Consider the following 115,343-nt stretch of genomic DNA (forward strand, 5'->3'; position numbering starts at 1 on the left):
CGTTGATTACTGACTAATGTGGGCACAACGAGCTGACCTGCCCAACGTGACAAAGCGTCGAGACGCGCGGCGCGGTATGCCCGCCACTTGCGCTCATCCGCGATTTCCGGACTGGCCATGTATGTGTATTGCGCAAGCCGCGCGGCAACGACGTCGGACAGACTGTCCGGCTGCATGCCCTCGACGCCCGACACACCGAACCAGGGACAGTCATCCGGGCTTTGTCCGGCCTCTCGCGCGTATAACGCGACGCACAAGGGCAACGGATAGCCGACGGCACGACTCGCTTCCCCGATTGCGGAACACCAGCGCCTCGACGCCGCCTGCAACGTCACGGCGCCCGTGGCCTGATCTGCGGCCAGCAGATACGCCACCGCGTCGGGCCCCTGGCCGTCACGCCAGCGCTTGAGTGCATCGGCGAGATACATCAGCTTTGCCGGGTCGTCGTTGCGCACCCAGATGGCGGCGTCGGTAATGCGGACGAAATCCGAGCCGAATGGCCCGGCCAATTCGCCGCCGTCGGCAACGGCGATCACGAGCGGCGTATTGCGTTTGACGTCGGCAGGCAGCGAGCTGAGCGCCGCGTCGACGGCGTGCAGCACATGGTGCGTCGCCTCGCCCCGCAGTCGCGCGCGCTTGGTGCCGAGCACGACCGCGACCAGCGCGGCAAAAACCACGAGCGCCGCGACAAACGCGTTCCATCCCGCCGGCCAGGGCGAACATAGCCCGAGCCAGGTCAGCGCCAGCAGCGCGACCCACACGAACAGCGTGCGGTACGGATAACCGCTCGGGTAACCAGTCAAACGCGGCTCCATCAATGTGCGATCCGGGCGACGGCCGCATTGAGCCATTGATCGAGCGCCACATAGGCGACATCCGCGACGACGCACGCGATGACAACCCAGGCGAGCGGCGAGAGCCGCCCCGCCCAGTGGTTCGACGCAAGCGGTTGGATTGCGACGGGGCCCGATGTATCGTGCGCGCGGCCGAGCCGTTCGCCGATTGCCTTGACGAGGGCGACGCGAGCGTCGCTCGCGGCGAGGGCGAATTTGCCCGTGAAGCCGAGGTCCAGCACGGCGCCGAAGATGGCCAGGAGCGGCAGCACAGGTTGCGGCTGCGCCAGACGGCGTTCGATACGCGCGATCAGTTCATGCCCCGCCTCGTTGCTGTGGAACTCGTCGACTTGCAGCGGCACGCGCTCCCATGCGTCGCGGTCGTCGCCCTTCAGGTTGCTGAGCGCCTTTTCGTCGAGAAGCGCGCACTGAGCGTAGACGGCATCTTCAATCACGTCCTGCGGATGGCCCGCGGACTGCAGTTCCTCGCGCAGGCTTCGCACCTGCTCCTTGCACTTGTCCTTGAAGGCATTGAACGACTGCGGCGCGGGATCGGTGTCGAGAAGCGCGACCGTCAACGCCGTGTTGCGCAATGCGACGGGCAGCAGCGAAGGCGGCGCGAGGTTGCGGCCGATCGGGATGGACGTCATGTCGGCAGCACCGCGTAGAGTTCGAGCGAAACGTCCGGCATCGAGGCCGGAATATAGAACTGGCACGCGCGTGCATCCACCATGCGTTTGAACGCCGGGTGCGCGCTATCGAGCGCGAAATACTGATTCTCGATGCGAACAGGAATGGCCGCGGGAAGCCGCGACATGGTGCGCAGCGGGATGCCCGACAGCGCGGAGTTGACGATCTGCTCGACCTCGTCGGGCGCGCCTGCCTTGCACAAGCGCGGCAACTGTTCGAGCAGCGCGTGAGCGGGCAAGCCGGACCGAACGGACAGGTAATAGTCCGCGCCTTCGACCAGCCGCTCGTCGTTGATCTTGCCGAGCCATGCCGTGCCGCGAATCCGTTCCAGAGCGATCGGCACGACGCGCGACGGGATCACCGTATCGAGCAGCGTACGAATCAGCGATTCGAGTTCCGCAAATACCGGCTCCGGCGCATCGTGCGCATACGGCGGAATGGCCTGCAGCGTTTCGGTCGTGGAAAACGTGAGCAGCGAGCCGGCCAGGCGTGCCAGTACACCGTAGAGCCGCTCGGGATGTTGATCGGGCGCCTGGCATAGGCGGGCGAGTTCGGGCCACGTGCTATTCACGCTGTGCAGCAGCCAGAAGAGCGACACGTCCGCGACCGCGTAATCAGCGATCTGGTCCGAACGCTCCCGCCGGCGCACCGCAAGGCTGGCGCTTTTGGCGCTCAGAATTTCCGACAGCCGGTTCATGCGGCTCGTCAATTGACCGCTCGCCGACAGCACGAGGCACGGCGGCACGAACGCAGCATCCATTTCGAAGCGGCCTTGCGCGTTGCGCACGAAGCGGCCGACCGGACACGTCACGTAGTCGCCCGGCTCCTCGAAGTCGAACAGCAGCGCGAGCGCATGCCGCTCGACGCTGATTTCTTCCTTGCCCTCACCGTTGAGATCCGCGACTTGCAGATATTCCCGCGTGAAGCGGCGCGGACGCGCCGGCTTCTCACCGGATTCGATGCAGTTGCCGCCCTGCGGATCAATCAGCGGCAGCGCAGCCAATACGACGACCGATTCGGCGTGCGCCGGCACTTCACTCAGGTCCCGCGCGGGCGGCAGGTGATCGGCGGATTCGGTATCGAAAAAAGTGCCGTCGGGCAAGCGCACGTCGAGCAACGACAGTTGCAAACGATTGATCGACAACGCTTGCGTGTCGAAAGCAACGCGGCTGACTCCCCAAGGATCGGGACTGCCGATGCGCGCAATGCGCTCGTCAGCATACCGGTCCCACAGCGCCTGTTGCTGGAAATGCTGGGGCGTCATGAAAATGCCGTGTGCCCACAGCGGTCTTGTTATCTTCATCGTTATTGATTAATGCCTGAAACGTCCCGAACAAATCCCCTGGACGCACGGTTTCGCATCGACTGCAAACCGCGAACTGCATACCCGCGCGGCGCCCCGTGGGCCGCGGCGCGGGAAGTACTCAATCCGGTCTGACAGCGATACCTAGTTCTTTGCCTTCGGCATTTGCGAGACGAGCGACAGGTTGATGTCCATCCCTTCGATCTGGAAGTGCGGCACGATGAAAAGCTTGACGCGGAAGAAGCCCGGGTTGTCCTCGATGTCTTCAACGATCACCTTCGCCTCACGCAGCGGGTGCGATGCCTGCAGGTCGTCGCCCGGGTCCGTCATTTCGGTGACGAGCGACTTGACCCACGTGTTCAGTTCGAGCTCGAGCAGACGGCGATCTTTTGTCGTACCGATGTTCTCGCGCTGAATCAGCTTCAGATAGTGCGCAATACGGGAGAGCAGGAAGATGTACGGCAGACGGGCGTTGACGCGGCTATTCGCCGTGGCTTCCTTCGTGTCGTACAGCGCCGGCTTCTGCGCCGAATGTGCCGAGAAGAAGCACGCGAAGTCGTGGTTCTTGTAGTACGACAGCGGAATGAAGCCGAGGTTGGAGAACTCGAACTCGCGCGTTTCCGGAATCAGCACTTCGCTCGGAATCTTGGCCTGGTTACCGGTGCCGAGGTCATACAGGTGGATCGGCAGGTCTTCGACGAGACCGCCTGCCTGGGGACCGCGAATCTGCACACACCAGCCGTTCTTGATGAAGCTCTTCACCATGTTGGCGGCAAACGCGAACGACGCATTTGCCCACAGATAACGCGTGTGATCCGGGCCTTTGACCGCTTCTTCATAGTTGAACGCACGCACCGGCGCGGTGTCCGGGCCATACGGCAAGCGGGCGAGGAAGCGCGGCAGCGTGAGACCGATATAACGGGCGTCGTCCGATTCGCGGAAGCTCTTCCACTTCAGGTATTCGGCACGGTCGAAATAGTTGCCGATGTCGCGGATGCTCGCGACTTCTTCCATTGAATCCTTGCCGAAAAACTTGGGCGACACCGAGCCGATGAACGGCATGTGGGCAGCCGCCGACACCTTCGAAATATTGCGCAGCAGTGCGATGTCCTGCGCGCTGCGGTCGAACTCATAGTTCGAGATGATCGAGCCGATCGGCTCGCCGCCCGGCGTATCGTATTCCTGAATGTAGGTGTGCAGGTACAGGCCGCTCTGAATGACTTCGGGCGTGTCCTCGAAGTCCTGGCGCAACTGTTCCTTCGATACGTCGAGCACTTCGATCCGCACGTTCTTGCGGAAATCTGTGCGATCGACCAGGAACTTCAGCCCGCGCCATGCCGATTCAATCTGCTGGAACGTTTCGTTGTGCATGATCGCGTCGAGCTGACGGCTGATCTGCCGATCGAGATGGGCAATATGAAAGTCGAGCAGGCTCTTGTCGAGACGATCCACCTGCTGCGACGAGTCCTTGATCATTTTCAGGAACACGCCCATTGCCTGGGCGACGCGCTCGTCGAGCGAGGATTCCGACAGCGAGTCCGCGTTCTGGAACGAGTCGAACGGGCGCGTCTGCTTGACAGGCGTCAGGTTGATTTTTTCGCAGAGGGATTCGTAGACGCTTTTACCCGGGGCGTCCAGCACAACTGTGTCTGCCGCCGCCGAATCGTGAACTGCCGTTTGGTTGTTTGCCATGGTTGAGATTCCTCGATGATCGGCGATTATTGTTGTGCTGCCGGTGCGGATTCACCGATTTGCTGCAGATCGGTACGCAGGCGATCGGACAAGGCCGGGTTCTTGAGGATCTTTTCAAGTTCACGACGGAACGTTGCGTTGTCGAGCAGGTTCGACTTGAGATCGCGCAGCAGATTGCGCGCGGCCATCAGCGCGCGAAGTTCGGGCACCTTGCTCGCCACGACGTCCGGCCTGAAGTCGTCCATTGACTTGAATTCGAGCGCGACCGGCAATTCCGAGCCGTCACCTGCAAGCGTGTTCTCGACAGCGATCTTTGCTTTCGGGCTGTAATCCGCGAGCACCGAATTGAAGTTGTTCTTGTTGATGTCGACCTTGGTTCGTTCCGCGAGCGCTCGCGTGTCCTGACCGTTGCTGTAGTCGCCCATGACTAGCAGCTTGAGCGGGAGTTCCACCTTCTTCTGCGCGCCTCCAGTGTGCAAGTCCAGCTTGATATTGATTCTTGCTTTTGGTACTTCGTTCTGGAAGCTGTTTGCCATTTTTTATGTCCTTAAGGATCTTGAGTGTTGAGACATCAATCAGTACAACCAACGTCAATGGCGAATATTTAACACATGGATTTCGTCTTGAAATTTGCATTTTGAAAAAATTCGTCAAGACTGAAAAAATAGCTTGAACGCTATTCACGGCGCATGCGGAAACGGTTACCGTTACTCCCCAAAAACATGTGGCAGTACTAGTAAGCAGCACGAAAGGAGCGCGTGCGCGGCGATATCAAAAAGGGGAGCGTGAGCGATGGCCGATCTGCAGGAAAACTTCGACAAGTACGTAACAAACCCGAGATTGGTGAGCGGGCGTGACGTGCACGCTATTTACGCTCGACGGGCAAAGCCTGCACTACTGCAACCCGCAGGAAACGTGGCAGTCGCTGCGTTGGCCGTCGAACGATCCGCAGGGCCCTCATGCTGACCAATCTTCTAAGCGCGCTGTTCGGCGCACGCACGCCGTCCGACCTTGCCCGTTCGACCCAGGGACGGTGGGACGACTGGCTGCGCCCGATCAGCGAGGGTGCACCTGTCGGCGCCGACCCCGGTTACGACGACGACTTCCTCGCGATCAAGGAAGAGGTCGCGCGGCTGTCGGACATCGACGACACGCTGATCGTCGACACCACCGAGCGCCTGCTTAAGCAGAACGCGAAAGACGCGCGCCTCGCCGTGTACTACGTCTATGGACGCATGCGCCGCGACGGCGCCGAAGGCGTTGCGTCGGGCTTCGAGCTGCTGTCGGCGCTCATCGACCGTTTTGGCGAGGCGTTGCTGCCCGCTCGCGCCGGGACGCGCAAGGCCGCGCTCGAATGGCTCGCGGGCAGCACCTTCGCGGACCGGCTCGACCGCGTGCAAGGTCTGTCGGACACGCTGCTCGAACGCACGCTATCCGCGCTCGCGCTGATCACCGAGCGCACGGCGCAATGGCCGGAAGACGCGCGCCCTCAGCTCGACCCGCTATTTCGCCGCTTCGAAAGCCGCGTGGAAACGCCGCTGCCTGCGCACAGCGCGAGCAGCGACACGCCGTCCAGCTCGATTCCGTCCGCGCTGCCGGCAATGGCCACCGAAGTTTCTTCGACCCGCGAACTGCTGGACCGCGCGCGTCAGATGGCGCAGTTTCTGCGCGAGCAGCCGCATGGGTATCTGGCGGCCTACCGTCTGATGCGCTGCGTGCGCTGGGACACGCTCACCGAAGTGCCGCCGCACGAAGCGGGCGGCAAGACGAGGCTCGTCGCGCCGCGCGCCGAACTGCGCTCGCACCTGAAACGCCTGCTGTTGCAAAAGCAATGGCCCGAACTGCTGGATCGCGTGGAGGCGGCGTTTGCCGAAGGCGCAAATCATTTCTGGCTCGACCTGCAGTACTACGCATTCAGCGCCCAGGACCAGGCGGGCGGTGAATATGCGCAGGTCCGCGATCTGGCGGCAACCGACTGCGCGCTGATGCTCGAGCGCTTACCGGGCCTCGACCAGCTTGCTTTCTCCGACGGCTCGCCGTTCGCCGACGACGCGACGCTCGAATGGATCGCGCGCTATGCGACCGTGCGCGACGTCGAGCGCGGCGAGGCGGTAGCGCCGGTGAGCGCTTCGTCGGCGGATAGCGACTGGGCGGAAACCGAGGCGCAGGCGTCCGATCTTGCCGCCCAGCAGGGGCTGGACGCGGCCTTCGCATGGCTGCAACGCCTGCCCGCGCAGCACGGCGGACTTGGCGAGCGCGAGCGCTTCGTGCGGCAACTGGTGATGGCGCGCGTGGCCGAACGCGCCGACCGCGCGGACACCGCGCTCCATCTGCTGTCCACAGTCGAGCGCACTGCGCAACGGTTCGAGCTGGCCGCGTGGGAGCCGTCTCTTGCGTTCGAAGCCAAGCATCACCTGCTGCGTCTATTGAAGATTCGAACGAATCGTAAGGATGCCGACAAAGTTGCGCTCGGCGCGCGGATCGACGCGTTAACGGGCGAGCTGACCGCGCTCGACCCGGCGCGAGCCGTGACGCTGGCATAGCGCTTGTGCAGTCTCGGCTACACGACGCAACTGCGGCGCTTGCACGCGTCCAGCTCGGCGAGTGTACCGGCAGCAGCGAACAGCACGCCACTCACGGCAACAGCCACGGGCGCGATTCATCGCGACCCGCGCACTAACAGGCGTTCAAACGGACGTGGGACGTAAAAGGAACAAAGGATGATGCGGCAGCTTCGAACCAGTGGAATCGTTGTCCTGGCCATGCTTGCCGTCACCGGCTGCGGGGTCGGGCAGGCGGTGACGGACAGCACAGTGGACGCAGCGAAATGGGCGTTCACGACGCAAGTGAAAACGATGAACGTGGACCTCGTGAGCCGGTCATCGTTGAATGCAAACGGCGACGGGCAATCGTTGTCGACGGTGGTGCGGATCTATCAACTGAAGACGCCGCAGACGTTCCAGCAGCTCGACTACCAGCAATTGCAAACGAACGATCTGGATGCGCTAAAAGCCGACCTGCTGGCGACGAAAGACGTCGTGCTACGGCCCGACGCCAGTGCGAGCATTAGCGAGCCGATGAACGGCGACGCGCAATTCGTAGGAGTGGTCGCCTTCTTCCGCAACGCCGGCAAGGACGCGACGTGGAAGCTGGTGATCCCGAAGAAGCAGTGGAAGAAAACGGACCCCGTGAAAATCGAGGCGCGCGACAACACGTTGAATCTGATGGGTGCCAGCGATGACACGATCCGGCGCAACGCACCGCAGCAGAGCGTGCCGAATCCGCCGAAACCGAAACCGAAGCCGCCTGTGGTGACCGAGTACGGACCACAGGCGGGATAGGTGCAACACCACAGGACGAATCTTCTGCGTCGGAACCCCACCGACGCAGCCGCACCTCAAAGCGCCGCAGGCATCTTCCTAACCCTCGCATCGCGAAGATAAAGGAAGGACGAAAGCCCAACAGCCGCCGCCGCCGCAATAGCCGCAAACAGAAACACCGACCCGTATCCAAACTCGCCGGCAATGTATCCGGCCAACGGACCGGTAATGCCGAGCGACAAGTCGAGAAACACCGAATAAGCCGACAAAGCCGCGCCCCGGCTTGCGGGCGGCACGAGCCCGACGGCTTCGACGCCAAGCGCCGGAAAAACCAGCGCGAATCCGAACCCCGTCAGCGCCGCGCCCGCCAGCGCCACATGCGGCTCGGGTGCGAGCCACAGCATCAGCAAGCCGGCACACTCGAACGAAAACGAAGCAATCGCGACGCGGAATCCGCCATAGGTTTTAATCGTGTTGGCAAACAGCAGCCGCGCGCCGATGAAGAGCGTGCCGAACACCGTTAGCGACAACGCCGCGTTCGGCCACTGCTTCGCCGCATAGAACAACGTGATAAACGTCGCGATCGATCCAAAACCGGCCGAGCCGAGCGCGAGGCCGATGCCGTGCGGCAGCACGCGCGTGAATACGCTTCGGTACGACATGCGCTCGCCATGCACGAGGGGCACCGGCGCGATCGAGCGCGCAAGATAGAAGCCGAGCGCCGCCAGCAGCATCACCAGAATGCCGAGCGCCGCGAAGCCGACCGTCCGCTCGATCGCCACGCCGAGCGGCGCGCCGACGGCGAGCGCGCCATACGTGGCAATGCCGTTCCATGAGATGACCCGCGCATTGTTGCTCGTGCCCACGCGGCCGATCCCCCAGAGAATGGCGCCGGTGCCGCACAGGCTCTCGCCGAATCCGAGCACGAGCCGGCTGCAGACGAGCAGCGCGAGACTCGCCACCGGCCAGCGTCCGCACAACACGGCCAGCAGCAACAGAACGCCGCTCGCGCCGCATCCGAGCAAGCCGATCGACACGGTGCGCTTCGGCCCGAGCGTGTCGGCGGAACGGCCGGCGAGCGGCCGCGACGCCAGCGTCGCGAGGTATTGCACGCTGATCGCCGCGCCCGCGAGCACGGCGCTGTAGCCAAGGTCGTCGTGCACGTAGCCCGGCAGCACGGCGAGCGGAATGCCGATCGTGAGGTAGCAAAGAAACGTGAAAAAGACGACCGGAATGATCTGCAGGGTCGTCGCCAGTTCGCTGCGAGGTGTCGCTGAATCGGTGGACATGGGGAAAACGAGACTTGAAAACGGCGGGAAGGCGTGATTTTCCCATGGAACCGATTCCCTTGCAGCGTTTGCTTAATAATCATCGGACGAAAGCGGGCGTGAAACGCTAGGAAAATGCCGCTTACGTCGCGAGAAACGCTCCGTTCGCCGAGCAATACGACTGCGGGGAAACACAAATACTGTCCCAAACGCAACGTCAGTACAGAAAACACCTCAATCCGGCCACCCAACATAAGCCAACCGCCCGCCAAACTCATCTCAATATCGCTTTGCGAATATGTCCCGCATGCGATTGCCGCTATGGGTTCTATTTATTGACGGTGATAGTTTTCGAACCATCCCCGCGGCGCTGGCAGCCGCACACGAGATTCGAGAACATCGAGAGCACGAGACATGACTGAGCCGATTCGCTTCTATCACCGCAACGCGATCCGCGAGATCACGGACGCGCCCGTCACCCGCACGGTCCTCCAGTATCTGCGCGAAGACGCGCATTGCACAGGCACCAAGGAAGGCTGCGCCGAAGGCGATTGCGGCGCCTGCACGGTCGTGATCGGCGAGCGCAACGAAGCGGGCGGCGTCGACTTCAAGACGGTCAACGCCTGCATCCAGTTCATGCCGACGCTCGACGGCAAGGCGCTCTTCACCGTCGAAGACCTGCGCCAGCATGACGGCTCGCTGCATCCGGTGCAGGAGGCGATGGTCGAATGCCACGGCTCGCAGTGCGGTTTCTGCACGCCGGGCTTTGTCATGTCGATGTGGTCGCTGTATGAAAAGCACGGTCACGAACATAGCTGCGCGAACCGGACTGTGCCGTCGCGCGAAACGATCAGCAATGCGCTGACGGGCAATCTGTGCCGCTGCACCGGCTATCGTCCGATCGTCGATGCAGCCGTGCGCATGTTCGAAGCGCCCGCGCCCAAGGCGCCGGTCAACGTCGACGCCTTGGCGCGCTCGCTCGCCACACTGCAACGCGACGACACCTTCCATTACGAACACGCCGGTCAGCGCTTTCACGCGCCGCGCACCGTCGAAGCGCTCGCGCAGATCAAAGAGGCCGAGCCGGCCGCGCGCATTCTCGCGGGCAGCACGGACATCGGCTTGTGGGTCACCAAGCAGATGCGCGAGCTCGGCAATGTGGTCTACGTGGGGCAGATCGCCGAATTGCAGAAGCTCGAAACGCGCGGCGAGTGGATCGAAATAGGCGCGGGCGTCACCGTCGAAAAAGCCTATGCGGAGATCGCCAGGCAGTACCCCGAACTGACGGAGATGTGGCAACGCTTCGCGTCGCTGCCGGTCCGCAACGCAGGCACGCTCGGCGGCAATATCGCCAACGGCTCGCCGATCGGCGACTCCATGCCCGGCCTCATCGCGTTGGGCGCGCGCGTGATTGTGCGCGGCGGTGCGATCGAACGCGAAATGCCGCTCGAAGATTTGTACCTCGCTTATCAGAAGAAGGATATGGCCGAGCATGAGTTCGTCGTGAGCGTGAAGGTGCCGACTCGCACCGGCGTGCGCGAGAAGCTGCAATTTCGCACGTACAAGCTGTCGAAGCGCTTCGACTCGGACATTTCGGCCGTGTGCGCGGCGTTCTCGTTCATCGCGGATGGCAAGCTGATTCGCGAGCCGCGCATCGCATTCGGCGGCATGGCGGCGACGCCGAAGCGCGCGACGCATGCCGAAGCCGTACTGCGCGATGCCGAATGGCACGAAGCCACCGCACAGGCCGCGATGCTCGCGCTCGGCAACGACTACGCGCCGCTCTCCGACATGCGCGCGACCAGCAACTATCGTCTGGAAGCCGCGAAAAACACCTTGTATCGCTTCTGGCTCGAAACGCGTCCGCATAATCCGCTGCCGAAAAGCGCGCTCGATGTGCGCGCGGTCGAAGCAGCCTGCGCGCCTACCGGCGTCGACGTTGACATCGGCGGTCAGCTCAACGCCGCCGCAAGCGCCTGACGCGCGCGATCCACGAGCAACACGGAGAACACAACAATGAATCAGCATGCCGAACCATTCCTGAAAGACGCTCAGGCACTCGACGACTTCACGCAGGTCCACGTATCGCGTCCGCATGAATCGGCGCATCTGCACGTGAGCGGCCGCGCCACTTACACCGACGACATTCCCGCAGTCGCGGGCACGCTGCACGCGGCGCTCGGTCTGTCGGCCAAAGCGCACGCGAAGATCGTGTCGATGTCGCTCGACAAAGTGCGCGCGACGCCCGGCGTGGTCGCGGTCTTCACGGCCGACGACATTCCCGGCGCGAACGATGTCGCGCCGATCGTCCACGGCGACGATCCGATTCTCGCCGATGGCATCGTGCAATACGTCGGTCAGCCGGTCTTCATTGTGGTCGCGACGTCGCACGAAATCGCGCGGCTTGCCGCACGCCGCGCCGAGATCGTCTATGAGGAACTGCCCGCAATCCTCACCGCGCAGCAGGCGCGCGCCGCCAATCAATACGTGTTGCCGCCGATGAAGCTCGCGCGCGGCGAAGCGGGAACGAAGATCGCGCGAGCCGCGCATCGAGATGCCGGCGAAATGCTGCTCGGCGGCCAGGAACAGTTTTATCTCGAAGGGCAAATCTCCTACGCGGTGCCCAAGGACGATGACGGCATGCACGTCTACTGTTCGACGCAGCACCCGACCGAAATGCAGCATCTCGTCGCGCACGCGCTGGGCGTTGCATCGCATAACGTGCTGATCGAATGCCGGCGCATGGGCGGCGGTTTCGGCGGCAAGGAATCGCAGTCGGGCTTGTTCGCGTGCTGCGCGGCGCTCGCCGCCTGGAAGCTGTTGTGCCCGGTCAAGCTGCGCCCCGATCGCGACGACGACATGATGGTCACCGGCAAGCGCCATGACTTCCACTACACGTATGAAGTCGGCTACGACGACAAGGGCGTGATCGAAGGCGTCGCGGTCGACATGACTTCGCGCTGCGGTTTTTCAGCGGATTTGTCGGGCCCCGTGATGACGCGCGCGCTGTGTCACTTCGACAACGCGTACTGGCTTTCGGACGTCGCCATCGACGGCTTTTGCGGCAAGACCAACACGCAATCGAACACCGCGTTTCGCGGCTTCGGCGGTCCGCAAGGCGCGTTCGCGATCGAATACATTCTGGATAACGTCGCGCGCTCCATCGGCGAAGATTCGCTCGACGTGCGCCGCCGCAATCTGTATGGCAAGACCGAGCGCAATCAGACGCCGTATGGCCAGGTCGTCGAAGACAACGTGATTCACGAACTGATCGACGAACTCGAAGCGACGAGCCAATACCGCGCGCGCCGCGCGGCCATCGACGAATTCAACGCAAACAATGAGGTGCTCAAAAAAGGCCTCGCGCTCACGCCGGTCAAGTTCGGCATTGCGTTCAACGTCACGCATTTCAACCAGGCCGGCGCGCTCGTGCATATTTATACCGATGGTTCGGTGCTCGTGAACCACGGCGGCACCGAAATGGGCCAGGGCTTGAACACGAAGGTCGCGCAGGTCGTCGCGCATGAACTCGGCGTCGGCTTCAATCGCATTCGCGTGACCGCGACCGATACGAGCAAGGTCGCGAATACATCGGCGACGGCGGCATCGACCGGTTCCGATCTGAACGGCAAAGCCGCGCAGGACGCGGCGCGTCAACTGCGCGAGCGCCTCGCCGCGTTCGCCGCCGAGCGTTTTGGCGCGGGCGAGGTGAAGGCTTCGGACGTGCGCTTCGCGCATGATCGCGTGATCGTCGGCGAGGCGGTCTTGCCGTTCGAAGAAGTGATCGCGAAGGCGTACCTCGCGCGAATCCAGTTGTGGTCCGACGGTTTTTACGCGACGCCGAAACTGTACTGGGATCAGGCCAAGCTGCAAGGCCGGCCGTTCTATTACTACTCGTATGGCGCAGCCGTGTCGGAAGTCGTGATCGACACCCTGACCGGCGAAATGCGCGTGCTGCGCGCGGACGCGCTGCATGACGTGGGCGCGTCGTTGAACCCGGCGCTCGACATCGGCCAGGTCGAAGGCGCGTTCATTCAGGGCATGGGCTGGCTCACCACCGAGGAGCTGTGGTGGAACGCAGGCGGCAAGCTGATGACGCACGCGCCGTCCACGTACAAGATTCCGACCGTCAACGATACGCCGCCGGTCTTCAACGTGCGGCTCTTCAAGAACCGCAACGCGGAGGACAGCATCCATCGTTCGAAGGCAACCGGCGAGCCGCCGTTGCTGCTGCCGTTTTCCGTGTTCTTTGCGATTCGCGACGCCGTCTCGGCGGTCGGCGATCACAAGGTGAATCCGCCGCTGAACGCGCCCGCGACGAGCGAGGAGATCCTCAAGGCAATCGGCGCGGTACGCGCGGCCACGTCCGCGGCGCGCCGCTAACAGAGAAGAGGGATGAGCGCGATGAAAGACTGCTCTTCCATCCAGATCGGGCGGCGCAGCGCGGTGGAAGCACCGCGCGCGGCGCCGATGCACATCGTGCTGTTCGGCGCGGGACACGTGGGTCATGCGCTGATCGAGTTGCTCGGCAATCTGCCGTGCGTGGTTCAGTGGGTCGACGAGCGCGACGAACTCTTTCCCGACGAAACGCCCGCGAACGTGCAGATCGAAGCTACCGACACGCCCGATGCGATCGTCGACGCCGCGCCGCCCGGCGCATGGTTTCTCGTGATGACGCATAACCATGCGCTCGATTTTTCGCTCGCCGAACGCATCATGCGGCGGACCGACTTTTCTTACTTCGGCATGATCGGTTCGAAGACGAAGCGCGTGAAGTTCGAGCGGCGTTTGCTGGAGCGTGGCGTGGAGCTTGAACGGCTTGAGCAGATGACGTGTCCGATCGGCGTGCCCGGCATCGTCGATAAGGCGCCTGCGATGATCGCCGTCGCGGTGTGCGCGGAGTTGTTGCAGGTTCGCGGGCGGCGGGCTGCTGCGTGTGCTTCAATGCAAACGGAGGCGGAATACAAGCGGCCTCTCAGCGTGTAGCGATAAACGTCCAACGCGCCCGGACAGCCTTAAACGCATCGAGCGCGTGAGTCCATCACGCCACAACTCACCGCGCCCGCCTCGCCCCCCGCGCTTTCTGCGCGACCAGCCCATCCGACACCCCGGACATCAACGCACGCAGCCAGCCGAGATCACTCGGGCGATCCGGCTGCGGATGCCACATCTGATAACACTTGATACGCGGAAACGGAATCGGCGCCTCGACCACCGCGAGCGGCAGAATGCTCGCATAGTGGGTCGCGAAACGACGCGTCGTCGTGAAGATGAGATCCGATTGCAGCAGCGTCTGCGGCACGAGGCCGAAGTAGGGCAGCGTGGCGACGATGCGCCGCTCGGCTTTGGCGCGCGCGAAACCCGTGTCGATCGCGCCGCCGCGCGCGCCGCTATACGGCGTCGGCGCGAGATGCGGCGCGGCGAGATAGGCTTCGCGCGTAAGCGGCGCACGCGTCAGCGGATGATCCGCGCGCATCATGCACACGACAGTGTCCGAGAACAGATCGCTGCGCTCGAAACGCGGATCGGGCTTCGGCCAGTTGCCGATCACGAGATCGAGCTCGCCGGCATCGAGCGCGGCGGAATGATCGAGCGTCGGATTCAGCGAATCGATTTCGAGCCGCGCATGCGGCGCCGCCTCGCGAAACTGCGCGATCACGGTCGGCATGAAGAAGTCGTTCAGATAATCGGGCGCGGCCACGCGAAACGTGCGGCGCGAGCGGCCCGGATCGAAATCGCCGTGCGGCGTGGCCACGAAATCGACTTCGCGCAGCACGCGTTGCGCCGACGCCAGCAGCGATTCGCCGTATTCGGTCGGCACCATGCCGGACTTCCCGCGCACGAGGATCGGGTCGTTCAGCGTCTCGCGCAGCTTGCGCAGCGCCGTGCTGATCGCGGGCTGCGTTTGATTGAGCCGCAGCGCGGCTTGTGTGACGCTGCGCTCGACAAGCAGCGTGCGCAGCACGCGCACGAGCCAGATGTCGAGGGAGGCGGCGGTGTCGTCCATGGTAGAAGCCAAGCGAAGGCGAGCGGGCGTTGTGCCCCGGTGCCCGAAAGTCAGCCGCGCGCAGGCCCGGCAACACGCGGGTCATGCATCGCGCAAAGGTTATAACCTTAGGCCCGATTGCACCGCGGCGGCCATAGCGGGCACGGTATGACCGGCATCAGCCGCGCAAGCGCGGCCACCGCGCGTCATGCCGCGCTTGCGGCCACCACGCGTCACGCCGCGTGCTCCGCGTTCAAAGGTCCGCGAGACCCGAGGGCAACGCGCTGATCCGCTTCACTTCGCTCGATTCCAGCCAGTTCGGCGTGCGCGCGCAGTACAGCACCATCGGCAACGCGTCCTCGCCCCAGAACAACTGGTCGTTCAGACGAAAGGTCGGCACGCCGTAGACGCCGAGCCCGATTGCATCCGCCGTATTGCGCCGCAACTGGGCTTGCACTTCCTCGCTCTTGATGAGTTCCGGACCATCGGGCATGCCGACGCGCTCGCACAGTTCGGCGAACGCCTCGTCGGTCGAAGGATCGCGGCCTTCGCGCCAGATGAAGCGGAAGATTTCGCGCACGCACACCACGTCGGCCTGCGCGGCGGTGGCGAGCAACAGCGGCTTCATCGAGTCGAACGGATGGGCCGGCGGCATCTTGTAGGGAATGCCGAGCTGTTCCGCGCGAAAGAGCGCGTGCCGGTACATGAAGGTGCGCTTGGCCGGCACGCTGTACGCCGGCCGCTGCCCCCAATGGCGATACAGGTCGTTCAGCACCACGGGCGTGAAGGCGAAGTCGAAGCCCGGCCATTTGTCGTGTTGCTCGAGCAGCAGGTACGTGAACGGCGAGACGAAATCGTAGAACCACAGCGGCTGCGCGGCGTCGATGCCAACGGTCATATATGTCTCCCGGATTGCCTGTCCGACAGATCGGCGGATGCGTCTGCTAGATCGTCGGAATTGTAATGATCTTACGCGGTGCGGCAGCGGCTTGCACCGTCAATCTGGTTTGCGGCGCTCGTCGGCGCGGGTTTCGCCGATCTCGGCGGCTTCATTCGGCGCGGCGGGCGCGGCGTCGGGTTCGTCGGGTTTGCCGGGCTGGTCCGCGCTGTCCGCCTGGTCGGTGCCGTCTGCTTCGATGGCCGCAGCTTCCGCTTCCTCGGCTTCGTCGTCCGCGGTATCGAACGCCTCCGACATCTCGCGCCGGCCGTCGCGGCTTTGCGTGAGCCTTGCCCGCACGAAGCCGATATGCTCGCGCAGCACATAGAACTGGTCGGCATAGGCGAGCGGCATCTTCAGACCGTTCACCGAATCCTCGATGGCGTCGAGCCGTTGCAGCAGCGACGCCCGCTCGGCCGCCGAATGATCGCTGAGCGCGCTGCGCTCGATCGCGATCAGCGCGCCGTACCAGCGATAGATGCGCGACTTCACGCGCCACGCATACAGCGACGGCACGAGCCGCAGCGCCGGAATCAGCAGCACGATAAGCGGCACGACCACCACCAGCAGACGGTCGGCGAGGCTCGCGAGCCAGAACGGCAACACCCGGTACAGGAAGCCCTTGCCCGACTTGTAGTAGCGCGCGGCGTCGTCGCTGATCGGGAAGTCGTGGGCGAGCGGCGCGGGGAATTCGCCGGCGCGCTGCATGATATTCGCCTTGCCGTGTACCTCGCGCGCGGCGTCGATCAGAAGGTCCGACAGCGCCGGATGCAGCGAGTCGCGCGCCACCAGTTCGGCGGTCGGCGCGACCATGTGAATCGGCGCGGACGGCAGATTCTTGCCGAGGTCGAACGCGCCCATCGGCAATTCGAGCTGCGTCAGATACGGGAAGCGCCGTGTGTACGCGTCGGCCTGGACAAAATCGTAGAACTGCACGTTCGGCGTGCGGTAAAGCTTGCCCATGACTGCGGGCTGCGCGGAATCGCCGGCCAGAAATGCCGCATCCACCTTGCCGGAGACGAGCGCCTGCGCGGCGTCGTCGCCCGAAAGCGGCAGCAGCTTCGTCGTGCCGCCGGGCTCGATGCCGTTCGCCTTGAGGAGCGCGAGCGCCAGTTGTCGCGTGCCGCTGCCTTCGGCGCCGACCGCGAGGCGCTGGCCCTTGAATTCGGCGAGCCGCGCAACCGTGGGGCCGTGATAGAAGATCGCGAGCGGCACATACGACACGCTGCCAAGCGATATGAGCCCGTTGCTCGCCGCGCCGGGCGCCATGCCGTCCTGCACGAAGCCGACGTCGACGTCCGAGTTCGGGTCGGACAGCCGCTTGAGGTTTTGCAGCGATCCTTCGGAGGGCAGCACCTTCAACGTGATGCGGTTGCGCGCCAGAATCTCCTTGTACTTCTGCGCGGCGTTCCAGAAGGTGCTGCCTTCGGGACCGGCGCTGATGGTCAGCGTGCTGGGCGGCGCGGGCTGGATCAGGCGCACGGCGACCCAGATCGCGGCCACGGCGATCAGGAAGATGGGTCCGAACGAGACCGCGAGGTCGCGCCATGAGATCGCGACAAAACGCGCGACGAGGCGGGGAGGGCGTAGGCGGCCGGGGACTGGCTTCATCGGATGACGGGGACGGCGACTGTCGAAGGTGAACTGGAATGCGGCGCTGCGCGTGGCGCCGATGGTACCTGAGATTGCCGCGGCGGCGGAATGCGCGGCATCGGCGCGCGCTGAGAAAGCCGTAACAAAAGGTGACTGCGGGTGACTGCGGGTGACTGCGGGGTGACTGCGCCCGCCGGTGAATCGCCACTGACCCGCATCGCGTATGACTAAACCCTTTGCGCTTCTGGCCCGGCTAGATTAAATTGTGCATCGCTGCCGCGAACACACGTCTCGCGCGGCGCGACCCGGCACGACAGACAAGAACCGGGCGCGTCGGCGGATCTCGCGGCTTGCCGGTTTCCGTACCGCATCGCATGCAGGTCAGTATCGTCAGCGCGTGCGGTATAGGCAGCCGGTCTCTCTTTGTGCCTCTCGCATCTCGTGTCGCCGCCCACAGCCGGCCATTGCCTCGCCGCGCGCATTGTCGCGCCCCGGCCAGGGCCGCAGGTAGTCGTAACGAAGCCGCTTATTCAAGCGGTCCAATATGAAGCTAAGGAGAGAAGAAATATGAAATCGGTCGGTTTTCTGAAGACGCTGGGCTCGGTGGTGGCAATGGTGGTGGCATGCAACGTCTATGCTCAGGCAAGCGATGCAACGGCAACCGGCACGACAGCCGCCCCCGCCGCCAGCGCGAAGGCGAGCAAGAAGGCCAATAGCCAGCTCGGCCGCAAGGTGCGCGCCGCGATCTCGAAGACGCAAGGCGTCGACGTGTCGAACATCTCCGTGCGTGCCCGCGGCGGCGCGGTGACGCTGACGGGTTCGGTGCCCGACCAAGGCCAGATCGACGCGGCCGGCGAGGCAGCGAAGGGCGTCGCGGGCGTGACGTCGGTGTCGAACAAGCTGTCGGTGATGCAGCAGTAAGCGTGACGAGCGGGCGCATCGGTCAGCCCGCCATGACGGCGCGCTGACCGGCTGCGTGAGTGGGCGAGATAGCGCCGGAAGCCGCTCTTTACACGGCTCTTTATACGGCTCTTTATTCGGCTCTCAGCGCGGCTCCCGACGCGATGCGCCGTTCGATGCATGCGAAAAAGCTCCGGCAATCCTGCCGGAGCTTTTTTTCGTCACGCGATTACGCGCGATCATTCACAAGCAGCGACGATGGCGTCGCCATAGCTCGATGCGGTGCGGTGCTGCGCCGTCGTCCGACTGTGCGCAATGACACATTTGGGACGCTGCCCCAAGCGTACTGTGTGCATGGAGAACCGGAGTCATCGCCATGCAAACCACGCTCCTGCGCTATACCGATCTGCCCATCACCGACCGCGCCGCTTTCGAACTGGTCTGCGCGCGGCACGGCTTCGCGCCCGCGCATTTCGACGTCAGCGTTCACGCCGATCCGGCCGATCCCGCCCAGGGACGCCTCGTCACCGTGCGGCGCGGCGGCTGGGCGCAATCCTATTACGACCGTCAGGGTCAATGGGTCAGACAGTTCGAGGCCGATCTCACCTGCCGCTTCTTCAGATGATTCGCGTCACGGCGGCGGGCACCCTCAGCACCACCCCCAGCGCCGCTCTCAGGCCAGCACGAGACGCACGCCGACCAGCGTGAGCGTGGCGGCGAGCAGATTGCGCAGCAGCGCATCGGGTGCGCGCGCGGACAGCATGCTGCCGATCGCGATGCCCGGCAGCGAGCCGACCAGCAGCGACAGCAGCATCGACCAGTCGACGGAACCGAGCAGCCAATGGCCCGCACCCGCGAGCAGCGTGAGCGGCACCGCATGCGCGATGTCCGAGCCGACGATGCGCATGGTCGGCAGCAGCGGATAAAGCAGCAGCAACACGGTCACGCCGATCGCCCCCGCGCCCACCGAAGTCAGCGACACCAGCACGCCAAGCACCGCGCCCGTCAGCATGGTGAGCACAAGCGTGCGCCCCTGGCTCGGCGTGCGGCGGCGGTGCGCGCCCAGCGCGGCGAGTTGCGGGCGGAACACGAGCGCGACCGCGGTCACGAGCAGCGCGGCGCCGAGGACAAGCTGGATCAGCCGGCTCGCGCCCGGCGTGTCCATCCCGTAGCGGTGCAACAGCAGCAGCGTGATGGTCGCGGCGGGCACGCTGCCGGCCGCGAGCCGCAGCGTCACCTGCCAGTCGACGGAACCCTTCAGGCCGTGGACCAGCGTGCCCGTCGCCTTGGTGGCGGCCGCGTACAGGAGGTCGGTGCCGACGGCCGTCGCCGGATGCACGTTGAAGAGCAGCACCAGAATCGGCGTCATCAGCGAGCCGCCGCCCACGCCCGTCAGTCCGACCAGAAAGCCGACGAACAGGCCGGACGCGGAGTACAGCAGATCGATATGCGGAAGAGCCATTGAAGAGACCGCGGGCGGTCGGTGGATTGACGGTTAGGGCACGGGCGGCGCGCGTGCCTCGACCGCCGACGCGGGTCGGCAAGCTGGAAAGAAGGCGGCGCCCGGCGCGGCGAAAGCCGCTATTGTCGCAAAACTGACGCCGCAGCGTACGGAATGCGCGGAAGCGGGCGTGCCGCGAGGTCTGAGAGCGGGGTTGAGAGCGGCGCGCCGCTCAGAGCGCGCGGCGAATTTCGACGACGCCGAACGCCGCCAGCATGACGCCGACGAACCGGTCGATCGCGAGCCGCAGCTTGCTGCCGATCGCATGCCGCGCCAGCGACACCACGGTCACGAGGAAACACCACCACGCGATCGAGCCGCAGAACACGCCGCCGACGGTCGTCAGCGCGATCGTCGATGAAAATGCGCCGCGCGGCGCGAGCGTCGTGAACAGCGCGGCAAACATGATGACCGTTTGCGGGTTCGTCAGCGTGAGCAACAGGGAGCTCGCGTAGGCACGCAACGCGCCGGCGCGGCCCACTTGCGCGAGCTTGCTGTTGCCGTTGCCATTGCCGTCTGGTTCGCCGTTGGCCGTGTCTGCCGGCGCTTTTTGCAGCAGCGTGCGCACACCGAGATACAGCAGGAACAAGCCGGCGAGCAGATGCAGCGGCCGGTCATAAGCCAGCATGAACTGCGAGATGCTGACGAGGCCGAGCGCGGCGATCAGGCCATACAACGCGTCGCCCGTTGCTATGCCGAGGCCGATCGCAAGCCCCGCGCGGGGACCGCCGGTCAACGTGCGGCGAATGCAGAGCATGCCCATCGGGCCGACCGGCGCGGCAATCGCGAGTCCGACGCCGGCGGCGGTGAAGAAGAGGCTGGTCATCGACATGGCGGGTTCCGGTGGTTGTTGTTCGGATAGCGTGGGGCGAGCGATGTGTGTCTAAAATCTGCAACCCGCCGCCTCCCAAGACCATCGCCCAGCATAGCCACAGCGCATCCCGCGAGCAAGCGCCGACTCCCCACAATGTCACTAACCGTGAATACCCTGGCCTCGCGCGGCTGCCGCTTCTCATCGGGCATAATTTTCCGCACTCAAATCCTCGGAGCCGATGCCCATGTGGCAGATCGATCAGGTGACGTTGCGCTTGTTCATCGCCGTGTGCGAGGAAGGCACCATCGCGCGCGCCGCGGAGCGCGAGTTCATCGCGCCTTCGGCGGTCAGCAAGCGGCTCGCCGATCTCGAAGCGCTCGTCGACGTCGCGCTGCTTTCGCGCAGTCAGCGCGGCGTGCGCGCGACGGCCGCCGGCGAGGCGCTGTTGCGGCATGCGCGGCTCATCATGCGCGGCCACGAACGCATGCAGGCCGAACTCAGCCAGTACGCAGCCGGCGCGCGCGGGCACGTGCGCGTGCTGGCGAACGTATCGTCGATGGTCGAGTTTTTGCCCGAGGCCTTGTCCGAATTCCTGAAGGCCAATCCGCAGATTCGCGTGGATGTCGAAGAGCGCGTGAGCGCGGAGATCGTGCGCGGTCTCGAGGAAGGCGTTGCCGATCTCGGCATTTGCCGCGACGTCGTGCCGATGGGCAGTCTCGACGCGCTGCCGTACCGCGCCGACCATCTCGCGCTGATCGTGCCGCGCGGCCATCCTCTTGCCGCCGAGGCCAACGTCGACTTCGAGCAGACGCTCGCCTTCGATCATCTCGGGCTCTCGTCGAACGCATCGGTCAATGCGCTGATGCAGCGGATCGCGGCCGAGAAAGGGCGCGAGTTGAACTACCGCACGTACGTGTCGACCTTCGACGCCGCGTATCGCTTCATCCAGGCCGGCCTCGCGGTGGCGATTCTGCCAGGCGAAGCGCTGCCCCGCCATGCCGCTGACGAATACGGCATCGTCGCCGTGCCGTTGCGCGACGCATGGGCCGAGCGGCGCTTCGTGATCTGCGTGCGCGACCGCGGCGCGCTGACGCTTGCCGCGTCGCATCTGCTGGATCATTTGCTGCGCGCGGTTTAGGGCGTTGCGCCGCGGTTGCGCTAACTACTCACGCTCCACGCACGCCCCGCCCCTTCTGAAAAGCCCTTAGGGGTTTTCCCTCTGCGACGCCGCACGGCCGTCCCGCTTGCCTCGCCGGCCATCGTCAACGGCGATGGAGTGCTTCGTCAACGCAGACTTTGCTACGCGCACGCGCGCAGGCACGCTGTGATCCGTGCTTCATTTCCCCGCATTTCTCCGCAGGAATTCAACCCATGAGCGACATGAGCGACATGAGCGATACGAAGGAACGCGTCGTCATAACCGAAGTCGGCATGCGCGACGGTCTGCAAAGCATCGCGCGAACCATGCCCACCGAATTCAAGCGCCGCTGGATCGATGCCGCGTATGCCGCCGGCGTGCGGCACATGGAAGTGGCGTCGTTCGTGCCGGCGAAACTGTTGCCGCAGATGGCCGACGCCGACGAAGTCATCGCTCACGCACTCGGCTACGACGATCTCATCGTGACCGCGCTCGTGCCCAATCTGAAGGGCGCGCAACGCGCACTTGAAGCGGGCGTGCATCGGATCGTCGCGCCGATTTCGGTGAGCGCCGCGCACAGCCTCGCAAACGTGCGCAAGACGCCCGCCGAAATGGTCGATGCGTTCGCAACCATGCGCGACGCGATCGACAGCGCGCAAGGCGCAGGCACGCGGCGTGTGCAACTGATCGCCGGTTTGTCGACGGTATTCGGCTGCACGCTGCAAGGCGCGGTGCCTTACGCGGACATCGCCGCGATCGCACGCGACGCCGTCAACGCAGGCGCCGATGTCATCGCGCTCGGCGACACGACCGGCGAAGCCACGCCGCGTCAGGTCGGCGAGATCATCGACCTCGTGCGCGGCGTCGCGGGCGACAAGCTGCGCTCGCTGCATTTCCACGACACGCGCGGCCTCGGCCTCGCGAATACGCTGATCGCGCTGCAACACGGCATCCGCGAATTCGACGCGTCGCTCGCCGGACTCGGCGGCTGCCCGCATGCGCCTGGCGCGATGGGCAACGTCAACACCGAAGACCTCGTGTTCATGCTCGACAGCATGGGCTATCAAACCGGCATCGACCTTGCCCGCCTGATCGCGTCGCGCGACGTGCTCGCCGATGCCTTGCCGGGCGAGCCGCTCTACGGCTACCTCGCGCGCGCCGGTGTGCCGAAGCAGTTCGCGATCTCCCAACCCAGCCAATCTTCAACTCCTTCGTGCTCGCAGGTGCCGCAATGAACGCCTCTTCTTTTACCGACAATTCCGCCGCCGACGCGCCGCAACGCGCGTTGCCGCTCGCCGGCATTCGCGTGATCGAGCTTTCGCATATGGTGATGGGTCCGACGTGCGGGATGATCCTCGGCGATCTCGGCGCCGAAGTCATCAAGGTCGAGCCGCCGCGCGGCGACGGCACGCGGCGCCTGCTCGGCACCGGCGCGGGTTTTTTCCGCACCTTCAATCGCAACAAGAAGAGCGTCGCGCTCGACCTCGATAGCGAGGCGGGACTTGCCGCGCTGCATGAGCTCGTCGATACCGCCGATGTGTTCGTCGAAAACTTCAAGCCGGGCCGCATGGCGAGCCTCGGTCTCGACTACGCGTCGCTGCGCGAGCGCAACCCGAAGCTCATCTACGTTTCGCACAAGGGCTTTCTCAACGGGCCTTATGAGCACCGGCTCGCGCTCGACGAAGTCGTGCAGATGATGGCCGGCCTCGCGTATATGACGGGCCCCGTGGGCCGTCCGCTGCGCGCGGGCAGTTCGGTCAACGACATCATGGGCGGCATGTTCGGCGCGATCGGCGTGCTGGCCGCGCTGCACGAACGGCATGCGAGCGGACGCGGCAAGGAAGTGCAGAGCGCGCTCTTCGAGAACTGCGTGCTGCTGTCCGCGCAGCACATGCAGCAGTATGCGGCCACCGGCGTGGCGCCTGCGCCGATGCCCGAGCGCATCAGCGCATGGGCCGTGTATGACGTGTTCACGCTTGCCGGCGACGAGCAGATGTTCATTGCCGCAACGGGCGACGGTCAATGGCGCGCGTTGTGCGCGATTCTCGGCCGCGCCGATCTGCTCGCCGACCCCCGTCTCGCAACCAACAACGATCGGGTGCTCGCGCGCTCATGGCTGTTGCAGACGCTCGGCGAAACGCTGCGGGAATTCGACGGCGCGGCGCTCGTGCCGCTGTTCGAACGCGACCATATTCCGTTCGCGTCGATCGTGAAGCCCGAAGAACTGTTCGACGATCCGCATCTGAACGAAAGCGGCGGCCTCGCGCGTCTCACGCTCGACGACGGCAGCGAAACCGCGATGCCGCTGCTGCCCATTTCAATCGACGGTGAGCGTTTGCAGCCGCGTCAGCCGATCGCGAAGATCGGCGAGCACACGGCTGAGGTGCTGCGCGAACTCGGCTATGACGACGCGCGAATCGCCTCGTTGACGAGCGGTTCAAATCAGACGCCGCGCGAAGCCGCATAGGGGTTTCTTGTCGCGCACGCGGTCAACCAGGCTTAACCGGCAACAGACCGGCATTCAAGGAGACAGACGATGAAGTCGTCGAATCAAACAGTGTATGCAACAGCGCTCGGCGATGCCGGCGCGCTCGGCTTGCCTTCGGGCGCCGGCGCAGCGGCGGGCGGCCGTGCCGAAGAAATCGCCCTTGGCGGCGCGCGCATTTCGGCGCGGCTCGACCGCCTGCCGGCCACGCGTTCCATCTGGAAGCTCGTGATGTTGCTGAGCCTCGGGCTCTTCTTCGAACTGTACGACCTCATGTTCTCCGGCTACATCGCGCCGGGCCTCGTGAAGAGCGGCATTCTCACCGCGACGACGCATGGTCTGTTTGGCACGAGCGGTGTCGCGAGCTTTATCGCCGCATTGTTCGCGGGGCTTTTCATCGGCACGGCGGCTTGCGGTTTTCTTGCCGATCGCTTCGGGCGGCGCGCGATCTTCACATGGTCGCTGCTGTGGTACACGGCGGCGAACATCGTCATGGCGTTTCAGGACACGGCGCTCGGACTGAACGTGTGGCGCTTCATCGCGGGCATCGGCATCGGCGTGGAGATCGTGACGATCGGCACGTACATCTCCGAACTGGTGCCGAAGCATGTGCGCGGCCGCGCGTCGGCGTGCTCGCAGGCCGTGGGTTTTTGCGCGGTGCCGATCGTCGCGTTTCTCTCGTATCTGCTGGTGCCGCATCAATATTTCGGTCTCGACGGCTGGCGTCTCGTCGTATTGACCGGCGTTATGGGCGCGATCGTCGTCTGGTGGATTCGCCTCGGTTTGCCGGAGAGTCCGCGCTGGCTCGCGCAAAAAGGCCGCCTCGACGAAGCGGACGCGATCATGACGCGGCTCGAGGCGCGAGTCGAACGCGAGTATGGACGCGCGCTGCCGGAGCCTGCATTGCCCGAGCCGGTGCGGGCGCGCGCTGCGTTCCGCGATCTGCTCGTGCCGCCGTATCGCAAGCGCACGCTGATGCTGATCATCTTTCACGTCTTCCAGACGATGGGCTACTACGGCTTCGCGAACTGGATTCCGACCTTGCTGATCAAGCAGGGCATCACGGTGACGACGAGCCTGATGTACGCGAGCATCATCGCCGTGGCCGCGCCGCTCGGACCGCTGCTGGGCTTGCTGATTGCGGACCGCTTCGAGCGCAAGACGGTGATCATCTGTATGGCCGCGGTCAACGTCGTGTGCGGGCTGCTGTTCAGCCAGGCGCGCGAAACGGTGCTGCTCGTGAGTCTCGGCGTGTGTCTCGTGCTGGCCGGCAACATCATTTCCTACAGTTATCACGCGTATCAGGCCGAACTCTTTCCCACCAGCATTCGCGCACGCGCGGTCGGTTTCGTCTATTCGTGGAGCCGGCTTTCGGCGATGTTCTCCGCATTCGTGATCGCCGGATGCCTGAGAGAGTTTGGAGTGAATGGCGTGTTCGCATTCATTTCGAGTGCGATGGTGATCGTGATGCTCGCTATCGGCACACTCGGGCCGAAGACGCGCGACGTCGCACTGGAGGACATCTCGAAGTAGCGCACTGGGCGCGAGAACAAACGTGCTCGCGCTTCAATAATCTTTCCGGCAATGTGCGGTAGCGCACGTTGATTGCCGCCACGAGTTCGCGGCGCCGCGCGGTCGTTCGGATCGCAACGGCAGCGGCGGCGGATTTGCGTCCGGAATGGGCGATACCGCGCATTTCACAGCGGAAGAAGTCTTGGCCTTGGCGCAAATTTGCAGGATGTTGGGTGTAACGTTTTCTGGCGACGGTTGCCGGTGCATCGGCAAGTCGCGGGTTTCGGAGACGACGCGCGTCACGAATGCGCGCCACATACTAACTATCGGATGAGAGCGTCGAGTGGGCCGTTTTTGCTCACGTGCGCGGATCATCTCGCCGCTGTGAAGCGGGCGGTCATCAGAGAGATAAATCGTGAGGATTCTTCAACTGGTTCACGCACCACGATTGTCGGGGGCAGAAGTACTCGTCAAAGGGCTTGCAATTCATCATCAGCGTGCCGGGCATGAAGTCTGTATGACTTCGCTGCTGCCGCAGCAGGACGATTTCGCCGACATTCGCGCGGAGCTCAACGCGGCCGGCGTCATGTGCCGCTTTCCGCAAGTGCGTCATGGCCGCGCGGGCAAGCTGGTGCACCTGTATCGCGTAGTGCGCGAGTTTCGGCCGGATTTCATCATTGCGCATGCGACGCTTGCGGCGCTCTATGTGCGTTTGTTGCCGGTGCATACGCCTATCGCATGGGTGATGCACTCGGGCGTCAACGACTTCGAGAACGGCGCGCTCAAACGCGCCGAACGACTGCTGTCGCGGCGAGCTAGTGCGATCATCGGCGTGTCGCAGCAGAATCTCGACGACTATATGCGCGAGATCGGCAGACATCCGTCGATGGTTGTGATTCCTAATGGTGTGGACGCGTCGCAATTCGCCGCGCCGGACGCCACGCCTGCGCATGACAGCGCGGTGCCGCCGAAGCAGATCGTGCAGCTCGGCCGGTACATAGAAGCAAAGAGTCAGTTGCACACCGTTCGCGCGTTCGAGCGCGTCTTGCAGGTGGAACCCGAAGCACGTCTGCTGCTTTGCGGCGTGGTCGAAGAACTCGACTATCACCGCGCGGTGGTGTCGCTAGTCAGAGAGCTTGGACTCGAGAGCAAAGTGACCGTATGCGGACCGCGCTCGGACGTCGCCGCGGTGTTGCGTTCGTCGCGCGTGTTCGCGATGCCCTCGCGTTTCGAAGCGCAGAGCATTGGCTTTCTCGAGGCGCTGGCGTCCGGCATTCCGGTCGTCGCGAACCGGATTCCTTCGTTCGGCTTTGCGAGCAGCCTGCCCGGCGTGAGCCTCGTCGATACGACGGACGTCGAAGCGTACGGCCATGCGCTCGCTAACGCGCTGAATACGCCGCGCGCGCACCGGCAGCTCGCCGGTTATACGTTGCATGACACGGCGGATCGCTATATGTCGATCGTGCGCAAGTTCGCAGAGCCTTTGCGCATGTCTGCCTGACACGATCGACCGGCCGCTTCTTTACGCGTCACACGACGTTATTGAGCGAGCCGGTCGATTCGCACCGTCTCCGAAAAAAGCCCCGGCAATTCGCCGAGATCCTGCGGCGTGCCCAGCGTCAGGCCGTTTTTCAGCGGATAGCGCGACAGCGCCGGAGCGCCGCCCGTGAAGTAGAAGTCGCCGAGCGTCGCGTCCACTCGACGATAAAGCGCGAGCGCCGCGCCTTGCTTGCCGTGAACGTAGGCCGGAAACACATCCGACCACGACATGCCGCGCAACGAAGCGACATGCGCGGGCACGGCAGTCGCGTCGGCGATATCAAGCGCCGCAATGTCGATCAGCGCGTCTGCGTCGGTGCCGTCGAGGCGCGGCGTGACCAGCAGCAGCGTGTCGCGATCTTCGCCGTGCAGCGAGGCGACCGCGGGCTTCACGAAGCCTGGCATGAAGCCGGCCGGCAGCATTTTGCGTTCGCCGATCGTCATGCCCGCGTTGTCGTTGCGTATGACCGTGAGCGACACGCGTTCTTGCACTGTCTCCAGCGCGACGAGCGATGAGCGCGAGCCCGCCTTGCCGAACGGCAAGAGCGTCGCATTCTGCGTGAGACCTTTGGCTTCTGCGACGAGCGTGGGCTGTGCAGCAGTGCTTGCCGCGCCGTTCGAGGACGCGAGCCACAAATCGAGTCCGCTGTCCGCGCGCTTCTGTGCAATCAGCACACTCGCGCGATGCGTGCCGGTGAAATCCGCGGCCACATATTGCTGCGTCAGCTCGGGCTTGAATGCGGTACTTGTTTGCAGCCAGAGGCGCGGCGCGTCGAAGTGGTCGCCCGCGCTGCGCAGCAGCCAGAAGGCGGTGCCGTTCTCGCGCGCGGTGACGATCATCAGATCCGCCTTGCCGTCGCCGTCGAAGTCGCCGAGCAGAAAGCGCGCGCTGTCGAAGCACAACTTGTCGCCCGCGCAGCTTGGCGCGGTGGCGCGTGCATCGAATGGAACCGCGGCCTTGTACCACAGCGCCGGCGGCGCGGCGCGTTCCAGCGACGCGACATAGACATCGAATCCAGGGCCGTCGTGCTGCCGTTGCACGTAGACGGCGGACGCGTCGCCCGTTCCCGTCACGTCGGCATACATGGCGGTCGCGAGCCGCAGATCGTTGGCCTGAATGTGCTGCGTCGTGGCCCAGCGGTAACGCGTGGTGAGCGCCGCACAGCCGCGCATCGTCAGCTTGCCGCCGGTTTCGCCGAGGCAGTGACGCATCGGCGTGTAGACGAAGCCGAAGTCCCAAGGCGTCCAGCGTTGCGCGAGGTCCCATTGATCGCAGCTTTCCGCGCGCAGATAACCGTCGCGCTCGGCAATGCATTGCGACGTGGCCACACTCACGAGCGCGGCGTTGCGTGCATTGCCGGGATACACCGTGAGCGGTTCCCATCGCCATTGCTGCGCGGCCGATCCGTTGCACGCGGCGAGTGTGGGCGCCTGGTTCATGCCGGGCGCGGTCACACAGCGGTTCGTCGCCACGTTGAATAGCGTGATCGGGCGCGCGACGAAGTCCGGCACACGGCGATCGCTGCGGTCCGCGAACGCATAGCGTCGCGCGATCCAGTTGCCGTCCCACTGGAATTCGCCGAACACATGCGACGACTCGCTTCCGTCGACGGAAAAGTAGCTCGCGACGATGTCGCGCTTGCGTTGCACCTCGGCAGCAGGAAGATTGCCGGGCCAGCCGCCGGTGGGATAAGTCACGTGGTAGACGATCGGCACGCTGTTGCCGAGCGTCTGCGCGACATGACGCGTTATGCGCGCGGCGAGAATGTGATCCGGGTGCTCGACAAATGGTACGGTATCCGGATTAAGTGTGTAGATCAGCGTGGCCTGAGCGAGAATCGCCTTCAGTGTCGCGGAGAGCGACTCGCGATCGTACTTCATGCGCCCCGAGCCGTCCGCGTTGATCGGATACGTGGATAGCGTTGCGCGCTGTTCCCATAACAAGCCGAGCGGCTCGCGGCCGCCGCGCACGCCGCCGCCCGGCAGCCGCAGTTCGAGCAGCCGAACCTGCGGCTTGGCTTTCAGCACCATTTCATGCACGAGCTTGCCGGCGATCTCGACGCTCGACTCGTTCCATGCGTCGGGCACACCGGCCATGCGCGCATACGCGAGCCGCGACGCTTGCTCGCGCGTCAGCACATAGGGGAGCCTGGCGCCGTTTGCGCCGCCGATCAGATGAACTGTGGTGATGCACCATCCGGCATCGAGACGCTCGCTAATCGCGGGATCGACGAACAGCAGATCGTCGTCCAGATGCGCAACGACGGTGACGAGCGTTCCCGCCTTGCAGTCCGCCGCGCGCGCTGCCGTTGGTAACACGGCCAACGCGAGCAGCGCGAAGAGCGCGCCGAGCGCAATGCATATTCTCCGAACAACACGGGCCGCCGATGATCGCATGTGCATTCGAGCCTTTTATAGTGCGCTCGATCATACTGCAATCATCTGACGTTCCACGTTGGCGGGCTAACACTGTGCATACGGTAGCTGCGTTAACGGAAACACTAGCGGAAGTACTAACGGAAATACGCCTTGGTGTTTTCATGGACGTCGTCGCGTGCGAGCAGTTCGTGAGGCGTGAGCCACAGATATTCGCTGTGCTGATCGGGCCGGCCGACCGGCTGCGCACTCGCTACCGACAACGCATAAGCAAGCACAATGTAATGCGTCGACACGCCAGGCTCGCCCGCGAAATTATCGCTGTAGTGATGTTCGAATACGCCTTCGAAGCGCGCCGAGGAACGTGCGAGTTTCGCGATGCCGAGTTCGGCGTCGGCGATGCGCGAGAAAGCGGCGTCGAGCGTTTCGTCCTTGAGGATGCGGCCGCCGGGAACGAACCATGTGCCGCGTGCGGGCCGATTGCGGCGATGACCGAGCAGAACGCGTCCGTCTGCATCGCGAACGAGCAGATCGATCGCAACGAGCGGCGTCAAACGAACAACATCGAGGAAGTCGATTTCCGTCAGCATGCTGGTTCCCGAGCAAGCTCGCTATTGCCACGGCGATTTCCGTGGCGCAAGCAGTGTTAGTAGTCGCCACGGCTGTCGTCGTCGCGAGTCAGTCTTTGCGCGACGTCCGCGATCAGCAGCAAAAGCATGAGTGTGCCTGCCGCCGCAAACGCGAATGCGCCGGCTATCGCGGCCAGCACGAGCATGATCCACGCAACCCCGTTCATTATTAGCGCCCCCCGCGCGTCGATACAGATGCTAATTGCGGCGGCCGCGGTGTTCTGTGCGCTAGCTATCGCGGTTCGCGTAGTTCTCGTAGTTCGCGTAGTTCTCGCCGCATGACTTCGAGCCGGATTGGCTAGCGGGCGACGTAACCTTCCGGCGTAGTGACAGCGTCCTTGAATACGTCGGCGTTGTTCGACACCACGTATAAAGGCGTGGGGGACAGTTTCAATGTTGCGACGCCGTCGCGATACGGCACCGCCGTCGCGTTGCCCATCATGTCGAGCGTGGTGACTTCGCCGCTCGTGCCGGGCGCGTCGACACGCAAGCGATATTCGACGCTTTGCCCCGCGTTGAAGCCGGTTTTCGCGCTCCATTTGTCGTTGTCGTGAGTCCAGAGCGCGGTCACGATCTTGCCGCCGCCGAGCCTTCGAAATGCGTACGCATGGACGCCGTTCGGCAACGCTTTGAGAGGCCCGAGCGTGCTCGTTCCGTCGACGATGCGCGTCATCGCCGCCACCGCGAGCGCCGCCGGTTTGGGGCTGATGCGCGATGGACCATACGCGCCTTTGGCGTGTTCGAGTTCGAAGAAGATGCCGTAGCCGGGCGCCGCGTCCGGCATGTCCGCGAGATAGAACACGTAGGTCATGTCGGCGCCTTCGCCGAGCAGAATCAGATGCGTGCGCGCGACGACCGCCGCCTGCGCATACAGCACGTCAGCGCCCGGATAGCGCTTGCCATACGATTCGCCGATGTCGTAACTGATGCCCGTCTCGGTCACGAATAGCGGCGCGCCGGGCTTCAGGTATTGCCGCATTTCGTGGCGCAATGCGCGCATCGACGCAGCGAGCGCGCCCGATACTGTGCCCTGATTGCGCGTGTCGGCCACGCGCTCCGGCGGATGCGACGGCGTCGTGCCAATGTCGTAATAGCCGTGCACGGTCATGCCGTCCATATAGCGGCCGATGCCGAGCGGACCCAAGCGGCGCATCCACGTCACGTTGCCTTGCACCGATGAATACGTGAGGCCCATCACCACGGCATGCGGATCTGTCTGATGGATGCCTTCCCACACGGCCTTGTACATCGCGACGAAATTCGCGTCGCTGTCGCGCCACGGCAAACCGCCGTCGGCGTCGGGCTCCCAGGTGACCTGATAGTAGTTGTCGCGCTGCTTCGGAAAATAAGTCGTGCGAACGCGATTCGATTCCGCGCCGACCTTCGCCATGTACTCCTTCATCTGCGCAAGTGAAGTGGGTGCATAGCTATGAGTTTGCTTGCCCGTCCGGCTCGCCCATTGCGGAATGCCGTCGAGCTGGATCAGACGCAAGAGATCGCCGCGTTGCAGGTAGGGCGTGAGCTGCTTCTTCGCGGGATCGAAGGTGCCGGGTTTGTCCGGCTCTTCCATGTACCAGTTGCGGTTGTCGTTTATCCACGTGAGGCCGAGCGCGGTATAGACCGGACGATAACCGTCGCCGTCGCAGCAATGCTGACCGGGCGCGAGATACGCGGTGCCCTGGCCGCCGAACCGATGCAGGTCTTCATACGGAAAGCGTACGGCCGGTAGCGTGGCCGCGGTATCGGGCAGCACGCCGAAAGTGGCGATGCCGGCCGGCCGCGTGCCGCGCGATGACAGTTCACCCTGCGCGCGTTCGAGCGACGCGGACACGGCAAAATAGCCCGCTATCGTCGATGCGCAATTGAGCATCCATGACATTGCGCCAGCGGCGACGCTGAAGCGACCGCTTGCACGCACAACATTCCACGTGTCGCGTATCTGCCAGATGAGCGTATCGTTTTGCGGCGCGCGCGTGGTGAACACAAGCGCAAACGGTTTCGATGCGGCGAAGAGACGCGTGCCGTCGCTCGGTGTATCCGCTTCGATCAGATCGCCTGCGGACGCTGCGCTTGCTTGCGACGAAGGCGCCGAGCAACGCAGGCCCTTGCCGTCAGACGCCTTCGTATCGACCTGCGCCGTCGCTGCCTGGCATTCAACTGCCGATACGCAGAGCGCCGCGAAAAGAACCGCACATGCAGTCGTGCGCCCCGGCACGGACCTTATAATGCTTCGCACTGCGCGATGCCTGTTTGAATTCGACATACCATCCCCCGTGTATCCCGTGCTGCTCGCGCTGTGTCTCGTCGCGCGAGCGTCGTCAAACTGCTACTTCACCAGGCCAGAGCCGCCGCGACGTAGTGTCCGTTGCTGCATGTTGCGGAAACCGCATAGTGCATTTCCGCAAGCTTCTGGCCGTTTCCGACTGGCGCGCGTCTCGCGCGATCCGCCGCGGGTCCGTCAATTGCGCTGTCATCTTAACGGCCGTTATTCCCCATGTTTCAGGTCTGAAACATTAATCGCCGTATTTATATTGAATGCACCCAATAAGAACAAATTAAATAACCGAAAGGCTGCGCAAGGTGCCTATATTAGACACTGCTTCGCGTTATTGAAGTGCGCGGTTCCTATCGTCAGCCGAAACCTGCGCGGCGGTTGCGCGGGGAAATCTGCACAAGCGGGAGAGTTTGTGCGCAACCGCTCCATTCGTTGGCGAAAATGCCTTTATTTTGGCCCTGGTTCCGTGCGGATCGAATTGTAACCGCCCTTTTTTGAGTAGCGAACCAGTGTGCGGTGGCGAACGAAATCGACTTCTGCTTTGAACTAAGATTCGCACAACGCCAATTCAATGATATGTCGAATCGGCAATTAATTCGGTGCAATTCGGTGTTGGCGGAATATTGCCGAAAATCACCGCGAGCTACTCCTGTCAATGCGCCAACATGTCAGCACTATCGGTCATGGCGGCTAAATACTTGACTAGTGGTGGCTATGATGCACTGCTCAGAGTCGGCCCCGGCGTGGCCGTTGATGGTGAAAGTAAATCCGTTTTCTGGTGAGGATAGCTATGACCTGCGCGAGTCTCGAGTCTGCCATGCTGCGTTGGGTGCACGCACCGAACAAAGGCATGCGCCGCATCGCGATACTGATGTTCAACGACTGCTCGCTGCAAGGCGCCGGCGTTGTAGCCGAAGTGTTCCAGGCAGCGAATGAACTGGCTTCCTCGGGCCCGAGCGGCTGTTCATACGACGTGTGCTTCCTCTCCGCCGATGGCGGCATGGTGACGTCGTCGTCGGCTCTGCGCGTGTGGACCGATGGACTCGACGCGCGACATTACAGCGGCTTCGACGCGCTGTACGTAGCAGGCGGCAAGGGCGCCATCGCGGCGGCGCGGGACGAGCGCCTGATCGCGTGGCTGCGCCGCGTGCGGCACAACACCGGCATGATCCGGCCGATCGCGGAAGGACGCGCGCTGCTCGACGCGGCTTACTTACCCGACGCAAGCGGCACCTATGCATTGCGCGACGAGTCGGCGAAAACATCGCGTCAGAGCGAGCAGGGCGCCGACGCCGGCGATCGCCTCGAGTCGATGCGCAGCGCGCTCGGCATGATCAAGCGCGACCTGGGCGCGGCGGCTGCGCGCACCGTTGCTGAGCGCCTGCTTGCCGATTCGTGCTCGAACCTCGCGCCGCTTCTTAGCGAAGACGGCGCGCTGACGCCAGGCGACAAGGTACGCGCGGCGGCTCGCTGGCTGCAGGAAAACTGCCAGCAATCGATTTCGATTGCGGACGCCGCGCAGTTCGCGGCGATGAGCGAACGCAACTTCCTGCGCCGCTTCAAGATGGAAATGGGCATCACGCCATCGAGTTTTCTGTTGCACGAACGCCTTGCCGTGACGTGCAGCCTCTTGACCGAATCCGAATTGCCGGTCGACAAAATCGCGCGCCGCACGGGCATGGGCAACGGCGACCGTCTCGCCAAGGTGTTTCGCAAGCGAATGAGGATTTCGCCGACCGAGTTCCGGATACAGAGCCGCCGCATGGTCGGCCAGTAGCATCGGTGGGTTGCTTTGCAAGAATCATAAGGATTGCAGATATGTTGAATCAGGGAGCTGGAAATAATACGTCGTCCCACGCTGGTGAGGACGCACGCGGCGCGCGTTGCACGCGCATCGTCCCGGTCATTCTCGCGGGTGGTTCCGGCACGCGTCTTTGGCCCGTGTCGCGCGAAAATTTTCCGAAGCAGCTCATCGACGTGGTGGGCTCCGATTCGCTGCTGCAAGCCACCGCACGACGCATGAACGATTTTCCCGCGGGCTGGCAGGTCGATGCTTCGCCGATCATCGTATGCGGCGAAGAACACCGCTTCGTGATTGCGGAGCAGCTTCACGAGAACGGCGTCGAAGCGCGTCTGATTGTCGAGCCTGCGCGCCGCGATACGGCGCCCGCGCTGACGCTCGCGGCCTCGCTCGCTTGCGCCGAAGGCCAGGACGGAATTCTCGTCGTGATGCCGGCGGATCATTCGATCGCCGACGTCAACGCGTTGCAGGCCGCGCTCGAAAACGCGGCACGTTACGCCGAACGCGGCGCGATCGCGGCGCTTGGCGTGCCGCCGACGCGTCCGGATACGGGCTTCGGTTATATCCGCATCGGCGCCACGGTCGGCGACGGCGCGCATGCCATCGACGGCTTCGTGGAAAAGCCCGCGGAAGAGATCGCGGCGCAGTACGTCGCAGCGGGAACCTATTGGTGGAATAGCGGCATCTTCGTTGTACGCGCAAGCGTCTGGCTGGACACGCTCGCGCGTTTGCAGCCGGACATGCACTCGGCTTGCGAGCGCGCGTTCAGCGGCGGTCGTAGCGAAGGCGGGTATTTCCGCCCGCTCGTCGATGCGTTTTTGAGTTCGCCTGCCGATTCGATTGATTACGCGGTGATGGAGCGTTTGAGTGAAGCAGCGGACGCGGCTGACACGGCAAACGCCAACGCCAACGCAAAAGATGCGTCGCCCGCAGGCGTGGTGGTCCGACTCGAAGCCGGCTGGTCCGATCTCGGTTCATGGGACGCCGTGTGGGCCGCGATGGAAAAAGACGCCAACGGCAATGCGGGCCGTGGTCGCGTGGCGTTCGAGGGCGCGGTGTCGAGCTACGCGCATTCGGAAGGACGCCTCGTCGCCTGCGTCGGCACGACGAATGTGGTGGTGGTCGAAACCGCCGACGCAGTGCTCGTGGTGGACCGCTCGCATGTGCAGGACGTCAAGGGCCTCGTGTCGCGCATCAAGGCGCAGAACGCACCGGAGGCCGACGCGCATCGCAAGGTGCATCGTCCGTGGGGCTTTTACGATTCGATCGACCACGGCGAGCGTTTTCAGGTGAAGCGCATCGTCGTGACGCCGGGCGCGCAGCTTTCGCTGCAACTGCATCACCACCGCGCCGAGCATTGGGTCGTGGTGCGCGGCACCGCGCTCGTCACGCGCGGCGAAGAGCAATTTTTGCTGAGCGAAAACGAATCGACTTACATTCCGCTCGGCATCCGGCATCGGCTGGAAAACCCGGGGAAAGTGCCGCTCGAGATCATTGAGATCCAGTCGGGCACGTATCTGGGCGAAGACGACATCGTGAGATTCAACGACAACTACGGCCGCTGCTCATAAGCACCGGTCGCGGCGGATTGCGGACAGGAACGGTCAGTACGAGGTAAGCAAAATGCGCAGGTTTCAGGATTTGCTCGCGCGAATGTTCGATGTCGCGCTGGTGCTCGTAGGAGCGGCGGTGGCGTCGCAGATCCGCTTCGACTACCTCGCTCAATCGGGTTTCTATTGGGCGCTGGTGATGTTCGCCGCTGCCTTCGCGCTCGCGATCTTTCCGGCGTTCGGCGTCTATGAATCATGGCGCGGCCGCTCGAAGCTCGCGCTCGCGGGACAGGTGTCGCTCGCGTGGCTGATCGTGCAGGGCAGTGCGCTCGTATTGATGTACTCGTTGCATCGCAGCGACTTCGTATCGCGTTTGTGGTTCTCGTATTGGACTGCCGTGACGGGCGGCCTGCTGATCTCGTATCGCCTCATCACGCATGCGGTGCTTGCGCGTGCACGCGGCGCGGGGATGAATCTGCATCGCGTCGCGATAGTGGGGAGCGGCTCGCAATGCGACGCGCTGATTCGCCGCATCGATTCCGCGCCGACCACGGGTTTTCGCGCGACGGCGGTCTACAACACGAAGCCGGATCAATCGCCGGTGAACAGTAAAGGTGTGCCGGTTTTCGATAGCGTGGATGCGCTCGCCGAATACATCCGCACGAATGACGTTCATGAATTGTGGCTGATGCTGTCGCTCGCGGAGGAGCCGCTGATCTGTTCGCTCGTCAGCGAGTTTCGCGACGATCTGGTGAACATCCGCTTCATGCCCGACGTGCGCAGTCTCGCGCTTTTCGAGGGCAGCGGTGTGATCGAGTTGCTCGGTGTGCCTGCAATCAACCTCGTGGCGTCGCCTCTTTCGGCGAGCTCGATGCTGAAGAAAGAGATCTTCGATCGCCTGTTCGCAGCTACCGCGCTCTTCTGTCTTGCGCCGCTGCTGGTTGCTATTGCGCTCGCGGTAAAGCTCTCGTCGCGTGGGCCCGTGTTTTTCAGGCAGAAGCGCAAGGGCGCTGATGGACGCGTATTCACGATCTACAAATTCCGTTCGATGCGCATGCATACGGAAGAGAAGGGCACCGTCAGCCAGGCGACGCGCAATGATCCGCGCGTGACGAAAGTCGGCGCGTTCCTGCGCCGTACGAGCCTCGACGAATTACCGCAGTTTTTTAACGTATTGCGTGGCGACATGTCGGTCGTGGGACCGCGTCCTCATGCGCTCGAGCACGACGACCTCTATCAGAAAGTGGTCGCGGGCTACATCAATCGCTATCGGATCAAGCCGGGTATTACAGGTTGGGCGCAAATCAACGGCTTTCGTGGCGAGACCGACCGCATCGAAAAGATGGAACGTCGCGTCGAACATGACCTGTACTACCTGGGGCATTGGTCGTTTGCACTCGACATGCGGATCATCGGCGCGACGATTGTCGCCGGACTGGTGCATCGAAACGCTTACTAGTTGTTAACAAAGCACGCAAGGCGGTGCCTCTTTCCTGAGACATTCGCTCTTGCGCAAGGAGGAAAAAGTTATGAGCTCGCTTGGTACACGCACGGGAAGTCTCTCGGTTTTCGCAATCGCTGCACTGCTCGCGGGCTGCGCTGCCGCGCCCGGTCAGCGGATGGATACGCCGGCCACTCTTCAGGAGACGGGCGGCGATTTCAGCACCGAACCGTCACAGCAGCAGACGATACCCATCACGGACATCAATCTGTCGCTCGTGCGCAAGATGCACGCGGACCAGACCAGTGCCCCGTTGCCGCCGGCAACGCTCGCGCTCTTCGGCAAGCCGGGCCCATACCGCGTCGGCCCTGGCGACGTGCTGCAGATCGTCGTGTGGGATCACCCCGAACTCGCAGCGGCGCTCGGCCAACCGGCGCAGAACGCCAAGTCTTCGGATGCGGCCTCGGGCTTTCTCATCGACGAGAAGGGCGATATTCAGTTTCCGTATGCGGGCACGGTTCACGTGGCGGGCAGAGACGTCAGCGCGATCCAGAAGGAACTGTATAACCGCCTGAGCAAGGTGTACCAGAAGCCGGAAGTGACGGTGCGCGTGGCCTCTTTCCGTAACGCGCAGATTTTCATCGACGGTGAAGTGCGCACGCCGGGCGCGCAGTCGCTGAACGACATCACGATGTCGCTGACGAGTGCGATCAGCCAGAGCGGCGGCTTCAGCCCGAACGCGGACCGCAGCCGTGTCGAGTTGATCCGCAATGGCGTCACGTATCAGTTGAACATGGACGACCTGCTCAAGCGCGGACAGAACCCGTCGAACATCTATCTGCAGGCGGGCGACGCAGTGCGTGTCGCCTCGCGTGAAGACAGCGGTGTCTACGTGATGGGTGAAGTGAACAAGCCGGCGACGGTCACGCCGATGCGCAACGGTTCGCTGACGCTCTCGCAGGCCATTTCGGACAGCGGCAGCTTCGACCAGGCTACGGCTTCCACGCGGCAATTGTTCGTGATCCGAAATTCCGCGAGCGAATCGCCGCAGATCTATCACCTCGACGCGAGCTCGCCGGTATCGATGATCCTTGCGAACCAGTTCGAGTTGCAGCCGAAGGACGTCGTGTATGTGGGCCAGGGCGGGCTGGTTCGTTTCAACCGTATCCTGAACCTGTTGCTGCCGGCGATCAATGCGGCTGTGACCGGCGTGGTAGTAGCGAAGTAAGCAGCAAAACAAGCAGCAAAGTAAAAAACGTATAAAGCAGTTCAGAAAAACCGCGGGTTATGCTGGGTGAGACCAAACATGGCAATCAACTTCGAGAACCGCTATACGGACGTGTCCGCAGCGGATGAGTTGCATCTTTCGGACTATCTCCGCACTATCGTGCGGGGCTGGCGCACTATTGCAACCGTGACGCTGATCGCGCTCGCGCTGGGGTGCGCGTACGCTTTCCTTGCGCCACCGACGTACCGGGCGGACGTGCTGTTTCACGTCGAGGACAAGACGGCGAATGCCAACGCGAACGGTAAGGATTCCTTGCCGCCGCTCACCGGCATGTTCGACACGAAACCGTCGACGGCAGCGGAAATCGAGCTGCTGAAGTCGCGTCTCGTGACGGAGGAGACCGTCAAGAAGCTGCACCTCGACATCACGGCCACGCCGCGCTACATGCCGGTGATCGGAGGTCTGATTGCCGGGCTGGTGAACGGGCAATGGGGCTTCAAACTGCCCCAGTTCATCAACCTGTCCGGCTATGCGTGGGGCAACGAGAGCATCTCGGTGTCGCGCTTCGACACGTCGAAGGAGATGTACGACACCACCTTCACGCTGGTCGCGGGCAACGACCGCTCGTACGTGCTGCGCGACAGGAACGGCATTGCGATCCTGTCGGGCCACGTCGGCGAAACGGTCCAGACGGATACCGCCGACGGTCCTATCGCGTTGCGTGTCGATGCGCTGACCGGCGCGGCCGGCTCGCAATTCGAGCTGTCGCGTGCGTCGACGCTCAGCACCGTCGACCGCTTGCAGAAGGCGCTCGTCGTGCAGGAAACCACGCTGCAATCCGGCGTGATCCGCGCGAGCCTCGAAGGCGGTGACAGCGCGCTGACCGCGGCGATCGTCAACAGCATGGCGCGTGAGTTCGTGCGCCAGGACGTTGCAAGCCGTTCGACGGAAGCCGAGCACATGCTCGCATTCCTCGACCAGCAATTGCCGGGCTTGCGCAAGGAACTGGACGAAGCGGAGCAGCGCTACAACAAGTTCCGCAATACGCACGGCACGGTCGATCTCGGCGAAGAGAGCCGCCTGCTGCTTCAGCAGATCGTCGACAACAAGACGAAGCTGCTCGATCTGCAAACGCAGCGCGCCGAGATGTCGCAACGCTTCACGGCGAATCACCCGGCAGTCGCTTCGCTCGATGCGCAGATCGCAGCGCTGCAAGGCGCGCAGGTCAACATGAACCGCAGCGTGTCGGTGATGCCGGATACGGAGCAAACCGCGTTGCGTCTGTTGCGCGACGTGCATGTCGACACGGAGTTGTACACGAATCTGCTCAATAGCGCGCAGCAGTTGCGCGTCGCGAAGGCGGGCCAGGTCGGCAACGTGCGCGTGGTCGATTTCGCCGAAGCACCCGATGAGCCGGTGCGTCCGAAGCGCGTGATCGCGATTCTCATTGCGCTGGGCGGCGGTCTGGTGCTCGGCATCATGCTGACCTTCTTCAAGCGCGCGATGTATGGCGGCGTGGAGCGTCCCGACGAACTGGAAGCCGTGCTTGGCGTGCCGGTGTTCGCGGTGGTGCCGCGCAGCCAGACGCAGTTGCGGTTGCAAGAGGACGTCATGCTGCGCCGGCGTGGTCTGCATGTTCTCGCGCAGCAGGCGCCGGAAGACATTGCGGTCGAAGGCGTGCGCAATCTCCGTACTTCACTGCAACTTTCGCTCGACCATGCCGCAAATAACGTCGTGATGATTACGGGCTCGCGGCCCGACGCAGGCAAGTCGTTTCTGTCGGTGAATCTCGCGGCGCTCGTCGCATCGGCGAATAAGCGCGTGCTGATTATCGACGGCGACATGCGGCGCGGCGACGTGCACTCGCACTTCGGCATCGGACATCAACCGGGCTTGTCGGATGTGCTGAGCGGCGGCGACCTGACTTCGATGATCCAGCGCGACGTGCTGCCCGGACTCGATGTGCTGGCCAAGGGCACGCTGCCCTCGCATCCTTCGGAACTGCTGATGAGTTCGCGCTTCCAGACGATGCTCGACGAACTCAAATCACGCTACGACCTCGTGATCATCGATACGCCGCCGGTACTCGCCGTCACCGATTCGACGCTGATCGGCAAGCACGCGGGCACGACGCTGCTGGTGGTTCGCCACGGCCGTCATCCGTTGAATGAAATTGCCGAGACCGCCAAGCGTCTTCGTAATGGCGGCGTTGGACTCAGAGGCGTATTGCTCACCGACGTGCCGCAGGAAGGGGCTTTCCTCGGCTCGGGTTATCAAGGCGGATATTACGGATATGACAGCATAGCGGGCTGAAATCGCGGCCGAGTTTCTCGCTACAAGTGTTGAAAAGTTAACAAGGAGAAGCCTTCATGAAACGCAAGGTCGCGCTGATCACGGGGATCACGGGGCAGGACGGGTCGTACCTCGCCGAGCTGCTGCTCGCCAAAAACTACGACGTGCACGGCATCAAACGCAGGTCGTCGCTGTTTAACACAGACCGGATCGATCACCTCTATCGAGACCCACACGATCCGGAACAACACCTCTTTCTGCATCACGCCGATCTCACGGACTCCACCAGCATTCTGCGCGTGATTCAGCGCGTGGAGCCGGACGAGATTTATAACCTCGCGGCACAAAGCCACGTTGCGGTGTCGTTCGAGGAACCGGAGTACACGGCCAACGCCGATGGTCTTGGCGCACTGCGGATTTTGGAGGCTGTGCGTATCTTAGGTATGCAGAATAAGACGCGATTTTACCAGGCGTCGACGTCCGAACTTTACGGCCTCGTGCAACAAGTGCCGCAATCGGAGACGACGCCGTTCTATCCGCGCAGTCCGTATGCCGTCGCGAAGATGTTCGCGTACTGGACAACGGTCAATTATCGCGAAGCGTACGGTCTTTATGCCTGCAACGGGATTCTGTTCAATCACGAATCGCCGGTGCGTGGCGAGACTTTCGTGACGCGCAAGATCACGCGTGCGATTGCGCGTATTGCGGTCGGCATGCAGAAGACGCTCTATCTCGGCAATTTGTCGGCGTTGCGCGACTGGGGCCATGCGCGCGATTACGTCGAGATGCAGTGGCGCATGCTCCAACAGGAGCAGCCGGAGGACTTCGTGATTGCGACCGGCGTGCAGTACAGCGTGCGTCAGTTCGTCCAGCATGCCGCGGGTGAACTGGGCGTCACGGTGCGCTTTGAAGGCAGCGGTGTCGACGAAATCGGCATTGTCGACAAAGTGGAAGGGCGCGAGACCAGAATGTCGCCGGGCGACGTGATCGTGCGTGTCGATCCGCGCTACTTCCGGCCGGCCGAAGTCGAGACGTTGCTCGGCGATCCGTCGAAGGCGCATGCGAAGCTGGGCTGGCAACCCACCACGCCGTTTGCCGCGCTCGTCAAGGAGATGGTGCGCTCCGACTTCCAGATTGCACGTCGTGACGCGCTCGTCACGCTCGCCGGCTTCACGGCGCTCGAACATCACGAGTGATGCGATGAACAAACAGTCACGCATTTTCGTCGCGGGGCACCGCGGCATGGTCGGCTCGGCTCTCGTGAGGCGGCTCGTCGCAGCGGGCTACACGAACGTCGTCACGCGCACGCGGCTCGAGCTCGATCTCATGGATCAGGCCGCTGTGAACCGTTTTTTCGAGGCCGAGAAGATCGACGTCGTGCTGCTGGCGGCGGCGCGCGTGGGCGGCATTTTTGCGAACGCGTCGCGGCCGGGCGAGTTCATCTATGAAAACCTGGTGATCGAAACGAACGTGATTCACGCCGCGTATCGGGCGCAGGTCGAGCGGCTGGTGTTCTTCGGTTCGTCGTGCATTTATCCGAAGCAATGCCCGCAGCCGATTCGCGAGGAGTATCTGCTGACGTCGTCGCTCGAGCCGACGAACGACGCATACGCCATCGCGAAGATCGCCGGTTTGAAACTCTGCGAGGCGTACAACTGCGAATACAACACGCAGTACGTATCGCTGATGCCGACCAACCTGTACGGCCCGAACGACAACTACGATCTCAAGAGCAGCCATGTGTTGCCGGCGCTCCTGCGCAAGGCGCACGAAGCCAAGCTGAACGGCGCCGATACGCTGACGGTATGGGGCTCGGGCACACCGCGCCGCGAGTTCCTGCATGTCGACGATCTCGCCGCGGCCACGCTGTTCGTGCTCGAAAACAACGTGATGGAAGGGCTTTTCAACGTGGGCGTCGGCGAAGATCTGTCGATACGCGAACTGGCGGAGTGCATTTGCAAGGTGGTCGGCTTCGACGGCGAGCTCGTGTTCGACGCGTCGAAACCCGATGGCACGCCGCGCAAGTTGCTCGACGTCTCGCGCCTCGCGCAGATGGGCTGGCGGGCAACGATCGGACTGGAGCAGGGAATCGCGTCGACGTATCGGGAATTCGTCGAATCCTATGCCGGGTCGCCGACCGCGGCCGCCGTGCAATGACGTCTTTTCGAGGAGCTGCATAAAAATGAGTGCATCCGTCACCATCTTCCATAACGTCGTATGGTCGCGTCACAAAGGTGTCGTCTTTTCTGCGCTGCATAATATTTCGGCATCCGGAGCAATTCGCTACCGGATGGTGCAGATCGCCGATACCGAGCACGACCGCATCGGCTTTTCCGAGGTCGACTATTCATACCATCGGTATCCGATGCAAAAACTCTTCGACGGCTGTTACGAAGACGTGCCGACGATCAAGATGATCGCGCGGCTGACGTGGGAAGTGCTGAAGGCGAAGTCCGATCTGATCGTGCTGCCGGGTTATCACCGTCCGGAATACTGGGCGATGCTTGCGGCTTGCATTGTGACCGGCAAGCGGCGCGCGGTGTTCTGCGATTCGACCGGACGCGATCGTCCGAAGAAGCTTCTCACGTCTATTCCGAAGCGCGTGTTTTTCTCGCTGTGCGACGGCTATTTCGGTTTCGGCGAGCGCAGCCGCGAGTATCTGCTGTCCCTCGGCGCAAAGCGCGAGAAGATTTTCATACCGTGTCAGGCCGCCGCATTGCCCGGTTCTTTTTCGCCGGAGCGGGCATTGGTCGAACGCGTCGCCGCGCGTGCCGGCAATCCGCCGGTGTTTCTATACGTCGGGCGTCTGTCGGAAGAAAAAGGCGTCGGCACGTTGATCGAAGCGTTTGCCGGTTTGCAAAAACGCGTACCCGCTGCGCAATTGCGCATTGTCGGCACGGGGCCGATGGCCGACGCATTGCGTGCAAAAGCCGTCGAATTGCACCTTGAGAACGCCGTAACGTTCGCGGGCAGCTTGCAGGATGAGCCGCTCACGCGCGAGTACTACGGCGCGACCTGCATGGTGCTGCCGAGCTTCAGCGAGCCGTGGGGTCTCGTCGTCAACGAAGCGCTCGCGCACGGCTGTCCGGCTGTCGTCAGCGAGAGTTGCGGCTGCGTGCCGGAACTCGTGATCGACGGCGTGAGCGGTTATTCGTTTACCGCGGGCGACGTCGCCGGATTGCAGCGCACGCTGCTAAAAGCAATGGAAGCCTTCGCCGATGCGAGCGGCACCGCTCACCGTTGCATGGAAGTGATTCGCCGGTTTGATCCGCCTTCCGCAGCCGCCAATATTGCCCGGGGCTGTGCGCTGATGCTGAGCGATTGACGGGTGTCGCGGCGCCGCCGCGAGGTCGGGCATGGAAGCTTTAACACGTTAGATACGCACAATGAAGATCCTGATCTACGGCCTCAATTACGCGCCCGAGCTCACGGGGACCGGCAAGTACACGGCTGAAATGGCCGCGCTGCTCGCAAGTCGAGGGCACGAGGTGCGGGTGGTATGCGCTCCGCCTTACTACCCTGAATGGCAGGTTTCGCCGGGCTATGCGTCGTGGCGTTATCGGCGGGAAGAGCGCGACGGCGTCGCGATCTGGCGCGCGCCGCTATGGGTGCCGTCGCGACCGAGCGGCCTGAAGCGGATGATTCATCTGGCTAGCTTTGCGGCGACCTCGCTGCCTGTGCTCGCCTTGCAGGCGTTATGGCGCCCCGACGCAGTCGTGTTGATCGCGCCGACCTTGATATGCGCGCCGGCATGCCTTGCACTGGCTCGTGTGGCGCGCGCCAGTGCGTGGCTGCACATTCAGGATTACGAAGTCGATGCGGCATTCGAGCTCGGCCTTCTCAAAGGCTCGCGCGCGGCGCGAATCGCGCGCTGGGTCGAAAGCCAGTTGTTGCGGCGCTTCGACGCGGTGTCGTCGATCACGCGGCAGATGAGCGCGCGTGCGTCGGCGAAAGGCGTAGCGCCTTCGAAAGTGGTGTGTCTGCCCAATTGGGTCGACGTGTCGGCCATTTATCCGCTGTCGCGCGCGAGCGAATACCGTAGCGAGTTGAATCTGTCCGACGCGCAGAAAGTCGTGCTGTACTCCGGCAACATGGGCGCGAAGCAGGGCATTGAAACGCTTGCCGAAGCCGCTGCTTCGCTCGCGTCCCGTCCTGATGTCACGTTCGTATTTTGTGGCGGCGGCGCGGCGAGAGAGAACCTCGAGAAGCGCTGCGCAACGTTGCCGAACTGCGTCTTCTTGCCGCTTCAGCCGGCGGAGCGCCTGAACGAACTGCTCAATCTCGCGGACATTCACGTGCTGCCGCAACGCGCCGATGCAGCGGATCTCGTCATGCCGTCGAAGCTGACCGGCATGTTCGCGAGCGGCCGCGCGACGATCGCGATGGCGCGGCGCGGCACCGCGCTGCACGAGGCGGTGCATGCGCGCGGCGTCGTCGTGCCGCCCGATAACGTGAAGGCGCTGGTCGGCGCGATCACCGCTCTCGCCAACGACCCCGAGCGGCGCGCGGCGCTCGGACGAGCCGCGCGCGACTACGCGGAGAGCGCGCTTTCGCCGGACTCGACGATTAGTACTTTTGAAGAACGCATCGGCATGCTGTGCCGCGCGGCAGGAAGAAGGCGCTTGAAGGCGAGCGCTACGTACTTCGACGCCAGGCCTTCAGCGGTGGTCGTGCCGCATGCGAAGCCGGCGACCACGGAGGACGCCGCGCCGGAATGATCCGGCCACGGCCATCATGAGTGCGCGATCACCACGGCGAACGGTAGACGGAACGCTTACCCATCGTGTACGGATCGGCGTAGGTGGCCTTGGCGGCGCCTTGCGGCACGAGCTTGTCGTCGGCGCGCGGACGCGCTGCCGCATCGGCGACACGCAACTGGCCGTTCGCGACGGGCGGCGCCTTGCGCTTGCCTGCAGCGCCAGGCTTGCCGGCTTGCTCGCCATCGGTGACGGTCATGCGTTGTTCGTCGAGCAGGGCTGCACGGCGCCCGTTGTCGATATTGGCGTCCCGCGGATTGCCGGCGACGTAGCCGTCAGGCGCGCCCAGCAGCTTCTGTTCGCGCTTGCGCTGAACGGCGCGGCGATCGACTGGAGCGGGCGCCGGCGCGCCATAGCCGGTCGGCGCCGTGGCGGTCATGGCCGGCGCTGCCTTCTGCGCGAATGCGGGTGCTGCGCAAACGGCGGTGAGAAGAAGCATGCAGTGGGCGGTGTGTCGAATCAGTGTTGTCATTGTGGTCCCCGGGTTGATGCAGTCCAATGAAAACATCGTGCGCCAAAATCCATGCACGCAGCCGCCAAAACGCTTGCCTGCGCGGCCACGTAGTGAAGAAGAGCGAGTCTGCCAAAGACAGGCATCGAGATTAATTAGCATCCCTGTGCATAAACGCACGGCGCACGGTATGGAGAAGAATCATGGGCAATATCGCAGACGATCCGCGGCTCGCTTGTGCGCCGCCAACTGAAAGTGCCGGCGCCGAGCATCGCGTGATCGACCTGAGCCTCGCCGGCAAGGGCAATTATCGCGCGGGGCGCGGCGCGCTCGTCGAGCTCATATGGTTTGTAGTCGAGGCTTGCGTCATCAATAACAAGCTGCTGCCGCTCTCATCCGTGCGCGTCGCGTTGCTGCGTCTGTTCGGCGCGCGGATCGGTACTGGCTGCCGCTTCGTGCATCCATTGCGGGTGAAGGCGCCGTGGAATCTCGAAGTGGGCGACAAGTGCTGGTTCGGTGTCGACGTATGGATCTATAACCAGGCGCCGATTCGCATCGGCTCCAATGTGTGCATTTCTCAGGGAACGTTCCTGACAGCCGGCTCGCACGATATGAGCACCACGATGGACTTGCGCGTGGCGCCGATCGTGATCGAGGACGGCGTGTGGATCACGTCGAAATGCGTCGTGCAAATGGGCGTGACGATAGGCCGCTCGGCGGTCGTCACACCGCTCTCCGTCGTGCATCGCTCGCTCGAAGCCGGCGGCGTGTACGGCGGAAACCCGTGTTGTTTTTTGCGGAAGCGTTTTCTTCCGTGACCTGAAGCACAGAAATAGATCCGTAGCTTTTATACGCTGAGGAGACCGATGTCGTGGCAACCGGACAATTGATGCATCCGGTCACGGCATAGGGGCGCGTTGCTTGCCGGCCATAGGCCCGCAAGCCGGCGACGCCTTAAAAAATCATGATGAAGAACACGGGAGCTGCGGATGTTCATCGATACTCGCAATGTCGAACAAAATACGGTCATCGAAACGACGGTCTGCATTATTGGGGGAGGCGTCGCGGGCATCACGCTCGCACGCGAAATGTCGGCCGCCGGGGTGGATACCTGCCTGCTGGAAAGCGGCGGGTTTGCGCCTGACGAAGAAACGCGCGACCTGTACCGCGGCGAAAACGCCGGACTGCCGTATCGATTCGCGGACGGCTCGCGCAGCCGCTATTTCGGCGGCAGCAGCAACTGCTGGGGCGGCTGGTGCCGTCCGCTCGATCCATGGGACTTCGAGAAGCGCGACTGGATCCCGCATAGTGGCTGGCCATTCGGACTCGATGAACTCGCGCCGTACTACGCGCGCACGCATGAATTGCTGAAGCTCGGTCCGCAGAACTTCGACCCCGCATACTGGGAGCGCGAGATTGGCCGCTCCGACGTGCGCCGTCTACCGCTGGGCACCGGCGACATGCGCGACACCGTTGCGCAGTTCAGCCCGCCGGTGCGCTTCGGCAAGGTGTATCGCGAGGAACTGGGGCGCTCCACGCGGGTGCGCGTCTTTCTGCACGCGAACGTGCTCAATATCGACGCCGATGCGCAAGGCACGACGATTACGCGCGTGCAGGTCGGCACGCTCAGCGGACGCCGGATGACCGTGAAGGCGCGCATCTTCGTACTCGCTGCGGGCGGGATCGAGAATGCGCGGCTGCTGCTCGCTTCGAACAATGTGCATGCAGCAGGACTTGGCAATGCTAACGATCTCGTCGGACGCTATTTCATGGACCATCCGCGAATGATGTGCGGAAAGGTTCGCTTCCGCCAGGGCGTCCCGCGTAACAAGCTCTACGACATCAAGTATCACTACCAGAATGCCGCGGTCTCGGCGCATGGCACGAAGATCTCGTCGCAGTTCGCGCCGAAGCGCGAAATGATGGAGCGCGAACAACTGCTCAATTCTCGCGTGTGGCTCTATTCGCGCTGGTACGGCGAGGCGAGTGCGGGCTCGGAGGCGCTGATTCGCTGCAAGGAAGCGCTGATGCTCAAGGACCAGCCCGGACGCAGGCTCACAGCCGACATCGCGACGATGGTCGCGCATCCGCTGCATACGGTCGGGTACGGCCTCGCGCGCTTACTGCAATGGCCCGCGCTCATCACCGACGTCACGCTGCAGGCCATCGTCGAGGCAGTGCCGAATCCGGACAGCCGTGTGACGTTGTGCGCGGATAAGCGCGATCGTTTCGGCATGCCGCGCGTGAAGGTGGAGTGGCGTCTCGGCGACCAGGTGAAGCGCACGTTCGATAAAACATTCGCCGGATTCGCAAGAGAGTTGCAGATGGCCCGCGTGGCCGACGTCGAACTCGACGCGCCGCTCGAAGGCCGGGCGTGGCCGGAGAAGCTGGAAGGCACATGGCATCACATGGGCACGACACGCATGCACGATTCGCCGCGCGAAGGCGTGGTCGATCGCGATTGCAAGGTGCATGGCATCAGCAATCTGTATATCGGCGGCAGTTCGGTGTTTCCGACTGTCGGCGCAAACTTCCCGACCATTACGATTGCCGCGTTGTCGCTCAGGCTCGCCGGACATCTGGCGCGTCAGCTCGATGTGCCGCACGTCGTCGGCGCAACACATGCGGAAGCGGCGAATAACGTAATTGCGCCAGCGCAGTCTCCGGTCGAGACGTTGCCTATCGCTGCGTCGACGTTGACGTCGTTGATGAAGGAACAATGAAGTAAGAGACGAGGGCGGCGCGGCCAACGCGCTGCCGCCGCAAACGCAAACGGCGCTCGAACGAGCGCCGTTTTTTTCGTGCGATTCAGCGGCTTGGCTGGCTCGCCTCGCGCAATCCGGCGAGCTTGTTGCGGTTCGCTTCGCTGTCGCGGCCGCCTCTCGTTTCCAGCAAACTCGTCAACGCGCTCACCATGGTGTCGATGCGAAACCGTGCATGGAAAGTGCGCGCGGCTTGCACACGCATCGCTTCGCGTGCGGCGTCGTCGAGCTCGAGCCAGCGAATCAGGCTCTTCTCGGTTCCGTCGACTGTGTCGGTTGCTATCAGTCCCGCGCCGTCTTCTTCGATTTCGCGCCACACGTTGACCTTGTCGGAGATCAGCGCGGGCAGTCCGCAACCGAGTGCCTCGGCCACTGCAACACCGAAGTTCTCCTGATGCGACGGCAAGGCGAACACGTCGCTCGCGTAAAAAGCGCCCCACTTGAGATCGCCTTGCAGCATGCCGGGCAGACTCAGGCGATGCGCGATTCCGGCGGCTTGCGCCTGAGCCCGCAGGCTCGCGGCCCAGCCGGTTTCGTCGGGCCCGGCAACCACGAGATGCAGCGCGTCGTCGCGTTGCGCCACGCGCGCGAATGCATCGATCAGAAGATCACAGCCTTTCTTCGCGTGTACTCTGCCGAGAAAGAGCACGATGCGTTTGCCGCGTGCGCCCGGCACGGCCTGTAAAAACGCTTCGCGCGCCGACGCTACGTCCACCTCGGGCACCGTGGTGCCGAACGGCACGATGCGCTCGCGCGCACGATAGAGCCAGAAGGATTGCCGTGCGCGCGTGCGCTCTTCTTCGGTCGTGAAGATCACCGCGCGCGCGTCGCGCAGCACGCGGTACTCCGCCCACGGCCAGTAAAGCCATTTCTTTAGATGCTTGAGCGGATACGCTTCCTTGAACCACGGATCGAGCATCCCGTGCGCGTACACGTAATACGGCACGTCGCTGTCGTGCAGCGCCTTCCATGTCGCGAAACCGTGGTATTGCCACAAGCCGTGCACGATGACGGCGTCAAAGCGCTTCGCGTGATTCGCGAGCCACGGCGCGAGATACGCGCTATAGCTATAGCGATTCGAAGTCGGGCCGAACGCATGAACGGGAAATGGAAAAGCAGCGAGGTACGGGTCGTCCGGCGCATCGCAAGTGGCCACTTCTATTTCATGGCCGGCTTCCTGCATCGCGATGCCGCTGCGGCGAACGCCTTCAACGGGACCGCCCGCGCGCGGATCGACGCTTGCAAGCACGTGGAGGATTTTCATCGCGCAATGTCCGGTCGGTTGGAACCCGGCAGTTGTGCCGTGTGCGACATGCCGAGCGTGCCGGCGAGATCCGGGCGGCCCATGCCAGGTTGAATGCGTCCCGGCAAGTCCGGCATCGCGGCGGGCCGCATACGCCGGGCGCTACGCACGCGATTCGCGCGTGCGGGCAGCGCGAGCTGCAAACGCGTATAAGTGGCGATCATCAGACCGAGTCCAATGCCGAATACCAGACCCGAAAAGCGCGGGCCGAGAGGATTGCCGCCGATCGACGTCGCCGGCAATGCGGCAAACAGCATGATCGCGCGTCCGAATACCGGCAGCATCGGCGCATTGGGTACGACCTTGCGCCAGTAGCGATAGGCGAAGAAACACACCGCGAGCGCGCCGAGCGTGGCAAGCGGCATCGCGATGCCGAATACGAGTCCGCCCGCAAACAACTGATAGACCCAGAAGTTGTGACCCGCGGCCCATTCGTTGATCGCGTAAAAGTCCTGCTTGCTGAACTGGCCTGCAAGGTCCGGCAAATAGACCGGCGAATAACGGTAGTAGTGCCCGTAGCCCGCGCCGAATAGAAGCGTTTCCGGCGACGCACTCACCTGGTCGTACTGATCGCGCATTTCGGCGAGACGCGTGATGGTGGTCGGGTCCTTGCCGGAGACAGTTGCTTCCGAGAAGAATATGCGCTGCGTCCAGTGTTCCGCGACATTCGGAACGGCCAGTGCCGCAATGCCCGCCACGCCCGCCAGCACCGAGGCGACCACGACACCGCGACCGACGGCGCGCCAGATTTGCCGCACCGACGGTGCGCTGAGCGCCATCGCGATCAGGAACAACAGCACGGTGCCGACCAGCAGGCTGCGCGTGACGCTCAGCAATTCGACGATCACCGTGCCCGCGAATACGGCCACCGTGTATAGCGAATAGCGTTTGGCGACGACGAACTCATGCAGCAGCACGCCTTGCAGTCCGAGCAGCGTCACGGAGATGATGCGAAAGCGCACCTCCTCGAGACCGCCGCCCGTTGCAATGCCGTAGACAAACGTGAATACAAGGCTAATCACATTGCCGAGGAACAGTGCTTTTTCGAATTGAGCGATTCGATGCTCGCTCCACGGCCGGCACGCGACCAGGTAGCCGAGCAGAAACAGGATGAACGGCAATAGCACGCGCAAATAATTGCCGCTGTCGTTGTCCTGAATCAGTTGCGCGACGACGCTGCCGAACACGCACAACAGCATGCTTGCGGTGACGACCGAGCGTAGCGGAGAGCGCTCGTGAAAGCGCGGTGCGATCAGCAGAAGGGCGAGCCCTGCCGCCATTGCTGGAATGACAAAGATGAACTGGGCGAAGTGCCCGGTGCTTGCGTTGGTGGCCTTATAGTCCAGTGCAAGCGGTAAAAGAAAAATCCATATCCATGGCGTTGCATACTGATGGCGCATTCTTGTTTCCTCCCCGTCGCCGTCATTTGCCGTCGTCTAAGCGGACGGTCTCGCGTCGGGTCATTGTGCGCGCAACCTTATGCTTGTGCGCGTCGCCAATGCGGTTCGTCTCCGGCTGCCTGGATTCTGGCGACAGTGGAAAGGGCTATGCCTGCAAGACGCACGCAAGCTGGCCGATGTTGTCGCTGAATGCCTTGATCTTGGCGCTCATACCTGCTTCCCGCCACCCATGATGCAAACAGGACAATGCGGCCGATAAAACGGAAAAAGGGGAAAACAGCATGAAGCTATTTGGCGGGACGGGACCCGCGAAAGCCAGACGGGCGATCGAACTCGACTTCGTTCGCGGCATCGCCATTATTGCGGTAATGGGCTTTCACTTTCGTACTGTTCACACCAGTAATGTTCTACTCCAGATTATCGAGTACCCGCTAAAGAGCTTCGGGCGAGAGGGCGTCAATCTCTTCTTTACCTTGAGCGGCTTTCTGGTGGGCGGACTGCTGCTGCGGCAATACGCCGAAACAGGCCACGTCGACGCACGCCGCTTCATTGTGCGACGCATGTTCCGCATCTGGCCCGCGTATTACGTGCTGATCATATTTCACATGCTCGCCGGGCGGCATCCGTGGAATACATTTCTTTTCCAGAACCTCACGCACTTGCAGAACTATTTCGGCACCTCGATCACGCAGACGTGGAGTCTCGCGGTGGAAGAACATTTCTATCTCGTGCTGCCGGCGCTTTTATTGCTTTTCTCACGCTTGCGGCTCGGCGCGTGGACGATTATCGGCGTACTGTCGGGCATCTGTGCGGTAACGCTCATAGCGCGTTGTTTTGCAGTTGCGGATGGGGATTTGCAAGGCGCGTTCGCATACACGCAGTACCGTATCGACAGTTTACTGATCGGCGTGATTCTCTCGGCCATCTACTGGATGAAGCCCGGCATCTATCACCAGATCGCGAAGCGCAAGTGGCTGTTGGTCGGCTGCCTCGGGCTGCTGTGCGCATGGCTCGCGTTGGCCACGAAACATATCGCGCTCGACGAAAGCATCGGCTACACGATTCAGGCACTCGGCTTTGCCGCGCTCATCGTTTTCGTTCTGGAGTACTCCGGGTCGCTGCGGACAACGTGGATTTATCGCGGCGTCGCGTGGGTCGGTCTTTATTCGTACGGTATTTACTTGTGGCACTCGCTCGCGCTTGCGCCGGGCGAGATGCTGATTCGCAAGGCGACTGCGCTTGGCTTCGCGCCGAGCATCATCTGGATCGTGGCGCTTTCCGCGCAGTTCGTCATTGCGATCGGGATCGGCTATGTGACCACGCGCGCAATCGAGTATCCGTTCATGCTGATGCGCAATGCGCTGTTCCCGGAAAAGCGCAGCAGCTCGGTGCGCGAGGAAGTGCCGGTGGCCGGCGGGCAGTTGTCCTGAAAGCGCGGGCTTATTCATGACGTGCGCCGGCTTTTAAGCCGGCGCATCACGTCACGTCAGGTCACGCTGAGAGCTTTTGAATCACGCCATCTGCTGCAGCAAAGTCTGCTTGAATTCGCCGAGCGTGTTTTGCGACAGAAGATTGTCGCGTGGGGCCGAAGCTGAATGTTCGTGCGGCCACGAGGTCAACGTTTCGGTAATGGCTTTCCCGATCGACGCCGAACTCAAGTCGCTCAGAATCGGGCCCAATTCGCAGCGTCTGCTGAACCAGCCGATCAAACCGTCTTCCGTTGCGATCACCGGCTTGCCAAAGCGGTATGCCTGCACGAGCACGCCGCTCATGCCGTAGTGACCTTTGTAGCCGAGCCATACCGCATCGCATGCGGAAAACAGATCGCGCTCCATGTCGTTGGAAATAAACGAGTCGAGCACGACCGGCGCGGGCGTGAGACTGCGCACATGATTGCGCATGAAGTGGCGTGTGCCTGCATCCTGCTCGCCCGCGACAATCAACGTCGGCGCGTGTTCGAGGCGCGTCATTGCGTGGACCAGTTCGTAAATGCCCTTGCGTTCGGTAATTGCGCCATAGACGAGCAGATAGCGCCGCTCGGGATCGAGGCCGAGTCGCTCGCGCGCAAGCGCGGGATCTTCCGCGCGCTCGTCGGGGAACGGGTCGGCCACATAAGCGACCTTCGCACTGCCTTTCGATACGTGGTGCGCCGCCCATTCGGGCAAGGTCGGATCGATGCTCAACAACGTGCGTAGACCCGGCGTGCGAACCGCGCGCCTGAACAGTTGCGCCTTGATCGCGTTGACGAGCGGACGATCGGGCGCCTTGATGCCGACCTTGTGATGATGAAACGTCGAGCGCATCGTGATGCCGATCCACGGGGTCTTGCCGAATGGCGAGCCGAGAAAGGGCAGGCCATTGAAGAAGTAATCGGCATACGGCACGACAACAAGCCGGATCGATTGCGCGCGGCTGAGAATCCGATACGCGCGTTCGAAGTAGTGATGAAAGCGCCAGTACTGATTGCGTTCCCGCAAACGGTGCGTGCGGCTTTCTTCCGGATCGACGAATGCAATCTGCTGGTCGGCGCGATTTGCAGCGGTAATCTGCCGCGCGAGCCGATGATCTTCATTCGCGCATTCCGTGACGAGAATGCATGGATAGCCGGCCTCCGCGCACGCCTGCATGATCCACTCCGCGTAGCGCCAGCGATGACCGGTGAGATTCGGCTCAACGATCAGGACAAAGTCAGGTTCGATCACGTCGGTAGGCATAGGCGGGAGTCAACATGCATGGGTTGGGGAATTGCATCAGTGCAAGCGGCATGGACGAAACGACGCGCGCCGCGGGCTCTGCGATGCAATCAGATGAATAACGTTAGCACTGCCAGCAACCGCAAAACTGCCTGATTCGCGCGTTGTGTGGTTAAACGTACTACCACGCAAGGGCCGCGGCTGAAGCGGCCTGGTTGATGGCGGTTGACGGCGAATCTCTCGCGGTAAGGTCATGCTTACGGTTCCAGATGAACCATTGCCAGCTTGCTGGCGCGACCAATTCAATCCAATCCGGCGCGGCGGTGTTCACAGCGAGTCATGACGCGCTGCTAACCGCTCTACAGCGCTGCAATTCGACGGAGAACCAGCTTGCGGGCGATCAGGCTTCCCGCGCTCTCGATAGCGAGCAGCTTCGGCGCGAGCGCGGCGACATGGGTGTTGTTACAACAGTTCGCGGTGCGGGGACTGGTGGCGATCAAATTTCTGGCGATTGGTCGCATGCTCGGACCGGCGGCAATCGGCAGCGTCAGCGTGGCCCTGCTTGCGGTTGCGATTGCCGAGGCGTTGTCCGACACGGGACTCGCGCAAGCGGTGATTCAGGGCGAGCACGCGCCGACGCGCCCGCAGCTCAGCGCCGTATGGACGACGCTGACGGCGCGCGGTGTGTTGATTTCGTTGCTGCTGGTTGCGTCGGCGCCGTTGTTATCGAGTCAGTTTCATCTCGACGGATCGCTCGTGCTGATTCAACTCGCTGCGTTGCTGCCGCTGTTGCGCGGGCTTGCATCGCCGGCTTATTACGTGGTGCAGCGCGAGCGGCGCTTTCAGCATATAGCGGGAGTCGAGGTGGCGGCCGCGTTTGTCGATTGTTCCGTCGGGCTCACGCTTGCTTATCTCGGCGCGGGCGCGGCGTCGGTGCTGATCGGCCTCGTTGCCGGAGAAACGTTGAAGAGCGTGCTGACGTGGGCCACCATGACGCCGCGCCCGCCGGTGCGCGCGGTGTGGTCGGGCATCGGCCAGTATGTCGGTTTCAGCCGATGGATCTGGGCAAGCAGCGTCATCAACCTGCTGCTGAATCAGTTCGACAAGGTGGTGGTCGGCAAACTGCTCGGGCCGACGCAACTCGGCGGCTATCAAATGTCGTCGCGCCTCGCGCAGATGCTGCTCGCCGATGCGGCGATCGCGATGTCGCAGTACCTGTTTCCGACTTTTGCCGCGCATCATCGGCGCAATGCGCAGGCGGCTTCCAGGCTCATCAGGATTTATCTGCTTGTGGCCGCCGTTGGGCTTGCTGCATTTGTCGAACTGCTGCGGCTCATTGCCGAGCCGATGTTCTCGTTGATTCTCGGCGCAGCCTGGCTGCCGGCAGTGCCGCTCTTCAGGATACTGGTCATCAATATGGCAATCGGTGCGTTGATCGCGGTACTCGTGTCGTATCTGCGCGCAGTCGGCGATGCGAAGGCCACCGTGCATGCGTCCGCGATTCAGGTGGTGGTGCTGCTCGTCAGCGCGCCGCTCGCGGTGCGCTGGTGGGGCGTGACCGGCATTGCATGGTCGATGACGCTGGGCCTCGGCTGCGCCGCGGCGTGGATGCTCTACAGAACCTTGAAGCCAAGGACGGCATGATGCGTGTCTTCCACCTCGTACTGGCGCCGCGTTTGTCGGGCGCCGAAGTGCTCGCGAAAGATCTCGCGCTCGATCAGTGCTCCGAAGGAATGGCGGTGTGCATGGCGTCGTTGTTGCCCGCGCATGCCGATTTCACGTCACTGGCCGATGAATTGCATGCTCACGGCGTACAGTGCTGGTTTCCGCCGAAGCGGCACCACGCCCTCGGCAAGCTGTGGAATCTGTTCGTCGCGGTGCGGCGGTTTCGGCCCGACGTCATCTTCGCGCATGCGACGATTCCGTCGTTCTACGCGCGCGCGTTGCCGCTCGGCGCGCCGGTCGTCTACGTGATGCATTCCGCGACCAATGACTTCGAGCGGCCGCTCTTCAGGCGCGTCGAGCATGTGCTGTCCGGGCGCGCGCGCGTCGTGATCGGCGTATCGCAGCAAGGCGTGATGGACTATGTCCAGGCAATCGGCGTGCATCCGTCGATGACGGTCGTGCCGAACGGCGTCGACCTTGCGCGCTTCGCATTCACCGACGGTGGCGAGCGCGTGAGCAGCGTGCCGCAAATCGTGCAGATCGGCCGATATGCGTCGGTGAAAAATCAACTGCTTACCGTGCGGGCTTTTAGCGAAGTACTGACGCGGATCGAGGACGCACGACTCGTGCTCTATGGCGTGGTCGAGGACCCTGACTATCAGCGCGCGGTCGTTGCGCTTGCAACGGAGCTGGGCATCGGGGAGCGCGTCGTCGTGGCCGGTCCGCGCAGCGACGTCGCGACGGTGCTCTCGGAATCGAGCGTGTTCGTGATGCCGTCGCGCTCGGAAGGACATAGCGTGGCGTTTCTCGAGGCGCTGGCTTCAGGCGTGCCGATCGTCGCGAGCAGGATACCGGCGTTCGCATTCGCGAATAGTTTTCCTGGCGTGCAACTCGTCGATACCGACGACATTCGTTGTTACGCCGACGCCATCGTCATGGCGTTAAGCCAGGAGCGCGTGCAAAGATCGCTCGTGGGACTCACGCTGCGAGACACGGCCGAGCGATACCGCGCGATTGCACGGCAGGTGTGCCCGGCGGTATCGGCGCGTTAGACGCTGTGCGTCGCGCGTTCAGTGATGAGCGTTGATGTCGCGTGTATCGGGCGCAGGGCCCGGCTCGGATTCCACCGCTTGCACGCTTGCGAGCGCCGACTCCTGCATCGCCAGTGTCACGAGATGCCGCGCTTCCCTGCTGCTTGAATCAATCTCCAACGCGCTGCCCGCATTGCGCGACACGCAGTCCCAACGCGCGATATAGCCGCAGCCGCGCGCGAGACTCAGCAGTGCGTCACGCTGCTGCTCGCGCGTGTTGATGGCGGCGCGCAGGTTCTGCGCTTCACGGCTTTGAGGCTGCACCACCATGGCTGCGGCGACGCGCACCTTCGTCGCCGAGAGATTGTTGTTCTGCAGACTCGCGCGCGCGGCGCGCAGATGCCGCGACAGATCGGCGCGCGCTTTTTCTTCCGCGGTGAGCGGAGGCGGGGCGCTGGGGATGGGTTTCGGTTGTGCGGAGGCGATTGCTATGGTCGTAGCTGCGGGCGTTGCGGCAGTTGACACGACTGGAGCCGCGGGCGCGGCGCGACGCGCGGCGAGTGAGGGCGACGCGGACGGCGACGCTGGTGCTCGCGATGCCGTGGACGACGAAACGGGCAACGACCTTGGCGATGCAGCCGCCACTGCCACCGACGGCGTGGGCGCCGGCTCTCCACGCGGCGCAGCGACTTCGGCAGCCGAAGGCACTGAAGATACCGCAGTAGGGCGCTCGACGGCTCCGATAGCCGGCACGACACTCGGTCTCTTAACAGCACCCGACACAGCGACAGGTTCCCCTTCGACACCCTCATCGCTACTGTGTATGAAGCCCGCATACACCGCCGACGCGACGACCAGCGCGGACGCGGCAAGCACGAGCGGCTCGCGCAGTCGCCGATAAGCGCTCTGGACCACGACCGCTTCTTCGATCGTCGCATACGGATTCGCCAGCGCACGCGACGGGCTCCACACTCTCCGAGCCGGAAGCCGCCTTGGCGGCAGCGGGCGAGTTTCGTTGAGCCGCACGGTCAGAGTCGGCACCATCGCGCCGTACGAAGGAGTGCTGCGCGCGCGGCATGACGCGCAAGGCATCATGCGGTTGGCGAGCGGTGCTCCACATTGTTCGCATCCCGAAGTATTGATCTGGTCTGTATTCATGTCGTTATTGATGGCGAGGTTGCGGGCGTCGGATTCGCTTGCGGCAGCCGGCGCGCGGCCGCCGCAAGTCATGCTTACGCGGGCACTTACTGTGCGACGACGTAACCGCGCGCCTGCATGCACGCGCCGTAGGCGGCCCAGTAGCGCGTCATGGGCGGCTCGGGCGCGGGCAGAGGCGGCAAGGCGGCCATGCCGGGTTGCGAGGCGCCCGGCGCGCTTGCCGTGGTAGCGGGCTCGGAGGCGCCTTTGTCCGCGATTGCCGCCGATGCCGACGCCGGCGCAGTCGCGGATGCTGCGTGCCCGGCATTCGCGGTCGCCGTCGCGGTCGCGCTGGGCGCTTCGCTCGCCGGAGCCGCCGGTGTCGCGGAAGCCGCATTGCTTGCGGCGGCGGCCGTTGCCGTACCGGGCTTCGCAGCGGAAGCCGCAGTCGGTGCTGCTGGCTCCATGCCGTCGGGAATCGCGGTGCCGGGTGGCGTCGCGGAAAAAGTACTGGGAGGCAACGGCGGACGCGATGGCGCGCCCGTCGACGATGTTTTGGTCCCAGCCGGCTTCGGCGGCGGCGTCTGGGCTTCGTGCGCCATGTTGACTTTGGTTTGCTTGTTTGCAGTCGCGTAACACATCGCGCTGTCGACGCTGCGTTGATACGCGCTTTGACTTCGAATCGGATAGATGACCGGCTGCCACGCGAAGGCCACGTTGCTAACCGCCATCAAGGTCATCAGGGTATAGGTTTTGTATCCCATCGCAGTCGCTCCCGCAGCGATGTTGAGCCGTTCGCCGGCAATTGCGCTTCGCGGTGCGTTCTGGTTGCGTGGATCTCGCCGCACAAACGGCGGTTCACTGCCGCGAAGGCTGCTTTCCTCAGCGTACCACTGTGGTGCGCGAGGTCAGTGCGTTGCATAACGCGCGAAAACGCCATGGTGCAGTCCAATCAGGACATGCGCCGTGGGGTTCGCATGTGTTTGACGCCCTTCACAAAAGCATAGTGCAAGTAGAACGATGCGTGGCACGCGGCGTTCGCGCGGGCACTCAGTGGCGAAGTATTGCCGAAGTATTGCCGATGTACCGGCGAAGTAGTGGCGGAAAGCGGCGTGCGCGGCGCGCTATCGCCGTCCCCAATTCGCCTATCCGCCGACGATTACAGGTTTTACCTTTTCGCCGCGATCGCGAGGCAGGCTTTTCGCAGAGCCGCGCATTTGCGAAAGTCCGGCCTCAGCATCGGGAGCAGGGGCAGGATCGCTACTTATCGGCCCGTGAGCGCACTTCGTTGCAGTTTTGAAACGTTTATAATTCTTCCGCCAGCGCACCCGTAAGTACTACCTGTGGCGCGCGGATCGCGGTGAATCTCAGCAAGATTTCCATCCGGCGCCTCCGTGGTGCCGCGCAGTACTGGTAACAACGACGCCGGCCAGCATCCCTGCGTTTTTCTTACCGCTCGCTTGACGTCTGTCGCCGGGTGTGTCGCGCGTGACAGACGGTGTGTCCAACCAACAGCATTGATCGATGACGGGAAAACGACTGGCTTTCATTGTCAGTTAGCCATCCTAATGGTTGGAAGCACAACGAAAGACAAACGGTTCTGGTGGTCCTGTTTTCTAAATGAGCGCGTAAGACATAGCCGCGCTGGTCTTCGCTCGTCCCGCGTTTGACACGTTCAGACGGACCGCATTGCGTCCGGGGGGACGCTTTTTCTTTTTATCCGACAAGACAAAGACGGCACGGCCAGTTCGATGCCGTTCCATTTTCGGGGATAACTCTTCTTCGCAAGACAGGGACAATGGTTAGATATTCGAGGTTGATTGGGATCGCGGCGACAACGGCGCTGGCATCCTTTGGTGTGCAAAACGCACAAGCGCAAGCCAGCACGGTTACCGTCGCGGGTCAGCAATACAAGCTGTGCGCGCAGGAGAACGGCAAGTGCTCGTTCCTCGGCACGGCTTCGGTCGTATTCGGTGCGGTGCCGCCCAATGCGCCGTCGACGATGCTGACGAGTCCCCGCACGTTCAGCAATGGCGTGGGTTGCTATATGGGCGCCGTTTCGCCAACTGATCCGGCGTATGGCTATGACAAGGCTTGCTGGATGCGGGCGGCCGCTGCGCCTGCACCCGCGCCAGCACCTACGCCCGCACCCGCACCTACGCCTGCGCCCGCTCCGGCACCTGCACCTGCACCTGCACCTGCACCTGCACCCGCGCCGACCCCGACCCCGACCGCCACACCAACGCCAAGCCCCACACCGACGCAATCCGTCGCAACCAGCGCAGCGATCTCCTGCGGCACGCCGGCCCAAACCGCGGGCGGCACGGCCAACGGCATCATCAGCGCCGATACGCCGACCAGCGATGGTCTGCGCGTCTTCCCGAACAACGCCGCGTTCAAGATCGCCATCACGACGAACGCGCCGGGCGCCGACACGGTCGTCTGGTCCGTCGCGGATTCGAATGGCGCGATCAAGACGCAGGGCAGCTTCCCGGTTAGCTCAGGCGTGCAGACCAACACGTTGTCGTGCAAGTCGACGTGGGCCGGCTACGGCGCGCTGACTGCAACGTTGCGCTCCGCGGGCGGCACGCTGCCGAAAAGCGGCACCCGGCCAACTGGCATTGCAACCTTCGGCGTGCTGCCTGACCTGAGTTCGGCGATCGGCACGGTGGCCTACGCGCATCAGGACCAGCATCGCTTCGGCATGCAGGGTTTCAACGGCAACATCGCGGCGCTGCGTGCGCTCGGCATTTCGTGGACGATCGACGACCGCCAGGTATCGACGATGGAACCGAATGGGCCGTACACGTACACGCCGAGCGTGAACGATCTCGATCCTTTCTATAAGGCCAATCCCGATCAGATGCGTATCGTGCGTCTCGACGGCCTGCCCGCATGGGATTCGAAGACCGGGCAGTTCAACGACAGCTATTACGCGCCGTCGAACATGACCGAGTTCAAGGACTTCATGGCGCGCGTCGGGACCAACACGAGTTCGATTCGGGCTGCCAACTATCCGAATCAGCAGAAGAACTACTATCAGGTGACGTGGGAGCCGAGCCTTGGCTGGGCGGATAGCGACGCGAACTTCGTCGCGATGTACAAGGCCGCTTACGAAGGCATTCACTCGACCGATCCGAATGCGGTCGTGATGGGCACGGGCAACCCGTTCGCCGCCAATTGCGATACCTGCACGACCGGCTATCTGAAGAAGTTCGGCGCGCTTGGCCTGTGGAATTACATCGACGCTGTGTCGACGCACGGCTACTGGAATGCGGGCACGTATCCGGCACATCCGCCCGAGTTGCAGGACGCGGACCCGGATGCCGCGAACCAGGCCAATGCGCTTGACAACCAGATGACGCAACTGCGTTCGGTGATGCAGGCGGGCAAGCCCAACATGAAGCTCTTCTTCACGGAAGCGGGCACGAGCTACGATCCGGGCCTCAGTTATGGCCCGAATGTGCCGTCGCAAAACCAGTTGTTCGCTCATGCGGCAGTCGGCGTGCGCTCGCACATCATCGTGCTCGGCGGCGGCGCACAGGTGACCACGCTCTTTTACGGTCCCGACTATCCGGGCGAAGTCGGATACGGCTCGTTCTTCGATCTGAACAATGCGCAGGGTGCATTCGGCGCGACGAACCTCTCGCCGAAACCCGAAGCAATGGCGTTCGCGACGATGACGCGCGTTCTCGACGGCACCGACACGCTGGGCCGTGTGAAGGGCGCGCCGTCAGGCACGTTCGCCTACGCGTTCCAGCAACTGGGCAACGGCAAGGTGGTGACGGCCGCGTGGGCGCACAGCAATGCGCAATGGCCGACGAGCGGCGGCGTGTACAGCCAGACGTATTCGACGAGCTATACGCTGCAGGTCGACAACGCCGGCACGTCGGGCAACGTGACGAAGATCGATGGATACGGCAACGTCAGCACGGTTCCGTATAGCAACGGTTCAGTGACGCTGACCCTTACCGAAGTGCCGCAGTACATTGTGTCCAGCAACGCGACCGTGGCGAAGAACAACTCGACGGCTCCGCTCGGCTACACCGGGCAATAAATGTTCGGGTAAATAACCTGCCGACACTTCTCCGGGATCAAGCAAGCGCCCGGAGGAGTGCCCGCCACGCAGGCAGCGTTATGGCTTCTCTGCAAGGCACGCAAGCATCTGATCGCCGATCCGGTTCTCGCGTGCCTTCAATGCTTCTCCGGCGCCCTGAATATCGCGCGCGTCCTTGTTCTGGCTGAGCTTGCTCTTGCCGATGAGCCGCGTGATCTCGATCTCCACGCCGACAATCGCTTTGAGCATTGCGTCGATGTATTCGGCCGGCGCGTCACCCATCTTCCACGGCTGCGTTTCGCCTGCTTCATGCGTACGCGTGAGGCGCGCGACGACGCCCCGCACGTACTTTTCATCGTCGCGAATCGTGATGCGCCCATGCGCGTGCACGACGACGTAGTTCCATGTCGGCACCTGTCTGTGCGCTTCGTGCTTGCTCGGATACCAGGTCGGCGAAACATACGCGTCGCCGGCGCGGAACACGACCAGCGTTTCGTCGCCATTGGCCACGTCCTGCCAAAGCGGGTTATTGCGCGCCACGTGAGCGTGCAGCACGCCGAACTCGCCTTCGTTAGATGCCAACTCGAACGGAATGTGATTCGCGTCGAGGCCGTTCGCGCCGTGGGTAATCAGCGTGCCGAACGGATTCTGCGCGATGAGCGTATGCAGCACGTCTTTGCGTGCTTCGTTGAAATGGGCTGGGACGTACATGATTGCTCCGTTGAGTTCGTGCACGCAGTGTGCGCCGAAACGGGTCAATCCTGAAGAGCCAGCTTCCGCCGACTTTATTGGGCCAGAAGCTTGGGCCAGAAACTTGGGCCAAGAGCGGCGGCGCGCCGTTACCGACGCGCGCGATGCCGCCCTTGCGTTCGATACAACTTCCGTCAACCGCCATCCGCAGACACACGCGCCGATTCGCTGATCAATGAGCCGCCGCTATAAACGCTTTCGGTCGCAGGGCTCGCGTGCCGCGCGGCATGTGCGCGGCGCATCGGCTTGAGCACGAATAGCGCGAGCAGCGCGGCCGCGGCCGCCATGCCCGATGCAAGCACGAAGACCGCATGCCAGTTGCCGGTTGCCGCCGTGATGACGCTCGTGAACGGCACCAGCAACGCGGCCGTGCCCTTCGCGGTGTACAACAGCCCTGCGTTGGTGGCGGCGAATTTCGGGCCGTACGTATCGCCGCAGGTCGCGGGGAACAGGCTGTAGATTTCGCCCCATGCAAAGAACACGATGCCGGTCAGCACGACGAACGCGACCGGACTCTGCCCGTATTTCGACAACGCGAGAATGCCGACCGCTTCGATCGCGAACGCAAGAAACATCGTGTTTTCGCGGCCGATGCGATCCGAGATCCAGCCGAAGAACGGCCGCGTCAGACCATTCAATACGCGATCGATCGTCAATGCAAACGTCAGCGCCGGCAAGGTCAGGCCGAGCAACGAAACGGGCGAATCGTGCAGGCCGAAGTCTTTCGCAATCGGCCCGAGTTGCGCGGTCGCCATCAGACCGCCTGCGGCCATCATCACGAACATCAGGTACATCACCCAGAATATTGGCGAGCTCACCACTTCGCGCGGCGTCGCGTTATAGACGACGCGCTTGAGGGCGCTCTTCGCCGACGCGAGCAGACTGGCCGGCGGCGCGAGCAGCGCAAGCCCGAGCGCGACGACGATGATTCCCTGGCCGAGACCGAACCACAGGAAAGTCGCTTCATAGCCGCTGCTTTTGATCATGTTCGAAATCGGAATGACGGTCGCCGCCGATCCCGCGCCGAAGCCCGCTGCGGTGATCCCCGCAGCGAGGCCGCGGCGGTTTGGAAACCACTTCAGCGCGTTGCCGACGCAAGTGCCGTAGACCGCGCCTGCGCCCACGCCACCGATCGCCGCGGCAATGTAAAGCACGGGCAGCGATCCGGCGACCGAGTTGAGCGCCCACGCGATCGCGCACAGCAGGCCGCCTCCGACCACCACCGGACGCGGCCCGTATTTGTCGACGAGATAGCCTTCAACCGGCACGAGCCATGTTTCGGTCACGACGAAGATCGTGAACGCGACCTGAATCGCGGCACGGCCCCATTGGTATTTTTCGTTGATCGGATTGACGAACAAAGTCCAGCCGTACTGCATGTTCGCAATCATCGCCATACAGATGACGCCGAACACGAGTTGCACCCACGGTGACGCTACCCACGACGCTCCCTTCTGGTGATCCGTTTCCATCGCTGTCTCCTTTGACATGCCTTGTCTTGTGATTGCGGGCGCCACGCTCCGCGGACAACCGTTGGACGTCTTTAACGCGTCCTGAAGTCGGTGGTCGAATCGATACAGTATGTGATATATCAAGTAAGTCAAGCGAAAGAAACCCGACGTTCTGACGACGTCTTTCGTGATAAGAAAGGAAAACGAAGGAATGCTGCCGACTCATTCGAAAGAGTCAAAAAAAGCCCGCCGGCAAGGCCGGCGGGCTGAGGGCAGGCAGTGAGACAAGGCTGTTCACCGCGTGCCTTGCCTTTATAGTCGAAAGTGAAATGTAATGTTAGTTTTTTGTTTGTAGGGATAGCACCGACGGGTATTTCCTGGTTAGCCGGCGCTCAAACTCATAGCGATTGCGCCGAGAAGGTATCGCATTGGCGAATGTCGCCGCTCGTCATGCCGCGCCTGAGCCACCGTTGCCGCTGCTCGCTCGTGCCGTGCGTGAATGCTTCGGGCACCACGCGTCCTTGCGATTGCCGCTGCAACCGGTCGTCGCCGATCGCGCCGGCAGCATTCAGCCCCTGCTCGAAGTCGCCCGGCTCCATCAGCTTCGCGTTCATCTGCTGTGCGACCGCGGCCCACACGCCCGCAAAACAATCCGCCTGCAATTCGAGGCGCACGGACAGCGCATTGCCCCGCGCTTGCGACATGCGTGCACGCGCGGCCTCGTACTTGTCGGAGATGCCGAGCACCTTCTGGATGTGATGCCCGACTTCGTGCGCGATCACATAGGCTTGTGCGAAGTCGCCGCTTGCGCCGAAGCGGTCGCGCAAGTCGCGATAGAACGACAGGTCGATGTAGACGGTGCTGTCGGGCGGACAGTAGAACGGACCCATCGCCGACTGGCCCGTGCCGCACGCCGTCGGTGTGGCGTCGCTGAACAGCACGAGTTTGGGCGCCGGATAATCCTGGTTGAACTGCGTGCGGAAAATGTGTTGCCACGTGCGTTCGGTGTTGCCGAGCACGCGGCGCACGAAGTGGCTGCCGGCATCGTCGGCGGGGCGCGCGTTGGTCGGTGCATTGGCCTGCGGCGCATTGCCTTGCAGCACCTGCGCGCCGTTGATGATCGTCAGCGGATTAATGCCGAAGAAATACGACGCGGCCAGCGCGATGACGATCGTCCCAATGCCGATGCCGCCGCCTACCCGCATACCGCCGCCTCGCCGGTCTTCGACGTTCTGGCTTTCCACTTCATCATCAAGGCGCATGGCGTTTCTCCGTGTTCTCTAGCGACAGGCTGTGACGCATTGCGGTCTACTGCCGCAATGGAGCAGTAAGCATACCTGCGTCGCGTGCCGGTATGCATGGGGCGCGTGTGCCGACGCTGATCTGCGCTCACTTCCAGGCAAAAAAATGGCCTCCCGCCAGAGTGCAGCGGGAGGCCAGATTCGCAGTATAGATGCGAGGAACTCGCCGTATCAGCTATCGACGTGGCTCGACGTGAAAGCGGTGAACGCACCATACGGCGGATTCAACGCGGTCCCGTTCGTCATAATGCCGAACGTGTTGTTGCCGCTATCGAGCACGTAGTACATCACGGTCTGAATGTTGTGCGTCTTGCGTGCCGCGTAGAACGAACCCAGTTGCGAAGTGATGTAACTCGCGCGGTACGACTGCGCCTGTTCCGGGCCCGTATTCCACTCGGTGATGAAGAACGGCACGCCGTACCTCGCCTTGCAGTAGGTAGGCAGGTCGAAGCCGGGACCGGCGCCATCGGTGCCGATGTTGAAGATGTCGCCGTAGACCTCGTAGTTGTGCCACGTCGTGATGTCCCAGCGCACCTTCGGATAGCCGAAGCTGCCGTCCGGTTGCGTGCCGTCCCACAATGCATCCGACGCACCGACATCCGCAACGCAGAAGTTGACGCCGCACTTGGCGCCCGGCTGAGCCGCCTTCACGCCGTCGATCATGCCGCGCATTGCGCCACGCATCACCGGCCAGTTCGCGTTGTTGAAGTCGAGTGCCTTGGTCCCTGCGTTCGTCGAATCGATGATGATGGCCCTGTCACGGGTCAATTCGTTGCCGCATTCATAGAACGTCACGCCGTATTGCTTCAGCGTATTGGCGACCGTGAAGGCGGGTCCATAAGTGGCGTTGTAGGCGGCGGATTCGCCGGCCAGAAGCTTGCCGCTGCTGTCGCGAAGACCGAGGTCGAGCAATACGAGCAGCGTCATGCCGGCCGACTGGAACGCCTGCGCGAGCTTGACCACGGCATTCAGTTGAGCCGGGTCCGCCGTGCAGCCGACGCGGTAGCTGGTACAACCCAGGCCCTTCAGGATCGACACGACCTGCGCGGGCGTGTACGTGTAATCGAAGTGACCGTTCATGCCGAAGAAGCTGCCCGCGCTCGCCGCGACGGGAGTGCGCGGATCGCTGCAAGCCAGCCATTCAGCGGCGACTTCGGCATTGGCGTAGAACTGTCCGCTCGTATTGCGGTGATAGATCTTGCCGCCGTACCAGAGCACGAGCGACACGTTGTAGTTGTTGCCCACCACCTTGCCGTTTTTCGAAATCACGCCATTGGTGAGCGTCCAGACCGCGCCGGTCTTGTCGATGATGCGTGAGGCCGACGGCATCGTCGTGCCATCCGGCGACGTGGTGCCGAGGCGCGGATCGCTCGAGGACTGCCATGCCGATCCGGTCCACTGATAGAACTGACCGCTGGTGTTCTGGTGATAGATCGCGCCGCTGACCCACAGCACGAGCGAGACGTTGTAGTTGATCCCGGCTTTCGCGCCGTTGCGATAAACCACACCGCCCGAAATAGTCCAGGTAGCGCCCGCGCCATCGATCAGGGACGCGGCCGGCGGCATTGCCGAGCCGTCTGCAGATGCGCTCTTTGCAGTCGCGCTTGTCTTCTGCGCGCTGGCGCCAGAAGTAGTTGCGCTCACATCTTCCGCGCCGCTGCCACCGCAGGCGCTCAAAATCACGCTTCCGCCGAGTGCGCCCAGCGCACCAATAAATTGCCGTCGTTTCAACATTATGAGTTATTCCACTATCGAGAAGATCCCCGAATAAAGATAAGTTGTGTTCTTATATTGGTTAATTGCTTATTGCGAAACTCGAAACGTTATTTTTATTGGCACTACTGATCGTCCAGGAAATCCGAGTGCTTTTAAGGCGTCTTGCTGGTTGTTTTATCGAACTGGTTAAAGCCGCCGGAATAAACCTTGATTCAGCGCGCACGGGCAGGAACGCTCGTGCACGACGCGTGCGCCAACGGGTTCAATCAACAGAGGAAATCAACCGACGTCACCGTGCGCGGCCCACGACATGCAGGGACGCTCACGCAAACGTTTGTCCGGGAATCGTGCGGACCGCGTAAATTTTGCGGACTGCTATTGCGAACGGGGTAGATCTTACCCGGAACCGCATCGGCTCAAAATGAAAAATAGCCGTATTCCGCCAGAAAGCAGGATCGTTTCCGATCAACGCTCGTATCCCAAAAAAATCACGCTTTCGCCTGATGTATGGGGACTGGACGCCCTGCATTATTTGCGCTTTGACCCCAAGAGCAGCAAGTCGTTTTTTCCGCTTTCGTCGAGTGCCGATTTTTGGAGCGGCGGCGGGGCTATCCGGGTGACCCGGGGCGCATGTCTTCAGTCCACACTTTCGGACATCGAATCGGCGGCGCGGGCGCAACTTGGCGCGTTTTCAGGTGATTGCGGCCACACAATGCCGTTTTTTGCATGCTAAGCTCGACTGAACATACTGATTAAATCACTCGATATTCGCTGGAAGCGTTCATAACGACGGGAATTGAAGACGTCGGAATTACGTTCGCGCCTATTGTTCCGCGAGTGCACTCTGACCGGAGATTGTCGAATGTCGCAGATTATTCACGAGGCCAGTAGCGCTCATGGAAGCGATGAAGCGAAACGGCCGCGGCGACGCGTGCTGATGTGTCCTTTTACGAATCCGACCAACCGCTATATAGAGATTCAAAAAGATCTGTACAGGTCGGTCGGCTACGATGTTGCTCCGTTGTCGATCAAGGGCTTGTTAAAGGGCGGCTTTGCCGATCTGTTCAAGCCGGAAAATGTTCTCGTATTTCATTGGCTCGAGTACCGGCCGTTCAGGCGACAGAAGGGCACTGCGCAACTGAGCTTCGGCGGCTCACTGCTTTTCGCTTTCTATTGTTCTCTGATGCTGCTCGGGCGAGCCAAGGTCGTGTACTTCGTGCACGACCAGGCCGTACACGATACGGAGGGATTCAACCGGCGCCTGTCGATGCGCATCATTGCATTCGTGCGCCGTCTTGCGGATTTTCGCGTGGTGCACGCGCCGGACTTTCAGGCGCAGTACCGCGCCCAGTATTTGCCTCATCCGCTGTATTGGGACTCGCCCGGTCATCAGCCGCGTAATGCAAGGCCGGAACGATCAGCGCCGCTCTATACGATGCTCGGCGTGATCCGTCCGTATAAGCAGATCGATGCGGTGCTCGATGTCTGGCCGGCCGATTGCAAGTTGCATATAGCGGGGCACGGCACTGACGCTTACGTCTCCACGCTGAACGAGATCATCGATAGAAAGTCGTTGCGAGACGCGGTGCGCCTTGAATCCCGCTTTCTGACCGACGCCGAGTTTGCGCAAAGCATCGCCGACAGTGACGTGCTGATTCTCCCGCACTCGGCCGACTCGATGCTGGTCAGCGGCGCGTTCTTCGAGGCTATTGGGCTCGTTCCGGTTCTGATCGCGCGCTCCACACCGTTCATGAAATGGGCAGCAAGAAAGTTCGACAACGTGATTCTCTTTAACGACGCCAGCGAACTGCCTGCAATCCTGCGCTCGGTCAACGAGTCGTGGCAGACGTATGCCAACAATGCGAGTCATCGCAAGGCACTCGACGAGTTCGGCTGGAAAACCTGCTGCCGGCATTACGGACACTATCTGGAGACCGTCGGCGGACAGGCAGCTGCGGTGGAAAAGCCGGTAACGGAATGAGCTCGTGCCGGGCGGTTGCTCGCCCATAACGCATGACAATCCCGGCGCCTGGAAGAACTACCGCACATAGCCCGTGAGTCCTTCGACGAGCGCATCGAACGTCGCGCGGCAACGCGGACTGCTGCGCAGATCCTCGTGCATGGTCACCCATGTATCGAGCCGTAGCGCGACGAGCTTCGGCAGCACGCGAACCAGCGACTTGTCGCGACGCGCAAGCGCGACCTGACACACACCGATGCCGGCACCCGCGCGAATCAGTGCGAGCTGCGCGAGGTCGTTGTCCGTGCGAATCGACAGACCCGCGCGCGAATACCCTGGAAAGGCCTTGCTGGCATCCCGCACGAACGCGCTCGGCCTGTCGTAGCCGATGATCGCGTGTTCCCACAGTGCGGCCGCGTTGCGCGGCGTTCCGTGTTTCGCGAGGTAATCGCGCCGCGCATGCAGGCCGAGCTCGATGTTGCCGATGCGCCGGGCGACGAGCTGCGTCTGCTTCGGCCGCATCATGCGCACGGCGACATCGGCCTCGCGCTTGAGCAGATCTTCCACGCGATTGGAGAGCACCAGCTCGACGACGAGTTGCGGATAGCGCTCGCGAAGCGCCGCAATGATGGGCGGCAGCACCTCCGCACCGACGACCTCGCTCGCCGCCACGCGCACCGCGCCTTGCACCTGGGCGGCGTCGTTTTTCGCCGCGCGCTCCAGCGACGCCGCCGTACTCTGCATCGTCTCTGCGTGCGGCCGCAGGGCGAGGGCGATGTCGGTCGGCTGCAAACCCGTCTGTGAGCGCGTGAATAGAGATACTTTCAGCGCGCGTTCGAGCGCTTCGATATGACGGCCCGCCGTGGGCTGCGTGATGCCGAGTGAGCGCGCGGCGCCCGACAATGAGCCTTCTTGCAGCACTGCAAGCAGCGTGCGATACAGTTCCCAACCAATGTTGTCAGCCATGCAATTTTGTATATCGGGTCAACGGAGTTCGCTAGTTTTATTGTGCCAGTAAAAGTCGGAGAATGGCTTCATCGAAATATGAATGGAGCAACTGACGTGGCACATGAAACGGTACTCGTACTTGGCGCAACGGGCGGCATCGGCGGGGAACTTGCGCGGCAACTGCTTGCAGCAGGCTGGCATGTGCGGGCGATGCAGCGGTCGTCGAGTGCATTGAGTCTGCGCACAGACGGCGTCGAATGGATGCAGGGCGACGCGATGAACCATGCGGATGTTCTACGCGCGGCGCAAGGCGCGTCGGTCATCGTGCATGCGGTTAATCCACCGGGTTATAGGCGCTGGGAACAGCTTGTCCTGCCGATGCTGGATAACACCATCGCAGCCGCGAAAGCGGTAGGCGCAACGATCGTGCTGCCGGGCACGGTGTACAACTTTGGGCCGGACGCGTTCGCGCTGCTCGATGAAGATGCACCTCAGCATCCAGTGACAAAGAAAGGCGCCATCCGCGTGCAAATGGAGGCTCGGCTGCAACGCGCGACCACAGAAGGGTTGCGCGCGTTGATTGTGCGAGCGGGTGATTTCTTCGGCCCGCGAGCGCGCAATAACTGGTTTTCGCAGGGTCTCGTCAAACCGGGAAAGCCCGTCGCAAAGATCAGTTATCCGGGGGCGCGCGGGGTTGGCCATCAGTGGTCATATTTGCCTGACGTAGCGCGTACGATGCTCGAGCTGCTTGCGCGGCGCGACACGCTGGAGCCTTTCGCGCGCTTTCATATGGGTGGCCACTGGGACGAGGACGGTACTCAACTCGTGGCGGCCATTCGCAGAGTCGTGGCGCGGCGCACGGGGCGAGAACCGGGCGTCGGCGGATTTCCGTGGGCGCTCGTCAAGCTCGCGTCACCGTTTAATGCGACGTTTCGCGAATTGGGCGAGATGCGCTATTTGTGGCAAACACCTGTCCGGATGCAAAACGCCCGATTGATCGCTACGTTAGGGCACGAGCCGAATACGCCAATCGACGAGGCAGTGGAAGCGACGCTTTCAGGTTTAGGCTGCATTAGCTAATAGCACGAACCAGCGGTACTACTTGTTATCGCATTCCAATCTGAATAAGCAGGCTGTCAGAACCAGCCATTACTTTTCCAGCGACTGGAGAAGCCTCGCCAGGTTCTGCGGTTGCACGCGGATGATCCCGCCGCGCGGACTGTCGATGTCGGCAATCAGCGCGAGTGACAATGAGATCGTCACGGGCAAGATAGTCATGAGCAGCGCAGTACGGCGCTTCCCTTTGGCGCCATAACCCTGAACCGCACATCCGAAAACCGCGATCACGATCATCAAAACCCATGCGCCCAGCGGAATATGATTAATCCTGGCGGCCTCTGAATAGTCCTGCGAATTGAGCACGTCATTCATGCCCGCAACGACGAGCGCCCCGATGGGCGTGGGCTGACTTTTTCCAACGTGGGTTGCCTGCAGCCACAATCTCGACTGTAGCGCTGCGAGTTCACCGTCGAGTTGTTTGCGCTCGGCGTGATCGCGGGTCCGAAACTCTGTCAGCCTCAAGCGGGTGTATTGGATCAGTGCCGCCTTCATCTCGTCACGTATGTCCGGCTCCGTTAAATCGGCCCTCGCGAATTCCGTACCGATCGCGTTTGCCTCTGCTTCTTCAAGGACTTTTCGCTGGTCATAGCGGTTCACCGCCATGGAAATACTGAAACCGATCAATAAAGCCAACAACGTGAGCGTGGCGCCCTGGACAGCGCTGAAATCGTCGCGTTCGTCTTCATGCAATGGAGATAGACGGCGCAAGACAAACACCCCGAATGCAACTGCCGCAATGAATAAAACGAAGAGAACCAGAAACAAAATCGCCGGATGATCGACGAATGCTGCCATTGGATATCTCCTATTGAGAAGGCTGTTTAGCACGCACGTTCTTTCGATCTTAGATCACATCGCGGGCTATCGCTAATAAAAGAGCGTGTCGGCGCGCAATACTTTGCGCGAATATGCTGAGCGATTCGGGCAGCGTGTGGCGAGAACCGAAAGAGCTATGAACGGAATTCACATCCGCCACTATTGTCGGCTTCAGGAGCCTGGATCTCATTCCCCTCGTGCTTAACATCGGTGCCGGCTATCCGGTAGTTCACCGTGCGGGAATGCTCCTGGCAAGCAACCTTCAGCACACGGGCGCAAAACTAGTCGCAGAACGCGATGTTCTTTAACGTGAACGTGAACCGCCATATGCTCTGTCGCACATAACTCATAGTCGGCGCATGACACACTGTAGGCAAAATTGGACGATTCGGAAAAAACACGACGTATCTATCCTGCGACAACCTTGTGTGAGGAATCATGGAAAGTCCGCCCGATCAAATTCTGGACTCCAGATTGAAGCAGGTGACCGATGAAAGCCTCGACGCATTGAGCCGTGAGATGGACGCGGTCGGCATAGGCGCACTTCACGACGTCCTTTCACCCGTTGAACTTGCAATGGCGAGCGATTATGTCCAGCGCGAACTGGACAAGCATCAGCGCCAGCATTTCATCTATGCCGGCCATCCCTGGCTCGACGCCTCGCCGCTCGCGGCATTCGGTGATTCGCCCGACCTGCGCCGAATACTCGCCGGACTGTACCGGCGCGGCACCGGGCGAGCCGTGCCCGACATCGATATCGTCTCCGCGCTTCGGGTGCTGTCGGGTGATCTCGGACTCAAGGCATCAAACCTGTTCCACTACGACACCTACGTCGTCACCGCGCTCTTGCCGCTGATCATTCCAAACGGCCCGAACGAGCCGCGCGGCGACCTCGTGATGTATCCGAACCTGCGCAAGATCCGCTCTTCATCGGTGATCAACCTGGTCGAGAAAGCCGTAGTGCAAAACTCGCTGGTGCGCCGGGTACTTGCAGCCGAAAGCGTGCAGCGCGCGCTCGGCGCACGCGTCGTACCGCTCGAGCCAGGCAACATGTATTTTTTCTGGGGAATGCGATCGCTCCACGCGAATCAGGCTTGTCTGCCGCATAGCGTCAGGTCGACCGTCCTGTTTCACTTTGCTAACCCGCATTCAGGCGGCGCACTGGATAAGCTGCGTGAGTGGGCTCATCACAGGAATTCCGCGCCGTCCGACCGTGTCGGACGTCCGGTTCGCGAAGTTCGAAATGGCTCCGGCGATTAAAAGCCTAAAGGCAGGATGAGTCCTGACTCACGACCGAGAGCTTCTCTTTTTCTAAGCACTCACCCAATACCCATACCGCGGTCGACACGACAGTTGGCCGGGGTTCTCCTCGGGCGCTAATAGCCGACCCACGCCATCGACTCTCCCTGCGATCCCCGATCTGTAGGCCCGCTGCGTCGTCCGTCGCACTTGCTGGCGCTACCGGGCACCACCGTGTTTTATGTCCATCAAAACAATGACGCTTTTTTCACGGCGAAAAAGCTTGCATTTTTCGTGGGAAAAACTACCTTCAGTAAAACAAAATAATTCTTTCGCTCGGCACCGGAGGAGACCCATGCCGGCTACTCGTACGATGATTGCGCGTCGGGCTGGCGTCAGCGTGGCCACGGTCGATCGTGTCCTGCGCGACGATCAGGCCGTGCGTCCGGAAACGGCCGAACGCGTGCATCTTGCACTCGCGAATCTGCGTGACGAGCGGGCGAGCCGTGGCCGGCCGGCAAAGGTCAACTCGTTCCGGGTCGCGTTCGTGCTGCCGCAAGTGAACTCCCGCTTCCTCGATCACGTCGAGCGCGATATTGCGCTGTCGGCCAGCTTCTTTCGCGAGCACCGCATCATCCCCTCGTTTTACCGCTGTGATTTTTCCAGCCAACGCGAGACCGCGGCGTTCGCCGCGGAAGTGATCGACTACGACGCGCTCGTGCTCGCGCCTCTGGACTATCCGTGGGTCGAGCGTTTCATCGAAGAGATGAGCGACGCTCAGGTGCCAGTCGTCACCGTGTTCTCCGATTTGCCTGCGAGCCGGCGCGCCGCGTATGTGGGTGTCGACAACCGGATTGCCGGACGCACGGCAGGACTACTGATGGGGCGCTTCCTTTGCGCGAAGCTCGGCACGGTTGCCGTGCTATCGGGATCGTCGCGTCTGCATGATCAGGTGGAACGCCGCACTGGCTTTTCGCAAGTGCTGGAGGAGGATTTCCGCAACCTGCGCTGGATCGCCGAACCGGACTTCGCCGAAGACGACGATGGTGCCGGCCTCGCGGTACAGGGCCTACGTGCGCGCCATGCAGATCTGGTCGGCGTGTATGTGACGGGCGGCGGCATCTCCGGCATTGCAGCGGCATTGCAGGAGTCCGGCGACAAGGCTCACCTCGTCCTGATTGGCCACGAATGCACTGCGGAGACCCGCACCCAACTCTCGGAACGCGCGATCGACGTGATACTCGGTCAGGACGTGCGCGGCATTGTTCATTGGGCCGGGCTCGCCGCGATCAATTTTCTTAACGACGTTCGGGGAGCGCTTGCCATCCCCACGCCGGAAACCCGGATTTATCTTCGTGAGAATGCGCATGCCTGACGCTCGCGACACGCGGATCGACTTCTGATCTGCCAGAGCCGAAATGCGGTGCCCGGCGCATGGGCGCTGAATGTCATGAGGTTGGAGACGCGAGAAAGACAAGGAGAAGAGACATGGTACGTCTAACGTCAGCGAGGGTAGTGGCGGCAACCCTCATATCGCTGGGGCTCGGCACTGCAACGGGCGCGCAGGCACAGGACAAGCAGTTGACACTCTGCTGGGCGGCATGGGATCCCGCCAATGCACTGGTCGAACTGTCGAAGGATTTCACGACGAAGACCGGCATCAAGATGAAGTTCGAGTTCGTACCGTGGACCAGTTACGCTGACCGCTTCATCAATGAACTCAATTCGCACGGCAAGCTGTGCGATCTGATCATTGGCGACAGTCAGTGGATTGGCGGCGCGGCGGTCAATGGACATTACGTGAAGCTCAACGACTTCTTCACGAAGAACAAGATTTCCATGAACGACTTCGTGCCTGCAACGGTGGTGGGATATTCGGAGTGGCCAAAGAATACGCCGAACTATTGGGCTTTACCTGCGATGGCTGACGCGGTCGGATGGACCTACCGCAAGGACTGGTTTGCGCGCCCGGAACTTCGCGCGGAATTCAAGCAGAAGTACAACCGTGAGCTTGCGCCGCCCACTACGCTCGACGAACTCAAGCAGACTGCGCAATTCTTCCAGGGTCGAAAGATCGACGGCAAGACGGTCTATGGCGTGTATATCTTCACGGAGCGTGGCTCCGAGGGAATCACGATGGGCGCGACCAATGCCTTATACAACTTCGGCTTCGAGTATCAGGATCCCAAGAAGCCCTATCACCTCGACGGCTTCGTGAACTCGCCAGGCGCGGTGAAGGGGCTCGAGTACTACAAGGCGCTCTATAAGTGCTGCACGGCGCCTGGCATGACCAACGCGTACATGCAGGAGGGGCTCGACGCGTTCAAGTCGGGTCAGGTGGCAATGCAGATGAACTGGTTTGCGTTCTTCCCAGGGCTGTATAAAGACCCGAATGTCGGTGGCGAAAAGATCGGCTTCTTCGTCAATCCGCGTGAGACGAAGCAATACACTCAGTTGGGCGGGCAGGGAATCTCGGTCGTCTCGTACTCGGACCATAAAGAAGACGCGCTCGAATATATCAAGTGGTTTGCGCAACCCGACGTGCAGAAGAAATGGTGGCAACTGGGTGGCTATTCGGCAGCTAAATCAGTGGTGGACGCACCGGACTTCCCGAATAGCGCGCCGTTCGCACCCGCGTTCCTGAAGTCGATGGCAATCGTCAAAGACTTCTGGGCAGAGCCGGCTTATGCGGAGCTGTTGCTCGACATGCAAAAGCGTGTGCACGATTACGTCGTGGCCGATAAAGGCACGGCCAAAGATGCGCTGGATCTGCTGGTGAAAGACTGGACCAAGGTCTTCAAGCAAGAAGGAAAGTAGTTTTTAGCTGGGCTTGACTGGACCGGCGGCGGCCGAACGGCCTGTCTCCGGTCCGCTTAAAGGAGCCAGGCATGTTGGCAGATAAGCCTTTTTCTCCCACGAGTCTCGAAGCGGGAGCGTCGACGCGCATAGCGAAGCGGTTAAGCGGACTGTCGGATCGGACCATCGCGTGGCTCTTCATCCTTCCGACCATTCTGCTGCTTCTCGCGATCAACATCTTTCCGTTGATCTGGGCGCTTCGCCTGTCGTTCACCAACTTCAAGTCGAACATGCCCAGCGTGCCGGCGCGTTTTGTCGGCATCGACAATTATGTCGACATCCTGACCGACGAAGATATCTGGTACGCGATGCAGGTGACCGCGCGTTTCGTGTTCTGGTCGGTCGGGCTGGAGGTGCTGCTGGGATTCGGTCTTGCCTTGCTGATCAACCGGCAGTTCCGCGGACATAGCTTCTGGACCACGCTCATCCTGCTGCCGATGATGCTTTCGCCTGCAGTAGTGGGCAACTTCTGGACGTTCCTGCTGCAACCGCAGACGGGGCTTTTCAACGATATCGTCAGCTTCTTCACCGGCATCGCGCCGGCGTCGTTCCAGATGATCGGCGACGTAGCGCTCGCGCCGTGGACCATTGTGATGGTCGATACGTGGATGTGGACGCCGTACGTCATGCTCATCTGCCTCGCGGGCCTGCGCTCGATTCCCGACTATATCTACGAAGCCGCGGAAGTGGACCGAGCGACGCCGTGGCGTCAGTTCTGGTCGATCACGTTGCCTATGACCATGCCGTTCCTGATGCTCGCGGTACTGTTTCGCGGCATCGAAAACTTCAAGATGTTCGATATGGTCAACCTGCTGACATCGGGCGGCCCGGGCTCGGTCACCGAAACGGTATCGATCACGCTCAAGCGCGCCGCCTTCGAAAAGTGGCAGACAGGTTATTCGTCCGCGCTCGCAATCATTCTGTTCGTGACGGTATTCGGTGCGGCGAATATTTATGTGAAGGCACTTAACCGGATCAAACAGCGATGAGACCGACTGCGACACAACATTCCGTGGTGGCGTCGTCTCCGCGCGCCAGGCGCTTCGCGGCTGCGGTCGTTATCACATATGCGCTGATTGCTACGTTACCGATGGTCTGGATCTTCCTGACGAGCTTCAAGACGCAGGAAGATGCGATAGCGTATCCGCCCGTCGTGCTGTTTCAGCCTTCCATGGAAGGCTATGTGAACCTGCTTACGATCCGGTCGCGGCAGACACCCGAGTTCATCGCGAGCCTGCCACCTGCGCGGACCTGGTATGAGCGTGAGGTGCGCAAGCGCAACATGGTGATCGCCGGACCTTCGAAGGTTGTGCCGCGCTTCATGAATTCGCTTGTCATTGGATTCGGTTCGACGTTTCTTGCGGTATTTCTCGGCACGCTCGCGGCGTACGCGTTTTCGCGCTTCAAGGTGCCGCTGTCCGACGATCTGCTGTTCTTCATTCTTTCCACACGGATGATGCCGCCCATTGCCGTCGCCATTCCGATCTACCTGATGTATCGCGCGCTCGGTTTGAGCGACAGCTATGTCGGCATGATTGTGCTGTATACGGCGGTGAATGTCTCGCTGGCGGTGTGGCTGCTTAAAGGTTTCATGGATGAGATCCCGCGCGAGTATGAAGAGGCTGCGCTAGTGGATGGCTACACGCGTTTGCAGGCCTTCGTGAAAGTGGTGTTGCCGCAAGCGACGACGGGCATTGCCGCTACAGCGATCTTCTGCCTGATCTTTGCATGGAACGAATACGCATTTGCTTCGCTGCTGACAAGCGGCGATGCGCAGACCATGCCGCCATTCATTCCATTCATCATCGGAGAAGGCGGTCAGGACTGGCCGGCCGTTGCGGCTGCAACGACATTATTCGTGCTGCCGATTCTCTTTTTCACCGTCCTGCTGCGCAAACATCTGTTACGCGGCATCACCTTCGGAGCCGTGCGCAAATGAAACGCGAAGACATTGCTCTGCATCGCTGGCTGTTACGTCGCAGGTACAGCGAGGGCGCATCGACGGTACTGATCGGCTTGGGTGCGGCGATGCTCGTGCAGCCGTTTTCGCTGGCGCTTTTCACCTGGTCGTTTCCGGTGCTTCTGGTGGGCGCGCTCGCGTTCGTCGTCACCAGCCATTTTCCAGACTGAATCATGTCCACGATCGTTCTCGCTCATCTTCAGAAGCGCTTCGACGATTTTGTCGCGGTGCGCGACACCAGCCTGACCATCGGCGCTGGACGCTTCGTCGTGCTGCTCGGACCGTCAGGCTGCGGCAAGACCACAACGCTGCGGATGATCGCGGGGCTCGAGTTGCCGACTTCCGGACAGATCCTGATCGACGGTGAGGATGTCACTGCGTTGCGCGCCCGGCAACGCGATATTGCTTTCGTGTTCCAGATGTTTGCGCTGTATCCACACATGACGGTGCGCAATAACATCGCGTTTCCGCTGAAGAACGAACACGTGTCACGCAGCGAGATTGCCGCGCGGGTCGATGCAGCGGCGCATATGCTGCGCATCGAGAACATTCTCGATCGTAAGACCGGCGGCCTGTCCGGTGGCGACCGGCAACGCGTCGCGCTCGGCCGCGCAATCGTGCGGCAACCGAAAGCATTCCTGATGGACGAACCGCTCGGCACGCTCGATGCGGACTTTCGTGAACTGATGTGCCTGGAATTACGCAAACTGCACAACGCGCTTGCTGCCACCACGGTCTACGTCACACACGATCAGAGTGAGGCGATGGCCATGGCGGACGATATCGTCGTGATGAATCAGGGCGAAGTGTTGCAGGCGGCCTCGCCCCATGAGATTTATCACTTCCCCGCGACAGTGTTCGTCGGCAACTTCATCGGCAGTCCGCCCATGAATTTCTTGCCCGTCGACGAAGCGGTGACCGCAGGTCAGGAGCAGGTGAGTCTGCATGGCGCGCCGGTTTGCGTGCCGCGTTGCGATGCCGCCGCCGCGCGCGTATTGCTGGGGATCAGACCGGAGCACGTCGTGATCGACGAGCACGGGCCGCTGCGCGGTCGCGTGATCGCCGACGAATACCTCGGCTCGCACCAGGTGTTGGCGGTTGAAACGGCGCTCGGCGTCGTGCGCGTGCGCGTCAGCAAAGACGATGGCGTTGCCGCGGGCACGAGCGTCGGTCTGTCGTTTCGGAAAGAACGCACGCTGCTTTATGACGCCACTACTGAGCGCCTGCTGCCGGGCGCTGCTTCCACGCTTTCCGTCAACGGAGTCGGTCATGGCTGAAGTCCAGCTACGCAATGTATCGAAGCGCTTCGGCAACATCGTTGCGGTGGACGACCTGTCGATCGACGTCAAAGACGGCGAATTCGTGGTGCTGCTCGGACCGAGCGGCGCGGGCAAAACCACTACGCTGCGCCTCATTGCAGGACTGGAAGGCCCCGATGCCGGCGACGTGCTGATCGACGGCGCGCTCGCCACCGGCGTGCATCCTTCCGATCGCGATGTCGCGTTTATCTTTCAGCAATACTCGTTGTATCCGCATCTGAGTGTGTTCGGCAATCTCGCGTTTCCACTGCGTTCGCCCCGTCGTCGCAGCAGCGAGGAACAGGTCCGCGCGCGCGTGCATGCGGTCGCGCAGATGCTGCACATGGAGGCGAAGCTCGACAACATGGCAACGCATTTGTCGGGCGGCGAAATGCAGCGCGTCGCGATCGGGCGTGCGCTCGTGCGCGAGCCGAAAGTCTTTCTGATGGACGAACCGCTGTCATCGCTCGATGCAAAACTGCGTGAGGAATTGCGTATCGAGTTGAAGCGCCTGCATCGTAAGATTGGCGCGACGATTCTCTATGTCACGCATGATCAGGTGGAAGCCACCACACTGGCCGACCGCATCGGCATTCTTGAACACGGCCGTCTGGTGCAGCTCGGCACACCGCGCGAGGTCTACGGTAATCCGGTTTCATTGAGCGCGGCGCAGCGGCTCGGCTCGCCGCCGATCAACCTGTTGCCGCCAACGCTGTTCGATTCGGCAGCGGTGCCGACCGGTACGGCCACCGTGGCGATTCGTCCTGAAGACGTGCTGCTGCACGAGGGCAACGCGCGTGATGCACCCGGCGCCCATCATCCACGCGACGCACTCGACCTGAAGGTGCTCGAGTACTCGCCGCTGCGTCATCTGTTGATTCTGGAGCATGCAGGAACCGCGGTTGTGGCGACCACGATGGTCGAACTCAATTTCAGCCCGGGGCAGTCCGTGGGCGTGTCGCTGCCCGCACGCAGCCTCTTATATTTCCGTGCAGACGGCAGGAGGATCCCGACATGAACGGCAAAACGGTCATGGAGTGTATCGACGCCGCATATGCAGCGCTCAAGGAACACACCGACGAAATAGCCGTACTCGACCAGCAGATCGGCGATGGCGATCACATCTTCAATCTGCTGCGCGGCATGGAGGCCTTGCTTGCCTTGCGTGCGGACATCGAAGGGAAAACGTTGGGGGCCGCGTTGGAACTCGCGGCGAACAAGGTGCTGTCGACGGTCGGCGGCTCGTCCGGGCCGCTGTTCTTTTCGCTGCTGCACGGGATGGCGAAAGCATCGGCGAACACTCCACTGGATATTGCGGGCACTGCGCTCATGTTCGCGGCGGGCGTCGAAGCGGTCGCGCAGCGGGGTAAGACGGGCGTAGGCAGCAAGACGATGATGGACGTGCTGATTCCCGTTGCCGCGCGCTTTAAGGAGCTTGCGGCCGTCGAATCACCTGCGTTGCGAAAAGCGGTGCTGGATGAATTGCCGCAGGTGGCCGAGCAGAACATGCTTGCCACCCGCGATATGCTCGCGACCAAAGGGCGGGCGTCGTTTCTGGGCGAACGCTCACGCGGTCATATCGACCCTGGTGCGCGTTCCAGTCAGATCATGATTACAGCCGTATGCGCGCATCTGGCGCGCAACCCGGTGTGAAAGGAGGCCAGACCATGAAAAAATTCATCAACCACGTCGACGATTTCCTCGCCGAAAGTCTGGCGGGGTTTGCATCCGCGCATAGCGACCTGGTCGTACTCAACAACGAGCCTGTGTACGTGCGACGCAAGACGCTCAAACCAGGCAAAGTCGCATTGATATCGGGTGGCGGTTCTGGGCATGAGCCGTTGCACTCCGGTTTCGTGGGCTATGGAATGCTCGACGCAGCCTGCCCCGGCCAGGTCTTCACATCCCCTACGCCGGATCAGATGATGGCCGCTGCCGATGCTGTCGACACCGGTGCGGGCGTGCTATTCATCGTGAAGAATTATTCCGGTGACCTGATGAATTTCGAAATGGCGTCGGAGATGTCCGAGGTCCCGAACGCGATGGTGCTGATCAACGATGATGTGGCGGTCGAAAACTCCAGTTACACCACCGGGCGGCGTGGTGTGGCTGGCGCAGTGATCGTTGAGAAGCTGGTGGGCAGCATGGCCGAAAGCGGCGCCGACCTTGAACAGTGCAAGGCGTTCGGTGACCGGATCAACAAGCGCACCGCTTCGATGGGTGTTGCGTTCAGCAGTTGCACCGTGCCGGCCGCAGGAACGCTCACGTTCAAGATCGGCGATGACGAAATCGAAGTGGGCGTGGGCATTCACGGCGAGCCGGGGCGGCGCCGCGCAAAGTTCGCAGGCGCCGACGCGATTGCGGGAGAACTGCTCAAAGCGATCGTCGACGATCTCGCGCCTCAACCCGGCGCTGAATTGCTGGTGCTCATCAACGGCCTCGGCGGAACACCGCTAGGCGAGCTTTACCTGCTCTTCAACTCGACGCGCGCATGGCTTGAGCAACGCGACCTGAAGGTTGGCCGGGCCCAGGTGGGTGCGCTGACGACTTCGCTCGAGATGGCGGGCGCGTCGATTACGCTATGTATGCTGGACGACGAAATGACACGCCACTGGGACAGCCCGGTTCATACGCCGTCGTTGCGTTGGGGGATGTAGGGCGCGCTGAGTGCGAGAATGGTTTCGGTGCGGCTTTCCTTCTCGACGTAGCTACCTCAAGCCGCCCGGCCTGCGCAGAAACTCGCCGAGAAAGTCGACAAAGGCCCTGAGCCTGACCGAGAGCTGATTGCGCTCCAGATAGATCGCGTGAATATTGGCGTCCGGTAACGCCCAGTCGTCCAGCAGCGTCACGAGTTCGCCGCGCGCCAGATGCCGTTCCACTTCCCACTGCGAACGCACGACAATCCCGCGGCCTTCGAGCGCCCAATGCAGGACGACACCGCCGTCGTTGCTGGATAGGGCGCCGTCGACCTTGACCGTTTCCGAGCGTTTGCCGCGCGAAAAATGCCACGTGCCGTAGGCCGATTCGTTCTCGCGCAAGACGATGCAGGCGTGCCGCGTCAGATCGTGCGGCACGGACGGTCGGCCATGCCGCGCCACATAGCCCGGCGATGCGCACACCATGCGCCGGTTTTCGAGCAGGAGCCGCGCGTTGATGCGCGCATCCGGCACTTCGCCGAAGCGAATGCCGAGATCGAAACCTTCGTCCTGAAGACTCATCGGACGGTCCGTCAGATGCAGCAGGATTTTTATCGCGGGATAACGCGTGACGAATTCCGATACCGCTGGCGCGATGCGGGCCCGCCCAAATCCAAACGAAGCGTTCACGCGCAGCAGGCCGGTAGGCTCGCCCCGGCTCTGCATGACGAGATGCTCCAGTTCCGACAACTCGTCCAGAATGCGCGAGCCGTTCGACAGATAAAGCTCGCCTTCGGGCGTGAGGCTCAACCTCCGCGTCGTGCGATTCATCAGCCGCACGCCGAGGCGCCGTTCCAGTTGCGCCAGCCGTTTGCTGACCGCGGGTGGCGTCACGCCCAACTCGCGCGCGGCCGCCGCCAGATTGCGATGCCGCGCCACGAGCGCGAACAGATTCAGATCCGAAAAGCTATCCATCCCGAGCTCCGTTTTGTTCGGTCGATTCGTTCCTGTGAGTTACTGCCGGAATGCTTTTCAGGAAACCCAATCGCATGAGTCATCAATTAGACTCGGATTGCGATCAGGAGACAACCATGTTCGAAGGCTTCAGCGACGCATCGGCAACCGTCGATCGCGTGCGCATTCATGCAATTCAGGGCGGGCGCGGTCCCGCGCTTTTACTCTTGCACGGGCATCCGCAAACGCACGCGATCTGGCATAAAGTCGCGCCCGCGCTGGCGGAGCGTTTCACGGTGGTCGCGGCGGATCTGCGCGGTTACGGCGACAGCGGCAAGCCGCCCGGCGACCCGGCTCACGCCAACTATGCGAAGCGGCGCATGGCGCTCGATCAGGTCGAGCTGATGCGCGGTCTCGGCCACGAGAGCTTCGCGGTGATCGGTCACGATCGCGGCGGCCGGGTGGCGGCGCGCATGGCGCTCGATCATCCGCAAGTCGTGACGCGCCTGGTGACGCTCGATGTCGCGCCCACACTCGCCATGTACGAACAGACCTCGTTCGAGTTCGCGCGCGCCTACTGGCACTGGTTCATGCTGGTGCGCCCCGCGCCGTTTCCTGAGACGCTGATCCGCGCCAACCCCGATCTCTATCTGAAGCAGACCATCGGCGCGCGCAGCGCCGGCCTCGCGCCGTTCACGCCGGCGGCTTACGCGGAATATCTGCGCTGCCTCTCCGATCCGGCGACGGCGCACGGCATCTGCGAAGACTATCGCGCGAGCGTGACGATCGACCTCGAACACGATCGCGCGACCCTCGCGTCGCAGCAGCGGATTGACTGCCCGTTCATGGCGTTGTGGGGCGCGCAGGGTGTGATCGAGCAATGCTTCGATCCGCTTGCCGAGTGGCGGGCGTACGCGCCGGACGTGCAGGGCGAGGCCCTGCCTTGCGGCCACTACATTCCCGAAGAAGCGCCACAGCGGCTGCTTGAGCGCGTGCTGCCTTTTCTCAGCGAGTAAGTTATGTCAGACCAGACCCTCTACCGAAAGCTCGTCGATTCGCACAGCGTAGCGCGTATCGACGAACACAACGTGCTGCTATATGCCGATCTGCATCTGATGAACGAGTACACCAGCCCGCAAGCGTTCAGCGGGCTCGATGCCCGCGGCCGCGCGGTGCGCCGTCCGCGCCAGCAACTCGCGGTCGTGAGCCACATCATTCCGACGCATGCGGAGTCGCCGCGCGTGATTCGCGATGCGGCGTCGCTGTTGCAGGCGCAGAACCTGGCGCGCAACTGCAAACGCGCCGGCATACGGCTTCTCGCCGCCGACGATCCGCTGCAAGGCATCGAACATATCGTCGCGCCGGAGCTCGGATTGATTCGTCCCGGCATGGTCGTACTGTGCGGCGACAGCCATACCACGACATACGGCGCACTCGGTGCGCTCGGCTTCGGCATCGGCACGTCGGAAGTCGAGCACGTTCTGGCGACCCAGACGCTCGTGTACCGGCTCGCAGAGACCATGCGCATCACGATCGACGGCGCGCTTGCCTATGGCACGTCGTCGAAGGATCTCGTTATCTGGATCATCAGCAGGATCGGCGCACAGGGTGCGCGCGGCTACGCGGTGGAATTTGCCGGTTCGACGATCGCATCGCTGTCGGCCGAGGCGCGCATGACCTTGTGCAACATGACCGTCGAAGCCGGTGCGCGCGCCGCGCTGATCGCGCCGGACGCGACCACGTTCGACTACGTGCGGGCCCACACGCCGTCGCTCGACGAGGCGGCATGGCAAGCCGCGCTCGCGGACTGGCGCGGCCTGCATTCCGACGCCGACGCGCGTTTCGACGCCGAGCATCGCTTCGACGCGGGCGACATCGCGCCGTTCGTCACCTGGGGCACGAGCCCCGATCAGGCCGTCGCCATCGATCAGCCGATTCCCGCCGAGGCCGCGCAAGCGACGCCCGAGGCCGCCGCATCGCTGCGCCGCGCGCTGGACTACATGGGACTTGCCGCCGGGCGGCCGATTGCCGGCACGCGCGTCGACCGCGTGTTCATCGGCTCGTGCACCAACGGGCGCATCGAAGATTTGCGCATCGTGGCCGGCATCGTGCGCGGCAAGCAGGTTGCGCCCGGCGTGCGCGCGATGGTCGTGCCGGGGTCGGGCAGCGTGCGGCGGGCCGCCGAACAGGAAGGCATCGCGCGGACACTGATCGATGCGGGCTTCGAGTGGCGCGAGCCGGGCTGCTCGATGTGCCTCGCGATGAACGACGACGTGCTCGACGCCGGAGAGCGCTGCGCATCCACCACCAACCGCAATTTCGAAGGCCGTCAGGGACGCGGCGGTCGCACGCATCTGATGAGCCCGGCGATGGCAGCGGCCGCCGCGCTGACCGGCTGCATCACCGATGTCCGCACGCTGGAGGCGCACACATCATGACCCGACTCACGACCATTCGGGGCAGCGCCGCGCCGCTGCCCATCGACAACCTCGACACCGACCAGATCATGCCGAAGCAGTTCCTGCGCATCATCGACAAAGCGGGTCTCGCCGACGGTCTGCTGTACGACCTGCGCTTCGACGAGCGCGGCGCGCCGCGCGACGACTGCGTGCTCAACCAGCGCGCGTACGCGAACGCGACCGTGCTGATCGGCGGTGCGAACTTCGGCTGCGGATCGAGCCGCGAGCATGCGGTGTGGGGCTTGCAGCAATACGGTTTTCAGGCGGTGATTGCGCCGAGCTTCGCGGAAATCTTCTATTCGAACGCGATGAACAACCGCCTCTTGCTCGTGCAACTGGAGCGCGACGCGATCGATGCCCTGACGCGCGAGGCAAGCGAAACGCTAGGCACTTTGTTGTCGATCGATCTCGAACGGCAAACGGTGACATCCGGCTCGGGCAACCGGTTCGATTATGCGATCGGCGCGCGCCACAAGCGCATGGTGATCGAAGGCATGGATACCGTCGATCTGACGCTCGACTCGCTCGCCGCGATCGAAGCCTTCGAACAGCGGCATTTCGCCAGGCATCCCTGGGCGCAGGTGATGTAAGCACCCATCCGCCGCGCGACGCGGCGGCTTTCCTTGTTTCAACCCCGCCAATTCCCCTCCGATCGAAGAAGGGAAGGGCGTCCCTTTGCCTCGAAAACGGAGGAGACACATGAAACGCAAGCCGATCTACCAGATTCTCTATGTTCAGGTGCTCGCGGCCATCGCCGCAGGGGTGCTGCTCGGACATTTCGCACCGCAAGCGGCGATCGCGCTTAAGCCGCTTGGCGATCTGTTCATCAAGCTCGTGCGCATGATCATCGGCCCGGTGATCTTTTGCACAGTCGTAACCGGCATCGCGGGCATGCAGGACATGAAGAAGGTCGGACGCGTCGGCGGCAAGGCGTTGCTCTATTTCGAAGCCGCATCCACGTTCGCGCTGGCGATCGGCTTGCTTGCCGCGCACGTGCTCGCGCCCGGCGCGGGCTTCAATGTCGATCCGTCCACGCTCGACGCGCGCGCGGTGTCGGGCTATGCGGCGCAGGCGGCGCATGGCGAGGGCATCACCGGATTTATCGCACATGTGATCCCGGAGACGTTTCTCGGCGCGCTGGTTCAGGGCGATATCCTTCCCGTACTGCTGATCGCGATGCTGTTCGGCACCGCGCTCGCGCTGATGGGTGCGCCCGCCGCGCCGGTCACGCAACTGGTCGAGACACTTTCGAAAGCGTTCTTCCGCATTGTGCGGATGGTCACCAGTCTTGCGCCGATCGGCGCCTTCGGCGCGATGGCCTTCACGATCGGCCGATACGGCATCGTCTCGCTGGTGCCGATGCTCAAGCTCATCGGCGCTTTTTATCTCACCGCATTTCTGTTCGTGGCGGTCGGGCTCGGCATCGTCGCGCGCTTGTGCGGCTTTAGTCTGTGGCGCTTTCTCGCCTATATCCGCGACGAATTGCTGATCGTGCTCGGCACCTCGACGTCCGAAGCGGCCTTGCCGCAGTTGATGGACAAGCTCGAACGGCTGGGCTGCCCGCGCGGCGTCGTCGGGCTCGTCGTGCCGACCGGTTACTCGTTCAACCTCGACGGCACCAACATCTACATGACGCTCGCCGTGCTGTTCCTCGCGCAGGCGACCAACACGCACTTGTCGTTCACGCAGGAAATCACCTTGCTCCTCGTCACCATGTTGACGTCGAAGGGATCGACCGGCGTAACCGGCGCGGGCTTCATCACGCTCGCCGCGAGCCTGTCGGTCGTGCCGACGGTTCCCGTGAGCGCGATGGTGCTGATCCTCGGCATCGACCGCTTCATGTCCGAATGCCGGGCTTTGACCAATATCGTCGGCAATGGGGTGGCGGCGATCGTGGTGTCGGCGTGGGAAGGCGGGCTCGATCGAAAGAAGCTCGAGACGGCGTTAGGCGGTGGACAGCGGGTGGAAGGCGGTTCGCGGTCAGCGGTGGTCAGAACGACGGCCGCTTTGGATCGCAAACCTGTTATCGACAAATGAGTTGATGTGGTGAGCGCTTCGGGGCGACAAGGGATGGTCGCGTCGAGGTGCGGGTGGCGGGTGGGCGTTGGTGGAGCTTTTGGGTTGGGGCACGTCCGGTCAATCCACGCCACCGCCTGGATCGTGCACAATTTCCGTGTCCGTCGCCGGATAGCGAGTGGTGAGATAAGGGAAGACTACAGTTGCAGATGGAGAAAATCTGATTCGGCAGGGGCAGCAGGGTTCTGCGACAAGCTCGTCGAATTGATTGGTAGGTCCGTGACCACTGTCACACGGACAGATGCTTTCGTACTTTGCCTTTGTTTTTCGGGCGGCGTGACGTTTCACGTAGAGGCGGACCACGAACCCTCGTGGCCAGAAGCATTTGACTTCATTGGTCGAAATCACTACTGGCGCCATGAGCTAAACGGCTGACTCGCCGTGTCGAACGTCCGCTCCGAAAAAATACCAGCGCAAAGCGACGACGACCGATGATTCGGCAGACGGGTCATACGCCCGACGGGGATTTTCATTTAAGCGATCAGGGCCTGGTGTCACCAGCGCAAGCAGTGAGATTGTTTTTTATGATCGACCCGTATGCGATAGAGGACTTTATCCTATATAGGACGACGAGTTCGCGTCCGTCGCTCATCGACCAGCAACCGGCTCCATGGCGTTCGACTTCCAGCCAGAACAGAATTCATAGCTGCGACTCGATCGGCAGAATGCCGAGAAACCAGATGCCTGCGCGGCGCAGCGCCGATACTTCCGGCTCGGAATCTAATACCGTGACGGTGCCGTCCTCGGCCGTATCGTTCCAGACGATATGGCTCGCGCCGGTCACGTCGGTGCGTAGTTCGAGCCGCCACGCTCCGCGGGTGAGGCTCGACTCCACGTGGTCGGTCACCTGCCGGGCGGCGCGCTCGCTTTCGCAGTAGATACCTATCTCGGTGTTTAACTCCACCGAACGCGGGTCGAAATTCATCGAGCCGATGAAGACACTTTTGCGGTCGAACACATAGGTTTTCGCGTGCAATGACGCTTTTGACGAGCCCAACACTGACTTGTTCTTGTCGACAGTGCCGCTGGTTGTCGCAACGGGTTTCAGTTCGTACAGTTGCACGCCTGCTTCCAGCAATGGTTTCCGGTAACGCTGATAGCCCGCATGCACCGCGGCGACATCCGTTGCCGCCAGCGAGTTCGTCAGCACCGTCACGTGCACGCCGTGTTGCGTCAGGCCGCTCAACCATGCCACGCCGCGCTTTCCGGGCACGAAATACGGCGAGACGATCAGCAAGTGCTGGGTCGGCTCCAGCTTCAACGCCCTGAACTGCGAGATCAGATGTCCCTCAGCGTCGCTGGGCGTGCGCGTGATTTTAGACGGGTCGTCATAGAGCAGCGTCGCCTTGCCCCATGAAAACTCGGCATCGCGTGACTGGATCACCTGCGTCAGCCGCGCTTTCGCCTGCCGCACATACGCACCGTTTTCGTTGGACGCAAGCCAGGCATCCAGCTTCGCGCGGCCAGCCGCTAGCGCCGATGGATCGGCCTGACGGCCGAGGAGGTTCTCGATCGGATACGACGCGTCCGAATTCCAGTACTCGTCGAACGCCGTCGAAACATTCCGTACGATGGGCCCGTGCACCAGCACGTCGAGATCGCCAAACGCGACGGTGCTCGACGCGCCGAAGTATTCGTCGCCGATGTTGCGCCCGCCGAGAATTGCGCCCTGGTTGTCGGCGATCAACGCCTTGTTATGCATACGCCGGTTGACGCGAGCAAACTCGGTGGCCGTGCCGAGCGTCTTGAACCGGCGGTTTGCGACAGGATTGAAGAGCCGGATCTCAATGTTCGGATGCGAACTGAGCACCAGCAGCATCTGGTCGTCCGCATTCGTGCCCAGATCGTCGAGCAGGACGCGCACGCGCACACCGCGGTCTGCCGCTCTCAGCAAGGCCGCGGCGAGTTCACGGCCGGTCAGGTCTGCGTGCCAGATGTAATACTGCAGGTCGAGCGAGCGGTCAGCATATTCCATCAACACAACGCGCGCGACGAGCGCGTCGACAGAGTCGGGCAGCAGGTGAAACGCGCTTTCTCCCGGATGCTGCTGGTCTCGCGGTGTGAACGCTGCGCCGAGGCGCGTGGCCTGCGTATCGGTGAGCGCGTGGGTGGGCACGCGGCCGGCTTGCGGTGGAAGGCTTGCGCACGAAGTCAGCAGGACGACGACGATCGCCGCAACAAGACTTCGGAGGTTCATCATGCCGCTCTCCGCAGATTCGAAGATGGACCAGACAAGCGAGCGACGCCAGCGGTTTCAAGTCGCGCGCTGTGACGCGCCACTGACTGGGGCGATACATTGCACCGTGCTCGCGGCCCCGGACGACCTTGGCAACGCTGCCAGCCGCCTGACGACCATCGACAGATCGGCTGGCCTCAAACGCACGGCATCCAAGCCGCCGCGGCGCAGATCGTCGTAGTCACCGCAGGATCAAAAGGCCGTATAGGCGTGAATGGGGGCGACGCCGTGGTCCCCGATTCACGCGAGCCCTTCGCGACCGCGAGACACGGTATCGAATGCTGCTTCGAGCGGAACCGCTTGCATTTGTCGTGCATCGTGGGCGGACGAAGGGTGACATGCAGGTACACCCGGATCGTGATCGTCTGACGACGATCTTACGCGAAGGCGACAAGGCGCGAGCTCCCGGATTTTCCCGGGAGTAATCTACCCGGCGTAGCCGCGGCAGACCCGAGCAGCAGTTTGTTACTGGCCCACCAACATCATGAATGTTTTGGTCATCTTCATTGTTCTCTCCAAATCGGCTACGACAGATCGTTGAAGGACCGCGGTCCACGATGCGGGCTGTTCGCGCAGCATTCCAGTTGCGCTAGTCCTAACTGCTCACAGATGAATGGACATGCACCGAGTTGAATGCGCCCCATCCCAATATAATCTGTTCCAGTTTTACCTAGGCGCAATAGGACCATGGTCCGATTGGTGAAAAGCTCCCGCTGCCGATAGAGCGCTTCGGCTACTGTAGCTGCTCGAGAAATGCCAAGAGCAATTTGTTGCCCCGCCGCTCAGCACCCGGTTGTGCGACCTAACACGGTTGCCATGCAGGACAACTTCAGGTTCAGCACTACTCAGTCGCTGACTGCGGCAATGCGCCAGGAAAGACGCTTCTTCGCGCCACCCTCCGGGCGCCCTCTGGCCTGGAAGCGAACGGTTTCCTCCAGCGTTCCCAGGCACCAGCCCATCAGGGACAGGCGGGCGTGGCCAGAAGCATTTCACTTCATTGGTCGAAATCACTACTGGCACCATGAGCTAAACGGCTGACTCGCCGTGTCGAACGTCCGCTCCGAAAAAAATACCAGCGGCGCTTGTGGGGCGGTTTGGTTCGTCCGCCGTTGACGCGAATCTGGTGCAGGCGACGAACGCGTGCAGTCGGCCACTTGAGACATTCAAAGGTGCGGCGAAGATCGTCAACAATCCAACAATCGGCACCACCGTTGGATGTCAGAAGCCGAGCGAAGGGTCACCGCCTCGCTGCATCACGGCGCGCAACGCAGCCTGGGGGCTATCAAGCGGCTGCCTTCCTCTGCGCGCGAGCTTCACCGCCGGGGCCATCCAGGGATGAGCGTATGCAACAAGAGTTGCGCCTTCTTCATATGCTTGATCCGCTGATGCCGCGATAGCAGCGAAGCATTCGTCGACGTCGCCATTCTTGAACAGCACCCACACAAGTTCAACGTGGATGACGTCCAATGACGTAACAGAGTGGCTCGCATACCGCGCGAAAAGGCGTCTCGTAGGCTCGACGGAAGCCTCAACCGCACACAGCACGGCGGTCTTTCCACCAATCTTGCCTGCCGCCGCGGCTAACGCGACATCTGCTCTCACAATCGGAACCGACGTGCTTTCAATTCCTTCCACAGCCGGTCCAAGCGTCGCGCAAGTCAGGATGACGGCATCTGCGTCCGCCGCAAGAGCCAGAAGACAACGTTTCGTCTCCTCCTTCACGCTGGCTGGGAATGCACCCGCTTGTTGAACAGCCTCACGAAGATCCGACCGGACTTCATGGCGGAGGTTATCGGTCCGCAAACCAAGATTTATTGCCGCGTCCTCGAATATGCGTTGGTTGTCATTGATCGTATGCAAAAACGAGATGCGCATCGCCAGTTCCCTCGTTGAATTGAACGCGTCTGTTTCGTCGCTTCCCTGACCGGGATCGAGCCCGTTGACTCACAAGCATTGTTTCAACGTCACGGCCAACCAACAAGGCAACACATCCTACTGGTATGTCTGATACCTCCTTCGACATTTGTCACTAGCATATTCAGAGACCGTGAGTATCAATGGCCACCGCTTGCGGTGACGTCATCAGTCCGTTCCGGCTTGTTCATGCCGGCGCACGAAACGCGGGCCTCGCAGACGCGGCCCTCTCGGACCTGGGACGCAGTGCGGCCACGAGCCGCCATTGGTCGTTGGGCACTAGCCGGCCAGAACTGGACGTTCGACGCCAACGCCTGGATCGTGGACAATTTCCGGCCAGTTGCAGCCGTTCGCCTTCGTGTTCAGCGGGCCATTCAAACGGCAGATGCGCACCAAACAACGGACGTTCGTACTGGGATGGGGGCTAAATAGTTATCGGCCTGCAGCAGACGTTCGCGCATTGGCTTGCATGCGTCGGCAAGCGCATCGAGCTCAAACTGAAACGCCGGAGTCCCGTGCGATACGGAACTCAGCCCCATCGGGCCCACTCGGGAACTGTTGAACTCGGTGGGTCCAGTTCGGGAATCCGGCGAGCCGTTTTTTCTGCTCACGCTATACGGTGAGCGCGATGACGTGATTTAAAGCAACCGGTACGCTAGTCGGGCGGCCGCTCTCGCGGTGCGCCTGTCCTGATCGAGCGCCGGGTTGTACTCCGCGATATCCGCCGCGCGCAGCTTGCCCGAAGCCCGCACGCGCAGCACCATCGCTTCGACCACCGATAGCGGTACGCCTAGCGCAGCGGGCGCCGACACACCCGGCGCCGTGGCGGCCGGCAACACGTCGAGATCGATCGTCAGATAGACGTCGTCCGCCGCGTCCAGCAATTTCTGAAGCTCATTCAGGCGCTGCGGCAATTGCGTTTCCTGCATATCGACGTCCAACACGTAGCGCACGCCGAGTCGCTCCGCATGCGCGAAAAGCGAAGCGGTATTGCCGAGATCGCTGATACCGAAGCACGCATAGTTGAATGGCACCCCTCGTTCCGCACAGTCAAGCGCGATCTGATCGAACGGCGTGCCGGAATTCGCGGGACGCTTCTGGCGCAGATCGAAATGAGCGTCGAAGTTAATGATCAGCAAACTGCGCAATGCCAATGGCGTTGCTGCATTGTCGGTTTCACGCTGCTGATGCAGCCGCAAACCGCTATACGTACCCCACGCGACCTCATGACCGCCGCCGAACACCAACGGCCGCCCACCGCTCGCCAGTACTTCGCTAACCACTTGGGCCAGTTCCACTTGCGCGGCTTCGAGGTCGCCGTCGTCGCACACCACGTCGCCTGCGTCGGCAAGTGCCGCCATCGCCGATTTGGCCGGCAAACCCGCGAGCGCACGGCGCAATTCCTTCGGAGCATGCGCTGCGCCAATCCGACCTTGATTGCGGCGCACGCCTTCATCGGAGCCGAAGCCGACGATCACGGGCGCATCGCGCTGCACGTCCACAGCGTTACCGAATCGCATCACCTGATTGAAAACGCGTCGCGTGTCGCCGGGTTCGCCGTCGTCGGAACGGCCCGCCCATACCTTGTCATCGAATGGGACTCTCATGCGCGCGACAACACCGCCTGCAGGAATGCGCGTGTGCGCGGCTGTGATGGCGCAGAGAAAATCTCCGCGGGCGGCCCCGCTTCGACGATCATACCGCCGTCCATGACTACCACCACATTGGCCACTTCCTTCGCGAAGCCCATTTCGTGTGTGACGACCACCATCGTCATGCCTTCGCTCGCGAGCAGCTTCATTACTTGCAGCACTTCGCCTACCAGTTCGGGATCGAGAGCGGACGTCGGCTCGTCGAACAGCATCACCCGTGGCTGCATCGCTAGCGCGCGAGCAATCGCAACCCGTTGCTTCTGACCACCCGAGAGACTCGCCGGCATCACATGCGCCTTGTGCGCGAGCCCGACCTTCTCCAGCAACGCCATCGCAGCCGCTTCGGCCTGCGCCTTGCTGGCGCCACGCAACATGCGCGGTCCCACGGTGATGTTATGCAGCACCGACAGGTGCGGAAACAGATTGAACGACTGAAACACCATGCCGACTTCGGTGCGCAGAGCATTCAGCGAACGCTCTTTGAGCATCTCGCCGTGGTCGACTAACCGATGCCCGCAAATGTCGATCGTGCCGCCTTCTGCCTGTTCGAGTCCATTACAGCAGCGGAGAAAGGTACTCTTGCCCGACCCGCTCGGCCCGATCACCACCACGACCTGCTGCGGTTGAATGTCCAAATCGATGCCGTTGAGCACGGTATGCGAGCCGAACGATTTCGTCAGACCGCGAATGCTAACGATAGGCTCGTTGACTTTGGCCACGGTATTCATTGCACCATTCCTCCCACACGCAAACGACGTTCAACGCGATGCAGCGCGAAATTGGTCACCTGCGTCAATACCAGATACACCAGCGCGATAGCGAGATACACTTCAAGCGAACGATAGGACACGCTGATGATCTTCTGGCCTTCATGCATCAGATCGTCGATCGTGAGCAGCGACACCAGCGCCGAGTTCTTGATCAACGCGATGAATTCGTTGCCGAGCGGGGGGATCATCCGCACGATGGCCTGCGGCAGAATGATTGCGCGCATCGCCTGCCCTGACGACATGCCGATCGAACGCGCCGCTTCCATCTGCCCGCGATCGACCGACTGAATCGCGCCGCGGACGATCTCCGATACGTAAGCCGCCGAATACAGACCGAGCCCCAGCATGCCGCACAAGAACGCCGGCAGCAGAATGCCGAATTGCGGCAGGCCGAAAAACAGCAGGAAGAGTTGCACAAGCAACGGCGTGCCGCGGAAGAACGTCAGGTAAGCGGTGCAGAAGCCGTACACGATGCGCCGCTGCGGCGTCAGCCGGCCGATGCCGATCAACAGGCCAAGCGCGCAACTGAGCGCGAGTGACGCGGCGGTCACTTCGACCGTCACTAACGCGCCTTGCATGATGTCTGGCCAACCGGCAATCACCGGCGAGAAATCAAGTTCCATTTCGTGTCCAGCCGTTTATTGCGCACTCGCGCCGAACCACTTCTTGACGATCGCCGCATACGTGCCGTCAGCTTTGATCCTGGCGAGCGCGGTGTTGAAGGCTGCCTTCAGCTGCGGCTCGTCTTTGCGCACGGCGATGCCGTACGCTTCGGTCGTCAGCGTTTTGTCGAGTACCCGGAAGCCGGTGCGCGTTTTCGCAACTTGATAGGCGGCCGGCTTACCCGTCACAGCAGCGTCTGCACGGCCGATGCCAACCAGGTCGAACATTTCCTGGTTCTTCTCGACCTCGACGCGATTGATCTGCGGGAAGTTATCGCGTAGGAAGTTCACGGACTTCGTGCCCACCTGGACTGAGACTTTTTTGCCGTTCAGATCGGTCACCGTCTTGATCGGTGAATCGCTTTTGACCAGCACGGCCAGCCCACCCGCGTAGTAGGAATCGGTGAAGTCGATCACTTTCGCGCGCTCGTCAGTGATGTAGATGCCGGAGATCGCAGCGTCGAAACGATGCGCGATCAGACCTGGAATCAGCCCTTTAAAGTCAATGTCGGTCCATTGCACGCGTTTGCCCATCACTTTCGCGAGCGCATTCATGAGATCGACGTCGAAGCCGGTGCGCGCGCCGTTCTCGGTGTACTCCATCGGCGGGAAAGTGGCGTCGGTGGCGACGTTCAGCACTTCCGGCGTTTGTGCTGACGCCGCGCCGGAAAATCCGCCAAACGTCACGGCGAACGTCACGCATGCGAGGGACAACAGTCGTTGCAGCTTCATGGGGTAGGCTCCTTGTGGTTCTATCAAGTGATGCGGTTAATTCGAGCGCCCAATTTACGGATGAAATTGAAAAAGCTTCGTCCCGCTAATCGGTTTGCATATGCTCGGAAATGGCGCGGGCCGTACGTAGCGTCCCGTCGATTAATTGGCTTTCTCGTCCGATGGCGCGCGTTGATGGCGCCATCAACGTGATCGACGCGCTGCTGCCGGCGCTGCGTCCACTGTGATGAAAGATCGGAGCGCTGACTCCCCACACGCCCGGGTCGACTTCGCTGTCGCTAACGGCGTAGCCCTGGGCTCGAATCTGTTGAAGTTCTGCTTCGATCGCGGCACGGCCGACGGGGTCGTTGCCAAACACGCTGTCGAGCACTTCGGCGCGCGCCCTGTCGGCCATGAATGCCAATAGGGATTTCGCCGACGCGCCCGCCTTGAGCGGCACGGCGCGGCCTTTCTCGAACGAGCAGCGCAACGAATGCTGGCTGTCGACCATCTCAAGGCACATCACCTGATGCCTGACCGCGACCACCAGCCCAATGCTTTCCTGCGACGCGCGCGCGAGCTGCTGCATCTCAGTGCGGCTCGCTTCGACGAGCAGGGAATTCACATCGAAGCCAAGCGCGAGTTGCAAGCTGATCGGACCGGGCGCGTAGTAACCGGCGTTTTCGGCGACGAAACCCCAGCGCTTGAGCAGCGCGATCTGACGGTACAGTGTGCTTTGCGCAAGCCCGGTCACGGCTAGCAGATCTTTGACCGACATCGCCTTGCCATGACTGGCGAGCGCGGCCAGCACCAGCAACACCCGTTCGGCCCCTGTCACACCCTGTTCCACATTCACGATCACGCTATCCACGATCCATCAAGAGCGCAGAATGCCAGACCATTCTCGAATTTCAAAAATGATATTCCCGCTCAATGGGAATAAAAGGGCAGGGATTTCCCTTGGACGGGACATCGGGAGCACGGATAGTCCTGGCACTGGACTGCCCGGGGCGTTGAAAAGGAAACGATATCCAGAATGGACGGGGTTATTGCCCCGAACCTTTTTCCACTCAATTAATTATCGGACGCGCTCAAGTGCCCGGTCGTCGCGAACGGCCGAAGTGGCCGAGGTTTTACGGTGAGGCGTTGCCTGGAGCGGCACTTGTACCGCGATGTCCTTAAAACCGCTGCCCACATGGAAATGATGTCGCCATAAAGGAAAACCCCCCAGTTGCCGTTAAGCGAGTGTCGGCAGCCAAATTCTAAAAAAGCTCCGACGCCATAGAGATCGTTACTGGATGTGGAGGCATGCAAGACCAATATTGCATGGAGCGTCGATGAATATCGTTTCCGGGGACCATCGCGGCTTGACAGGAGTGAAGGACGACAATCCGACGACAGTTGCCGGAAGTCCAGCGATGCACCTGTCTGCGTCAACAGAGGCGACAGCATCGATCGATAACCTCCTTCGAGCGTCGGGCGACCTTCTGCGCGGGAGAGAATGGGCATGGTATCGCGCGGGACAAAAACTCCATCTGGCGGCGCATGCCCGCACACACCGGGTATGGCCGGAAGTTCTGGCCAACAATAAGCTCAGCGAGTTTTGCGAGGCGGAAGCTCTGCATTGCTGGCCGACGGGACCCAGCGACCGCGCTTTCGGATGGCTCCTTGCACCGCCTGCCCAGCCGCATGAGGCGGCCCTTGCCGCATTCGCGAATGCGCTGGGAGTGCAACTGCTTGCCGACGCGCTCGCGCGCGCGCAGAAGACGCAGCAGGTACTGTACGAGATCGCCTACATAGCCAGCACTGTCCGCGAGCGCTCCGCTTTCCTGCTCGCCGTGCACCGACAGCTCGCGACGATAATCGACGCGGAAAACTTCTATCTCGCGCTGTATGAACAGGCAAGCGGACGCATCACCTATCCGTATTACGTCGATGTTATCGACGTTGAGGCGCTCGAGCCGGAAAGCTACGACGTCGTCGACCCAGACCGCCTGTCATTGACGGGCCACGTGCTGACCAGTGGACAGCCGTTGCTGATCGACGCTGCGGGGATTATCGAGGCTGAAAAGCAGGGGCGTTTCTATTGCGTTGGCGACCGCCCGGAGTTCTGGATGGGCGCCCCGCTAAAAAATGCATCGGATGAAGTATTCGGGATGCTTGCCATGCAGGTGTACGACGTGTCGCGCAGTTATAGCGCCGAAGACCGCGCGTTGTTCCTGGTAGTCGCGGGTCACGTTGCAATGGCCTTGGACCGAATTCTTCATCGCGCCAATCTGGAAGAAACCGTCACCCGGCGAACATCCGAACTGTCAGAACTCAACACTGCGTTGCGTCAGGAGGTGGTGGAGCGCAAACGCGCGGAACATTTGCAAGGTGCGCTTTTCAAAATCGCCGAGCTGTCTAGCGCGCCGGGAGATATGGTCGGGTTCTTCCGCAATCTGCATGGCATCCTCGGAGAACTGCTCGACGCGCATAACTTCTACATCGCGCTTTACGATGAGAATACCGAAACGGTTTCGTTTCCTTACTACGCCGATGAACTCGTTCACCATCAGCCGGCTTCGCGACGTCGCAAACGAGGTTTCACGGAATACGTGATCTCGCTGCGTCGGCCGTGTCTACTGAATCGCGCCGATGCAGAATGCCTGATTCGCGAAGGAAAGGTGGAACTTGAGCACGATCAGCTCAAGCTGCGTTCCTGGCTCGGCATCCCGCTTTTCGAAGGCGGAAACGTGCGGGGCATGCTTGCAGTGCAAAGCTATTCCCCGGACGTCCACTACACGCCGCGCGATCAGGAACTGCTGACCTTCGTTTCACGTCACATCGACACTGCGTTATCACGGCGCAGCGCCGCCGATGCACTACATGCTGCCAACGTCGAACTGGAAGCGCGCGTTCAGGAACGCACGCGGGAGCTCGACGAGGCAAACGCGCAACTGTGGCACGAGAACTTTCACGACGCACTAACCGGCCTGCCTAATCGCCGTTATTTGCTCGAGCGGCTTGGTGCGGAATGGACGAGGCACCGCGACGCCGGGCAGCAACTGGTAGTAATGTTCCTCGACCTGGATCGCTTCAAAGTCGTGAACGACAGTCTGGGTCACCATTTCGGCGACCAGTTGCTGGTGTCGGCGGCCACGCGGCTGCGTGATTGTCTCGCGGATAAATGCATGCTTGCGCGCCTCGGCGGAGATGAATTCGCGATCCTCTCCGCCGAGGCTTCCGTCGAAGACGCGATCGAGCTCGCCGAGCGGATACTGTCAGCATTCGACGTGCCGTTTTCTATCGGCGATCACGTGGTTTTCTCGTCATGCAGTATCGGCATTGTCTCCGCTGACGATGACTTTCACGGCGAACCGGCGGACCTGCTGCGCGATGCCGATACGGCGATGTACCGGGCAAAAAACGGCGGGCGTGACAGTTACGTGGTGTTCAATCAGGAATTGCGACGCCAGGTTTCGGATCAGATGCAACAGGAAGGCAGCTTGCGCGCTGCGCTAAAAAAAGACGATGAACTCGTGCCTTTCTTTCAGCCGATCGTCTGTACCGCCACTGGTCGTCTGACTGCGCTCGAAGCTCTGATTCGCTGGCGCCAGCCAGACGGCCGCGTGCTCACCCCTGGAGAATTTCTGCCTGCGATGGAAGGACTCCGGGTCATGGGTCGGCTCGATCTATACATGCTCAATCGTATCGCAGTGATACTCGCCCAGCCGGGGCTCGCCGGCTGGCCGCCCGTACATGTGAACTGTTCGAGTTACAGCATGACTCGCGAGGATTTTGCGGACGACGTCTTCGCGCTCCTCCAGCAGCACGGAGTCGCGCCGTCGCGCATCTGTCTGGAATTAACAGAGGGCGCGCTGATTGCGGAGCCAGAGATAGCACGGCGTACGATGCAGCGCTTGGCCGACAACGGCGTGTCCGTGGTACTGGACGATTTCGGGACCGGTTTTTCGTCACTCAGCTATGTCCACGAGTATCGCTTTAGCGGCCTCAAGGTCGACAAGTCGTTCACCTTCGGCCTATCGTCGAATCCGCGCACGCGGGCTATTGTTCGCGCGATCGTGCGCATGGCGGAATCGCTTGACCTGCGTGTAGTGGCGGAAGGTGTCGAAGATGCGATGACGCTCGCTGCGTTGCGCGAAATCGGCGCGGGGCAAGCCCAAGGTTATTACATCGCCAAGCCAATGCCGCTCGCCGCGCTGGTGGAAGCCCTGGATTCGGGCAAGGCGACGCAATGGGTCGCGCCGTCAGAGAAAATGTGATGGTCTCTGCGGTATGACCGCGTCGCGCCAACGTGCTTCGCGCGCGCCTGCTACGCGTTCTCCATGCGGTTTTCGCCTCGGCGTCCCAAGTCGAGTACTAAACGAGTGATGCGTCCTACCGCGCCATCTGCGAAGCCCAACATAAGCTGACCGCTTCAGGCTTTCGCCATCATCCTCACATCAGGCCAGGCATCTAGCGCGGGACATCACCGGGCGCGCCGTCAAAGCGGATGCGCGCGGCATGGATCTCCGGATAACGGCGATCGGCCCAATCGATGAGCGCCGCCATCGGTTCCAACAGGGATTGGCCTAGTGCGGCCAAACGATATTCGACGGTCGGCGGCCTCGTTGAAAAAACATGGCGAGTGACGAGTCCGTCGCGCTCGAGATCGCGCAGTGTCTGAGTCAGCATGCGCTTGGAAATGTCCGGGATGGCCCGGTGAAGCTCACTGAAGCGCTGCGATCGCGTCGCGAGCTCCATGACCATGAGCATGCTCCATTTGTCGCCGATGCGGTCCAGCACGTCGCGAACCGCGCAGTGTGCCGGCTGGGCGTCGGCCAATTGACGCTGATATCGGCTGAATCTGTCGATCGCATTCTGGGACGTGCTCATTCGGGTTCCCTTTAACTCTTCTGGTAACAAAAAACTGCCTCCTTACGATGGAAGGCAGAGGTCTCTATGATAGACCTGCCCTCAAACAAAGACCGTTCACCACTCCTACGGACCTCTGGGCCGGGCGTGTGGTGGAGTCGCAGGATACTAATTTCAGGAGAAGTACATGTTTCTGGTTATGGGAATCACGGGACGCGTAGGCGGGGCAACGGCGCAACATCTTTTGGCGCAAGGGAGGAAAGTCCGGGCGCTGGTCCGCAATCGCGAGAAGGCGGCGAATTGGGCGGATCAGGGTGTGGAACTGGTCGACGGCGACTGGAATGATGCGGCCGCCGTAGAGAGGGCGCTCGAAGGAGTCGACGGTGCATTTGTCATGCTGCCGGCGGTCTGGGCCCCGTCGCCGGATTTCAGGGAAGCAAAGAGCGTGATCGCGAACTATGTCGAAGCGCTGGCCAGGGCAGTGCCGCCGCGGGTGGTTGTGCTGTCGTCGATGGGTGCGAACAGAACCAGCGGGCTAGGAATGATCACGGCCCTGTCGCTTCTTGAGGAGGGGCTGCGCCACCTGACGTTGCCGATCGCCTATGTGCGAGCCGGCGGGTTTTTCGAAAACTTCCTTTACGGCTTGCACGTTGCCCAGGACGGCACGCTACCCGTCTACTACAACCCGACGAGCCGGAAGTCGACCATGATCGCGACCGACGATATCGGCGCCCAGGTGGTGACGCTGCTGACCGGGCCGACGTGGTCCGGGCATCGCGTTGTCGAGCTTGGCTCGATGGTCAGCGCCGACGAAGTCGCCGCCCAACTGGGCGAAGTCTTGCAGCGCGACGTCAAGGCCTTTGCCATCCCGCGGGCCGGGTGGGCGGCGGCATTCGAACAGTTCGGCATTCCGAAGGGCCACACCGGACCCGCCGAAGCGATGTTCGATGCCGTCAACGCGGGCTGGATGGACCTCGGCGTTGCGGGCACCGAGCACGTCGCGGGCACGACATCGCCTCGCGATGTCTTTGCGGCGGCCTACAAGGCCACCACGGCATGAACAGAGTAGATCGTGTCGGCTCGTCGACCAGGCGGCCACACTGATGCTCGGCAGCCCTTCATTGGAGAAGGCAGAACGAATGTCCAAGTTTTCCTGGCGCCAGATATTACCTTTGGTTCTCGCGGCTTTTTTCGTCGTGGGATCACTCAGCAACATCGTCGCCCCGCGATCCATCTTCGAGGAATACCTGAAGTGGGGATACCCGCACTGGTTCCATTTTGTGACCGGTTCGCTGGAACTCATGACCGCCGTTCTGCTGGCGCGAGCACGGACACGGCTGTGGGGCGCGGCGCTCGGCTGCACCGTGATGTTGGCCGCGCTGGCAACCGTGACAGTGCACGGCGAATACGGACATGGGGTGGCGCCGCTTGTCGTGGCGATACTATCGATTGTTGTCGGCTGGATTGCCTGGCGCAAGCGGCTCGCTGCGGGTTCCGTGGTTGCCGCCTAAACCTTATGCGGCCCTCAAGAGCTTCAAGCAGCGTAGCTTGAAGCTCCGGGTAGTAAGGGTTTTTACCGACCTTGCGTGGGTTGCCTCGCACATCGAATCTGGCGGGCCAAACGTAAAGGTTGCCGCGTCGGATTACGGCGATTCGTGACCGTAAGCCCTTGTATGTACAAGGGTAATTTGTCCTGCTGCGCACGCTCGCGGCTCAAGCTGAAGTAAACCAGCTTCAAAGTTGGACGAAACTCGCCAACGATCCCTCCCTTCTTGAATTTGTCACCACCTGTCCATATAATTAGCACTCGTCGCACGAGAGTGCTAACAACTTCGCCGGTTGGCTCGGCCAGCCGGGTTTTCCAAGCGTTCTTCAGTCTCAATCAAGAGAGGAGTATGTATGAACCTTCGTCCTTTGCATGATCGCGTGATCGTCAAGCGTCTGGATCAAGAAACCAAGACCGCGTCGGGCATCGTGATCCCCGAAGCCGCAGCAGAAAAGCCGGATCAGGGCGAAATCCTGGCCGTCGGCCCGGGCAAGCGTGACGATAAGGGCGCACAAATCGCCCTCGACGTGAAGGTTGGCGACCGCGTTCTGTTCGGCAAGTACGCAGGCCAGACCGTCAAGGTCGACGGCAACGAACTGCTGGTCATGCGCGAAGAAGACATCATGGCCGTGGTCAACAAGTAAGCGCAAAGCGCTACTTACACGGTTATATCCAGAGAATTCAAGGAGTTAGAAGATGGCAGCTAAAGACGTCGTATTCGGTGATTCCGCCCGTGCCAAGATGGTCGAAGGCGTGAACATCCTCGCGAATGCTGTGAAGGTCACGCTGGGTCCGAAGGGCCGCAACGTTGTCCTGGAACGCAGCTTCGGCGGCCCGACGGTCACCAAGGACGGTGTGTCGGTCGCGAAAGAGATCGAACTGAAAGACAAGCTCCAGAACATGGGCGCGCAAATGGTCAAGGAAGTGGCTTCCAAGACCAGCGACAACGCAGGTGACGGCACCACGACCGCAACGGTCCTGGCTCAGTCGATCGTCCGCGAAGGCATGAAGTACGTTGCATCGGGCATGAACCCGATGGACCTGAAGCGCGGTATCGACAAGGCTGTGACGGCTGCAATCGAAGAACTGCGCAAGATCAGCAAGCCGTGCACGACCAACAAGGAAATCGCACAAGTTGGCGCGATTTCGGCAAACAGCGACTCGTCGATCGGCGACCGCATTGCTGAAGCAATGGACAAGGTCGGCAAGGAAGGTGTGATTACCGTCGAAGACGGCAAGTCGCTGCAAGACGAGCTGGACGTTGTCGAAGGTATGCAATTCGACCGCGGCTACCTGTCGCCGTACTTCATCAACAACCCGGACAAGCAAGTTGCCGTGCTCGAGAACCCGTTCGTGCTGCTGCACGACAAGAAGGTCTCGAACATCCGTGATCTGCTGCCGGTTCTGGAACAGGTCGCCAAGGCTGGCCGTCCGCTGCTGATCATCGCAGAAGACGTCGAAGGCGAAGCACTGGCAACGCTGGTGGTGAACAACATCCGCGGCATTCTGAAGACGGTTGCTGTGAAGGCTCCGGGCTTCGGCGATCGCCGTAAGGCCATGCTGGAAGACATCGCGATCCTGACCGGCGGCCAGGTCATCGCTGAAGAAACCGGCCTGACGCTCGAAAAGGCAACGCTGGCAGAACTGGGCCAGGCGAAGCGTATCGAAGTGGGCAAGGAAAACACGACGATCATCGACGGCGCTGGCGAAGGTGCGAACATCGAAGCGCGCGTCAAGCAAGTGCGCAAGCAGATCGAAGAAGCAACGTCGGACTACGACCGTGAAAAGCTGCAAGAGCGCGTTGCCAAGCTGGCAGGCGGCGTTGCAGTGATCAAGGTCGGCGCTGCGACCGAAGTCGAAATGAAGGAAAAGAAGGCACGTGTCGAAGACGCACTGCACGCAACGCGCGCAGCTGTGGAAGAAGGCATCGTTGCTGGCGGCGGCGTTGCGCTGATCCGCGCACGTACGGCGATCGCCGGCCTGAAGGGCGCTAACGCCGATCAGGACGCAGGTATCAAGATCGTTCTGCGCGCAATGGAAGAGCCGCTGCGCCAGATCGTCACGAACGGCGGCGAAGAAGCCAGCGTCGTGGTGGCGGCAGTTGCTGCTGGTCAGGGCAACTACGGCTACAACGCAGCGACCGGCGAGTACGTCGACCTGGTCGACGCCGGTGTCGTGGACCCGACGAAGGTCACGCGCACGGCACTGCAAAACGCGGCATCGGTGGCAGGTCTCCTGCTGACGACCGACGCAGCGGTTTGCGAACTGCCGAAGGAAGATGCACCGATGCCTGGCGGCATGCCCGGCGGCATGGGCGGCATGGGCATGGACATGTAATTTCGTGTCCGCTCCCCGGTTGGGCCTGGTCTACAGGCTCAACCGGGAGCTCATGCGAAAGCGCACCGCGAGGTGCGCCTTGCCAAAGAAAAACCCGCAGAAATGCGGGTTTTTCTTTGGCTTCGTGCTTTGGGTTCGCGCTTTCGCAGCGCGGCAGGGAAGGTCGCGGCAGCGTCGAAGGCGCCTGTGCGCGCGGAGTTGCATGGTTGAACTAAAGCCTGGATCGCGACGGCGGCCGCTCCCATCAAGCGGCTGGCTGACGCGCGGCGGCGTCAGCAACATGCTCCGCGTGCCCAGTTCGCAAGACGCGATACGGACTCGCGCGCCAGTCAATGTCTTGCTTCGCCTGGCGCCGCGTCCTTGCCGGCGGCCGGCGGCGTTTCGTCATCGCTGCCGCGAGCCCAGAAGAAGCGGTCCGGCATATACGCGCCCATGCCTGGCCGGAATGCGCTGCGTATCGCCTGATACAGATATTCCTGCGCTTCGCGAACCGCCTCCGCAGGCTCCTGACCGTTGGCGAGCAGCGCCGCGATCGCCGAGCCGAGCGTGTCGGTGATGCCCATGATCCGGTTGCTGCCGCGGTCCCACATGTCCTGACGCAACTGGCCGTCTTCGCTGAAAAGCGTATTGACGAGCCGGTGCGTGCCCGTTTCCGTCGACAGAATGTATTCGCAGCCATGCGACAGCAGATGCGAGATCGCCGCGTCGAGGCTCGGCGCTTCGGCGTCGCCGTCCGGTTGGGCGAGGGCGAGCAGCGTCGCGGAATCGGCGACCAGCAAGGTGGTTTGCGGCGCGAGCAGGTCGGCGATGGCTTCGCGAAGTTCGTCGGCGGCGAGCACGTGTTCGTCGTCGAGCGTGAAGTCCGGGGCGAGAATCAGCGGAATGTCGTCGTAATCCGCCACAACCTCGGCGATCGCGCTCACGACTTCGGCGCGCGTGCAGGCGCCGACCTTGAACGCCGCAATCGGCATGTCTTCGAGAAGCATGCGCGCCTGGGTGGCGACCACTTCAGGATCGAGTCCGTTGACCTCGTCGCAGGTCGCGGAATCGCGCACGGTGTAGCCGGTGAGCACGGAGACGCCATGACAACCCATGCTGGCAAGGGTCATCAGGTCGGCTTGCAGGCCTGAGCCGCCGGTGGGATCGGAAAGACCGAAGGTGAGGACGATCGGAGGCGTGTCGCTGGGCATGAAGATTTACGAGGAGCAGTATTTTCGGCGCATCAGGTGCGCAATTGGCTCAATTATGCGTCCTAAACCGGCGCGGGGGCGTTTTTTCGCACAGGGCGGTTCCCTGCCGCTTGCTGCCGCTCCCTGTTGCTTCCCGCCTGCCGCTTCCTGCCGCAACGCGCGCCCGCCGTGTGGCGCGGCGCCACATGTTGCGCCGCGTGATCCGCCCAGCGCTGCCCGCCGTCGTGAGCCGCCTGCATTGGGCGTTTGCCATTGCTAGGCATTGGGGCGGCAACACGGTACCATCATGGCTCCCGTTTCCCCGGACTTCACGACGCGACACAAGAATGGAATATCAAAGCTGGATGTGCCTGATTTGCGGCTGGATTTACGACGAAGAAGCCGGTTTGCCGGACGAAGGCATTGCGCCGGGCACGCGCTGGGAAGACGTCCCGATCAACTGGACGTGCCCGGAATGCGGCGCGCGCAAGGAAGACTTCGAGATGGTCCAGATCTGACATCGAAGTCGGCCGGCGGCGCTCGGCCAGAGTGTGGCATCGCGCCGGAACGTCGCCGTGCCGGCGGTGTCGCAATCACAAGCTGATATCGCCGGTATTGCACGGTGCATTGGCTCTTCAGCATTCGTCACTGGGCACGCATCGCCGCGCATTGTGGTTGCGCATTGTCGTTGCGCGTTTGTCATTGCGCATTTGTCACTGTTCAGTCGCCGGTTCCCGCGTTAGGCGCTCGGTCTGCGCGCAGCGCCAGGCGGCGGCCCGCCGACTTTCCGTCGCCAACTCATGACTCTTCGATCCGCAGCTCCCGTTTCCTTCGACGCATTGCCCAACCCGCGCGGCGGCGCCGTACGCCCCGCGGAGCTGGCGCTCGCTGAAGCGCTGCTGGCGTTCGAGCAGCACACTGGTTGCACGACCGCCCTGGTGCGCGTCTCGCACGCGTTGCGCAGCGCCGGCTGGCTGAGCGCCACGCGTTTCGCCGATGTGCTGGTGCGCCTTTCGCCGCTCGCGGCCGGCGATCCGGCCGAGGCCGAGAGCGTGCGGCCGGGCTTCGGCGCGGCGCTGCGCGATTTCCGGGCGGCGCTCGAGCGTCACAATCTGCGCGAACTTGCCTGTTCGCCCACGCTCTTCGATCACTACCGCGCGCTGTGCGCCCATCTCGGCGAGCACAGCGCCGCGTCGCCCGTTGCGTACGAAGATCTCGCGTTGACCGCGCGCCCCGTGCCGCCCGTGTCGTTTCACGCGCAGCCGGCCGAGCAGTTGGCGCATCTGCGGGCGCGCTATGAGCGCGCGCTGCTGCCGGTGCTGCGCTCGCAGCCGGACACGGGCAGCGCGGCGGCGCGCGCAGCGACGCAAGCCGCACTGGACGAACTCGACGCCGTATTCACCGAGCTGGCCGGTCCCGATCCGTACGATTTCTGGCGCCTCGCCAAGGCCTGCGCGCGCGCGTTGCGCGTCAGCGGGCGCGCGGCCGGCGAGCCCGACGCGCGGCGCTTCTACGCACGCTGCAACCTCGCGCTCGCCGACCACGCGCGCGGCATCGAACGCGCGCAGCGCTCGCTCGTGCGGGCCACGCTCGCGCTGCTGTGGCGCGACTACGCGCTGTTCGGCGCCGCCGCCGAAGACGCCGACCAGGTCGAGGTGCTGCACGATTACGGCTTGACGGTCGACTGGCACGTCGCGGGCACCCAGGCATCGGAAATGCTTTGGGAAGCCGGCGCGGTCGAGGCGCAATCGTTCAGCGCGCACACGTCGATGACGCGCGACCTCGGCGTGCTGAGCGTCAATGCCCATGCCTACGAAGACTTTCTGCAGACGGCGGACGCCGCCATCTCCGCGCTCGCCGAACACGCGCGCGCCGCGGACCAGCCGGAAAAGGCCGATCCCAGCGAAGCACTGCAAGCCGGCGACGCCGCGTACCGGCTCGGGTCCGCGGCTTGCGCATTGGGCCTTGGCCATGTCGCGCTGCTCGCGGATGCACTCGGGCTCGCATGGCGGCGTCGCGCGCACGCCGGGGTTTCGACGCCTGCAGTGCGCGCGCATGTGATCGTCGACGCGCCTGCGGCCAGTGCGCTCGAAAACGCCGCCGAGGCGTTGCGCGCGACGCTGCACAAGGTGGCCGCAGGCGTGGCGCCGCCGGCCAGCGGCGCGGCGCTCGCTGCGTTGACGCGGGCGATCGAGCAGGGCGGCGCGTGATCGAGGCGTGTGCGCCACGCAAGTGGGCAAGACAGCGTGCGGTTCGGGCGAGCGGCACGTAACCTGAACAGGGCGGCGCGTGATTCAGGCGCGAGCGGCAAGCAACTTCAGCAAGGCGCCGCGCTCGTCCCGCAGGCCGCATGAGAACCACGCGGCCAGGCCACGCCAACACCGCGCCGCGCAAGCCGCCGCGCACCGCGAATCGGCACCGTGGCAACGCGCGCGTGCGTGATAGAGTGCAACATGAATCGCCGTCGATGGCTCGCGGCACGCCGCATCACTCCGGCCGCCGCTCCACGCTGCTCAAAGCCCGCCATCCTGCACCGTCTTTGCTAAAATCCGAACTATGTCCAAGAGTACCGATCGCATCAATCTGACTAACCAGTTCCTGATCGCCATGCCCAACATGGCCGATCCGACGTTTTCCGGAACGGTGGTCTACCTTTGCGATCACAGTGAGCGCGGCGCGCTCGGCCTCGTGATCAACCGGCCGACCGACATCGACCTGGAAGCGCTCTTCAGTCGCATCGACCTCAAGCTCGAAATCGAGCCTCTTCTTCACGTGCCCGTGTATTTCGGCGGCCCGGTGCAAACCGAGCGCGGCTTCGTGCTGCACGATCCGAAAGACGGCAATACCTACACGTCGTCCATGTCGGTGCCGGGCGGTCTCGAGATGACCACGTCGAAAGATGTGCTCGAGGCGGTCGCAAGCGGCACCGGTCCCGAGCGTTTTCTGCTCACGCTCGGCCACGCCGGCTGGGGTGCGGGCCAACTCGAAGAAGAGATTTCGAAGAACGGCTGGCTCACCGTCGAGGCCGATCCGAAAATCGTGTTCGACGTGCCCGCCGAGGAGCGCTTCGAAGCCGCGCTCGCGCTGCTCGGCGTCTCGCTGTCCATGCTGTCGGGCGAGGCCGGGCACGCATGAGAGGCGCCGCATGAGCCTGCCGGGCGGACGCGAGGCGACGCTGCTCGCGTTCGATTACGGTGAAAAGCGCATCGGCGTCGCGGTCGGCAATTCGCTTACCCGAAGCGCGCGGCCGCTCGTCATCGTGCAGAATCGCAGCCGCGAATATCGTTTTGCCGAAGTCGGCAAGCTGATTGCCGAATGGAAGCCGGACGCGCTCGTGGTCGGCTTGCCGATGCATCCGGACGGCACGCCGCACGAAATGACGCAGCTCGCAAAGCGCTTCGGCAATCAGTTGAACGGCCGCTTCAATTTGCCGGTGACGTGGGTCGACGAGCGCTATTCGTCGGTCGAGGCGGAAGCGACCACGCGCGCCAACAAGGGCCGCGCCGATATGCTCGACGCCGAAGCCGCCAGCATCATCCTTCAGCAATATCTTGACGGACTTTCCGACACCCATGAGTTCCATTGACGCTGAAGCGCTATACCGCGCGCTGCTCGACCAGATTCGCGCCGCGTACGGCGACAAGCTCGGTGCGCACGACGGCGCCGACGGCGCCGTGCTGGCCGGCATTTACAGCGGCGGCGCGTGGCTCGCCGAACGGCTCGCGCGCGACCTGAACCTGCCGAGCTTCGGCGTCGTCAATGTCGCGCTGCATCGCGACGACTATGCGAAGAAGGGTTTGCACTCGCAGGCGAGCCCGACATCGCTGCCTTTTTCCGTCGACGGCCGCCGCATCGTTCTGGTCGACGACGTGCTGTACACCGGCCGCACGATTCGCGCGGCGCTCAATGAGCTGTACGACTACGGCCGTCCGGCGGCGGTCGAACTGGCCGTGCTCGCCGATCGCGGCGGGCGCGAGTTGCCGGTAGCGGCACGCTTTGTCGGCGGCGTGGTGGATGTGCCCGCTGACGCCACGCTCGTGCTCGCGCGCGACGAAAGCAGCAGCGCCGGTCAGCCGCGTTTCACGTTTCATACCGAAGCACGCGTCGATTGAGTGCAGATGCAAGTGCGGCTGCAAGTGCAGCAACAAGTGCAGCAACAAGCGCGGCTGCAAGTGCGGCTGCCAGCGCCGCTTCCAACGCCGCATCGCACCAACACGTTGAAGCCCGTATTTCAAGCAGGTAAATCATGAACACCGCCACCCAGGCTCCGCAGGATTCCGCCGATAGCGCCACCGAGCGCTTCCGTTATGGCTTCCTGAAGGGCAACCCGCAGCTCACGAAAAACGGCGAGCTCAAGCATCTGTTGTCGATCGAAGGTTTGCCGAAGGCGATCGTCAATCACATTCTCGACACCGCGAGCCAGTTCGTCAGCGTGACGGATCGCGAGGTGAAGAAGGTGCCGCTGTTGCGCGGCAAGTCGGTGTTCAATCTGTTCTTCGAGAACTCCACGCGCACGCGCACCACGTTCGAAATCGCGGCCACGCGTTTGTCGGCGGACGTGCTGAATCTGAACATCAATGCATCGTCGACGAGCAAGGGCGAATCGCTGCTCGATACGATCAACAATCTGTCGGCGATGCACGCCGACATGTTCGTCGTGCGTCACGCTTCGAGCGGCGCGCCGTATCTGATCGCCCAGCACTGCGCGCCGCACGTGCATGTGATCAATGCCGGCGACGGCCGTCATGCGCACCCCACGCAGGGGCTGCTCGACATGTACACGATCCGCCACTACAAGAAGGACTTCACGAATCTGCGTGTGGCGATTGTCGGCGACATTCTGCATTCGCGGGTCGCGCGCTCGGACATTCATGCGCTGACCACGCTCGGTGTGCCGGAAGTGCGCGCGATCGGTCCGCGCACGCTGCTGCCGGGCGGCCTCGAACAGATGGGCGTGCGCGTGTTCCACAACCTCGACGAAGGGCTGAAGGACGTCGACGTGATCATCATGCTGCGTCTGCAAAACGAGCGGATGAGCGGCGCGCTGTTGCCATCGGCGCAGGAGTACTTCAAGAGCTGGGGCTTGACGCCCGAGCGGCTCGCGCTCGCTAAGCCGGATGCAATCGTGATGCACCCGGGCCCGATGAACCGCGGCGTCGAAATCGACTCGCAGGTCGCGGACGGTCCGCAATCGGTGATCCTGAATCAGGTGACGTTCGGCATCGCGGTGCGCATGGCGGTGATGGGGATTGTCGCGGGCAATAACGACTGATTCGCGGCTCGAACACTCGGCAAACGAACGCGGCAAACGAACGCGGCAAACGAACGCAAAACCTTCGCCGAACCCGGCTGAAACAACTAAGGCAGCGCATGAAGATTCACATTGAAGGCGGCACGCTGATCGACCCCGCAGCGGGCTCCGAACAGCAGCAGGACGTTTTTATCGCGGACGGCAAGATCGTCGCGCTCGGCAACGCGCCCGCCGATTTCGAGGCGACGCAAACCATCGACGCCCGCGGCTTGCACATCGCGCCCGGTCTGGTCGATTTGTCGGCGCGTCTACGCGAGCCTGGCTTCGAGCACAAGGCCACGCTCGAATCGGAAATGGCCGCGGCGCTCGCGGGCGGCGTGACGAGCCTTGTGTGCCCGCCGGACACCGATCCCACGCTCGACGAACCCGGCCTCGTCGAAATGCTGAAGTTCCGCGCGCGCAATCTCGATCAGGCGCACGTGTATCCGCTCGGCGCGTTGACCGTCGGCCTCAAAGGCCAGGTCATCACCGAAATGGTGGAGTTGACCGAGGCGGGTTGCATCGGCTTTTCGCAGGCCGACGCGCCGGTGGTCGATACGCAGGTGCTGATGCGCGCGCTGCAATACGCAAAGACATACGGCTTCACCGTGTGGCTGCGTCCTGTGGACGCGTATCTCGGCAAGGGCGGCGTGGCCGCGAGCGGCGCGCTGGCGTCGCGGCTCGGCCTTTCGGGTGTGCCCGTCGCGGCGGAAACCATCGCGCTGCATACGATCTTCGAACTCGTGCGCGTGACGGGCGCGCGGGTGCATCTGTCGCATGTGTCGTCGGCGGCGGGCATTGCGCTGATGCGCGAGGCCAAGGCCGAGGGCTTGCCGGTTTCGTGCGACGTCACGGTGAATCACGTCCATCTGATCGATCTCGACATCGGTTACTTCGACGCGCAATTCCGCCTCGATCCGCCGCTGCGTCAGCAGCGCGATCGCGAAGCGATTCGCGCGGGTCTCGTCGACGGTACGATCGACGCGATCTGCTCTGACCACACGCCCGTCGATGACGACGAAAAACTGCTGCCGTTCGGCGAAGCCACACCGGGCGCAACGGGCCTCGAGCTGTTCCTGTCGCTGACGGTGAAATGGGCCGACGAAGCCGGCGTGCCGCTCGCGAAGGCGCTCAACCGCATCACGGCCGCGCCGGCTCAAGTGCTCGATCTGGACGCGGCTGGCCGCGTCGCCGTGGGCAGCGTGGCGGACCTGTGCGTGTTCGACCGTCACGCACATTGGCGCGTCGAGCCGCGCGCGCTGAAGAGCCAGGGGCATAACACGCCGTTCCTCGGCTACGAACTGCCGGCGCGCGTGCGTGCGACCATCGTGTCGGGTCGCATCGCGTTCGAACAGCGTTGATGTTGCGTTGATGTTTGCGCTGATGTTCGCGGCATGACTCAGGCATCGACACGTACTGACTTCGCATTGACCGCAGCCACCGCATCGACCCGCCAGGAAAAGCTCCGACCATGAAGCTCGCGTTACGCAAGGCCCGTCTCATCGTGCATCTGCTGCACGGCATGTGGATCGTCGCCACGCGTTTTCCGAAAGCCGATGCCGACCGGCGTCACGCGCTTAATCGCGCGTGGTCGCTGAAGATGCTGCGACTGTGCGGCATGCGCCTCGTCGTCCATAACGATGGCGCGCGGCTCGATCGCGGCGCGCTGGTGGTCGCCAATCACATTTCGTGGATCGACATCTACGTGATCAACGCATGGCGGCCGACGCCGTTCGTGTCCAAAGCGGAAATCCGGCATTGGCCGCTGGTCGGCTGGCTCGCGCAGCAACTCGATACGGTGTTCATCCAGCGCGAGAAACGCAGCGACGCGAAGCGGATCATGCACGAGTTGTCCGACCGCTTGAGCGCCGGCGAACTGATGTGCGTGTTTCCGGAGGGCACGACGTCGAATGGTCTCGAGTTGCTGCCGTTTCACGCGAACATGTTTCAGGCGGCGGTGTCGGCGTCCGTGCCGGTGCAGCCGCTGTGCATCATGTATGAAGACGCGCATGGCCGGCAGTCGACGGCGCCTGCCTATATCGACGATCTTTCGCTCGCCGACTCGCTCAATCTGCTGCTGCGCGGCGGCCCGTTGACCGCGCATGTCTACGTGTGTGAGCCGCTTCCACCTGGCGCCGACCGCCGTGCTTTGGCGGCGCAAGCGCAGGGCGCCGTTGCGGCCGCGCTGCGGGAAATGCAGGGCGGTGCGGCAACGAGCGGCGCACTGGTTGTCGAGCGCGTGGAGTCGTCAGCGAGCAACGAGACGCTGATCGAACCGGTCGATCAGTCCGGCCGCTCGCCAAGCGTCTGAGCGTCTGAGCGTTTTTCGGACGAGCGCTGTCTAGTTGCCGCCGCGCGCGCGGCAGTTCTCGCATTCCACTTGAGTGAGCGTGCGCTCAGCGGGATTCGCCGCAAGCCGCACTGCTGACAGTTTCTCGCCCCACACGCAGCCCGAATCGAGCCCGATCAGGTTGTCGCGCAACGTCAGACCAAGCGCGGCCCAATGGCCGAATACGACGGTGACGTCCGCGGTCTTGCGCCACGGCACGTCGAACCACGGCATGCAGCCAGGCGGCGCGGCGTTCAGGCCACCGCTGCTGCTGAAGTCCATTGCGCCTTCGGTGTTGCAGAAGCGCACCCGCGTCAACGCGCTGCAGGTCACGCGCAGCCGCTCGATGCCCTTCAATTGCGGCGTCCATAAACTCGGCTCGTTGCCGTACAGACCGGCGAGCGTTTCCTTCCAGTTCGGCGCGCGCAGCGCGCGCTGCAATTCGTCGGCGAGTTCGAGCGTGAGGTTCACGTCCCATTGCGGCACGACGCCCGCATGCACCATCAGCATGCCGTTCTCGTAGTGGGCGATCGGGCGATGACGAACCCATTCGAGCAGATCGGCGGCATCGGGCGCCGAGAGAATGTCGTCGATGGTGTCGCCTTTTTTCGACTTGCGAATGCCCGCCGATACCGACAGCAAATGCAGATCGTGATTGCCCAGCACCGGCACCGCGCGATCGCCGAGCGCGATGATGTCGCGCAGCGTCGCAAGCGACTCGGCGCCGCGGTTGATCAGGTCGCCCGCGAACCACAGCGGCGTGCCGGCGGGAGGCGCGGCCTTCGCGAGCAGTCGCTGGAACGGCGTGCGGCAGCCTTGCAGATCGCCGAAAGCCAGAGGCACGGGCTGCTGCTGCGAGATTGGCAAAGCGGGTGAAGGCGCGGTTGACGGTGTCATCGACGAAATGTTGGCGGTTCGATACGCGCGGCGATGCAGGAGGCGTGCCGCGTTGGGGCGGTGCAGCAAAAGAGCGTGACATAATAGCCCGTTTGCAGCGCCGGCATCGCGCGGTGCGGCGGCCATGACGTGTGTGCCGAGCGGTCGAAGGGCCACTGCGCGGCCACAAGCGGTCAGTACGCGACCACTACGCCTGCAACCTGGCCGCAGTTCGCATCCGCCGCAGTGAACGACCGGCGCAATATTGCATCACAACAGGATGACCCTCGTGAACGGAGAAAGCATGTCGTCTTCCCATGCGAAGCAACCCGTCCGCACGCTCGTCACTGGAGCGAGCGGCTTTACTGGCCGCTATCTGGTCGAGAATCTCGCCGGTCGCGGCCATACCGTGATCGAAACCTTTGCCGGGCATGACGAGCCCGAAACGGCGACGCGCCTGCGGCTCGACATCACGTCGCCGGAAAACTGCCGGCATGTGATGGAAACCGTGCGGCCGGACTATATCGTGCATCTTGCGGCGATCAGCTTCGTCGGCCATGACGATCCGCTCGATTTTTACCGCGTCAACGTGATCGGCACGCTGAACCTGCTGGAAGCGTGCGCCGCGACCGGCCACACGCCGCGCAAGGTGTTGATCGCGAGCAGTGCGAACGTGTATGGCAACGTGACGAGCGATGCGATCGACGAAAGCTTCCCGCTCACGCCCGTCAACCACTACGCCGCGAGCAAGGCGGCGATGGAAACGATGGTGCATACGTGGTTCGAGCGGCTGCCTATCCTGATCGCGCGGCCGTTCAACTACACCGGGCGCGGCCAGGCGTCCAACTTTCTCGTGCCGAAGATCGTCGAGCATTTCGCGCGGCGCGAGCCATCCATTGAACTCGGCAATCTCGACGTCGCGCGCGATTTCTCCGACGTGCGCTATGTGGCGCGTGCTTACGAAGCGTTGCTGACATCCGATGCGGCAGGCGAAACGGTGAACGTCTGCACCGGCACGCCTTATACGCTGCGCGAGATTCTGTCCGCGGCCAGCGACATGACCGGACATAAGCTGCAAGTGCATGTCAATCCCGCG

General features: G+C 62.4%; 96 protein-coding genes (2 of these 96 running past the window's edge). 58 read left to right on the forward strand and 38 right to left on the reverse strand.

The annotated features are described in order from the left end of the window. The 5 genes from P0D87_RS11275 to tssB form a co-directional block, all read right to left on the reverse strand. A protein-coding gene (locus tag P0D87_RS11275; RefSeq protein WP_053857558.1) for an OmpA family protein crosses the window boundary here: on the reverse strand, positions 1–815 show its 5' end (the start). Its footprint begins 949 nt before the window's first position; only the first 815 of its 1,764 coding nucleotides appear in the window; it begins with the start codon at positions 813–815; the stop codon falls past the left edge of the window. Then, the gene (locus P0D87_RS11280; RefSeq protein ID WP_053857559.1) at positions 815–1,483 is read right to left on the reverse strand and encodes a DotU/TssL family secretion system protein; all 669 of its coding nucleotides are present in this window, start codon (positions 1,481–1,483) and stop codon (positions 815–817) included. Before P0D87_RS11280 ends, P0D87_RS11275 begins: the two co-directional genes overlap by 1 nt. Next, positions 1,480–2,826 carry a type VI secretion system baseplate subunit TssK gene (gene tssK, locus P0D87_RS11285; protein WP_082366942.1) on the reverse strand — a complete coding sequence of 449 codons (1,347 nt, stop codon included), beginning with the start codon at positions 2,824–2,826 and terminating at the stop codon, positions 1,480–1,482. Before tssK ends, P0D87_RS11280 begins: the two co-directional genes overlap by 4 nt. A gap of 144 nt (positions 2,827–2,970) precedes the next feature. Beyond that, a complete protein-coding gene (tssC, locus tag P0D87_RS11290; protein WP_053857561.1) occupies positions 2,971–4,518 on the reverse strand; it encodes a type VI secretion system contractile sheath large subunit in 1,548 nt (515 codons plus the stop codon). 26 nt (positions 4,519–4,544) lie between these two features. Continuing rightward, positions 4,545–5,054, reverse strand: a complete 510-nt coding sequence (gene tssB, locus P0D87_RS11295) for a type VI secretion system contractile sheath small subunit (protein ID WP_053857562.1) — start codon at positions 5,052–5,054, stop codon at positions 4,545–4,547. Between the two features lie 423 nt (positions 5,055–5,477). Between tssB and tssA the strand changes: the two genes are divergently transcribed. Continuing rightward, positions 5,478–7,061 carry a type VI secretion system protein TssA gene (tssA, locus tag P0D87_RS11300; protein WP_053857563.1) on the forward strand — a complete coding sequence of 528 codons (1,584 nt, stop codon included), beginning with the start codon at positions 5,478–5,480 and terminating at the stop codon, positions 7,059–7,061. A gap of 177 nt (positions 7,062–7,238) precedes the next feature. Further along, complete coding sequence (tssJ, locus tag P0D87_RS11305) at positions 7,239–7,859, forward strand: type VI secretion system lipoprotein TssJ (RefSeq protein WP_053857564.1); 621 nt, start codon at positions 7,239–7,241, stop codon at positions 7,857–7,859. A gap of 56 nt (positions 7,860–7,915) precedes the next feature. Here the strand turns inward: tssJ and P0D87_RS11310 are convergent, their stop codons facing one another. Next, entirely contained in the window at positions 7,916–9,127 is a 1,212-nt protein-coding gene (locus P0D87_RS11310) for an MFS transporter (RefSeq protein ID WP_408636821.1), read from the reverse strand. Between the two features lie 393 nt (positions 9,128–9,520). Between P0D87_RS11310 and xdhA the strand changes: the two genes are divergently transcribed. From xdhA to xdhC, 3 genes are read left to right on the forward strand one after another with little or no spacing between them, the layout of a single operon-like run. Next, entirely contained in the window at positions 9,521–11,086 is a 1,566-nt protein-coding gene (gene xdhA, locus P0D87_RS11315; RefSeq protein ID WP_053857566.1) for a xanthine dehydrogenase small subunit, read from the forward strand. 36 nt (positions 11,087–11,122) lie between these two features. Beyond that, positions 11,123–13,489, forward strand: coding sequence for a xanthine dehydrogenase molybdopterin binding subunit (gene xdhB, locus P0D87_RS11320; RefSeq protein ID WP_053857567.1), 2,367 nt, complete (start codon positions 11,123–11,125; stop codon positions 13,487–13,489). Positions 13,490–13,510: 21 nt separating this feature from the next. Further along, the gene (gene xdhC, locus P0D87_RS11325; protein WP_053858957.1) at positions 13,511–14,092 is read left to right on the forward strand and encodes a xanthine dehydrogenase accessory protein XdhC; all 582 of its coding nucleotides are present in this window, start codon (positions 13,511–13,513) and stop codon (positions 14,090–14,092) included. Between the two features lie 67 nt (positions 14,093–14,159). Here the strand turns inward: xdhC and P0D87_RS11330 are convergent, their stop codons facing one another. From P0D87_RS11330 to P0D87_RS11340, 3 genes are all read right to left on the reverse strand, one after another. After that, positions 14,160–15,113, reverse strand: a complete 954-nt coding sequence (locus tag P0D87_RS11330; protein ID WP_053857568.1) for a LysR family transcriptional regulator — start codon at positions 15,111–15,113, stop codon at positions 14,160–14,162. Between the two features lie 232 nt (positions 15,114–15,345). Beyond that, entirely contained in the window at positions 15,346–15,990 is a 645-nt protein-coding gene (locus P0D87_RS11335; protein ID WP_053857569.1) for a 2-hydroxychromene-2-carboxylate isomerase, read from the reverse strand. A gap of 99 nt (positions 15,991–16,089) precedes the next feature. Then, complete coding sequence (locus P0D87_RS11340) at positions 16,090–17,640, reverse strand: TAXI family TRAP transporter solute-binding subunit (RefSeq protein WP_053857570.1); 1,551 nt, start codon at positions 17,638–17,640, stop codon at positions 16,090–16,092. Positions 17,641–18,189: 549 nt separating this feature from the next. On the opposite strand from P0D87_RS11340, the gene P0D87_RS11345 reads away from it, so the two are divergent. Both P0D87_RS11345 and P0D87_RS11350 read left to right on the forward strand, forming a co-directional pair. Further along, positions 18,190–18,543, forward strand: coding sequence for a BON domain-containing protein (locus P0D87_RS11345; protein ID WP_006047823.1), 354 nt, complete (start codon positions 18,190–18,192; stop codon positions 18,541–18,543). Between the two features lie 355 nt (positions 18,544–18,898). Then, positions 18,899–19,147 (forward strand): hypothetical protein, encoded by a 249-nt coding sequence (locus tag P0D87_RS11350; protein WP_006047822.1) that lies wholly within the window; start codon positions 18,899–18,901, stop codon positions 19,145–19,147. 48 nt (positions 19,148–19,195) lie between these two features. On the opposite strand, the gene P0D87_RS11355 is transcribed toward P0D87_RS11350, so the two are convergent. Both P0D87_RS11355 and P0D87_RS11360 read right to left on the reverse strand, forming a co-directional pair. Beyond that, complete coding sequence (locus P0D87_RS11355) at positions 19,196–19,984, reverse strand: sulfite exporter TauE/SafE family protein (protein ID WP_006047821.1); 789 nt, start codon at positions 19,982–19,984, stop codon at positions 19,196–19,198. A 211-nt stretch (positions 19,985–20,195) separates the two neighbouring features. Beyond that, positions 20,196–20,855 carry a LysE family translocator gene (locus P0D87_RS11360; protein WP_053857571.1) on the reverse strand — a complete coding sequence of 220 codons (660 nt, stop codon included), beginning with the start codon at positions 20,853–20,855 and terminating at the stop codon, positions 20,196–20,198. Between the two features lie 226 nt (positions 20,856–21,081). On the opposite strand from P0D87_RS11360, the gene P0D87_RS11365 reads away from it, so the two are divergent. From P0D87_RS11365 to P0D87_RS11385, 5 genes are all read left to right on the forward strand, one after another. Next, entirely contained in the window at positions 21,082–21,975 is an 894-nt protein-coding gene (locus P0D87_RS11365; RefSeq protein ID WP_053857572.1) for a LysR family transcriptional regulator, read from the forward strand. Positions 21,976–22,226: 251 nt separating this feature from the next. Next, positions 22,227–23,210 carry a hydroxymethylglutaryl-CoA lyase gene (locus P0D87_RS11370; RefSeq protein ID WP_408636832.1) on the forward strand — a complete coding sequence of 328 codons (984 nt, stop codon included), beginning with the start codon at positions 22,227–22,229 and terminating at the stop codon, positions 23,208–23,210. Then, complete coding sequence (locus P0D87_RS11375) at positions 23,207–24,442, forward strand: CaiB/BaiF CoA transferase family protein (protein ID WP_053857573.1); 1,236 nt, start codon at positions 23,207–23,209, stop codon at positions 24,440–24,442. Before P0D87_RS11370 ends, P0D87_RS11375 begins: the two co-directional genes overlap by 4 nt. Before the next feature lie 69 nt (positions 24,443–24,511). Beyond that, positions 24,512–25,993 (forward strand): MFS transporter, encoded by a 1,482-nt coding sequence (locus tag P0D87_RS11380; protein WP_053857574.1) that lies wholly within the window; start codon positions 24,512–24,514, stop codon positions 25,991–25,993. 394 nt (positions 25,994–26,387) lie between these two features. Continuing rightward, positions 26,388–27,473: a glycosyltransferase family 4 protein gene (locus tag P0D87_RS11385; RefSeq protein ID WP_029970375.1), complete on the forward strand. Its 1,086-nt coding sequence runs from the start codon at positions 26,388–26,390 to the stop codon at positions 27,471–27,473. A gap of 38 nt (positions 27,474–27,511) precedes the next feature. Here P0D87_RS11385 and P0D87_RS11390 read toward each other — a convergent pair whose 3' ends face one another. From P0D87_RS11390 to P0D87_RS11405, 4 genes are all read right to left on the reverse strand, one after another. Continuing rightward, positions 27,512–29,908 carry an RICIN domain-containing protein gene (locus tag P0D87_RS11390; protein ID WP_408636822.1) on the reverse strand — a complete coding sequence of 799 codons (2,397 nt, stop codon included), beginning with the start codon at positions 29,906–29,908 and terminating at the stop codon, positions 27,512–27,514. Positions 29,909–30,024: 116 nt separating this feature from the next. Further along, positions 30,025–30,477 carry a GDP-mannose mannosyl hydrolase gene (locus P0D87_RS11395; protein WP_006047812.1) on the reverse strand — a complete coding sequence of 151 codons (453 nt, stop codon included), beginning with the start codon at positions 30,475–30,477 and terminating at the stop codon, positions 30,025–30,027. A 56-nt stretch (positions 30,478–30,533) separates the two neighbouring features. Then, positions 30,534–30,683, reverse strand: coding sequence for a hypothetical protein (locus P0D87_RS11400; RefSeq protein WP_321175775.1), 150 nt, complete (start codon positions 30,681–30,683; stop codon positions 30,534–30,536). Positions 30,684–30,814: 131 nt separating this feature from the next. Next, positions 30,815–32,779 carry a hypothetical protein gene (locus tag P0D87_RS11405; protein WP_408636823.1) on the reverse strand — a complete coding sequence of 655 codons (1,965 nt, stop codon included), beginning with the start codon at positions 32,777–32,779 and terminating at the stop codon, positions 30,815–30,817. A gap of 802 nt (positions 32,780–33,581) precedes the next feature. Between P0D87_RS11405 and P0D87_RS11410 the strand changes: the two genes are divergently transcribed. The 9 genes from P0D87_RS11410 to P0D87_RS11450 all read left to right on the forward strand — a co-directional run bounded on the left by P0D87_RS11410 (position 33,582) and on the right by P0D87_RS11450 (position 45,821). Next, the gene (locus P0D87_RS11410) at positions 33,582–34,568 is read left to right on the forward strand and encodes a helix-turn-helix domain-containing protein (protein WP_006047809.1); all 987 of its coding nucleotides are present in this window, start codon (positions 33,582–33,584) and stop codon (positions 34,566–34,568) included. Between the two features lie 41 nt (positions 34,569–34,609). Further along, positions 34,610–36,163 carry a mannose-1-phosphate guanylyltransferase/mannose-6-phosphate isomerase gene (locus P0D87_RS11415; RefSeq protein WP_006047808.1) on the forward strand — a complete coding sequence of 518 codons (1,554 nt, stop codon included), beginning with the start codon at positions 34,610–34,612 and terminating at the stop codon, positions 36,161–36,163. A gap of 52 nt (positions 36,164–36,215) precedes the next feature. Beyond that, entirely contained in the window at positions 36,216–37,601 is a 1,386-nt protein-coding gene (locus P0D87_RS11420) for an undecaprenyl-phosphate glucose phosphotransferase (RefSeq protein WP_006047807.1), read from the forward strand. Between the two features lie 70 nt (positions 37,602–37,671). Further along, positions 37,672–38,811, forward strand: coding sequence for a polysaccharide biosynthesis/export family protein (locus P0D87_RS11425; protein ID WP_006047806.1), 1,140 nt, complete (start codon positions 37,672–37,674; stop codon positions 38,809–38,811). Between the two features lie 78 nt (positions 38,812–38,889). After that, entirely contained in the window at positions 38,890–41,124 is a 2,235-nt protein-coding gene (locus P0D87_RS11430) for a polysaccharide biosynthesis tyrosine autokinase (protein WP_006047805.1), read from the forward strand. Between the two features lie 56 nt (positions 41,125–41,180). Then, a complete protein-coding gene (gene gmd, locus P0D87_RS11435; protein WP_006047804.1) occupies positions 41,181–42,299 on the forward strand; it encodes a GDP-mannose 4,6-dehydratase in 1,119 nt (372 codons plus the stop codon). A 4-nt stretch (positions 42,300–42,303) separates the two neighbouring features. Next, the gene (locus P0D87_RS11440) at positions 42,304–43,260 is read left to right on the forward strand and encodes a GDP-L-fucose synthase family protein (RefSeq protein ID WP_006047803.1); all 957 of its coding nucleotides are present in this window, start codon (positions 42,304–42,306) and stop codon (positions 43,258–43,260) included. Between the two features lie 25 nt (positions 43,261–43,285). Continuing rightward, positions 43,286–44,428, forward strand: coding sequence for a glycosyltransferase family 4 protein (locus tag P0D87_RS11445; protein WP_006047802.1), 1,143 nt, complete (start codon positions 43,286–43,288; stop codon positions 44,426–44,428). A 61-nt stretch (positions 44,429–44,489) separates the two neighbouring features. Further along, positions 44,490–45,821, forward strand: a complete 1,332-nt coding sequence (locus P0D87_RS11450; protein ID WP_006047801.1) for a glycosyltransferase WbuB — start codon at positions 44,490–44,492, stop codon at positions 45,819–45,821. 28 nt (positions 45,822–45,849) lie between these two features. Here the strand turns inward: P0D87_RS11450 and P0D87_RS11455 are convergent, their stop codons facing one another. Beyond that, positions 45,850–46,239 (reverse strand): hypothetical protein, encoded by a 390-nt coding sequence (locus tag P0D87_RS11455; protein WP_408636824.1) that lies wholly within the window; start codon positions 46,237–46,239, stop codon positions 45,850–45,852. Between the two features lie 275 nt (positions 46,240–46,514). Here P0D87_RS11455 and P0D87_RS11460 point away from each other — a divergent pair, with 275 nt between their 5' ends. Next, positions 46,515–47,129: a DapH/DapD/GlmU-related protein gene (locus tag P0D87_RS11460; RefSeq protein WP_053857577.1), complete on the forward strand. Its 615-nt coding sequence runs from the start codon at positions 46,515–46,517 to the stop codon at positions 47,127–47,129. Between the two features lie 171 nt (positions 47,130–47,300). After that, positions 47,301–49,034, forward strand: a complete 1,734-nt coding sequence (locus P0D87_RS11465; protein ID WP_053857578.1) for an FAD-dependent oxidoreductase — start codon at positions 47,301–47,303, stop codon at positions 49,032–49,034. 85 nt (positions 49,035–49,119) lie between these two features. Here P0D87_RS11465 and P0D87_RS11470 read toward each other — a convergent pair whose 3' ends face one another. Both P0D87_RS11470 and P0D87_RS11475 read right to left on the reverse strand, forming a co-directional pair. Continuing rightward, on the reverse strand, positions 49,120–50,337 hold the full coding sequence (locus P0D87_RS11470; RefSeq protein ID WP_053857579.1) for a glycosyltransferase: 1,218 nt from the start codon (positions 50,335–50,337) through the stop codon (positions 49,120–49,122). After that, positions 50,334–51,776: an O-antigen ligase family protein gene (locus P0D87_RS11475; protein ID WP_006047796.1), complete on the reverse strand. Its 1,443-nt coding sequence runs from the start codon at positions 51,774–51,776 to the stop codon at positions 50,334–50,336. The genes P0D87_RS11470 and P0D87_RS11475 overlap by 4 nt, the downstream gene beginning before the upstream one ends. A gap of 281 nt (positions 51,777–52,057) precedes the next feature. Between P0D87_RS11475 and P0D87_RS11480 the strand changes: the two genes are divergently transcribed. Further along, on the forward strand, positions 52,058–53,206 hold the full coding sequence (locus P0D87_RS11480) for an acyltransferase family protein (RefSeq protein ID WP_053857580.1): 1,149 nt from the start codon (positions 52,058–52,060) through the stop codon (positions 53,204–53,206). Positions 53,207–53,287: 81 nt separating this feature from the next. Here P0D87_RS11480 and P0D87_RS11485 read toward each other — a convergent pair whose 3' ends face one another. Continuing rightward, positions 53,288–54,490, reverse strand: coding sequence for a glycosyltransferase (locus P0D87_RS11485; protein WP_053857581.1), 1,203 nt, complete (start codon positions 54,488–54,490; stop codon positions 53,288–53,290). Between the two features lie 369 nt (positions 54,491–54,859). On the opposite strand from P0D87_RS11485, the gene P0D87_RS11490 reads away from it, so the two are divergent. Further along, positions 54,860–56,113 (forward strand): oligosaccharide flippase family protein, encoded by a 1,254-nt coding sequence (locus P0D87_RS11490; protein ID WP_053857582.1) that lies wholly within the window; start codon positions 54,860–54,862, stop codon positions 56,111–56,113. Then, positions 56,113–57,186, forward strand: a complete 1,074-nt coding sequence (locus P0D87_RS11495; protein ID WP_053857583.1) for a glycosyltransferase family 4 protein — start codon at positions 56,113–56,115, stop codon at positions 57,184–57,186. The genes P0D87_RS11490 and P0D87_RS11495 overlap by 1 nt, the downstream gene beginning before the upstream one ends. Positions 57,187–57,204: 18 nt before the next feature. On the opposite strand, the gene P0D87_RS11500 is transcribed toward P0D87_RS11495, so the two are convergent. Together P0D87_RS11500 and P0D87_RS11505 are read right to left on the reverse strand one after the other, a co-directional pair. Continuing rightward, on the reverse strand, positions 57,205–57,690 hold the full coding sequence (locus tag P0D87_RS11500; RefSeq protein WP_408636825.1) for a hypothetical protein: 486 nt from the start codon (positions 57,688–57,690) through the stop codon (positions 57,205–57,207). A 719-nt stretch (positions 57,691–58,409) separates the two neighbouring features. After that, positions 58,410–59,066 (reverse strand): hypothetical protein, encoded by a 657-nt coding sequence (locus tag P0D87_RS11505; RefSeq protein ID WP_053857584.1) that lies wholly within the window; start codon positions 59,064–59,066, stop codon positions 58,410–58,412. A 1,034-nt stretch (positions 59,067–60,100) separates the two neighbouring features. Between P0D87_RS11505 and P0D87_RS11510 the strand changes: the two genes are divergently transcribed. Then, a complete protein-coding gene (locus P0D87_RS11510) occupies positions 60,101–62,359 on the forward strand; it encodes a glycoside hydrolase family protein (protein ID WP_053857585.1) in 2,259 nt (752 codons plus the stop codon). A 78-nt stretch (positions 62,360–62,437) separates the two neighbouring features. Here the strand turns inward: P0D87_RS11510 and P0D87_RS11515 are convergent, their stop codons facing one another. The 4 genes from P0D87_RS11515 to P0D87_RS11530 form a co-directional block, all read right to left on the reverse strand. Then, a complete protein-coding gene (locus P0D87_RS11515; RefSeq protein WP_053857586.1) occupies positions 62,438–63,070 on the reverse strand; it encodes an FMN-binding negative transcriptional regulator in 633 nt (210 codons plus the stop codon). A 173-nt stretch (positions 63,071–63,243) separates the two neighbouring features. Then, complete coding sequence (gene oxlT, locus P0D87_RS11520) at positions 63,244–64,581, reverse strand: oxalate/formate MFS antiporter (RefSeq protein WP_053857587.1); 1,338 nt, start codon at positions 64,579–64,581, stop codon at positions 63,244–63,246. A gap of 377 nt (positions 64,582–64,958) precedes the next feature. Further along, the gene (gene ypfJ / locus P0D87_RS11525) at positions 64,959–65,822 is read right to left on the reverse strand and encodes a KPN_02809 family neutral zinc metallopeptidase (RefSeq protein WP_053857588.1); all 864 of its coding nucleotides are present in this window, start codon (positions 65,820–65,822) and stop codon (positions 64,959–64,961) included. A 210-nt stretch (positions 65,823–66,032) separates the two neighbouring features. Next, a complete protein-coding gene (locus tag P0D87_RS11530) occupies positions 66,033–67,595 on the reverse strand; it encodes a hypothetical protein (RefSeq protein WP_053857589.1) in 1,563 nt (520 codons plus the stop codon). 403 nt (positions 67,596–67,998) lie between these two features. Here P0D87_RS11530 and P0D87_RS11535 point away from each other — a divergent pair, with 403 nt between their 5' ends. Together P0D87_RS11535 and P0D87_RS11540 are read left to right on the forward strand one after the other, a co-directional pair. After that, on the forward strand, positions 67,999–68,310 hold the full coding sequence (locus P0D87_RS11535; RefSeq protein WP_192700045.1) for a hypothetical protein: 312 nt from the start codon (positions 67,999–68,001) through the stop codon (positions 68,308–68,310). Positions 68,311–68,439: 129 nt separating this feature from the next. Further along, a complete protein-coding gene (locus tag P0D87_RS11540) occupies positions 68,440–69,558 on the forward strand; it encodes a glycosyltransferase family protein (RefSeq protein ID WP_053857590.1) in 1,119 nt (372 codons plus the stop codon). 57 nt (positions 69,559–69,615) lie between these two features. Here the strand turns inward: P0D87_RS11540 and P0D87_RS11545 are convergent, their stop codons facing one another. Next, positions 69,616–70,503, reverse strand: a complete 888-nt coding sequence (locus tag P0D87_RS11545) for a LysR family transcriptional regulator (RefSeq protein ID WP_053857591.1) — start codon at positions 70,501–70,503, stop codon at positions 69,616–69,618. Positions 70,504–70,581: 78 nt separating this feature from the next. Between P0D87_RS11545 and P0D87_RS11550 the strand changes: the two genes are divergently transcribed. After that, the gene (locus P0D87_RS11550; RefSeq protein WP_053857592.1) at positions 70,582–71,565 is read left to right on the forward strand and encodes an NAD(P)H-binding protein; all 984 of its coding nucleotides are present in this window, start codon (positions 70,582–70,584) and stop codon (positions 71,563–71,565) included. 69 nt (positions 71,566–71,634) lie between these two features. Here the strand turns inward: P0D87_RS11550 and P0D87_RS11555 are convergent, their stop codons facing one another. Beyond that, the gene (locus P0D87_RS11555) at positions 71,635–72,399 is read right to left on the reverse strand and encodes a bestrophin-like domain (protein WP_053857593.1); all 765 of its coding nucleotides are present in this window, start codon (positions 72,397–72,399) and stop codon (positions 71,635–71,637) included. A 540-nt stretch (positions 72,400–72,939) separates the two neighbouring features. Between P0D87_RS11555 and P0D87_RS11560 the strand changes: the two genes are divergently transcribed. From P0D87_RS11560 to dhaK, 10 genes are all read left to right on the forward strand, one after another. Continuing rightward, positions 72,940–73,680: a hypothetical protein gene (locus tag P0D87_RS11560; RefSeq protein WP_321175777.1), complete on the forward strand. Its 741-nt coding sequence runs from the start codon at positions 72,940–72,942 to the stop codon at positions 73,678–73,680. A 334-nt stretch (positions 73,681–74,014) separates the two neighbouring features. Further along, the gene (locus tag P0D87_RS11565; RefSeq protein ID WP_029970345.1) at positions 74,015–75,034 is read left to right on the forward strand and encodes a LacI family DNA-binding transcriptional regulator; all 1,020 of its coding nucleotides are present in this window, start codon (positions 74,015–74,017) and stop codon (positions 75,032–75,034) included. Positions 75,035–75,147: 113 nt separating this feature from the next. After that, positions 75,148–76,476 (forward strand): ABC transporter substrate-binding protein, encoded by a 1,329-nt coding sequence (locus P0D87_RS11570; protein WP_029970344.1) that lies wholly within the window; start codon positions 75,148–75,150, stop codon positions 76,474–76,476. Positions 76,477–76,547: 71 nt separating this feature from the next. Next, positions 76,548–77,504 (forward strand): carbohydrate ABC transporter permease, encoded by a 957-nt coding sequence (locus P0D87_RS11575; protein ID WP_006047774.1) that lies wholly within the window; start codon positions 76,548–76,550, stop codon positions 77,502–77,504. Next, positions 77,501–78,454, forward strand: coding sequence for a carbohydrate ABC transporter permease (locus tag P0D87_RS11580; RefSeq protein ID WP_006047773.1), 954 nt, complete (start codon positions 77,501–77,503; stop codon positions 78,452–78,454). Before P0D87_RS11575 ends, P0D87_RS11580 begins: the two co-directional genes overlap by 4 nt. Next, positions 78,451–78,645, forward strand: coding sequence for a hypothetical protein (locus tag P0D87_RS11585; RefSeq protein ID WP_029970343.1), 195 nt, complete (start codon positions 78,451–78,453; stop codon positions 78,643–78,645). The genes P0D87_RS11580 and P0D87_RS11585 overlap by 4 nt, the downstream gene beginning before the upstream one ends. A gap of 3 nt (positions 78,646–78,648) precedes the next feature. Further along, a complete protein-coding gene (locus P0D87_RS11590; RefSeq protein ID WP_053857595.1) occupies positions 78,649–79,752 on the forward strand; it encodes an ABC transporter ATP-binding protein in 1,104 nt (367 codons plus the stop codon). Next, on the forward strand, positions 79,745–80,791 hold the full coding sequence (locus tag P0D87_RS11595) for an ABC transporter ATP-binding protein (protein WP_053857596.1): 1,047 nt from the start codon (positions 79,745–79,747) through the stop codon (positions 80,789–80,791). Before P0D87_RS11590 ends, P0D87_RS11595 begins: the two co-directional genes overlap by 8 nt. Next, positions 80,788–81,426 carry a dihydroxyacetone kinase subunit DhaL gene (gene dhaL / locus P0D87_RS11600; RefSeq protein ID WP_053857597.1) on the forward strand — a complete coding sequence of 213 codons (639 nt, stop codon included), beginning with the start codon at positions 80,788–80,790 and terminating at the stop codon, positions 81,424–81,426. Before P0D87_RS11595 ends, dhaL begins: the two co-directional genes overlap by 4 nt. A gap of 14 nt (positions 81,427–81,440) precedes the next feature. Then, positions 81,441–82,430, forward strand: a complete 990-nt coding sequence (dhaK, locus tag P0D87_RS11605; protein ID WP_029970338.1) for a dihydroxyacetone kinase subunit DhaK — start codon at positions 81,441–81,443, stop codon at positions 82,428–82,430. Positions 82,431–82,481: 51 nt separating this feature from the next. On the opposite strand, the gene P0D87_RS11610 is transcribed toward dhaK, so the two are convergent. Continuing rightward, on the reverse strand, positions 82,482–83,384 hold the full coding sequence (locus P0D87_RS11610; protein ID WP_053857598.1) for a LysR family transcriptional regulator: 903 nt from the start codon (positions 83,382–83,384) through the stop codon (positions 82,482–82,484). Between the two features lie 116 nt (positions 83,385–83,500). Here P0D87_RS11610 and P0D87_RS11615 point away from each other — a divergent pair, with 116 nt between their 5' ends. The 4 genes from P0D87_RS11615 (at position 83,501) to P0D87_RS11630 (ending at position 87,859) form a co-directional block, all read left to right on the forward strand. Next, positions 83,501–84,379 (forward strand): alpha/beta fold hydrolase, encoded by an 879-nt coding sequence (locus tag P0D87_RS11615; protein ID WP_006047766.1) that lies wholly within the window; start codon positions 83,501–83,503, stop codon positions 84,377–84,379. Positions 84,380–84,382: 3 nt separating this feature from the next. Then, entirely contained in the window at positions 84,383–85,801 is a 1,419-nt protein-coding gene (gene leuC / locus P0D87_RS11620; RefSeq protein ID WP_053857599.1) for a 3-isopropylmalate dehydratase large subunit, read from the forward strand. Continuing rightward, positions 85,798–86,412 (forward strand): 3-isopropylmalate dehydratase small subunit, encoded by a 615-nt coding sequence (gene leuD / locus P0D87_RS11625; protein ID WP_053857600.1) that lies wholly within the window; start codon positions 85,798–85,800, stop codon positions 86,410–86,412. Before leuC ends, leuD begins: the two co-directional genes overlap by 4 nt. Positions 86,413–86,521: 109 nt before the next feature. Then, positions 86,522–87,859 carry a dicarboxylate/amino acid:cation symporter gene (locus tag P0D87_RS11630; protein WP_053857601.1) on the forward strand — a complete coding sequence of 446 codons (1,338 nt, stop codon included), beginning with the start codon at positions 86,522–86,524 and terminating at the stop codon, positions 87,857–87,859. A gap of 679 nt (positions 87,860–88,538) precedes the next feature. Here P0D87_RS11630 and P0D87_RS11635 read toward each other — a convergent pair. The 7 genes from P0D87_RS11635 to P0D87_RS11665 form a co-directional block, all read right to left on the reverse strand. Next, on the reverse strand, positions 88,539–90,098 hold the full coding sequence (locus tag P0D87_RS11635) for a phospholipase D family protein (RefSeq protein ID WP_053857602.1): 1,560 nt from the start codon (positions 90,096–90,098) through the stop codon (positions 88,539–88,541). A gap of 1,254 nt (positions 90,099–91,352) precedes the next feature. Next, complete coding sequence (locus tag P0D87_RS11640; RefSeq protein WP_053857603.1) at positions 91,353–92,009, reverse strand: arylsulfatase; 657 nt, start codon at positions 92,007–92,009, stop codon at positions 91,353–91,355. A 677-nt stretch (positions 92,010–92,686) separates the two neighbouring features. Further along, complete coding sequence (hutG, locus tag P0D87_RS11645) at positions 92,687–93,655, reverse strand: formimidoylglutamase (protein ID WP_053857604.1); 969 nt, start codon at positions 93,653–93,655, stop codon at positions 92,687–92,689. Continuing rightward, positions 93,652–94,428 (reverse strand): amino acid ABC transporter ATP-binding protein, encoded by a 777-nt coding sequence (locus P0D87_RS11650; protein WP_053857605.1) that lies wholly within the window; start codon positions 94,426–94,428, stop codon positions 93,652–93,654. The genes hutG and P0D87_RS11650 overlap by 4 nt, the downstream gene beginning before the upstream one ends. Continuing rightward, positions 94,425–95,093, reverse strand: coding sequence for an amino acid ABC transporter permease (locus P0D87_RS11655; protein ID WP_006047756.1), 669 nt, complete (start codon positions 95,091–95,093; stop codon positions 94,425–94,427). The genes P0D87_RS11650 and P0D87_RS11655 overlap by 4 nt, the downstream gene beginning before the upstream one ends. 15 nt (positions 95,094–95,108) lie before the next feature. After that, the gene (locus P0D87_RS11660; RefSeq protein ID WP_006047755.1) at positions 95,109–95,864 is read right to left on the reverse strand and encodes a transporter substrate-binding domain-containing protein; all 756 of its coding nucleotides are present in this window, start codon (positions 95,862–95,864) and stop codon (positions 95,109–95,111) included. Positions 95,865–95,949: 85 nt separating this feature from the next. Further along, positions 95,950–96,699, reverse strand: coding sequence for an IclR family transcriptional regulator (locus P0D87_RS11665; RefSeq protein ID WP_053858961.1), 750 nt, complete (start codon positions 96,697–96,699; stop codon positions 95,950–95,952). A 481-nt stretch (positions 96,700–97,180) separates the two neighbouring features. On the opposite strand from P0D87_RS11665, the gene P0D87_RS11670 reads away from it, so the two are divergent. Next, positions 97,181–100,108, forward strand: coding sequence for a bifunctional diguanylate cyclase/phosphodiesterase (locus tag P0D87_RS11670; RefSeq protein ID WP_053857606.1), 2,928 nt, complete (start codon positions 97,181–97,183; stop codon positions 100,106–100,108). A gap of 193 nt (positions 100,109–100,301) precedes the next feature. On the opposite strand, the gene P0D87_RS11675 is transcribed toward P0D87_RS11670, so the two are convergent. After that, positions 100,302–100,721, reverse strand: coding sequence for a winged helix-turn-helix transcriptional regulator (locus tag P0D87_RS11675; protein WP_053857607.1), 420 nt, complete (start codon positions 100,719–100,721; stop codon positions 100,302–100,304). Between the two features lie 166 nt (positions 100,722–100,887). Between P0D87_RS11675 and P0D87_RS11680 the strand changes: the two genes are divergently transcribed. From P0D87_RS11680 to groL, 4 genes are all read left to right on the forward strand, one after another. Then, positions 100,888–101,760, forward strand: coding sequence for an NmrA family NAD(P)-binding protein (locus P0D87_RS11680; RefSeq protein WP_053857608.1), 873 nt, complete (start codon positions 100,888–100,890; stop codon positions 101,758–101,760). A gap of 79 nt (positions 101,761–101,839) precedes the next feature. Continuing rightward, positions 101,840–102,211, forward strand: a complete 372-nt coding sequence (locus P0D87_RS11685; protein WP_006047750.1) for a DoxX family protein — start codon at positions 101,840–101,842, stop codon at positions 102,209–102,211. 388 nt (positions 102,212–102,599) lie between these two features. Continuing rightward, positions 102,600–102,890 (forward strand): co-chaperone GroES, encoded by a 291-nt coding sequence (groES, locus tag P0D87_RS11690; protein ID WP_006047749.1) that lies wholly within the window; start codon positions 102,600–102,602, stop codon positions 102,888–102,890. 52 nt (positions 102,891–102,942) lie between these two features. Then, the gene (gene groL, locus P0D87_RS11695) at positions 102,943–104,583 is read left to right on the forward strand and encodes a chaperonin GroEL (protein WP_053857609.1); all 1,641 of its coding nucleotides are present in this window, start codon (positions 102,943–102,945) and stop codon (positions 104,581–104,583) included. 329 nt (positions 104,584–104,912) lie between these two features. On the opposite strand, the gene P0D87_RS11700 is transcribed toward groL, so the two are convergent. Then, entirely contained in the window at positions 104,913–105,773 is an 861-nt protein-coding gene (locus P0D87_RS11700; protein WP_006047744.1) for a hydroxymethylpyrimidine/phosphomethylpyrimidine kinase, read from the reverse strand. 326 nt (positions 105,774–106,099) lie between these two features. Here P0D87_RS11700 and P0D87_RS11705 point away from each other — a divergent pair, with 326 nt between their 5' ends. From P0D87_RS11705 to P0D87_RS11740, 8 genes are all read left to right on the forward strand, one after another. Then, a complete protein-coding gene (locus P0D87_RS11705; RefSeq protein ID WP_006047743.1) occupies positions 106,100–106,270 on the forward strand; it encodes a rubredoxin in 171 nt (56 codons plus the stop codon). A gap of 282 nt (positions 106,271–106,552) precedes the next feature. Then, the gene (locus P0D87_RS11710) at positions 106,553–107,962 is read left to right on the forward strand and encodes a FimL-related protein (protein WP_053857610.1); all 1,410 of its coding nucleotides are present in this window, start codon (positions 106,553–106,555) and stop codon (positions 107,960–107,962) included. Between the two features lie 346 nt (positions 107,963–108,308). Further along, positions 108,309–108,887 carry a YqgE/AlgH family protein gene (locus tag P0D87_RS11715; RefSeq protein ID WP_029971036.1) on the forward strand — a complete coding sequence of 193 codons (579 nt, stop codon included), beginning with the start codon at positions 108,309–108,311 and terminating at the stop codon, positions 108,885–108,887. Positions 108,888–108,897: 10 nt separating this feature from the next. Further along, positions 108,898–109,338 (forward strand): Holliday junction resolvase RuvX, encoded by a 441-nt coding sequence (ruvX, locus tag P0D87_RS11720; RefSeq protein WP_006048660.1) that lies wholly within the window; start codon positions 108,898–108,900, stop codon positions 109,336–109,338. Continuing rightward, positions 109,325–109,864, forward strand: coding sequence for a bifunctional pyr operon transcriptional regulator/uracil phosphoribosyltransferase PyrR (gene pyrR / locus P0D87_RS11725; RefSeq protein ID WP_053857611.1), 540 nt, complete (start codon positions 109,325–109,327; stop codon positions 109,862–109,864). Before ruvX ends, pyrR begins: the two co-directional genes overlap by 14 nt. Positions 109,865–109,998: 134 nt before the next feature. Beyond that, entirely contained in the window at positions 109,999–111,024 is a 1,026-nt protein-coding gene (locus P0D87_RS11730) for an aspartate carbamoyltransferase catalytic subunit (RefSeq protein WP_006048658.1), read from the forward strand. A 98-nt stretch (positions 111,025–111,122) separates the two neighbouring features. Next, the gene (locus tag P0D87_RS11735) at positions 111,123–112,403 is read left to right on the forward strand and encodes a dihydroorotase (protein WP_053857612.1); all 1,281 of its coding nucleotides are present in this window, start codon (positions 111,123–111,125) and stop codon (positions 112,401–112,403) included. 110 nt (positions 112,404–112,513) lie between these two features. Further along, complete coding sequence (locus P0D87_RS11740) at positions 112,514–113,353, forward strand: lysophospholipid acyltransferase family protein (protein ID WP_053857613.1); 840 nt, start codon at positions 112,514–112,516, stop codon at positions 113,351–113,353. A 30-nt stretch (positions 113,354–113,383) separates the two neighbouring features. Here the strand turns inward: P0D87_RS11740 and P0D87_RS11745 are convergent, their stop codons facing one another. After that, positions 113,384–114,268 carry a symmetrical bis(5'-nucleosyl)-tetraphosphatase gene (locus tag P0D87_RS11745; protein ID WP_053858962.1) on the reverse strand — a complete coding sequence of 295 codons (885 nt, stop codon included), beginning with the start codon at positions 114,266–114,268 and terminating at the stop codon, positions 113,384–113,386. 283 nt (positions 114,269–114,551) lie between these two features. Between P0D87_RS11745 and P0D87_RS11750 the strand changes: the two genes are divergently transcribed. Further along, positions 114,552–115,343, forward strand: partial view of a GDP-mannose 4,6-dehydratase gene (locus tag P0D87_RS11750; RefSeq protein ID WP_006048654.1) — the 5' portion only. The gene runs 120 nt beyond the window's last position; 792 of the gene's 912 nt are visible here — the first part of the coding sequence; its start codon is at positions 114,552–114,554; its stop codon lies beyond the right edge, outside the window.

It is taken from the genome of Paraburkholderia sp. RL17-368-BIF-A, from assembly GCF_046054045.1.
Lineage (GTDB): Bacteria > Pseudomonadota > Gammaproteobacteria > Burkholderiales > Burkholderiaceae > Paraburkholderia > Paraburkholderia graminis.

Coding starts and splice junctions, on each gene's coding strand:
- P0D87_RS11280 (WP_053857559.1), bottom strand. CDS start 1,483: ATGACGTCCATCCCGATCGGCCGCAACCTCGCGCCGCCTTCGCTGCTG.
- tssK (WP_082366942.1), bottom strand. CDS start 2,826: ATGAAGATAACAAGACCGCTGTGGGCACACGGCATTTTCATGACGCCC.
- tssC (WP_053857561.1), bottom strand. CDS start 4,518: ATGGCAAACAACCAAACGGCAGTTCACGATTCGGCGGCGGCAGACACA.
- tssB (WP_053857562.1), bottom strand. CDS start 5,054: ATGGCAAACAGCTTCCAGAACGAAGTACCAAAAGCAAGAATCAATATC.
- tssA (WP_053857563.1), top strand. CDS start 5,478: ATGCTGACCAATCTTCTAAGCGCGCTGTTCGGCGCACGCACGCCGTCC.
- tssJ (WP_053857564.1), top strand. CDS start 7,239: ATGATGCGGCAGCTTCGAACCAGTGGAATCGTTGTCCTGGCCATGCTT.
- P0D87_RS11310 (WP_408636821.1), bottom strand. CDS start 9,127: ATGTCCACCGATTCAGCGACACCTCGCAGCGAACTGGCGACGACCCTG.
- xdhA (WP_053857566.1), top strand. CDS start 9,521: ATGACTGAGCCGATTCGCTTCTATCACCGCAACGCGATCCGCGAGATC.
- xdhB (WP_053857567.1), top strand. CDS start 11,123: ATGAATCAGCATGCCGAACCATTCCTGAAAGACGCTCAGGCACTCGAC.
- xdhC (WP_053858957.1), top strand. CDS start 13,511: ATGAAAGACTGCTCTTCCATCCAGATCGGGCGGCGCAGCGCGGTGGAA.
- P0D87_RS11330 (WP_053857568.1), bottom strand. CDS start 15,113: ATGGACGACACCGCCGCCTCCCTCGACATCTGGCTCGTGCGCGTGCTG.
- P0D87_RS11335 (WP_053857569.1), bottom strand. CDS start 15,990: ATGACCGTTGGCATCGACGCCGCGCAGCCGCTGTGGTTCTACGATTTC.
- P0D87_RS11340 (WP_053857570.1), bottom strand. CDS start 17,640: ATGAAGCCAGTCCCCGGCCGCCTACGCCCTCCCCGCCTCGTCGCGCGT.
- P0D87_RS11345 (WP_006047823.1), top strand. CDS start 18,190: ATGAAATCGGTCGGTTTTCTGAAGACGCTGGGCTCGGTGGTGGCAATG.
- P0D87_RS11350 (WP_006047822.1), top strand. CDS start 18,899: ATGCAAACCACGCTCCTGCGCTATACCGATCTGCCCATCACCGACCGC.
- P0D87_RS11355 (WP_006047821.1), bottom strand. CDS start 19,984: ATGGCTCTTCCGCATATCGATCTGCTGTACTCCGCGTCCGGCCTGTTC.
- P0D87_RS11360 (WP_053857571.1), bottom strand. CDS start 20,855: ATGTCGATGACCAGCCTCTTCTTCACCGCCGCCGGCGTCGGACTCGCG.
- P0D87_RS11365 (WP_053857572.1), top strand. CDS start 21,082: ATGTGGCAGATCGATCAGGTGACGTTGCGCTTGTTCATCGCCGTGTGC.
- P0D87_RS11370 (WP_408636832.1), top strand. CDS start 22,227: ATGAGCGATACGAAGGAACGCGTCGTCATAACCGAAGTCGGCATGCGC.
- P0D87_RS11375 (WP_053857573.1), top strand. CDS start 23,207: ATGAACGCCTCTTCTTTTACCGACAATTCCGCCGCCGACGCGCCGCAA.
- P0D87_RS11380 (WP_053857574.1), top strand. CDS start 24,512: ATGAAGTCGTCGAATCAAACAGTGTATGCAACAGCGCTCGGCGATGCC.
- P0D87_RS11390 (WP_408636822.1), bottom strand. CDS start 29,908: ATGCGATCATCGGCGGCCCGTGTTGTTCGGAGAATATGCATTGCGCTC.
- P0D87_RS11395 (WP_006047812.1), bottom strand. CDS start 30,477: ATGCTGACGGAAATCGACTTCCTCGATGTTGTTCGTTTGACGCCGCTC.
- P0D87_RS11400 (WP_321175775.1), bottom strand. CDS start 30,683: ATGAACGGGGTTGCGTGGATCATGCTCGTGCTGGCCGCGATAGCCGGC.
- P0D87_RS11405 (WP_408636823.1), bottom strand. CDS start 32,779: ATGTCGAATTCAAACAGGCATCGCGCAGTGCGAAGCATTATAAGGTCC.
- P0D87_RS11410 (WP_006047809.1), top strand. CDS start 33,582: ATGACCTGCGCGAGTCTCGAGTCTGCCATGCTGCGTTGGGTGCACGCA.
- P0D87_RS11415 (WP_006047808.1), top strand. CDS start 34,610: ATGTTGAATCAGGGAGCTGGAAATAATACGTCGTCCCACGCTGGTGAG.
- P0D87_RS11420 (WP_006047807.1), top strand. CDS start 36,216: ATGCGCAGGTTTCAGGATTTGCTCGCGCGAATGTTCGATGTCGCGCTG.
- P0D87_RS11425 (WP_006047806.1), top strand. CDS start 37,672: ATGAGCTCGCTTGGTACACGCACGGGAAGTCTCTCGGTTTTCGCAATC.
- P0D87_RS11430 (WP_006047805.1), top strand. CDS start 38,890: ATGGCAATCAACTTCGAGAACCGCTATACGGACGTGTCCGCAGCGGAT.
- gmd (WP_006047804.1), top strand. CDS start 41,181: ATGAAACGCAAGGTCGCGCTGATCACGGGGATCACGGGGCAGGACGGG.
- P0D87_RS11440 (WP_006047803.1), top strand. CDS start 42,304: ATGAACAAACAGTCACGCATTTTCGTCGCGGGGCACCGCGGCATGGTC.
- P0D87_RS11445 (WP_006047802.1), top strand. CDS start 43,286: ATGAGTGCATCCGTCACCATCTTCCATAACGTCGTATGGTCGCGTCAC.
- P0D87_RS11450 (WP_006047801.1), top strand. CDS start 44,490: ATGAAGATCCTGATCTACGGCCTCAATTACGCGCCCGAGCTCACGGGG.
- P0D87_RS11455 (WP_408636824.1), bottom strand. CDS start 46,239: ATGACCGCCACGGCGCCGACCGGCTATGGCGCGCCGGCGCCCGCTCCA.
- P0D87_RS11460 (WP_053857577.1), top strand. CDS start 46,515: ATGGGCAATATCGCAGACGATCCGCGGCTCGCTTGTGCGCCGCCAACT.
- P0D87_RS11465 (WP_053857578.1), top strand. CDS start 47,301: ATGTTCATCGATACTCGCAATGTCGAACAAAATACGGTCATCGAAACG.
- P0D87_RS11470 (WP_053857579.1), bottom strand. CDS start 50,337: ATGAAAATCCTCCACGTGCTTGCAAGCGTCGATCCGCGCGCGGGCGGT.
- P0D87_RS11475 (WP_006047796.1), bottom strand. CDS start 51,776: ATGCGCCATCAGTATGCAACGCCATGGATATGGATTTTTCTTTTACCG.
- P0D87_RS11480 (WP_053857580.1), top strand. CDS start 52,058: ATGAAGCTATTTGGCGGGACGGGACCCGCGAAAGCCAGACGGGCGATC.
- P0D87_RS11485 (WP_053857581.1), bottom strand. CDS start 54,490: ATGCCTACCGACGTGATCGAACCTGACTTTGTCCTGATCGTTGAGCCG.
- P0D87_RS11495 (WP_053857583.1), top strand. CDS start 56,113: ATGCGTGTCTTCCACCTCGTACTGGCGCCGCGTTTGTCGGGCGCCGAA.
- P0D87_RS11505 (WP_053857584.1), bottom strand. CDS start 59,066: ATGGGATACAAAACCTATACCCTGATGACCTTGATGGCGGTTAGCAAC.
- P0D87_RS11510 (WP_053857585.1), top strand. CDS start 60,101: ATGGTTAGATATTCGAGGTTGATTGGGATCGCGGCGACAACGGCGCTG.
- P0D87_RS11515 (WP_053857586.1), bottom strand. CDS start 63,070: ATGTACGTCCCAGCCCATTTCAACGAAGCACGCAAAGACGTGCTGCAT.
- oxlT (WP_053857587.1), bottom strand. CDS start 64,581: ATGGAAACGGATCACCAGAAGGGAGCGTCGTGGGTAGCGTCACCGTGG.
- ypfJ (WP_053857588.1), bottom strand. CDS start 65,822: ATGCGCCTTGATGATGAAGTGGAAAGCCAGAACGTCGAAGACCGGCGA.
- P0D87_RS11530 (WP_053857589.1), bottom strand. CDS start 67,595: ATGTTGAAACGACGGCAATTTATTGGTGCGCTGGGCGCACTCGGCGGA.
- P0D87_RS11535 (WP_192700045.1), top strand. CDS start 67,999: ATGAAAAATAGCCGTATTCCGCCAGAAAGCAGGATCGTTTCCGATCAA.
- P0D87_RS11540 (WP_053857590.1), top strand. CDS start 68,440: ATGTCGCAGATTATTCACGAGGCCAGTAGCGCTCATGGAAGCGATGAA.
- P0D87_RS11545 (WP_053857591.1), bottom strand. CDS start 70,503: ATGGCTGACAACATTGGTTGGGAACTGTATCGCACGCTGCTTGCAGTG.
- P0D87_RS11550 (WP_053857592.1), top strand. CDS start 70,582: ATGAATGGAGCAACTGACGTGGCACATGAAACGGTACTCGTACTTGGC.
- P0D87_RS11555 (WP_053857593.1), bottom strand. CDS start 72,399: ATGGCAGCATTCGTCGATCATCCGGCGATTTTGTTTCTGGTTCTCTTC.
- P0D87_RS11560 (WP_321175777.1), top strand. CDS start 72,940: ATGGACGCGGTCGGCATAGGCGCACTTCACGACGTCCTTTCACCCGTT.
- P0D87_RS11565 (WP_029970345.1), top strand. CDS start 74,015: ATGCCGGCTACTCGTACGATGATTGCGCGTCGGGCTGGCGTCAGCGTG.
- P0D87_RS11570 (WP_029970344.1), top strand. CDS start 75,148: ATGGTACGTCTAACGTCAGCGAGGGTAGTGGCGGCAACCCTCATATCG.
- P0D87_RS11575 (WP_006047774.1), top strand. CDS start 76,548: ATGTTGGCAGATAAGCCTTTTTCTCCCACGAGTCTCGAAGCGGGAGCG.
- P0D87_RS11580 (WP_006047773.1), top strand. CDS start 77,501: ATGAGACCGACTGCGACACAACATTCCGTGGTGGCGTCGTCTCCGCGC.
- P0D87_RS11585 (WP_029970343.1), top strand. CDS start 78,451: ATGAAACGCGAAGACATTGCTCTGCATCGCTGGCTGTTACGTCGCAGG.
- P0D87_RS11590 (WP_053857595.1), top strand. CDS start 78,649: ATGTCCACGATCGTTCTCGCTCATCTTCAGAAGCGCTTCGACGATTTT.
- P0D87_RS11595 (WP_053857596.1), top strand. CDS start 79,745: ATGGCTGAAGTCCAGCTACGCAATGTATCGAAGCGCTTCGGCAACATC.
- dhaL (WP_053857597.1), top strand. CDS start 80,788: ATGAACGGCAAAACGGTCATGGAGTGTATCGACGCCGCATATGCAGCG.
- dhaK (WP_029970338.1), top strand. CDS start 81,441: ATGAAAAAATTCATCAACCACGTCGACGATTTCCTCGCCGAAAGTCTG.
- P0D87_RS11610 (WP_053857598.1), bottom strand. CDS start 83,384: ATGGATAGCTTTTCGGATCTGAATCTGTTCGCGCTCGTGGCGCGGCAT.
- P0D87_RS11615 (WP_006047766.1), top strand. CDS start 83,501: ATGTTCGAAGGCTTCAGCGACGCATCGGCAACCGTCGATCGCGTGCGC.
- leuC (WP_053857599.1), top strand. CDS start 84,383: ATGTCAGACCAGACCCTCTACCGAAAGCTCGTCGATTCGCACAGCGTA.
- leuD (WP_053857600.1), top strand. CDS start 85,798: ATGACCCGACTCACGACCATTCGGGGCAGCGCCGCGCCGCTGCCCATC.
- P0D87_RS11630 (WP_053857601.1), top strand. CDS start 86,522: ATGAAACGCAAGCCGATCTACCAGATTCTCTATGTTCAGGTGCTCGCG.
- P0D87_RS11635 (WP_053857602.1), bottom strand. CDS start 90,098: ATGATGAACCTCCGAAGTCTTGTTGCGGCGATCGTCGTCGTCCTGCTG.
- P0D87_RS11640 (WP_053857603.1), bottom strand. CDS start 92,009: ATGCGCATCTCGTTTTTGCATACGATCAATGACAACCAACGCATATTC.
- hutG (WP_053857604.1), bottom strand. CDS start 93,655: ATGAGAGTCCCATTCGATGACAAGGTATGGGCGGGCCGTTCCGACGAC.
- P0D87_RS11650 (WP_053857605.1), bottom strand. CDS start 94,428: ATGAATACCGTGGCCAAAGTCAACGAGCCTATCGTTAGCATTCGCGGT.
- P0D87_RS11655 (WP_006047756.1), bottom strand. CDS start 95,093: ATGGAACTTGATTTCTCGCCGGTGATTGCCGGTTGGCCAGACATCATG.
- P0D87_RS11660 (WP_006047755.1), bottom strand. CDS start 95,864: ATGAAGCTGCAACGACTGTTGTCCCTCGCATGCGTGACGTTCGCCGTG.
- P0D87_RS11670 (WP_053857606.1), top strand. CDS start 97,181: ATGAATATCGTTTCCGGGGACCATCGCGGCTTGACAGGAGTGAAGGAC.
- P0D87_RS11675 (WP_053857607.1), bottom strand. CDS start 100,721: ATGAGCACGTCCCAGAATGCGATCGACAGATTCAGCCGATATCAGCGT.
- P0D87_RS11680 (WP_053857608.1), top strand. CDS start 100,888: ATGTTTCTGGTTATGGGAATCACGGGACGCGTAGGCGGGGCAACGGCG.
- P0D87_RS11685 (WP_006047750.1), top strand. CDS start 101,840: ATGTCCAAGTTTTCCTGGCGCCAGATATTACCTTTGGTTCTCGCGGCT.
- groES (WP_006047749.1), top strand. CDS start 102,600: ATGAACCTTCGTCCTTTGCATGATCGCGTGATCGTCAAGCGTCTGGAT.
- groL (WP_053857609.1), top strand. CDS start 102,943: ATGGCAGCTAAAGACGTCGTATTCGGTGATTCCGCCCGTGCCAAGATG.
- P0D87_RS11700 (WP_006047744.1), bottom strand. CDS start 105,773: ATGCCCAGCGACACGCCTCCGATCGTCCTCACCTTCGGTCTTTCCGAT.
- P0D87_RS11705 (WP_006047743.1), top strand. CDS start 106,100: ATGGAATATCAAAGCTGGATGTGCCTGATTTGCGGCTGGATTTACGAC.
- P0D87_RS11710 (WP_053857610.1), top strand. CDS start 106,553: ATGACTCTTCGATCCGCAGCTCCCGTTTCCTTCGACGCATTGCCCAAC.
- P0D87_RS11715 (WP_029971036.1), top strand. CDS start 108,309: ATGTCCAAGAGTACCGATCGCATCAATCTGACTAACCAGTTCCTGATC.
- ruvX (WP_006048660.1), top strand. CDS start 108,898: ATGAGCCTGCCGGGCGGACGCGAGGCGACGCTGCTCGCGTTCGATTAC.
- pyrR (WP_053857611.1), top strand. CDS start 109,325: ATGAGTTCCATTGACGCTGAAGCGCTATACCGCGCGCTGCTCGACCAG.
- P0D87_RS11730 (WP_006048658.1), top strand. CDS start 109,999: ATGAACACCGCCACCCAGGCTCCGCAGGATTCCGCCGATAGCGCCACC.
- P0D87_RS11735 (WP_053857612.1), top strand. CDS start 111,123: ATGAAGATTCACATTGAAGGCGGCACGCTGATCGACCCCGCAGCGGGC.
- P0D87_RS11740 (WP_053857613.1), top strand. CDS start 112,514: ATGAAGCTCGCGTTACGCAAGGCCCGTCTCATCGTGCATCTGCTGCAC.
- P0D87_RS11745 (WP_053858962.1), bottom strand. CDS start 114,268: ATGACACCGTCAACCGCGCCTTCACCCGCTTTGCCAATCTCGCAGCAG.